Here is a 115,343-nt window from a genome sequence, read left to right as displayed (position 1 = left end):
GACTATTAGGTGTTAATGCTCCTAAAGAAATGTAAAAATTTTCAAAAATAACGTTTTCATCAAATAAAAGATTGTTCAATGCTTAATTAATACGATACAATATGACTGTAAGTTTATTAGGAGGTATATTTAATGGCATATTTAGATAATGGTAATCAAATCTTTAAGGATGCTCGTAAAAACCATTATGCAGTAGGTGCTTATAACACTAACAACTTGGAATGGACACGTGCAATTTTGCAAGCAGCTGAAGAAACTAGAACTCCGGTTTTAATTCAGGTTTCTATGGGTGCAGCTAAGTACATGGGTGGCTATAAAGTTGCTAAAGACTTAGTTGAAGACGAAATGGATGCAATGGACATTTCTGTTCCAGTTGTATTGAACTTAGACCATGGTAGCTTTGAAGCTGCTAAAGAATGTATTGCTCTTGGTTACTCATCCGTTATGTTTGATGGTCATGCTTTACCAACTGAAGAGAACTTAGCTAAAACCAAGGAAATCGTTAAGTTGGCTCATGAACGCGGTATTTCAGTTGAAGCTGAAATTGGTAAAATTGGTGAAAACCAAGGAGCCGATGGTGGTGAATTAGCATCTGTTGAAGACGCAAAAACTTTCGTAGCCGCAGGAGTTGACAAACTTGCTTGTGGTATTGGTAACATTCACGGTGTTTACCCAGAAGGCTGGAAAGGTCTAAACTTTGATCGCTTAAAGGAAATTGCTGATGCAGTTTCTGTTCCATTGGTACTACATGGTGGTTCAGGTATTCCTGAAGAGCAAGTTAAGAAGGCTATTTCCCTTGGAATTTCTAAAGTTAACATTAACACTGAATTCCAATTGGCTTTCCAAGCTGCTACTCGTAAGTACTTTGAAGCCCACAAAGATGAAGACAAAGACAACAAGGGTTATGACCCTCGTAAGCTTCTGCTTCCTGGTACTGAAGCAATTACAGCTTCAATGAAGGAAATGATCACTTGGCTTGGTACCCCATCAATTGATGACAAGATTAAGTCAGCTGGTTTTGATAAGAGTTCATTGAATTTGGAATAAATTGATAATTAAGTAAAGGAAGATCAACTGTTTAGGTTGATCTCCCTTTTTTGCTTATTTTAGCAGCTAGGATTAAATATTGACTGCAAACGAAAAATACCATCTTCATATTCATATTTTAAAACGGCACAATTCCGAATGTGATCTTTTCGCTTAAATGTATTGTATTCTTCCCATTTCCTATAGAAATTAGCTATAGCACCTCCATGGGAGACAATTAAAATCTGTTTATGGCAAGAAAATTCTGTGATCTCTGTAATTGCTTTATTAATTCTGGCAACTACTTGTTCTTGAGATTCTCCACCAAACTGAACAAAAAAATCTTTGTATGGTAAAGGCGGATTAAGGTGCTCTCCTTCACCTTCATACGTACCAAAATTCCATTCTCGTAAATCTTTATGAGTTTTAAATGGTAAATTGGTGACTAATTTTAAAGTATCTATCGCCCTTTCAGAAGTGGAGCAATGAGCTTCTTCTAAAGTAATCTGTTCATTTTCAAAATATTCCTTTTTCGTAGTTTGTGCTTGTTTAATTCCCAGAGTGGTCAATGGTGAATCACAAAAGCCCTGTATTTTGTGTTGGACATTAAACAAAGTTTGTCCGTGACGCATTAAGTAAACATATTTCATAAATTTGCCTTCTTTTATCTATTTAAACTAAATTGTAACTAAAAAAGTTTTAAAAATCTAAATGAAAAATGATTGACTTAAACATGAAGTTAAGCGTTATACTCAAGAAAAGACATAAGGAGGGAAAAATTATGATTTTTGAAGAAACATTTACACTTAATAACGGGGTAAAGATCCCTAAACTGGCATTGGGAACTTGGAAAATTCCCTATAGTGAAGTGGCTTTACCAGTCGAATCTGCTTTAAAAATGGGCTATAGGCATCTTGATACTGCTCAAGCTTATCATAACGAGAGTGGAGTAGGTCAGGGGATTAAAAATTCAGGTATTGCTCGTGACCAAATTTTTGTTAACTCAAAAGTAGAGGCCGAAATTAAAGACTATCAAAAAGCTAAAAAATCTATTGATGAAACTCTTTTGCGAATGGATCTTGATTATTTAGATATGATGATTATCCATAATCCACAGCCATGGAAAGAGGTAAACCAATCTGATGATCGGCATTTTGCAGGTAATTTAGAAACTTGGCGAGCTTTAGAAGACGCTTTGAAAGAAGGAAAATTGCGTGCTATTGGAGTTTCTAGTTTTCAACCAGAAGACTTGCAGAACTTAATTGACAATAGTGATGTTAAGCCTATGGTTAACCAAATTTTGTGTCATATTGGTGCGACACCTAAAAAGCTAATTAATTTTTGTCAGCAGCAGAATATTGTAGTTGAGTCTTTTTCACCTGTTGCGCATGGCGAAGCTTTAAATAATGCTGTAATTCAAAAGATGGCAGAAAAATATCATGTTTCAGTTGCACAACTTTGTATTCGTTACGATTGGCAACTTAATACCGTAGTTTTACCTAAGTCTGTCAATCCAGAACATATGAAACAAAATTCAGAATTGAATTTTGAAATAAGTGAAGATGATATGGCTACTTTGGAAAATATTAATAGTTTTGATTATGGCTCTGCCAGTCATTTTCCAGTTTTTGGTGGAAAAAGATAAATAAAAATCAAGAAAAAATTTTACTGTGGAATTTTGAGGTAAACACTTAATGATTTCAACTAAGTAGTATCAAAGCATTTTAAGTCAAGAACTCTCATTTATGAACAAAAACCAAAGTTTATAAAACTTGAAAAGCGAAAACTTTTGTAATTCAGCCTTTTTCAAATAGTTTGTTAAGAAAATACAACAAATCGCAGAACAAATAACCATAGATGGAACTATTTAAAAATTATATTTTTGAAATCGCTTGCAATAGGCCCTGAAATAAAATATAATAATTTCAGTGAAATTGTTAGCTTCGGCGCAAAATTCATGAAATTAAACATGGGTGCTATTTCGTTTTGAAAGCAAGACCAAATATTAGACTATTTTAATGTAGTTAATATTTGGCCTTTTTTATTTTGTCTTGAACCAGAAAGGAGGTAGAAATTGAAGATTCTTCATAAACTAAATAACAGTGCAGCTATTTGTACAAATAGTTCTTCAGACTCAATTATTGTTATTGGCAAAGGAATTACTTTTGGTAAAAAAGAAGGAGATGAAATAGATAAGTCGAGAATTGACAAAATTTACACTAATGCTGATCAAAAAATTACTAAACTAATTGAACAAATACCTGATGAATATTTTGAAATGGCCACTATTATTATTCGCTATGCAGAAAGAAAATTAGAACAGCCACTTGCAGATGATGCATACTTTGTTATTTCAGATCATATTGAAGGAATAATGTATCGCTATAAACATAGTATTAGTATGCCTTTTGGTTTTATGCAGGAAGCTGAGCTTTTTTATCGCAAAGAATTTCAAGTTGCGGAATGGATATTGGATTATTTGGATGCGGCTTTAAATGTTGAATTACCTGATGATGAAATTGGTTTTTTAACTATAGATGTTGTTAATTTGATTGGGAATAACAATGGAATGAATGAGCTCAAGCAGATAATGGAAGTTGTTAAAGAAGTCGAAGGGGAAGTAAATGCAGCTTTTCCCAATCTTGATAAAAAAAGTTTTTCATATAAAAGGTTTAGAACACATTTGCAATACTATGCTTATCGCTTTGTATCCAATCAGGAATATCACGATCAAAACATCAAATTTGATTTTGACCAAGAATTTATTACTAATACGAAACAGCTAATAAAGAATATTAATAACAAGCTGAAGGAAAAATATGGACATTCAATGGACAAATTAGAACAGAAATATTTGTTACTACATTTACAACGTCTAATTTATTCAGATAATTGAAATGAGGTAAAAAATGGCTTTAGATTACAATAAGATGTCAAAGGAAATTTTGCAGTATATTGGTGGCAAGGACAATTTAACTTCAGTCAATCATTGTGCTACAAGATTAAGGTTAGGCATAAAAAGTACTGAAAATATCGATAAAAAGAAATTAACTCAAATAGAGGGCGTTTTGGGAGTAGAAATCATTTCAAACCAAGTCCAGGTCATTGTGGGTCAAATTATTGAAGATCTTTATAATGCTTTTGGGCAGGTTGCCGGTTTCTCAGGTGCAAGAAATGTAGAAAATAAGCAAAGCGTCAAAAAGCGCAAAAATATTGGAACGCTTTTTGTGGAGTTTTTGGAGTTAGTCGCCAAAATTATGGCACCTGTCATTCCTGCTTTAATTTGTGCTGGTTTTTTCTCCCTAATTATTATAGTTGCTCAAATGTTTTTCCATTTGAAAACTACTGATTCAACTTATATTATTTTAAACAGTTTGGGCCAAACAGCTCTATACTTTTTGCCAGTCATGGTGGCATACTCATCCGCTAAGCAATTTGATACAGATCCAATTTTATCAATCATGCTAGCTTGCTTCTTACTTTATCCCGATTGGAATAATTTAGTTGCAAAAGGTTCTGCAACGGGCTTTACATCTTATTTTGGGTTGCCAGTTCATTTGCAAACATACAATGGTCAAGTAGTTCAAATTATCTTATCCATTTGGATTATGAGCTTACTTGATCGTTGGCTTAAAAAAATAATTCCTAATTCAATTCGTTATTTTTTAAAACCAGTATCTTTACTACTTTTAATGTCAATTATTACATTAACTTTGACGGGACCGTTAGGCGGTCTGTTTACGAATGGTATTAGTACATTCATAGAATTCCTTAGAAAAACAGTGCCTTGGCTAACAGTACCCGCTATATATACTTTTGCAATGACAGTTGGGGTCTTTATGCCGGGCTTCCACTTGGCATTAATTCCGATAGCAACTCAAAATTTAAGCACTCTAGGTTATGACGATATTATCAACATTTGGTTTATGGCAGGTACGCTAGTACCTGGATTCGTAGCATTATGGGTTGCATTAAAATCAAAAAATATTAAAGGAAGAAATATTTCCTGGACAGCTGCTATCTCAGCTCTATTTGGCGGTGTTTCAGAACCGACTCTTTATGGTATTCTATACAAAATGCCAGTTTTGTATGCTGTAGATTTTGTCACTGGCTTAATTTTAAGTATATACAACGGAATAGTAGGGACGAAAGCATATGCGTATGGTGCATATTATTTAACTAATCTACTTTTGTTTTACAATGCAAAGGATCCTAATAATTTAATTAAAGCAATAGGAGGAATTGTGCTTGTTGCGATAGTATCCTTTATAGGTGTTTGGTTCACCAAATGGTCATGGAATGATGATGCCAAAGTAGATCAAATGTCATTAAAATCTATTTTTAATAGGAAAAAATCAGATAATGACACCAACAGGTCAAATGTTAGTCATAAATTTAAAGAGGCTAAACAGTTGTCAAATCTAAAAAGTGATATCGTCTCTGCTCCCGTAATAGGCAAAATTATTTCTCAAAGTGAAATAAGTGACCATGCATTTTCTAGTGGAAGTTTAGGAAGCTGCTTTGGAGTTAAGCCGGAAAGTGATGACATCTACTCTCCAATTGACGGTAAGGTTAATTCAATTGCGCCAACAAGGCATGCGATTACGATCAGAGGTGATCATGGTGATGAAGTAATGCTGCATTTAACTTTGGATTCTATGAAACTTCAGCCAAATGATATTTCCGTATTAATTAAACCAGGTGATCAAATTGCGCAAGGACAAAAAATAGCTGTATTGCACCGAGAGCAATTAAAAAAGCGTAAGTTAGATGATACTGTAATTGTAGTGCTACTAAACTCAAACAAATACAAAAACATTAAGTTTGAGAAAAATAAACTTATTGCTGAAATTTAAGGAGGTAATAATATGAAAGAAAAACTTTGTTTTGTGAAATGTATTGATCATGAAGTACCATTGCAAATAGATTTACCAGATAAAGGTCAAGAATTTCCTGCCATACTTTTAATTCATGGATTTATGTCATCCAAAAATTTGGATGGCCATATGTTGCAAAAAATAAGTTTAGAATTGACCAAAAATGGTATTGCTGCAGCAAGAATGGACCTTTGCAGTATGGGTGAAAACATCTGTTCTCGTGAAAAATATGGTATGAGAATTATGATTGATGAGGTTGAGGCATGCTTTAATTACTTACAGTCTTTACCATATATTTCTGAAAAACATGTAGGTATGCTGGGTCACAGTCTTGGTGGACGTTTAGCGTTTACTTGTTCAACCCTACCTGCTAAATTAATTGTTACGTTAAATGGTGCAATCAATACCAATGTGATGATGGTTCCTTCGTATAATAAATTAGAAATGCAGCAGTTAGGTTATAGTATTATGCATACCAGTGATGGCAGAGTTGAACTAATATATCAGAAATTTGAAAGAGACATGAAAGATACACTTAATATGAATATTAGTAACTTTAAAAACCCAATATTGGTTTGTATTGCAGCTAACGATCCTACTCTTGATCCGAATATTGGACTTAATTTTGTCAAAAATTGTCATATGGAAAATGTTGATTCAGTTGTTATTGAAGGAGCAAATCACACCTTTAATGCCAAAACAGGTGATTATACAAAATTAAATGAATTGAACAATCAAATGATTCCATGGATTTGTCGAAATATAAAATAATTTTGTATTACTGATATCAAGTTAACTAATACTAGTTATTAAAAAAATTTAAAGCATGAAAAAGCCTTCTAAGCCAATTTATTAGTTTAGAAGGCTTTTTTTATTCAAAAATACTGAATTTAGTCATACAGAGTGAAGGAATAAAAGAAATTATAACATGCTTAAATATTTATAATTAATGTAAATGTCCGTTGATTCCTTTTTCAACGGACACTTTTTGATTAATTAAGCGTTTACATAAGTAGCAAAATAAAAATATCAGGAGGGATGATAAGTGCGTAAAGAAATTAGTCAAGAAATTATTGATTATCTTAAGCTTCACAACAAGTTCATTACTTCTGAAGAACTATCAAATGGCTTGAAAGTTTCAAAAAAAACAATATCCCGCCATATTAATAGTATTAATAAAAAATATTCTAAACCAATAATTATTTCCCAAAGGGGGCGAGGCTATGAACTTAATTATTCCAACTACTTGAACGTAGCAAATAATGATGTTCACAATGATTCATCCACACAACTTAGACAAGAAAACATGCTGGCAAAATTGCTTTTTGCTTCTCCGAGCGAAGTTAAAATTTATGATTTAGTAAACAGTTTGTATATCAGCGAACCAGTACTGAGGAATGATGAAAGACAAATAAGTAAAAAAATATGTAAATGGAACTTAAAACTAAAAAGCAAACAAAGGTCGGTTCAAATTATTGGTACCGAAAAAGATATCAGAAGTGCTTTGATGGAAGTAGTTCTTCATATTGACAAGTCTACAGATATTGAGACATTACGAAAAAATACTTCTCAATTAGATCAAAAAGACTTTAATTTTGCTTTAAGTCAAGTTGAAATGGCCTTGCGAGTATTAAATGGTTCTTTACCGTATCCATATAATATAAATTTTTTTGCTCATATTTATGTTTTGTTAATAAGAGCCAAAAAATATAAATCTATGGATAAATCAATTTCTTTAGATACTGGGTTACAGGCAGAAATTAAAATGAATCCTGAAATTTTTAGTATTTGCAAGAGCATTGTAGCTAATATTAAGAAATACTTGGGCTTTAACGGCAAAGAATTGGATCCAGAAGTCTATTACCTATTTAAGTACTTACTAACTTCGCGCTTTAATTCATTTGACGGAATTGTTCTTGATGATCGCGATTTGGCCGACGAAGTCACCGACTTTTTTATTTGCAAGGTATCTACTTATTTACACTGTGATTTTTCACCATCTATTAAAAATGAAATTAAGAATCATGTTTTAGCAATGATAAGCAGGCTAAAAATGAAGATAGCTTTACCCAATGCTTTATTAAAAGATATCAAACTGGAATATCCCCAGGTTTTTATTGCCACTAAGAATGTAGCAAAATTGGTCAGTCAAAAATTTAACTTACCGGTAATTTCAGATGATGAAACAGGCTTTATCTGCTTATATTTTGCTAAATATTACGAAGAAAATAATAAATCGAACACGAAAATTAAAGCTTACGTGATATGTACAACGGGAATTGGAACTTCGGGAATAATTTCTACCAAGATCAAAAATACCATTCCTGAAATTGAAATTGTAGGTCTTGCCTCAAATTATGATATTGAAACTATTATCAGAAATAAGCCTGAAATTGAGTTGTTAATTAGCACTGTTCCCATTAATCTTCACGGAAACATTCCTGTCGAATTAGTTAGCGCGTTTTTTACAAAAAAAGATGAGTTAAAAGTTAAAAACGTAGTGAGGAAAATCATTAATGAACGAAATTTTGCTTAAAACTTGTGATAGAAATTTGACAGATCAAAGAACAGCTTTCCTAATTATAGCAGATATTGTTGCTCGCAAAATGAATGTGAGAAACGAAACAGTTCTGCAAAGTCTATCGACTAGAGAAAAAATCGCTAATACTGCTTTAGTGAAGGGAGTTGCCATTCCTCACATAATCTTAGACCGCAATTTTTCTCCTTGGTTACTGATTTGTAAATCAAATACATTGATATCTGATTGGAATTGTCTTGATAACTCTAAGGTTAATAAGCTTATCTGCTTAATAGTTCCCCAAGTAGTAAAAAAGTCGAGCAGTAGTTTCAGAGAGATAATTGCCATCATGAATAAACTTGCAGATGATACTGTAATTGCGGAAATCAATGCAGCTGAAAATGCAGCAGAAATTGCTCAAATTTTAAAAAGATAGGAGGTCATAAAAATTTGACTGAAAAAGAAATCGATATTGCGAAAGTCATTAATCCAAACTTAATTGACCTTCATTTAAATGGAAAAACTAAAGAAGATGTAATTAAGGAGCTCAGTCATCTTTTGCAAAAGGATGACGATATTACTAACATTCAGGAATTCGTAGATGATGTTTTTAATCGAGAAGAAGAAGGTGAAACCGGTATAGGACAAGGAGTAGCCATCCCTCATGGTAAATCAAAAGCTGTCAAAAATACTATGATAACGATTGGTCTAAGCGACCATCCAATACCTTGGGAAACTTTAGATGACCAGCCCGTTACTGCTGTAATTTTATTTGCTGTTAGGGATCAGGATGCAGATACATTACATTTAAAGCTTTTACAAAAAGTAGCAATTTTGTTATCTGACGATAACTTTATTAAGAAACTACATGCTGCTACAAATAAAGATAGTGTTATTAATCTTTTGTGTGCAAATTAGAGGAGATGATTAATTATGAAAATTGTTTGCGTTTGTGCTTGTACTTCTGGTATTGCACATACTTATTTAGCAAAAGCTAAGTTGGAAAAAGCAGCAAAAGAACTAGGAGATGAGATTCACATTGAGACTCAGGGGACGATAGGTACAGAAAATGCCTTGACACCAGAGCAAATTGCTGAAGCTGATGTTGCTTTGCTGGCAGTTGATATAGCTACTACCGGTAATGAACGTTTTAAAAATATTCCAACCGTAAAAGTTGGTACTTCACTAGTGGTTAAAGCTCCTAAAAAGCTTTTAGAAAAAATCGAAGAAGAAATAAAAGAAAGAAAAAGTAAAAAGGAGTGATTTAAATGAATACATTTGTCACAGGTGCTAAAAAAGCTGGTTCTGCTGTCAAAAAGCACCTGCTAACGTCTATTTCTTATATGCTTCCACTTGTTGTAGCTTCAGGTCTATTGATAGCAATAGGAAACCTGATGGGCGGTAAGCAAGTTACCAGTTTGGCTCAAATGAACTTTCCTAATAGCATGACTACACTTGGTGTTTTGGGAATGGGCCTTTTGCCGTCATTTATTGCAGGTTATATCGGTTATTCAATTGCTGATAGACCAGGGATTGCTCCTGGATTCTTAGCAGGACAAATAGCTTCGTTTTTGGGAGCTGGATTTCTGGGAGGCATAATTGGTGGATTTATTGCAGGTTATATTGCTTTAGGTATTAGAAAAATTAAAGTTCCCCGGTGGGCTAATGGACTTATGCCGATGCTGATAGTTCCTACTGTTACTGCAATATTTACCGCATTGATAATGTTCTTCTTGCTGGGTCAGCCATTGACTGCAGCAACAACAGCTCTTAATCACTTTATTACCAATTTAGATCGGTCTCAAAGAGCATTGTATGGCTTTTTAATTGGCTGGATTGGCTGCTTGGATTATGGAGGAGCAATAAGTAAGATTCCAAATTTGATTTGTGATGGTTTACTGCTTGACGGAATCAAAGGACCTGAAGGAATCAAAGTTTTAGCTTCAATGGTACCTCCTTTCGGAGTTACAATGTCTTATTTTTTAGCTAAATTATTTCATAAGAATATCTATACTAAAAAAGAAGTTGAGAACATTGAAGTGGCTTTCCCAATGGGATGTTGCATGATTACAGAAGGTGTTATTCCTATTGCAATGAATGATTTGTTACGTACTTTACCATGTACCTGGATTGGTTGCGGAATTACAGGAATGATCAGTTATGCTTTCGGAAATGAAAGCCCAGTACCTTCTGGTGGAGTTTTTGTCATTCCCGCAATGTCTAAGCCAGGTATAGCAGTAATTGCTTTATTAGTTGGTTCATTAGTAACAGGCATTTTACTAGCAGTTATTAAAAAGCCGTTAAATCAGGAGCAAGTTAATGAAACTCAAGATGATGAAGAGAAAAATGTTGATTTATCAAGCATAAATCTGCAGTAAAAAATTTTCATTTGTAAGGGAAGTGATGTCTATTACTTGTTTGTGAAAATTTTAAATCTAATTAAAAGGTAGTTTTTAAAATAAGGAGAAAAAGATGACATTAGTAAATATGAATCAGTTGTTACGTGTAACTAGGAAAAATAATTTTGCAGTTGGAGCTTATAATGTTTCCAATCTTGAATTAGTAAGAACGGTAATTGAACAATGTGAAAAAGATTACGCTCCAGCAATAATAATGATTCACCCCACAGAATTAAGATATTGTAAGGATGATTTTGTTACTTATGTTTTAACGCGTATTCGTGACAGTAAAATTCCCGTAGCCCTTCACCTTGATCATGGTGATTCTGTAGATAGCGCAGCCCGAGCAATACATGATGGCTTTAGTTCAGTAATGATTGATATGTCAGCTGAAGACTGGGAAACAAATGTCGCATTAACAAGAGAAACAGTAACAATGGCTCATAGAGTTGGTGTTTCTGTTGAAGGTGAAGTAGGAACTATTGGTAAAACAGGTATACACATCGAAGGTCATAAAAAAGAAGGCATTTATACCACGCCTGAAGAAGCACAAAAATTTGTTGAAGAAACGGGTGTTGATACTTTAGCAGTTGGTATAGGCACTAGTCACGGAATTTATCCTCCTGATGTTACTCCTAAAATTAGAATTGATATATTAAAAAAAATCGTTCAAGCTGTTCCTGATACACCTTTAGTTTTACATGGCGGATCTTCGAATCCGGATGAACAAATTTCTGAGGCTGTGAGAAATGGTATCAGTAAAGTAAATTTGGCCTCTGATTATAAAAATGCATTTTTCCAAAAAGCACGTGAAATACTAGCTAAAAATGATGGCTGGGATCCAAATAATCTTTTCCCGGAAGCAATCGAAGCAGGCAAAAAAGTAATACACCATAAAAATGAAGTATTTAATTCTATCGGCAAAGCCAAATTATATGAAGGCATTGATCCTTGGAGAGCAGATAAGATTTAATTAAACCGCAATTATTAATAAAAGGACTACAGTGTTGGAATATTGTTTCCAAAATTGTAGTCCTTTTTAGACGCAATCAAATATTCATATCTTAATTAGATAACACTTGATTAAAAATAACAGTATAATATATCTAAATCATAAAATCATCGAGACTTACACAAGGAGATAATTGAAGTGTGTGAAGAATTACGGTTTTTAAAGTGCATTGATCATGAAGTGCCGATACAGATTGATATTCCAGATAATGGAGATAAATTTCCGGCTATGTTGTTGGTTCATGGCTTCATGTCCTCTAGAAACAATGATAATCATATGCTGGCAAGAATCAGTAAAAAAATAGTTGAGGCAGGAATAGTAGCAGCTAGAATAGATTTATGCAGTATGGGTGAGAACCTATATTCTAGAGAAAATTATGGTATGAAAGTAATGACAGAAGAAGTCAAGGCCAGCTTTAGCTATTTACAAAATTTACCGTATGTTGCAGAAAATAATGTTGGCTTGTTAGGTCATAGTCTTGGTGGCCGTTTAGTATTTACCTGCTCAGATTTACCAGCTAAAATTATAGTTTCTTTAAATGGTGCGATTAATACTTCAGAACCATTGGAAATGGCATATGATAAATTTGAAATGGATAATTTAGGCTACTGCATTGTTCATACTAGTAGCGGTGGTGTTGAACTCGTATACCGCAGATTCTTTGATGAATTGAAAACAACTTTGAATGATAATATTAAAAACTTTAAAAATCCGATTTTAGTTGAAGTATGCACCAGTGATCCAACTTTAGACCCCAATATTAGCTTAAACTTTATTCAAAATTGTCATATGACTAATGTAGATTTTTTTACTATAGAAAATGCAAATCACACATACAATGTTGAAACTGGCGATTTTACCAAGCTTAATGAGGTAATAAATAAAGTTGTGCCATGGATTAGTTCACATATTAAATAAAAAAACCAGCTTTTAATCAAGCTGGTTGCCTAGAAAATATTCTGAGCCTAGCTTTAATTTTGAAAAAGTTAGGCTTTTTAGTTTATCTTTTTAAATACTGTTGGTTTGTTAAGTGCGCGGTCAGTCCATAATAAAACTTGTTTTTTTTGAAGTTCAATTGGCAAAAGTTCGTGCTGGTACAGCCTTTCTTCTACAAACATTTTGCCTTCCTCATTTACAAATACCGGGTAGTCCCATTTACCGATGGTAACCAATAAATCACCATTTTTTTCTTTTAGTGTAATTAAACCATAGCCTGGGTTTTCATAATCACCTAAAAGATTATCTTCTGCTTCAACACTTTGTGGGATTTCCCCTATTTGTTCTTTAATTCTTTCCTCACGAGTTGCTGCTTTTTTATCAACTATCTTTTTAATTTTACTGGTCCAGTCTGTTTCGTGAATATCCAGAACATTATCAATAGTTTGATAAGCTAAAGCAAAAATGGCATCAGTTGAATCCATATTTGTTGTTGAGACAAAAGCTAAGTCAAGGTCAGGAACAAAGCCCATGAAAGAACAATAGCCAATATATGAACCGCTATGGTAGAAATATTTATGTCCCCGGTAATCTTCCATCATCATGCCCAGACCATAAGCGCCAAAATTTGCACCGCCATATGCACGGCTAGGAGACATAATAGATTGAGGTAGAAAATGCTCAGCCATTGCGTTATTTTTGCTTTCTTTTTGCAATTTTAATTGGTATTTGGCCCAAGTTAGCAAATCAGATATAGTTGAAAGCATGCTGCTGGCACCACCAACTTTTCCAGGCGCAATAAATGGCACTTCTTCGGTAATGTCATTATCTCTAATATACGGCTTGACTATTCTTTCACGTGGTGCCTCGTGATGATTAACATAGGTATTATTCAAATGCAAAGGCTTCAGTAAATGCTCGTGTTCATAAATACCATAATCTTGATTAATAGCTTGTTCAAAAGCATATGTAGCAACAGCAAAAACCAGGTTACTATACTGCATTTTGTAACGCAGTTCATGATTGGGCTCTAAAAAGCCAACATGTTCTGCCTTTTCTTTTAAAGTAAGATCATGCTTGTTCATATTAGTAAAACGCATTAAGTCATGAGCTGGCAATCCACTTTGGTGACTTAGAGCATCCCTCCAAGTTAAATGGTCTGCGGCATATTTATCTCTTAGTTTGAAATCAGGCCAATATTTTTTTAACGGGTCATCCAAAGTAATTTTACCTGAATCAGCTAATTGGCAAACTGCAGTGGCAAAAAAGGTTTTTGAAATTGATGCTAAAGGATACAAACTATTTTGCTCTGCATCGCCAAAGACGTGACTGTAATTTTCACCTTTATGATAAACGCCTACACCTAAACTAGGTAAATTAAACGTGTCAATAACATTTTTTGCTAAATCAGCAATTTTTTGATTATTCATGTTCACTCTCAATTTCTTTATATAAATTTTCAATAATAGAATTATACAAGAGCATCTGGTAATTTACACTAGTGAAGTCGCGTAATTAAGATAATAATTGTGCTAAATGTGATATTGGTTAGATGACCATTGTTTTATTATGGGAAAAAGCAACAGGATTTTTTACTTGAGCAAAGGTATTTTAGCTTTAGGCAGATTGACCTTTAATTCTTCAAATGAAAATGGCAGCAGCAAAGAAATTTGATAAGCGGTTAAATGTAAATATTCTTTGCTTATAAAAGTGGGATTATACAAAGGATCACCCACAATTGGACAACCTATTGCCGCTAAATGAACACGGATTTGGTGTGTTCTTCCTGTTTCTAAGTCGAGCTTAATTAAAGCAGTATTATTGCTAAAGCACTTTAGAATTTGGTAATGTGTGATTGCTTTAAGTCCGTCAGCAACAATTTTGCGCTTGCGCTTATCAAGTGGATCTCGTCCAAGGGGCAGGTTAATTATGCCAGTATCTGCTATTGGCTTATTCATGTTAACTACTGCCAAGTATTCACGGTGAAAAATTTTACTGCTTAATTCACGATTTAAAATAGGAACAACTGCCGGATTTTTAGCAACCAAAAGTAAACCACTGGTTAGCATATCCAAACGATGTACAATAAAAGGAGAGTACCCTAAGTAAGTAGCACAATCATTCAAGGCAGTGTTGGTTTCATTTAAGTTAGGATGTGTTTTTTGTCCTGCGGGTTTATTAATAATTAACAGATTTTGATCTTCGTAAATCACTTCTGGCATTTGTCCGCTTGCTGGATAAGTATTTTGACTACTCTCAATGTGTTTTAGCCACAGCTCAATTTTATCGTCTGGAAAGACCATTTGATTAAAATAATGATAAGTGCCGTTAATCAAAATCTGGTGTTCAGTTCGTAAGTAATGACGCCATTTGCGTGGGATCAGCAAAAGACGCAATAAGTCGTTTACTGAGCATGGTTTGAGATTTTGGGGAAAATTAAATGTAAAATAATAGCTCATAAATATTTGTTAAATCTTTTTGAAAATAAAAGTAATATCCTCTAATATGATACAATTTTAATTGTTTCTAAAGGAGCAGATAAAATGGAAAACAATGAACCAAAGAAAAACGAGAAACGTGGCTTATGGTACCGTTTTGATCATCGTTTTTTTATCGGTCGCTGGATCATTTTGATTTTGCTTACCGTCATTCTCTTGGTTTGTACTTATTATACCGTTAAAGTTAAAACATCCAATATATCAAATTTAAAAGCGTCATTACCTGTTACGACGGGAATTTATGATCAAAAAAACCAACGAGCAGGCTCATTATACTCACAAAAGGGAACTTATGTTGAATACAACAAAATTTCACCTAACGTGAAAAATGCTGTAATTTCGACCGAGGACAGGACTTTTTGGAAAAATCCCGGCTTTAGTATTAAGGGAATGGGGCGTGCCGCTCTAGGTATAGTGCTTAATCACGGGCAAATTGCCGGAGGCGGTTCAACTATCACCCAGCAATTAGCTAAAAATGCCTTATTAACTCAAAAACAAACATTTTCGCGTAAAGTTGAGGAACTTTTCTTTGCTATCGAACTTAATCATGTTTATTCCAAAAAAGATATACTAACTATGTATCTTAACAATTCCTATTTTGGTAATGGCGTCTGGGGCGTAGAAGATGCCAGCCAAAAATATTTTGGCAAGAATGCCAGTCAGCTGACAGTTGGTGAAGGTGCCACGTTAGCAGGTATTTTGCGTAATCCTAGCAAGTATAATCCCATTGATCATATGTCTTATGCTTTATCGCGACGCAATTTAATTTTGAATTTGATGGTTGATAATAAAAAATTATCAAAATCACAGGCTGAAAGTGAACAAAAAATTGGTTTAACTTTACGTGATACATATCATAATAAAGATGGTTATCGTTATCCTTACTTCTTTGACGCTGTCGTGGATGAAGCAATTAATCGCTATGGCTTAAAAGAAGAAGATGTCATGAATAAGGGCCTGAAAATATACACTACTCTTAATCAAAATTATCAGAGTCAGCTGCAAGAAAGGTTTAACCAGGATTACTTATTCCCTCAAAATGCTGCTGATGGAACTAAAACTCAGGGTGCTACGGTAGTGATGGATCCTACTACTGGTGCAGTCCGCGCTGTGGTAGGAGGACGGGGCAAGCATGTCTTTCGCGGCTATAATCGCGCGACACAAATGAAGAGACAACCTGGTTCTTCTATTAAACCTATTGTTTCTTATGCGCCTGCCTTGCAGCAAGGATATCATTATGATTCCCAGCTTTCTAACAAATTGCAGCGCTTCGGGAAGAATGGCTATCAGCCCCACAATGTTGACAACGGTTATTCGGATAAAATTCCTATGTATGTGGCTTTGGCGCAAAGTAAAAACGTGCCTGCTGTTTGGCTATTAGACCGCATTGGAGTAGCTAAAGGTGTCCAGTCTGCTAATAATTTCGGCTTGAAGGTAGCAAAAGAGGATCAAAATTTAGCTTTGGCTTTAGGCGGATTATCGACTGGTGTTTCACCTATTCAAATGGCTCGTGCCTATTCGGCTTTTGCTAATAAAGGTAACTTACCGAATAATTCTTACTTTATTACCAAAATTACTGATGCAAGTGGCAATGTGATTGCGGAAAATCACGATACAGGTACTCATCGAATTATCTCTGAAAATACTGCTAAAGAGATGACTACAATGCTGTTAGGCGTATTTGCAGGCGGTACAGGAACTTCAGCTCAACCTGCCGGATATCGAGTTGCTGGCAAAACCGGTTCTACCGAAGTTCCTAATTCATACGGTTTTGGCACTAAGGACCAATGGATCGTTGGTTATACTCCAGATGTTGTTGTAGCAACTTGGGTCGGCTTTGATCGCACTAATCAGCAGCATTTCATGCACGGTGTATCCGAAACTGGTATCACAAGGCTTTATAAAGCTGAAATGGAAGGTATTTTGCCGTATACAGCACAAAATCAATTTAGAGAACAAGCGCCAAGGCAAATTATTCAAAATAACGGTGCTGGTACTGATTGGACGCAAGGTTTTGGTAAAAAAATTGAAAAAGGGCTCGGATCTGCCAGTGAAAAGATTAATGAATGGTATAATGACATAAAAGGACTTTTAGGTCACTAATTAGGAGGAAAAAATATGATAAATATTTACGATTCAGCAAATCAGGTGGCGACAGATTTCCAAAAGCTTGATGAATTTAAGGCTTTAGAAAATGCTGTCAATGCCGTGAAAAATAATGAGGAAAGTGCAGCTTTATTCAAGCAAATGGATGAGATGCAAACTAAAATCATTAATTCTCAAACTGAAGGAAGAGACTTTCCTAAGGATTTAGAGGAAGATTATAAAAAGTTGAATGAAAAAGTGCAAAAGAATGATCAAATATTGCAACTTTTGCAAGCTGAGCAGGCTGTCTCTAAAACAATTGAAGATGTTCAAAAGGCAATTACCAAACCCATTAATGACCTTTATGACGGCCTTAGAAATTAAAAAATAACGATGAAATTTATCCATTTTGCTGACGCACATTTAGATAGTCCATTTTTGGGACTATCTTTTTTACCATCTAAGAGCTTTAATCAAATTCAAAAAGCTCCAATGCAATCTTTAACTAACATTGTCGACTTAGCTATTAGGGAAAATGTTGATCTAGTCTTAATTGCAGGCGACACTTTTGACAGTTTTAAGCCTAATCCCAGCGCCCAGATTTTTTTTGCGCGCGAAATTGAGCGGCTAATCACAGCTGAAATACAAGTAGTTATGGTTTTAGGTAATCATGATCATATGGCAAAAGAAGACCTATTGGTGCCTGAAAGCCCGTATTTTAAATTATTAGGTGAGGACGAAAAAGTTGAAACTGCCTCTTACACTACCAGAAGTGGTTTTGACTATGATGTGACTGGTTTTTCATATTTGGCCAATCACATTACAGATGATCTTGCTGCCCAATTTCCTCCTAAAAATAATCGTTACACTTTTGGTATTATGCATGCTCAAGAAAGGGCGGGTTTGAGTTCTCAAAATGTATATGCTCCATTTACCTTAAGTGAATTACAAAATCTTAATTATGACTATTTTGCTCTGGGTCATATCCATTTAAGGCAAATATTGTCAGAAACGCCACTAATAGTTTATCCTGGTAATATTCAGGGCCGTCACATTAACGAAACTGGTCCCAAAGGCTGTTATTTAGGCACTATTGATGAACAAACAAAGAAAACCAAAATTCATTTTGTTCAGACTAATCTTATTACTTGGGATAAAAGGCAGCTTGAATTAACTAAGCCAATAGCAAAAACCGAGCTGGAAAAGATGATAATTAATTGTTTGCCAGCGACTACCACTAGCTATTTTTGCCTACAAATAATCGGTGCAGATTTTTTAAATGAAAAAGAAGCCGAATTAATTCAAGACAGTGATTTTTGGCAAATGATTTCAGAAAAACTTGCTCATGGTTCTCAGTTGGTAGATGTGCGTTTCCTTAATGGAAGCAAATTAGCTGTTGCTGTTAATGATCAAAAATATTTTACACAGGCTGAAGAAGAGATTTTTGCCTCGGATCAATTTGCCCAAATTAGTAAAGACTGGTCCTTAAAAACTGAGGTTACCAATAATTTGGCCCAGGACCCAAGTTTTATTCAGGAAGTTAAACAACTGGCAGAAGTCAAGCTGAACAGTAAATTGAAAGGAGTCAATGATGAAATTAATTAAACTTAAAATAATTAATTTTGGTCAATTTTCAAATTTCACTTTTGATTTACTTAATCCCGACGTTAACGTCTTTTATGGTACAAATGAAGCAGGGAAAAGCACAATCGTTGCTTTTATTAAACAAATTTTGTTTGGCTTTCATCTTGCTTCACACAATTCCCCTTTTTTTGAAAACTACACTCCTTTGGCCCAAGTTAGTCCAATGGGAGGGTATTTGCTTTTTGAAAATGAAAAAGGACAGCGCTATGAACTGGAACGCCTATACGCCCACGGCAAAGGTTCTAAATTGGGCACACTAACGGTTAAATGTGATAATCAAGTAGTGCCCGAAAATGTTTTTTTTGACCAAATAAAGAATATTGACGGTGACTTTTATGCCGACAGTTTTATCTTTAACCAGGATATGTTGACAAAAGTTGACCAGATCAAGCAAAATGACTTGTTAGAACGTATATATTACTTGGGCGCAGCCGACAGTGATAAATTGATAACTGTGCGCGATGATTTTGCCAAAAATGCTGATAGTTTATTTAAAAAGAGGGGCAGAAAACTTCCGGTTAACCAACTTTTACTGCAGATTCAAGAGCAGCAAAGTAAAGTCAGTGATTCTGAAAATGAATTTTCTGTGTATAAAGAGCTGAACAGTGACTTAAAAAAACAAGAAGAGCTGCAACACCATGAAGAAGCAAAAAGACTAGATCTGCAAAGAAAATATGACAACTTGGAAAAAGTTGAAAAGCTTGTACCCAGTTACGAAAAATTGCAGGATTTACAATGTCAGACCAAAGCAATTCATTTTGACTCGGAGCAATATCAATCTGCACAAAATTTAGCAATTCAAGCAGAAACTTTGCGTAAAAAACAGCAAAAAATCACGGAAAAGCTAACTGAATATTCCCAAGTTAAAGATGAAGATATTAGTGAAACAAAGCTGCTGCAAAAGAAGCCGGAAATTTTACAGTGGCAAGCGGAATATCATAGCTGCTTACAAAAAGAGACGCAAATTAAAAGCGAACAACAGCAGCTCATTACTCTTGATCCCAACTTGAACAAAATTGCTGCATTGACTCAAGAGCAAGTAATTAAGTTGCAGGAAGATTTTCACAAATTACCGCTAAAAGAAACAGTTATTAACCAGGATAAAAGTAATAAGCCAAAACAATTTCTTTTGCTAGGTGGAACTATTTTCATTTTAGGACTAATTTTATTGTTCATTGCTCGTGCCCTTGGTTTTTTGGCTGTTGGTGTTGGGGTAGCTTTTGCAGTGCTTGGTTACTACCAGCAAAAGCAAGTGCAAAAATCAAATGAAGCACAGTCTGAAAAAAGCAGAAAAGTTAAAGAGCAACGATATTTATTTGAGCAACAATATGGCATTAATCCCAACAATTTAGATCTCAATAATTTAATTAATGAATGGAGACAGTATCAGGTTCTGTCCCAAAACTTGAAGAGAAATCAGTTGCGTAAAACGGAGTTATTTGATTTGCTTACACCGTTTGCTGTCGAGTTAAGTCAAGAACTGAAACAAGCAATAGGTACTAATTTTTCTGATGTATTGACTGCATTAGATCAACTTGCTGAAAAAATAGACACGGATCGTAAGCGCAGAGAAGAGCAAAATAGTTTAAAAAACAATTTAACTGAAAATAATGAAGAGCTCCAAGAAGTTAATGTTAAATTGAAAATGATTTTGGCAAGAGCTCAAGTTAGCAGCTTAGATGAATATCGAGAAATTCAAAAACAAAAGCTGAGACAGGATAATATTAAAAACCAAATTAGTGCTCTCAAATCCAGTTTGCAAAGCGACCTTATCCAGCTGCAAGAATATGTACAAGATAAAAGTAGTGGACACAAGAAATTACAGGATGTAGCTGCTCAAATTTCCTTACTAAATGAAAATATTAACCTTTTACAAAGTAAAACGGCTGAAACTAAAGTCAAGATGGAAAATTTGGCCAGTTCAACGGCGGTATTCGAGGAAAAACAAAAATTAGCAAACTTAAGAACCAGACTTAGAAATTTAAGCGCGGAGTATTTGGCTAATTTATTTACTGCCAAGTGGATTAGCCGCGCACTTGATCTTGCATCTAATGAACGTTTTCCGAAAATGCTGATTACTGCTAAAGAATATTTGCGACTATTAACAAATAATCGGTATAATAATATTGAAATAGGTAAAAAAATAACCGTTACTCGTTTTGATGGTAAAAAATTAGCGGTGGAATATCTTTCTCGGGGTACCTCTGAGCAACTTTATTTTGCTTTGAAATTGGCTTTTGTTGAACAAATAAAGGATCAAATTAATTTACCAATTTTGATTGATGACTCTTTTGTTAACTTTGATGACCAAAGGATCAATGAAATTGAAAAGTTGCTGCAGACAATTGCGCAAAGCAATCAGGTATTGATCTTTACTGCTCAAAAAAGCCTTGTTGATAAACTGCAATTACAGCCGCTAACTTTTAAGAAAGGAACCGAACATGTATAAACGTTTGCTGGATTATAATGATGGCGAAGAGTTAGAACTGGTCGTGTTAATTAAGAACTCGCAACTAAGACATACCAAAAAGGGTAAGCTCTATTTGGCAATGTCATTTGGTGATTCATCTGGTGAAATTCGCGGTAATTTTTGGGATGCCAATGACCAAGATGCCTCTACATTTAATTCAGGAACAATTGTTGAACTTAACGGCAAACGGGAAGAATATCAGGGGCAGCCACAAATAAAAATTTATAGTCTACGGGTTGTTGGCCCTGAAGAAGGTTATGATCTCAGGCAGTTTATTAAATCAGCCCCAGAAAAAGTTGCTGATATGAAAGAAGAAATCAATCAGTACGTTTTTGAAATTTTGAATCCAACCTGGAACCGGATAGTACGGTTTTTATTAAAAAAATGGGACAAGCGGTTCTTTGAGTTTCCAGCTGGAAAAAGTAACCACCATGCCGTACGTGGAGGTCTGGCATACCATACATTATCAATGTTGCGGGATGCTAAAGGCCTGGCAAATAATTATGCGCAAATTAATCGTTCATTATTATATGCTGGCTGTATTTTACATGATATGGGTAAAGTATTGGAATTAACTGGTCCGGCTGCCACTCAATATACTAATGAAGGTAACTTGATTGGCCACTTGGTTTTAATTGACGAGCAAATAATGTTAGCGGCGCAACAACTAAATATTGACCTTGAATCTGAAGACTTGCTCTTATTGCGTCATATGGTTTTGTCTCATCATGGTAAATTTGAGTATGGCTCACCTAAATTGCCAGCACTCCTTGAAGCAGAATTGTTACATCGCATTGATGATTTAGATGCGTCAATTTACGCTATTACTAATGCTTTACAACATACACGACCGGGCAATTTTACCGAAAATATTATGAGTCAGGGTGGCCGGAAATTTTATAGACCTAAAGATGATGAATCTTTAGCTAAATCACATAAATTAGAATAGTTCCTCAGAGCATCTGAGAAGCAAATAACTTTATTGAGGGTTACCAAAAAATATAAAATATTAGCTTTATACTTGCAAACGGAGAGCTAGAAAGCAGCTAAAAGTACGACATTACTTTTAGCTGCTTTTTCATTTGCCTTAATTTAAGCAGAATTTCTCGTTCACGCAACATTTTGATAAATGTAAAAATAATTTTGATCAAACTGCTTTTTTATAATCTTAAAAAATATGATGCCGTGCTTTTCATGGAAGATAACACTATTACTGTAGAAGGTTTTTATGAAGAATTGATTGAGCAAAAAGGTGATTTAGATAATCTATGTAGTTTAACTGCTAATTAGTTAGTAAATTGTGTCAACTTAGTTATTCAATCAGAATATTTTAAAATTAATGCAAAAAAATCCCGTTAGCCGCCATTTATAAAAATGACTGTTAACGGGATTATTATATTTTCAGCAAAGAACTGGTTCTGACTGTTATAATTTTAATTACTTCTTATTTGTTGAAGTAGAAACATAAGCAGCTAAAACATCCTTTAGATCATTATCCTTTATGTTGACTCCCGCCTTTTTAATTACCTTGGCAAGGACATCATGCATAGTTTGTTGATCTTGAGACATTGATTGATAAATTTGATCATCAATTTCTTTTTTATGTGAAGCAAAAGAACCTTTGGCAGGGTGTTTAATCATTCTAATTACGTGGTAGCCTGATTGAGATTTAACGGGGCTCTTCGTAGTTTCACCGGTCTTTAGCTTAAATGCTGCATTTTTAAAAGCAGGATCTAAACTAGTATCAGTGGAATCAAATGCTGGCAGCTTACCTTCATTACTTTTGGTTCCAGTATCTAAAGAATACTTTTTAACTAGGCTCTTGAAGCTTTTACCATTCTTTAATTCTTTAGTAATTTCTTCGGCTTTAGATTTCTTAGAAACTAATATGTGTTGCACTGTAACTTTAGGTTGATATGCTTTCCAGGCTTTTTCTTCTTGGCTCTTTGAGATCTTTTTAATATCTTTCAAGGCGGCTTCGGTCAGCAAGTTTGTTTTTAGGTTTTGCTTGAAACTTGCAGTAGTCATACCATTTTGTTGCAAAACGGCATCAAACTGACTACCATATTGTTTCTTATAATTGCTATATTGTTTATCAACTTGCTTTTTTGAAACCTTATTGCCATATTGTTGCTCTAAAACACGATTAATAATCATATTTGCCAAAGCGGTTTTACCAGCCTGAGATTTTTTCATATCATCATAATACTCTTGCTGGGTAATCTTGCCGCCTTTATAAGAAGCAACAGTTTTGCCACCATTAGAACAAGCAGCTGTTGATAATGCCATACCGGCTACGGCAATCACAGCTGCAGCTTTTTTAATATATTTTTTCATAAAATAAATTCTCCACATCCTTAATAAATTAAGTCACCGACAACTAATATAACATAAACTGGCAAAACTGGTTTTCATTTTTATTTTTTTAAAACAAAAAAGAGAGTTTCTTTACTATTTTTTAGAACTATTAGTTTCATTTGCGTTATTGGAATTAATTGTCGCAGTTTTGGCTTTCAGCTTGCCAACGATACGATTAATGCTGATCTGATAATATTCTATTTCGTTTTGTAATTCAGAAACAGCTTTCTTTGCTCGCGGTAAAGATTTTTTTAATTCTTGCTGAGCAGTTTTAAATTTACTACTTGTAGCAGAAATGTCACTAATATCTTCTTTTAATGACTTTACTTGCTTTTGCACAGGTGGAAACAGGCGGTTGCCATTTTGATCTTTGAACAGTGAAAGGATCACGCCAAAGCCTGCACCTACAGCCAATCCTAAACTAAAACGTTTCATCTTGTCACCTTAAAATTGTGCTCTAATGGCAGCAGCAACCTTTTCATAATCTTCGTCAGTGTATTTTTCCGCATTGTTACGGGTGGCAATCTTTAAGCCATCACCTTCAAATCGCGGAATAAAATGAATATGTGAATGCATAACTACTTGACTTGCACTGGCACCATTATTGCTGCTAATATTCATACCGGTGATTCTCGGATCAAATTTTTTAATTGCATTAGCAATTGTAGGAATATATTGTAAATAGTGTTGAGCATCTGCCTGGGTATAATCAAAAAAGTTTGTGATGTGTTTTTTAGGCACCATCAAAGTATGACCAGGATTAACCTGGGATAAATCTAAAAATGCTTTAACATCGTCATTTTCAAAAACAGTGTAGCTGCTGGCTTCCCCTTTAATAATTTTACAAAATAAACAATCTTTATCTAAATCTTCCATTTTAAAACCTCTACATTTCAAAATTTAGTTTCTTTTAATATCATGCTATCATATTAAATGAGTAAATTCATTAAAAGAAAGATAGGAATTATGACTTTAAAAATTGAGCATTTGACTGGGGGCTACACGGGTATACCAGTCATAAAAGATATTAACTTGGAAATAAAACCCGGGGAAGTTTTAGGAGTGATTGGCCTAAATGGTGCTGGTAAATCTACTACTATTAAACATATTTTAGGATTACTCAGACCGCAAAAAGGGAAAATCACTCTAAATGGCATTGATTTAACGGCTGAACCTACTAAATTTAAAAGACAAGTCGCATATATTCCCGAGACGCCAGTTTTATATTCAGAATTGACTTTAAAAGAGCATCTTGACCTGACTATTCTTAGTTACCAGCTAAATGAAAAACAGGCTTGGGCAAAGGCTCACGAGCTGTTACAGCTGTTTAGGCTGGATGACAAGTTAGATTGGCTGCCGATTCATTTTTCAAAGGGTATGAAGCAAAAAGTAATGATTGTTTCAGCGTTTTTAGCAAATACTGACTTGCTGGTAATCGACGAGCCGTTCACTGGACTTGATCCGTTGGCAGTGGCCAATTTGGTGCAATTGATTAAAGAAGCTGCTGGTCAAGGCAAAATGGTGTTAATGTCAACACACATTTTAGCTGACAGTGTGCAGGCAGTTTCTCGTTATGCGGTCTTAAATAATGGCAAAATTCAAACTGCTGGTACTTTGGCTGAAATTCGCATGCATTATGGCCTAAAGGAGACAGATTCATTTGACCAAATTTACCAAATTTTAAGTCAGGAGCAACAAAATGCGTGATTTGGCTAAAAGAAGGCTGCAGGAAAACTTGCGCCAGTCTTTGAAATACCTAGTATTGGTTTTTAATGATTTCTTTATCCTAGCTCTGATTTTTCTTTTTGGAGCACTCATGTTCTGGTATGCACAGGCAATGAAGACTATGCCTGAAAATCTGTGGTATTACCGTCCCCTAGTTGGTATTTTGCTGTGGTTGCCACTTTTAATAGGCAAACTGGTAACATTGCTAAAACCAGCTGATTTACAATTTTTACTGCCTGAAGATGAAAATTTAGCATCATATTTGCAGCCAATGCTAAATTACAGCTTGATTGTACCTACAATTTGCTTAGTTTTAATGGCGGGAATTATATTTCCTTTTGCCACGATCAAGGCAAAGATTGAACCGTTAGATTATGTTTTCGCGGTTTTTGCTGTTTTTCTGGCCAAAGTGATGCAACTGAAAATTATGGAATATAATTTATTCTTTAACCGTAAAATTTCTATCTCAATTTTGAATATTTTCTTACTGCTTTTATTCATTTTGGGAATGTTTAAACCAAAAAGTATGATATTTATTGCTGGTTTGCTGTTAATTATTGTAATCATTTTTATTTTAAAACCGCAACATGCAGCACTTTTTGACTGGCAATTTGCCATCGAGCAAGAAGAAAAACGTAAAAACGTTGTTTATAACGCTTTTAGTATGTTCACCGATGTTAAGGAAAGGCAAACTAATATTAAAAGACGGAAATATTTGGACTTTTTATTACCTCAAAATTTGGCAAGGGAAAATCCTAATAAGTTTTTGTATCGGCGCTCAGTTCTGCGCAATCCGGATAACATTAATCTAGTGGTTAGAATGACTGCTTTTGCAATTCTAATTTCGTGGTTAGTGCAGAATTGGCCTTGGGCATTAGGCTTGTCCTGCTTAGTAGTATTCTTAACTATTTACCAATTAGTACCGATGGTTGATGAATTTGACACCAATGTCATGTATCGTGTTTATCCTATTGCGCGTACTAAACGAGGCTTAGACTTAGTTTCTGCACTTACTGGAATAATGTTGGTACAATGGTTGATTATTAGCATTTCATGGCTGATTACACTGCCCATTAGTTTGCACTTGTTTGAAGCAATGGGGATTTTAGTTGTTTTCAGTTACGCGGTATTAAGGTTATACTTACCAGCAAAAGTAAAGAAAAGGAAGTTGTAAATAAATGAGACTACGTAACAAACCGTGGGCTGTAAAACTTGTGCAAGAGCATCCAGAAAGTGTGATAGATCGTCCAGATCCAACCCAAAAGATTGATTGGTCAAAGCGGTTTGCTGACATTTCAAAACCATTAGAAATTGAAGTTGGTCCGGGTAAAGGAAAATTTATCACCACAATGGCTGAAAAGCACCCTGAAAAAAATTTCGTTGCTCTTGAACTGCAGATGACCGCAGCTGGAATTATTTTACGGTCAAAACTAGCTCAAAATTTGCCTAATTTACAAATTTTATGCGCAGATGCTGCTAATATTGATTGCTTTTTTAAAAAACATAGTGCAAATACCATTTACCTAAATTTTAGTGACCCGTGGCCTAAAACTAGGCACGAAAAGAGAAGGTTAACCTATAAGACTTTTTTACAAAAATACCAAACCGTTTTACAAGAAAATGGTCAGATACAGTTTAAAACAGATAATGCAGGTCTTTTTGCTTATTCTCTTCAAAGTATGAATAATTATGGGATGCATTTTGATTTTGTTACAGTGGATCTGCATAATGAAAAAGAAGATATTTTAACTTCAAATATTGAAACCGAGTATGAGCACAAATTTGCCAGCCAAGGTAACCCAATTTATGCCTTGCATGCTGATTTTGGGGTAAAATAAGTAATAATAAGGATTGAGAGGTTTTTTCAAAATGGAACAAATAAAAGAATTAGATCAAAAAAAATTAGATGATATTACCAAAAATGGTCGTGTGGTTTTGGAATTTTCTGCTGGTTGGTGTCCAGATTGCCGCTTTTTGGATCCGTTTATGCCGGAGATTGAAAAAGATTTTTCTGACAGTAAATTTTATCAAATTGACCGTGACGGTTCTGTAGATGTAGCTAAAGAAATGAATATCATGGGTATTCCTTCATTTGTGGTCTACCAAGATGGTAAAGAAATTGGTAGACTAGTTAATAAGGACCGTAAAACTAAAGAAGAAGTTGAGAGCTTTTTGCGGTCACTGGACTAAGTGAAAGAGGATAATTGATTCATGATTACTAGTATTAATAAACGCAGCTATCCCAATACCTTAATTGTGATTTTAGGTCAGGATAAGGGCAAAAGTGAGTATGAAGAAAAAGGTGATGTCACACGTATTACTGATGAGGAAGGTAATGTGACCGGATATAATTTCTTCAATGTCGACCAGGTAATTGATTATGACAAACTAGCAGACGGCCAAGTCAAGTTGACTAATGACGATTTAGCAGCATTAAATAAAAAGCTGGCAGAAGTTGGTTTTAATGATCAACTTGCTTATGGTAAACCAACGCTGGTTTATGGCTATGTGAAAAGCTGTGAAAAACATCCTGACTCTGATCACTTGCATGTGACCACTGTTGATGTTGGTCATGGTGAGGAACAGCAAATCGTTTGTGGTGCACCTAACATTGCTCAAGGACAAAAAGTAGTAGTTGCCTTACCTGGCACATTGATGCCAAATGGTCAAATGATTTGGCCGGGTCAGCTGCGCCATGTGGATTCTTATGGGATGATCTGTTCAGCACGAGAACTAGGTTTGCCCCACGCACCACAAAAACGAGGAATTTTAGTAGTTCCAGACGATTTTACTGTGGGAGACGCCTTTGATCCTGAAAAATGTGATGAACTTTTGGCAAGCGGGCAGATTAAATTATAAGATTAAAGGACTTTATCAAGTTATTGGTAGAGTCCTTTTTTAGTAATACAAAGTAAGATTATGATTTTTCAAGGCTTTTCAATGATTCTGCTCTTTTTCCGTTAGAAATGGTAAAATAAGAAACAATGATAAAAAATATGGAGCTTGGGAAATGTTAGATAAAAATAAGCAAATTTGGTTTATTGGAATTAAAGGAACGGGAATGGCTTCTTTAGCCTTAGTGTTAAACGATTTAGGCTTTCATGTTGCCGGTAGTGATATCAAAAAGTATACTTTCACACAAGAACCACTTGAAAAAGCAGGAATTAAAGTAACAGAGTTTGATGCAAGTAATATCAAAGACTCGGGTCAGGTCATAATTAAGGGCAATGCTTTTAAAAATGATAACGTGGAAGTTAAAGCTTGTGAAGATAAAAATATAACTTGGCAAAGTTATCCTGATACCGTAGAAGAAATAATCAAGATGCATACTGGTATTGGTGTTTCAGGAACTCATGGCAAAACATCTACTACCGGTCTTTTAGCTCACGTTTTAGGTGAAGCAGCGCCCACGTCTTATCTGATAGGCGATGGTGAGGGTAAAGGAGTTAAAGGGTCACGCTTTTTTGTTTATGAAGCTGATGAATATCGCCGCCATTTCTTGGCTTATCATCCTGATTATCAAATCATGACCAACATTGATTTTGACCACCCGGATTATTTTAAAGACCAGGCAGATTATACTTCAGCCTTTCAAACTGCAGCTGATCAAACTCAAAAAGGTCTATTTGTGTGGGGAGGTAATGACAGACTAAGACAATTGCATTCCGCCGTTCCCAAATACACTTATGGTTTTGAAAATGATGATGATTTTCAGGTGGTTGATGCTAACCGGACTACTGCAGGCTCAAGTTTTACGGTTTTGAAGCACGGTCAGGAAATAGGTAAATTTACAATTCATCTTTTTGGTGATCATAATATTTTGAATGCTACGGCCGTAATAGCAGTTGCTTATACCGAAAACATTCCTCTTAGAGATATTCAAAAGGGTTTACTTACTTATCAGGGGGCCAAACGACGCTTTTCTGAAAAAGACTTTAAAGATATTAATATCATTGATGATTACGCCCATCATCCAACTGAAATGCGTGCGACAATTCAAGCTGCTAGGCAAAAGTTTCCTCATAAAAAACTAGTTGTCGTATTCCAACCACATACTTTTTCAAGAACGAAGAAATATGCGCAAGATTTTGCAGAAATTTTGCGCGGAGTGGATAAAGCATACATTACTCCTATTTATGCTTCCGCAAGAGAGGCTAGCGGCAACATTTCAAGTAATGACTTGGTAGCTAAAATTCCTGGTTCTGAAGTGATTGACCTTGATAATATTTCTGACTTGACCCAGAACAAAGACAGTGTCATTGTTTTCATGGGTGCAGGCGATATCCAGAAATACGAAGATGCTTTTGAAAAATTACTAAAATAAAATAAGTTATTAAGATCGAGTTTCAAGACTTGATCTTTTTGCTTTATCTAACTGATTTTACATGTCGTAAGGTTCAGGAAAATCGGTATTATGCAAGATGAATGGAAAAACTGGTAAAATGGTAGTTGAATAAAGAAACTTGGTTTAAATTTAAGGAGATCAAATGGCTGATAAAAAATTACTTTTAATTGATGGTAATTCAGTTGCCTTTCGTGCTTTCTATGCATTGTACCGCCAACTTGAAAATTTTAGAAATCCTGAAGGATTGCACACTAATGCCATTTATACATTTAAAAATATGCTTGATGTCGTGCTGAATGACGTTGAACCTGACCATGTTTTGGTTGCTTTTGATGCAGGTAAAACTACTTTTAGAAATAAGATGTATGCTGACTACAAAGGTGGCAGACAAAAGACCCCATCAGAATTATCTGAACAGCTGCCGTACATTCAGGAACTTTTGCATGATTTGGGCTTGTCTACATATGAGCTTGATAACTATGAAGCTGATGACATTATTGGTACTTTTGTAAGTATTGGAGAAAAAGAGGGCTTTAAAGTCACGGTTGTTACGGGTGACAAGGACTTGACGCAGCTGGCATCTCCTCAAACCACTGTTATGGTTACTAAATCAGGAGTTTTAAACTTGGAAGCTTATACACCTGAACACATGAAAGAAGTTAATGGTGTTACTCCAACTGAATTCATTGATATGAAAGCATTAATGGGTGATAATTCTGATAATTATCCTGGTGTTACTAAAATAGGACCCAAAAAAGCTTCGCAACTTATCCAGGAATATGGCTCAGTAGAAAATTTATATGATCATTTAGATGATATGAAGCCTTCTAAAATGAAGGAAAACCTAATTAATGATAAAGATAAGGCTCTACTGGGTAAAAAGCTGGCGACAATTGATCGTAATACCCCGTTAACCATTGGGATTGCTGATGTCAAAAGACGTGAAGTTGATTATCAAAAATTGCGCAGATTCTATGAAAAAATGAATTTCCGTAAGTTTTTGAGTCAGTTAAATCCTGAAAGTGCTGCTCAGCCAAAAGAACAACCCGCACAAAATAATAAAGCAGTTGCTTTTACAGAGCTTGAAGAAAATGACATTAATAATTTTGCAGTTAAAGCTGGCCAAACTATTACTTTTTACTTAGGAATGTTGGGTGCCAATTATCATTTAGCGCAATTTGTTGGCTTTGCCATTAAGATAGATAAGCAAATATATGTGAGTCGCAATGTTGACCTGTTAAAAAAGCCGCAACTTAAGAATATTCTAGAAAATAAGCAAATTGCCAAAAATGTCTTTGATTTAAAACGAACTACAGTTGGTTTGAACCGATTGGGTATTCACGTTCGCTCTATTGATTATGATATGCTACTTGCTTCATATTTAATTAATAACGAAAATAATTCTGACGACATGGGTGAGATATGCCGGATGTATGGTGATAATTCGGTTAAAAGCGATTATGATGTTTACGGCAAAGGTAAAAGCGTCCATATTCCAGAGGACGATCAGGTGTTGTTCAACCATTTGGCTGGCAAAATTGAAGCAATCGCAAACTTAAAAGATACTCTGTTGGCTAAACTAAAAGAACATGAGCAAGACGATCTTTTTGCCAATATTGAAATCCCTGTGGCCCGAGTTCTGTCTGTCATGGAAATAAACGGTATCAAAGTCCAAGCTGATACCTTAACGCAGCTCCAAGATGAATTTGCGGTTGACCTTAAGAAAATGGAAAAGCAAATTTATGATGAAGCCGGTGAAGAATTTAATATTAATTCACCTAAACAATTAGGGCATATTTTGTTTGAAAAAATGGGCTTAAAGCCTGTTAAAAAGACTAAAACTGGTTATTCGACTTCAGTTGATGTTTTGAATCAGTTAAAAGATGAAAACCCAATTATTGATCAAATTTTGACTTACCGACAAATTGCTAAAATCCAGTCAACTTACGTCAATGGCTTACTGGATGTTATCCAAAAAGACGGTCGGGTTCATACCAGGTATTTACAAACATTGACTGCTACTGGTCGTTTGTCCTCAGTTGATCCTAACTTACAAAATATTCCCACCAGAACCGAAGAAGGAAAGCAAATTAGAAAAGCATTTGTGCCAAGTGAACCAGATGGCTACATTTTCTCTTGTGACTATTCTCAAATTGAATTACGAGTCTTGGCACAGGTTTCCGGTGACGAACAAATGCAGGAAGCTTTCAGAACGGGTTATGACATCCACGCTCATACGGCTATGAAAATTTTCCATCTGAAATCAACTTCTGACGTTACGCCGTTAATGCGTCGCAGAGCAAAAGCGGTAAACTTCGGTATTGTCTATGGTATTTCTGATTATGGCTTATCTAAAAATCTTAATATCAGTCGAAAACAAGCTAAGGAATTTATTGATAATTACTTTGAACAATATCCGCAAATTAAGGATTATATGGATAAGGCAGTTCAAGTTGCCCGTGAAAAAGGCTATGCCGAAACAATTATGCACAGAAGGCGCTATTTACCTGATATTCATGCCAAGAATTATAATGTGCGGTCATTTGCGGAAAGAACTGCTATTAACTCACCAATTCAGGGTTCAGCTGCAGATATTATCAAGATCGCGATGATTAACATGCAGAAAAAATTGGATGAGATGCATCTTAAAACAAAGATGGTGGTTCAGGTTCATGATGAATTAATTTTTGACGTACCAAAAGATGAATTAGAAACTATTAAAAAGATTGTGCCAGAAGTTATGCAGTCTGCTGTGAGACTTGATATTCCTCTTGTAGCTGATTCTGGTTATGGTCACAATTGGTTTGATGCTAAGTAAGGAGTAATTTTAATGCCCGAAATGCCAGAAGTTGAAACTGTCAGGCGGACACTACTTCCCCTGATTAAGGGAAAAACGATTAAAGAAGTAACTGTTTGGTATCCTAAAATAATAACTGGTGATGCAAAAGAATTTAAAAAGCAGTTAGCTGGTAAAAGAATAGAAACAATTGATCGTTATGCCAAATATTTGCTTATTCGTCTTAGTGGTCATTTAACCGTGGTATCGCATTTACGCATGGAAGGTAAATATCGTTTAGTCAAAGTAAATACCAAAAAAGATAAACACGATCATGTGCAAATTGTTTTTAACGATAATTCTGCTTTGCGTTACAATGATGTGCGTAAGTTCGGGCGCATGCAGTTGATTACAACGGGCACAGAGAAAGAAAGTACCGGTATTGGCAAATTAGGCGCTGAACCAAATTCACAGGCGTTTACAGTTTCATACTTGCAAAAAGGCCTAGCTCGTAAAAAGAAAAATATCAAAAATACCTTGCTTGATCAGTCAGTTGTGGCCGGTCTTGGTAACATTTACGTAGATGAAGTTTTGTGGGAAACAAAAATTCACCCATTAAGTATGGCTAATAGTATCCCAGCAAAAAAAGTAGCAGAACTGCATGATAATATTAATTCGTTGATAGAATTGGCCATAGCAGAAAGGGGTACTACTGTTCATACATATCTTGATGCTAATGGCAAGACTGGTGGTTTTCAAAAAATGTTGCAGGTCTATGGTCATAAAGGCGAACCTTGTGAACGTTGCGGAACCCCTCTTGAAAAAATTAAAGTAAACGGCCGAGGAACTACTTTTTGCCCTAAATGTCAGGTGATTTATAAATGACAACTATTTTGGGCTTAACTGGTGGAATAGCCAGCGGCAAAAGCACAGCAGATATCTTTTTTAAAGAAAAGCACATACCCGTGATAGACTGTGACCAAATAGCTCATGATATTTTAAATGTTGGTAATAAAGGCTATGAATTAGTCAAAAAGCAATTTGGTGCACAAATAATCAATGAAGATCAATCAATCAACCGATCAGTTTTAGGCCAAATAGTTTTTAATGACGCAAAGCAGCTTGACATTCTTAATAAAATTACCCATCCGTTGATTTTTAAAGAAATACAAGCTAAAATTGCGCTAAACAAGGTTGCTAAAAAGCCTTTAATTATTGTAGATGCACCAGTTTTGTTTGAAGCAAATGGTCAAAAATATTGTGACTGCACTTTATTAATTGCCATACCTGAATCTTTGCAGTTAAAGCGGCTGATGTTAAGGGATCATTTAAGTAAAGATGCTGCTTTGAAACGTATTCGCAGTCAGATGTCCTTGTCTCAGAAAGAAAAACTAGCTGACTTTGTAATTAATAATGTTGGTACAAAGCAAGATCTGAAATATCAACTTGAGCAGTTGCTTCTTAAAATAAAAGAGGAGTATTAATATGGAATGTCCTAATTGTCATAAAAATGCATCAAAAGTAATAGATTCTCGCCCCAGTGATGAAAATCGTGCAATCAGACGGCGGCGTGAGTGTGAAAACTGTGGCTTTCGTTTTACTACGTTTGAAAGAGTCGAGACGACACCACTACTGGTAATCAAAAATGATGGCACTCGTGAACCTTTTAACCGGAAAAAAATTTTACACGGTGTTATGGCTGCGGGTCAAAAGCGCCCAATATCTAGTTCACAATTTGAAGAATTAGTTGATCATGTAGAAAACAAAGTCCGTCAGCAAGGAGTTAGTGAGATTTCTTCCAAAAAGATTGGTCAATTAGTAATGGATGAACTGGCTAAAATTGATGATGTCGCTTATATTCGTTTTGCCTCTATTTATCGTGAATTCAAAGATATGTCCAGCTTCATGAAAACCATGGAAGATATGATTGCAAAAAGGGAGAAAGGTAATTAATTATGTTTGAGACAAATGATCCCAAACAACCATTTTTCATTGCTAACAGGGTGGACATTTTTCCGAAGGATTTACGGGTTTTAATCAAATTATACCAGCCGCTCATTGGATCTCTGGCGCTGGCAGTTTATTTAAGCTTAAATGAAGACTACAATCCGCAAGCGATGCTCTCTGATGCCAAAGGTCTCTATTTTTTGCAGGAGCAAGCCGACTGCGATATCAAAAAATTATTTCCCGCGTTGCATAAACTTGAAGCTGTCGGTTTAATTGAAAGCCATTTGCTTGCTAACCAAATTATGGGTCAGGTTTTATGTTTTAAACTTAAAAGTGTTCCTTCCAGCAGTGAGTTTTTTACCACCGCACTTTTAGCAAGTTTATTAAAAGAAAAAGTGGGTGTTACAGCCTTTAATAAATTGAGCCATGAGTTTGCTAGAGAAACTAAGCAAAGTCAAAGCAGTATCAGTGGAATTAAGGAAGCACCTAACGTATCTGCATCCTTTATGGAAGTTTTTCATTTACCTGACCAAGAAGCAATTGATCCTTCTATTGATGTGAAAAAAGCTGCTAAAGAAAACAGTTCTGTTTCTAAAGCTTTTGCTACCGTCAATGAGCAAGAGCATATTGACTGGGATTTTATGAAACAGCAATTTGAAATTTATCAAATCGCGGGCAGCGAAATTGATCAGAATGAAGAAGCTATTCGAGCTGTTATGCGCATGTACGGACTTTCCGAGCAAGAATTTGTTGATGAAGCAATACCTTGCTTACATGGTGATTATCATTTAAATATGCGTCAAATTAAGCAATCTATCGCTAACAGTATTCATGGCAGTGATACGCGCCAGCATTTGCCAAAAAAAGAAGAACTAACAGACAAGCTTGTCAATACTAGTCACTTAAATGAAGATGAACAACAGCTATTGCAGAAAGCTCAATCTGATACTCCAGCCCAGTTTTTGTATCATTTAAAAACTGAGCGGAATGATTTTGTTGATGCCAGTGAATATCAAGTGCTTGATAATTTATATAACGATAAGGGAATGCCGGCAGAATTGCTTAACGTTTTGACTTATGCTTGTTTAAAAAGTGGTCCTAATATCTCTTTTCGCTTGGCAAATAAAATACTTCATGATTGGCTGCAACACGGGGTTAAAACTGCTAGTCAAGCCTTGGAATACATGGACAAGAGAAAAAGGGCACAAAAGCAAAGAGGCAATCGATATCATGCTTATACTGCCAGAAAAACGGTTGAAAAGGGCACTGATTGGAACAAGCAAAAGCCAAAGGTAAAATCGGATGTTTCCAGTGCAGAATTAAAAGAATTTTTCAAGAATTTTGAAGATCAAAACGGCATGAAGTAGGTGAAATAAAATGCAACCCATCAAAAAACTTATGGTTAAAGGACAAACAGCTAAAGCAGATGAGGAAAGTACAGCTAAAATAAAGCAAAAAGTTTTGGCTGAGCCCAAAGTGCAGCAATTTATCAGCCAGCACCAAGAGCAGCTTAATGAAAGCATAATTGATAAAAGTTTGCCTAGCCTGTTTGAATTTTATCTTAGTCAACATAAAAAAGACCCGGTAACTCAAGGATATTATCCTGATTTAATCATGAATAAAAATGCAATTAGCCTCAAGTTTGTTCCTGAGGACAGTAAGCTGATTCATGATAGAGAAATTAGTATCAAGAAACACTTGCGCTTAATTAATTTACCTGAGGGATTGCAGGATATTCGTTTGAGTCAAATAGAACTGACTCCTGAAAGAAAAGAAGTAATGACAGCTATTCAAAAGTTTTTATATCATTATGCGCGAGATATTCATCAAAAGGGGTTATATTTATCAGGTAATTTTGGTATTGGTAAAACCTATATATTGGCGGGACTGGCAAATCAGGTTGCTGCTATGAACAAATATGTTGTTTTTTTACATGTTCCTACTTTCATTGCCAGTCTGGCAAGTCATTTTAATGATAATAGTTTGCAAGATGAAGTTCAAAAAATTGCAAATTGCGATTTATTAATACTTGATGATATTGGTGCGGAAAATTTGAGTCAGTGGTCACGCGATGAAGTTTTAGCAGTAATTTTACAAGCAAGAATGGATAATGTTTTGCCAACCTTCTTTTCGTCTAACTTTGCTATGAATGACTTAGAAGATCATTTCAAAGAGACTAAAAATGCCATTGAACCAGTAAAGGCTGCCAGATTAATGGAAAGAATACATTCTCTAGCCACTGAAATTGTAATTTCTGGGCACAACCGGCGGCATTAGTGACTAAAAAGTCTAGTTTGAATTTTTTTAATGAAAATATACTTGCATTAAAAAATTATTGGGTTATAATTAACTGCAATGAATGAACATGTTGTAATACGATTCAGAGAGAGAAGCATTATTCTGGAAGCTTCCATTAGTGTTACAATCCACTCATTCGTACCTGAAATTAAAAAATGGGTTAGATCCGTTATAATCTTGAACGAGATAGTCTGGAGTCCAGACTAAATTTTGGGTGGAACCACGTTAATTAACGTCCCAGTGCTTAACTGCACTGGGATTTTTTATTTATTTGATTTTGGAGGAAAAAATGAGTTTTGCAATTACTTTGCCGGATGGTTCTAAAAAGGAATATGAAGATGCAGTATCAGTTTCTGTTTTAGCACATGACATAGGTACATCCTTAGGTAAGGCTGCTATTGGAGCAAAAGTAAACGGTCAAGTTGTTTCTTTGGATTACAAATTAAATAAAGATGCCGAAGTTGCAATTATTACAGACAGGGATGAAGCAGGCTTAAATATTTTACGGGCTACGGTAGCTTTTGTATTTGAAGCAGTTGCTAAAAAAGCTTATCCTGAGATTCATTTTGGTGAACATGCGGCGAATGAAGATGGCTTTTTGGTTGATACTGACAAGGAAAATCAGATTAAAGTTAACGAACTTCCGGAATTAGAGAAAGCAATCAAAAAAGTTATTAAGGCTGGAAATAAAATTGCATCTTCTTCCATGTCAAAAGCGGAATTATCTGAAATTTTTAAAGATGATCCGTATAAGAGTGAATTGCTAAAAACAGAAAAAGATGACCAAATTCATGTATACAAGCTGGGAGACTTCATCGACTTTGGCTTCGACGCGTTACTGCCTAATACAGGAAAGATTAAGCAGTTTAAATTATTATCTGTTGCTGGTGCTTATTGGAAGGGCCAATCTTCTAACCCAATGCTTCAAAGAATTTCCGGTACAGCCTTCTTTAAAAAAGCTGACTTAGATGCCGATATTAAGCGGCGTGAAGAAATTAAAGAACGCGATCACAGAACAATTGGTCGAGATCTTGATTTATTCTTTGTAGATCCCAAAGTTGGAGCTGGTTTACCTTACTGGATGCCAAAAGGTGCCACGATTCGCCGAGTAGTTGAACGTTACATCATTGATAAAGAGGTCGCTGACGGTTACCAACACGTTTATACCCCAGTGCTTATGAACGTTGACGCTTATAAAACATCAGGCCACTGGGCACACTATCGTGATGACATGTTCCCACCGATGGATATGGGTGACGGGGAAATGCTTGAATTGCGTCCAATGAATTGTCCGTCACACATTCAAATCTATAAGCATCATATTCGTTCATACCGTGAGTTGCCAATTCGCATTGCAGAACTGGGTATGATGCACAGATATGAAAAATCTGGTGCTTTGTCAGGTTTGCAACGCGTAAGAGAAATGACTTTAAATGATGGTCATACATTTGTAACCTTAGACCAGGTTCAAAGTGAATTCTCTAAGATTTTGACTTTAATTCTGGATGTATACAAAGACTTTGACATCACCGATTACTACTTCAGACTTTCTTATCGTGATCCGAAGAATACTAAGAAGTATTTTGCCAATGATGAAATGTGGGAGAGAAGTCAGTCAATGCTGAAAAAGGCAATGGATGATATGGGCCTTGATTATGTCGAAGCTGAAGGTGAGGCTGCATTCTACGGTCCTAAACTTGATATTCAGACTAAGACTGCTTTAGGTGCTGACGAAACCATGTCAACTATCCAACTGGACTTCATGCTCCCTGAACGCTTTAACTTAACTTATGTTGGTCAAGATGGTGAAGAGCATCGTCCAGTTATGATCCACCGTGGTATTGTTGGAACTATGGAGCGTTTCATTGCTTACTTGATTGAAATATACAAGGGTGCTTTCCCAACCTGGTTAGCTCCAGTTCAAGTTGAAGTAATCCCTGTTAACCTGGATGCTCATTCAGATTACGCTAAGAAAGTCCGTGATGAGCTCAATAAGAGAGGTTTTAGAGCTGAAGCCGACTTACGTAATGAAAAATTGGGCTACAAGATTCGTGAATCACAAACACAAAAAGTACCGTATACTCTTGTTTTAGGTGACAAAGAACTCAAGGACAACAGTGTTAACGTTCGCCGCTATGGTACTGAAGAAGAAGTAGCAAAGAGTTTTGACGAATTTATTCGTGAAATTGAACAAGATGTTAAATCATATTCACGCAATGAATAAAAGAGTAAAAGCTAACAAAAATAATTTATATAGATGGCAGAAATAATTTGAAAACTTAAACCATAATATAAAACCGCTAAAATTTGCACGTCGAGTAACAAAATGTAGTGTTGACGGGATGCACTTTTGATTAATTAATCAATTGATAAGAAATAGGTTGGATAGTTAAATTAAAACTGCTAAAAGGAGCATTAATTATGTCAATGGTAGAATTTCATGACGTGCAGAAATTTTATGGCAAATTTCACGCGTTGCATAATATCAATTTACAAATCGATAAAGGTGAAACTGTTGTTTTAATTGGACCTTCTGGTTCTGGTAAAAGTACACTTATTAGAACAATAAATCGGTTAGAATCAATTCAGGGTGGCAAACTGATAGTCAACAATCAGGATTTATCCAATCCCAAGACTGATTCAAACAGATTGCGCCAAGATGTGGGAATGGTTTTTCAGCATTTTAATCTCTATAAAAATAAAAATGTTTTGGAAAACGTCATGTTGGCGCCCAGAATTGTAAGTCATTTACCGGAAGACGAAAATAAAAAGCAAGCAATGCATCTGCTTGATATGGTTGGCATGGCAGATAAGGCCCAAAATATGCCGGCGCAAATATCCGGTGGACAAAAGCAACGTGTCGCTATTGCTCGGTCTTTAGCAATGCATCCCAAATTATTACTATTTGATGAACCAACATCAGCACTTGATCCGGAAATGATTGATGAAGTGCTACAAGTAATTAAAAAGGTAACATCAGCCAGCGATATGACTTCCTTGATTGTGACTCACGAAATGGGCTTTGCTAAAGAAGTAGCTAATCGCGTTATCTTTATGGATCAGGGTCAGATTGTAGAAGATGATGACAGTACTTCCTTTTTTAAGCAGCCTAAAACAGATCGTGCTCAACAGTTCTTAAGCAAAATAATAGCGCATTAAGATGGAGGGCATTATCATGAAAAAAATAATTTGCTCAATCTCACTATTAATAGGAATGTTCTTTTTATCTGGTTGCGGTAATAAAGTTGCCGATCAATCAGCTTTAAAAAATGTTCGTTCAGCCAATACTATTACTTGGGCTGTTGAGGGTGATAAAAAGCTATTTAGTTTAATTGATATCAGAGATGATAAAGAAAAAGGTTTTGATATTGATATGGCTAAAGCTATTACCAAAGAAATTTTAGGTCCTAAAGGACAAGCTCGCTTTACTCTTGCCACTTCACAATCAAGAATTCCCTTGTTGAAAAACGGTAATGTTGATGCGGTAATTGCCACCCTAACAATTACTCCAGAAAGAGCCCAAGTAATCAGTTTTTCTAAATCATATTTTCAGGCCGGTAAATCTTTTCTTGTTCCTAAAGGATCAGATATTAAAAAGCCCAGTGATCTTAATGGCAAAACTGTAATCGGGATCGTTGGCGATAACTCAGTTGAGGCTGTAAAGAAAATTGCCCCCAGAGCAAAAGTGGTCGCTATGCAAGATTATGGTCAAGCAGTATCAGCTTTGAAATCTCATCAAGGCGACGCTTTGACCAGTGATAATGGTATTTTATATGGTCTAGCAGCACAAAGTCCTGATAGCCTTGAAGTAACTGGAGGAACTTATACTAAAGAACCTTATGGTATTGCAGTAAATAAAAATCAAGAACCTTTTCATAGAGCAATAAATCGAGCCATTGATAAGATTCAGAAAAGTGGAGAATACAATCGCTTAATCAAAAAGTGGTTCGGTCAAGTTCCTGGTTTTAACTATAAGGAGATGTATATTAAATGATTCGGATCTTCAATGATTTTAGTAGTCAACTATTCGCAGGGTTCGGCTGGACTATTTTATCAAGCTTGTTAACATTAGTATTTAGTCTGATTTTTGGTGTTTTATTAGCTCTATTAGAAGTTATTCCGAATAAAATAGCTAATAGGATTGGCAGGATTTACGTTGAAATCTTTCGTAATATTCCATTATTGATTATCGTAATGTTCTTTTATCTAATAGTACCTATATATTTTGTTCAAATTGACGGTTTCACCGCTGGGACTATTGGGTTGTTCCTATATACCTCAGCTTTTATTGCGGAAATTATTCGTTCAGGTATTCAGTCGGTATCTCAAGGTCAAATGGAAGGTGCCAGGTCAACCGGTATGACTTATAGTCAGGCTATGCGTTATGTAATCTTACCTCAAGCACTTAAGATTGTTATTCCACCGCTTGGTAATCAATTTGTTAATTTAATTAAAGATTCTTCAATACTGGCTTTTGTCGCAGGTTTTGATTTAATGTATCAAGCCAATGCAATTGCATCTGTAACTTTTGATACATTTAACAGCTACTTTGTAATCGGCATATTATATCTGATAATTACTATGCCACTAAGTTATTACATGCGGCACTTGGAAAAGAAAATGGCGTAGGGAGGCGACTTAAAATGCAAACATGGATTGATGCTCTATCATGGTTAAACTTTGGCTTTTTGTTAAAAGGTCTGGCTGTTACACTATTTATTTCGGTTTTTGCAATTGTATTGAGTTTCATTTTAGGTTCAGTCCTAGGAATAATTCGCTATGCTAAGATTAAATTTGTTTCGGCAATTGTAGGTTTTATTATTGATTTAGTTAGAAATCTGCCTTTATTATTAATTATCTTTTTTACATATTTTGGCCTACCAAATATTGGCCTCAGGCCAGGGGCAATTTTATCAGCAATTATTGCTATGACAATCTTTGAGTCCAGCATGATTGCAGAAATTGTCCGCTCTGGTATTCAATCAGTAGCAATTGGCCAAATTGAAGGAGCCAGATCAACCGGGATGACATTTGTGCAGTCATTATGGCATGTGGTTTTACCACAGGCCTATCGGCACATGATACCTACTATTATTGGACAGTTTGTTTCTTTAATTAAGGATACTTCCCTAGCAACTATTATTGTTGTCCCGGAACTTATGCAACATGCGCAAGTCATCTATGGTCAAAATGCTAATTATATTGTGCCAATGTTTGCGACTTTAACGTTTTTATATTTTATCATCTGCTTTACATTATCTGTAGTTGGTAATAAACTTAATAAGCGTTTAGTATAATGAAACAAATATTTTAAAGTTTATCTTATTGACACGTATACTGAAGACGAGTATAATCATTTTAGTTGAGAACAAGAAGAAGCTTCCCGCTTCTCGCCTAAGTTAAGTTGACCTCTAGGCTGATCGATATTTTCTGTTGATTAAGGGCGGGTAAAGTTTACCCGTCTTTTTCTTGTCCTCAGATTAACACGGAGGTGAAGAATTATTCCAAGAAATTTGATATTGAACGATCAAATTCGCGCTCGCGAAGTTCGTTTAATTAATGAAGATGGTGAACAAGTTGGTGTTGTTACTAAAACTGAGGCTTTACGCCAAGCAAGTGTTGCAAATTTAGATTTAGTTCTAATTTCGCCTAATGCCAAGCCACCTGTTGCTCGTATCATGGACTATGGTAAGTACCGTTTCCAGCAACAAAAGAAGGTTAAAGAGTCCCGTAAAAAGTCTAAAACGGTCAGTGTTAAAGAAATCCGTTTAAGTCCAACGATTGAGGGTAACGATTTTAACACTAAGTTAAAACATGCGCGTAAATTTATCACTAAAGAAGGTGCTAAAGTACGCGTTTCGATCAGGTTCAGAGGTCGAGCAATCACTCATAAGGAACTAGGTCGTGAAGTATTGGAAAAAATGGCTGAAGCTACATCCGATATTGCTACTGTAGTTAGCAAACCTAAGATGGAAGGCCGTTCAATGTTCTTAATGCTCGCTCCGAAGAGTGACAAAAATAATTAGTTAATTTGGAGGAATTAGAAAATGCCAAAAATGAAAACCCACCGCGCTTCTGCTAAGCGTTTTAAGAGAACTGCTTCTGGTCAATTAAAGCGTCATCACGCTTTTACCGGCCACCGTTTCCACGGCAAGACTAAGAAACAACGTCGTCATTTGAGAAAGGCTGCAATGGTTTCACGCAGCGACTTGAAGCGCATCAAACAGATGCTCTCTCAAATGCGTTAATTACATCAATCAAACGATATTTAGGAGGAATTTTAGATGCCAAGAGTTAAGGGTGGAACAGTTACACGTAAACGTCGTAAAAAGATTATGAAGCTTGCCAAGGGTTACCGTGGCGCAAAGCATATGCAATTTAAGGCTGCAAGTACACAGTTATTTGTATCTTACAGATATGCATTTCGTGACAGAAGAAGACGTAAGAGCGACTTCAGAAAGTTATGGATTGCCAGAATCAATGCTGCAGCAAGACAAAATGATATTTCATATTCTAAGTTAATGCACGGCTTGAAATTAGCTGGTGTTGATATTAACCGTAAGATGTTAGCTGATATTGCTTATAACGATTCAAAGACCTTTGCAAAATTAGCAGAAACTGCTAAGAAGGCTTTAAATTAACCAAAATAGCGCTTATGGCGCTGTTTTTTTATGTCAAAATTTAGCACTTGCAGCTGATAATTTGGTATATTAAACTAGTGCAATGGATATGATGAAGGGAATTTTGCATGTTATTCAGACCACGCTATACGATTGATACAATTTATCATTTAAATACTGCTGAGCTGCATAAAATGGGCATCAAAGCTGTTTTTTCAGATTTAGATAATACTCTTTTGGCTTGGAACGAGTTTGAAACTGCAGAAAAAATGAATAGTTTCAATAAGAAGTTAGAGCATGCTAAAATTAAGCTTGTTGTGATTTCTAATAACAATGCTGAAAGAGTGGGTAAAGTATTGAATCCTTATAATATAGACTTTGTTGCTAAATCCAAAAAGCCACTGCCTTTTGCGATCACCCGCAAAAGGCAAAGTATGGGTTTAAAAAAAGAACAGGTCATGATGGTAGGAGATCAGCTAATTACTGATATTCAGGCAGGAAATCTAGCTGGGGTAGAATCGGTGTTAGTAAAACCTCTTATTGAAACAGATAAATGGAATACCCGTATTAATCGTTTTTTTGAAAAAATTATTTTTTTCCTTTTGGGCTTATCACATCCCGTTAAATTTAAGGAGACTATCAAAAATGGATGACCAAATTATATGTATTGGTTGTGGTGCTGTTCTTCAATCTGATAATGTAGAAGAAGCCGGTTATCTTCCGGCTGCACGTTTAAAGCAGGCAAGAGAAAGCAAAGATGAGGATAATGACGTTTATTGTCAACGTTGCTTTCGTTTGCGTCATTATAATGAGATTATGCCAGTCAAAGCGGACAATGATGACTTTTTAAAGTTATTGAATTCGTTAGCAGAAAAAAAAGCTTTGGTCGTTAATGTGGTAGATCTGTTTGATTTTACTAACTCTTTGCTTTCGGCTCTCAAGCGCTTTATAGGTAATAATGATTTTATTTTAGTGGGCAATAAATTTGATCTCTTTCCCCAGAATTCTCGTCAAAGCAAAATTAAAGATTGGATGAGGCAAGAGGCTAATAGGATGGGATTATACCCTAAAAAAATCTTTTTGGTCAGTGCTAAAAATAAAAAGAACTTGCCGGAATTAATAAGTTACCTAGATCATAATTCCCGAGATCAAGATGTCTACTTTGTCGGAACGACTAATGTTGGAAAGTCAACTCTTCTTAATGCTATTATTGAGCAAATGGGTGATATTCAAAATTTGATTACTACTTCACGTTTTCCAGGGACCACGCTTGATAAGATTGAAATTCCGCTAACGAATGGTCACTTTTTAGTTGATACACCAGGTATTTTGACTAAGAATCAGTTGGCCACGCACTTAAACACCCAGGAACTGGAGTTAATATCGCCTCAAAAACAGCTTAAGCCGGTTACTTTTCAGCTTAGTCCGGGAAACAGTTTATTTTTGGCTGGTCTGGGCAGAGTTGACTATTTAAAAGGAAAAAAAGCAAGTTTTACAGTTTATGCAGCACGCGGATTGTATATTCACAGAACTAAAACCGAAAACGCAGACAGCTTTTACGAAAAGCATATTGGTGAATTACTTAGCCCACCTGCAAAAAGTGATAAGCTGCCTCTTTTAAAGGGTCAGGAATATCATACTGGTAGTAAAAGCGACTTGCTTTTTGGCGGAATTGGTTTTATTACAGTTCCTGCAGATTGTTTAGTTAAAATTTATACACCTGGTAAAATCGGACTGGGTATTAGACGAGCTTTAATTTAGAGGATATAATGATTGCTATTGCAAAAAATTATCAAAAAACACCTACTGTGGCTGTAGCGGAAGAAAAATTGACACCTAAAAAGGGTCGCCAGATCGGAATTTTTGGTGGAACTTTTAATCCTATTCATATCGGCCATTTGATAGTGGCTGAACAGGTATTGACTAAATTACACTTAGATGAAATTTGGTTTATTCCTACTAATGTGCCCCCGCTAAAAAATGAACCCAGTGTTTCTGCTCAAGATAGGGCAAATATGTTGGAGTTAGGTACTCAAGACAATCCCCGTTTTCAGGTAAAACTGTTTGAATTATATCGTGGAGGAGTATCTTATACTGTAGACACATTAAGATATTTACGTGAAACTCAGCCTGAAAACCATTATTACTTGATCATGGGTAGTGACCAAGTCAATAATTTAAATGAATGGAAGGAACCAACAAAGCTGGCCCAATTAGCAACCTTAGTGGGTGTTCAAAGGGCTGGTTATCCTCAGAAAGCAAAATTGCCGATGATTTGGGTTGATTCTCCAGCTATAGATATTAGTTCGACTTTGATTAGACAAACGATTGCAATTGGAGGTTCAATCAGATATCTGGTACCTGATACAGTTAGAAATTATATTCATAAAAAGGGTTTATATCATGACTGATTTAGTATTTAAGAAAACATATTCTTCTTTATCAAGTTCTGAAATTATTGCTAAGGAAAAGAGCAATATGACTGCTGACCGCTTTGAACACTGTATAGGAGTCAGTAAAACTGCTCGTAAATTGGCCGAGCTTAACCACTATGATGTAGATAAGGCAGCTTTAGCCGGGTTTATTCATGATTATGCTAAACAAGTTGCAGTTGATGAATATCGTGAAGTGATTAAAACACAAGGCTTCGATCAGGACCTGTTAAATTGGAATCGGAGCATTTGGCACGGTATTGTTGGTACCTATTTTATCCAAAGAGATTTAAAGATTAATGATCCGGAAATACTAACTGCAGTCCGCAAACATACTACTGCTGACGTTGAAATGACAACTTTAGATAAAATTGTGTTCATGGCTGATTATATTGAACCAGGCAGATCATTTCCAGGTGTTGAAGAAGCGCGTAAAATAACTTATGCTAATATTAACCAGGGAGTTGGCTACCAGTTAGCACACACTCTTAAATTTTTAATTGACAAAAGGAATAAAATCTATCCCCGTACTTTAGACGCATATAACGTTTGGGGTATTAATGAATAAGGAGAAAAATGACTAGCAAAGAATTATTGACTTTTACGTTAAAAGCAATTGGCGACCGTCATGGAGAAGATACAGTAGCTTACGATATGCAAGGACATAGTATTTTAGCAGATTATTACGTAGTTACTAGTGCGGGCTCAAACAGACAGTTGCACGCAATAGCCAATGCAATTATTGACGAAGCTCACAAACATAATTATTATGATTACCGTGTTGAAGGTACGAGTGAATCCAACTGGCTTTTACTTGACTTGGGCGATGTTGTCGTAAATGTTTTTACTGAAGATGCTCGTGATTTTTATAATGTTGAAAAATTATGGGTCAATGGTAAAAAATTAGAATTAAAGGAAGATTAGCTAACCATGAGTGTAGTTGGGATCATTGCAGAATATAATCCCTTTCACAGTGGGCATGAATTCTTAATGAATCAGGCTCGTTATATAGCTGGAAGCAAAGACCCGATCATTGTCGTCATGTCTGGAAATTACGTTCAACGCGGCGAAATGGCAATAATGGATAAGTGGACTCGCGCCCAGACAGCACTTGCTAGTGGCGCTGACTTGGTATTTGAACTGCCATTTTCCACTTCAGTTGAGCCTGCAGATTTATTTGCACTCGGCAGCATCGACCAATTGGTAAAAGTGGGCGTTACTGATTTAATTTTTGGAGTTGAAGATGCTACTCAAAATTATGCTTATTTGGGTAGTAAAATTGCGGAAATTCCTCAAAGTCACATGGACTTTAATGATTACAGTCAGACTTATTCAACTCAATATAATCAGATGGTAGCACGTGAAGTTGGTCATGAAGTTAGTGAACCTAATGCGATTTTGGCTTTAGCTTATGCAGTAGCCAACCATAATTTAGGTACTCCTCTAGTTTTACATCCAATTAACCGCATTGGAGCAGGTCATGACGATGTTTTACAAAGTAATAAGGTAGTTCAAAGCGCAAGTGCAATTCGCAATATGATTTTGCATAATGAAGTTAGTTCTACATTAGAAGAATGGATGCCTAAAAAAGAAGTAAAATTACTTTTTAAACAAAAAAATTATCCCAATTGGAATCTGCTGTTTCCATTTTTAAAATACAGGTTAGAATCCTCTTCAATTTCAGAATTGCAGAATATATATCAGATGAGTGAAGGCCTGGAATATAAAATGAAGCAGGAGATACATACTGCACAAACGTTTACCGAATTTTTACGTAGAGTAAAATCGAAACGGTATACGTATTCACGCTTGCGTCGACTAAGTTTATATACTTTGATGAATGTGACCCAAGAGGATATGATTGACAGTTTTAATCATGAATCACTTTTGCTATTGGGATACAGTAAAGTAGGTAGGAAATATCTTAAACGGATTAGAAAAGAAACCCCTGCAGATATCATTTCTAAAGTTGATCAAAAAAATACTCAAAGTGGCTCAATGAGGCTGCAACTTCGAGTTGACCGCTTTTTTGAACAACTGCTGCAAGTGGATCAAAACTTTGGCCGTCGTCCATTGGAGGTCTAAATGTTAAAACTGAATTATTCGCAGATCAAATATAGTAAGGAACCTGTAACTCATATTGAATGCGATTTGCAGGTAGCAGATGATTTTATTAAGCGAAGTCATGGTTTAGTCTATCGAGTTGATAGAGTTTTAGTGACAGGAGATTTATTTTATAATCAACCATTTGTCACTGGCAATTTTCAGGTACAAGCAGATCTTATAGTACCATCCAGTCGCAGCTTAGATCCTGTTAAGTTTAAAGAAGATTTTCATTTTAGTGAAAATTATACAGATGTTGAGATAGCTAAAGAAGAGATTGATGAGAGTGATATTCCGATTGTCAAAGTCGAGCACGAAGTTATTGATCTGCAAAAAGCAATTGAGGATAACATTTTACTAAATATCCCAACAACAATTTTAACTACCAATGAGCAAGAACAGGGCATTTATCCTGAAGGAAAAGGTTGGAGAGTCATTTCGGAAAAAGATTTTAATAAAAAGAAAGATGATCAAATCAATCCTGCTTTTGCTAAATTAAAAGATCTTTTTAAAGAAAATAATGAAAAGATTCATAACGGAAATAATGATAATTAAATTAGTTAAAAAATCAGTATTAGCAAAATGCTGGTTTTTAATCTTGTTTTAAAAGCACTTTTAAAGTATGCTTTACTTGTTAATAACAATATAAATTAAATTAATCAAAATTAAATTTTAAAAAGGATGAATAAAAATGGCAAGAATCTTAATTGTTGAAGATGAAAAGAATTTGGCACGTTTCGTTGAACTTGAGCTAAAACACGAAAAGTATGACACAGTTGTTGAAGGCAACGGACGCAAAGCTTTGGACTTAGCGTTAAAAGAAGACTTTGATGCGATTTTGTTAGACTTGATGCTGCCTGACCTTAATGGCTTGGAAATAGCTCGCAGAGTGCGTCAGGTAAAGAGTACTCCTATCATAATGATGACCGCCCGTGATTCCGTCATTGATCGCGTTTCGGGTCTTGATCATGGCGCTGATGATTATATTGTTAAGCCATTTGCGATTGAAGAGCTTTTAGCTCGTCTGCGTGCAGTTTTACGCCGAGTAAAAATCGAAAAAGATGCTTCGGACGATTCAATAGAGAAAAAGGTTGTAAAGTTTAAAGATCTTACAATTGAGACCGCAAATAGAATTGTTCGCCGTGGTGATGGCAAAGCAGTGGACCTAACTAAGCGTGAATATAACTTATTAATGACTTTAATTAAGAATAAGAATAATGTTGTCAGCCGTGACCAATTGCTCGCTAAGATTTGGGGCCCCGGTTCAAATATTGAAACTAATGTGGTAGAAGTTTATGTGCGTTATCTGCGCAATAAAATTGACGTTCCCGGTAAGCAATCATATATCAAAACAGTTCGGGGAACTGGATACATGGTAAGAGATGAGGACGATGAAAAGGAATAAAAACCAAAAGAAAAAGGAGACCAAACACTCATCTCTGGTCGTGAGATGGGTAACTGTCGTGGCTTTGACAATTATGGTCTCTTTTGTGGTGTTTTCTGTAATAATATACTCATTTGTGGGCCAGCAATCCATGGTGCAACAAAAGCAGACTTCAAATGAAATGATATCTAAACTTAATAGTACTTTGACACGGATTCCAACTGAACTGCAGATTGCTAATGTTTCTTTTGCTCTCACACCGTCAGCTAGAGAAGTAATGAGAGGTAATCCGCCAATTAGATCTGACCAACAGGGCAATAGAGCCTTTAATGATGACCTACTATCTTCATTGACTAATCCTGATTTAAATGTAGTAGTTTATAATTTACACGGAGAAGATGTTTTTGATAATGGCGGTAAAATCCCGACTTTTAAAAAGTTTCGGGATGATTATAAAATGTCACGTGTCACTAAAAGTCGCAAACAGGAACTACTAACTTATCAAAAAGTGAGATCAGCTAAATCTGGTAAAATCACAGGCTATATTATTGTTGAAAATAAAATGTCATACTATAACGGCCTAATGAAGGATTTGTTAAAGTGGATGGTACGGATTTCATTGATAGCCGTTGTATTGTTCACATTGGTTGCCTACATAATAGTGCGCGATATTGTCAAACCTGTTAAGGAAATGTCCCATGTTGCTTTGGAAGTAAATGATGATCCTAATAGTACTGCTAGGATCAGGGATTTTCACCGTCATGATGAATTGCAGGAACTGGCGGTTTCATTCAACCAAATGCTTGATCGTATGCAACGCTATATTGATCAGCAAAAGGAGTTTGTGGGAGATGTTTCTCACGAATTACGCACACCGGTTGCTGTTATTGAAGGACATTTAAATATGCTCAAGCGTTGGGGTAAAGATGATCCCCAAATTTTAGCAGAATCTATCGACGCTTCTCTGCAGGAAGCCAAAAGAATGCAGCATCTTATCCAGGAAATGTTGGACTTAACTCGTGCCGAGCAAATTAATGTTCAATATCCTAATGCAGTTACCAAGGTCTCAGAGGTGTTAAAACGAGTGGTTGGTGATATGTCATTGGTACACAAGGATTTTACTATCAGGTTAGATATGGATGATCTGCCTCAAGATACAGAAATTCAGATTTACCAAGGGCACTTGGAACAACTCCTTGTCATATTAATTGACAACGGTGTTAAATACTCTACGGATCGTAAAGAAATGAATGTGTCAGCTGGCTTGTCACAGGATGAAGTTCACATTATAGTGCAAGACTATGGTGAAGGAATTTCCAAAAAAGAACAAAGTAAAATCTTTAACCGCTTTTATAGAGTGGATAAAGCTAGAACCAGAGAAAAAGGCGGTAATGGTTTAGGTTTATCAATTGCTCAAAAATTAGTTACTAGTTATCATGGTAAAATTAGCGTCGATTCTGTTGAGGGACAAGGTAGTCAGTTTATGATGGACTTCCAGGCTCTTTCGCAATCTCAGGCTGAAAGGCTGCGCAAGCGTGAAGAAGCTGAAAAAAGCAAAAAATAAAATAAATAAAAAAGGCCTGTATGTCAGTTAGTATGCTTGGCGAGTTACAAACATGCTATGACATCTACAGGTCTTTTTTAATACCTTTTATCAGTTAAGGCCGTTTTTGTTGCTTACCTTTGTTGCGATTACGTAAAGATTCATGCAATTCTTTGGTTTCTTCAGTTTGCACTGGAGAACTTACTTGTGAATTAATCAATTCCTTAATCTTTTCTTCAGTTACTACTTCAGTAATAGGTTCCCGCTTTAATTCTTCATCTACTTCTTTCTTAACTTTTGGCGTGATGATATATGTTACCAGCAATTGCTGAATAATAGAGAAAAAGTTGCCGGCAGCCCAATAGAGGGCAACGGAACCTGAAACGGAAAGACAGATAAAGAGTGTCATAATAGGGTTCATGAGCATCATTGACTGCATCTGCTTCTTTTGTTCTTGGGGAATTCCCACCAATGAAAGATATCCTTGTGCAAAAGCAAAAATGGTAGCCAAAATAGTGACCGAAATTGATCTGCTACTTAAGGAGATCCCGAAAAATGACGAACTAGCCAAGCTCTTGGAGTACATTACGGCATCATAAATACCAATCATAATAGGGAACTGAATAATCAGTGGCAAACAACCCATCCCACCGGTCAGAGATAAATGGTTTTTAGAGTAGAGTTCTCGTTGCCAACCGGCCAAGGTCATTTGCTGGTCCTGATTCAGATCCTTACGTTTCATAGTATCCTGAATTAATTTCATCTGCGGTTGTAAACGAGACATTTTCTCTTGTTGTGTAGTTGATTTCTTTTGTTGATTAAGCATTAGAGGCAAAAGAATCATTCTAACTACAAGGGTCATTAAGATAATGGCCCAACCGGCTCCATTTGCTCCACCTATGATATTGGAAAAGTAGAGCATGATATTTTGCATAGGCTTGCCAATAAACTTATAAATCGACCCATATATAAAGCCCGTCGGTGGCTTATTAGCTCCGCCACTCTGTGCACAAGCGGTGACAATTAGCATGACTGCCAAACAAATAGCAATTAATCCGATATATTTACGAAATTTTTTCATTCAACTCACCCAATTATTATTTTTTTGCCAATAACTAATATAATACATGAAAACCAGTTATTTTGCCCACTTTTATCAGTTTTTCTTTCTTGATAGTTGAAATTCGGGCAAATTGCGAAATATTTTTGGGTAATTCAGAGCAAAACTGATTGACTCTGTCCAGTTCAGCTTGTAAAGTAATTGTGACTGTTTCATCGCTGTTATTGCACACGTTTCCATCTAATCCCATCTTTTTAGCAAGGTTTAAAACGCTCCAGCGAAAGCCAACTCCTTGAACGATACCTGAGATAGTTAATTGCCAGGTTTCTCTTGTTTCATTGGTAGGATTGCTATCTCTTTTAATTTTATGTTTGTTAAAAAATCCCATAATAATCCTTCCTATACTGCTTCCTTGATTTTAACATTTTAGCAGCTTCAAATTAAAAAATATATTGATAAAAACGAAAGAAGATTTCCAGATGCTAGAACAAATAAGTTCGGTAAACAATAATTTAATAAAAGATTTATCTAAATTAAAACAAAAAAAGTATCGCCAGAAAAACAATTTATACTTAATTGAAGGTTTTCACCTAATTGAAGAAGCACTCAAAGCAGGAGAAAAATACCTTTATCTGCTAGGAAGTGCTGCGGCAATCACTAAAATTAAAGAAAATTTTCCTGAAGTAATAACCAGTAAGAAAACTTTTATAATAAATTCGGCTATTGCTCATCACCTTTCTAGTACCAAAAATTCGCAGGATATTTTTATGGTCTTAAAAATTACCCAACCTCATGACTATCAGGTTAATTTTGGCAAGTGGGTTCTTTTAGACCATTTGGCTGATCCTGGTAATGTAGGTACCATTATCAGGACGGCAGATGCTGCTGGCTTTGATGGTGTTGTTTTTTCTCCTGCAAGTGTTGATATCTACAATCCTAAAACTCAAAGGGCAATGCAAGGAAGTCAGTTTCATGTTAAATTAATTATGCAGGATCTAACAGAGGTTATTAAAGAAATGCAAGATAATTCGATACCTGTATATTCTAGTATGCTGGATAAAAATGCTAAGCAATTGTCTCAGTTTAATAAGGTGCCCCAATTAGGTTTGGTTATTGGCAACGAAGCTCATGGTGTTACTTCAGAAATAGCAGAAATGAGTGATGAAAAGTTATATATTCCTATTAAGGGCAAAGCTGAATCTTTAAATGCAGCCGTAGCTGCGGGTATTATAATCTATTATTTTGCTTAACTGCTAACACTTGTTTTTAGTAAGTATATTTAATATAATAAAAGACAAAGTTAAGCTTTCTTGTGGGAGGACGATATCATGACTCAAGGTATTAAGGACAAACGCTGTGCGGATTGTGGTGCTCCTAATTACGAATACTGCGAACATTTTATTAACGCATTCAAAATTATTGGCAAAAAGTGGAATGGACTAATCATTAGTTCTTTATGTGCTGGTGATTATATGCGCTTTAAAGACTTGGCTCAATGTGTATTGCCTTGCTCTGATCGTGTTTTGGTTGAAAGACTGAAGGAGCTGGAAAAGGAAAATATTGTTAATCGCTCCGTTGATAGCAAAACAAAGATTATCTCTTATAGTCTGACCAAAAAAGGGGCTGAATTAAAACCTGTTTTCGATCAGATTCATGGTTGGGCTGATAAATGGGTTTAATTTCGCATATTCGCTTGCATGTTTTTCCAAAAAGTTATATTCTATTAACTAATTACAAAGAGTAAGACTAGTAGCAGCAATCATTTAGTCAGAGAAACTTTTTTATTGAGCTGAAAGAAAAGTTTAAACGGAACTGTGAATTTCATCTTACTAGTAGAATCTAATCCATTCCGGTATTCACCGTTAGCGAAATTGAAAGTGTGGACATTTTTGTTGTCCAAACTAGGGTGGTACCGCGAAGCTTCGTCCCTTTTGGGATGAAGCTTTTTTGTTTGATTTGAAAGGAAAATTTTTATGGACTTGTTTGACAGGTTAAAAGAGCTGCGTGAAAAAGGTCTGGTAGAGATCGATAAGGCTAAGAACGAGGAAATGTTAAATGATGTTCGCGTTAAATTAACTGGTCGCAAAAGTGAATTAACTGAAATCCTCCATTCAATGAAAGATATTGATCCCAGTGATAGACGTGAAGTAGGACAACGTGTTAATAAATTACGTGATCTTTTTAACAGCAAGCTGGATGATGCTAAAACAGAGATAGTAGAGGCATTAGTAGAAGAGCAGTTAAACAAAGAAAAAATAGACGTTACGTTACCCGGAAGAGAAATGCACCTTGGCGCTAAGCACCCAATTAATATTATTTTGGATGACTTGGAAAAATACTTTATTGGTATGGGTTATGAAGTCGTGCAGGGACCAGAAATAGAAACTGACCACTACTGCTTCGAAATGATGAACTTGCCTAAAGACCATCCAGCAAGGGACATGCAGGAAACTTTCTACATTGATTCTGATAACTTATTGCGTTCACAAACTTCAGGTGATCAGGCACGAGTTCTAGAAAAACATGATTTTGCTAAAGGTCCTTTAAAAATGGTGGGGCCCGGTAAAGTGTATCGTCGCGATGATGATGATGCCACTCACTCCCATCAGTTTATGCAGATGGAAGGCTTAGTAGTTGATAAGAACATTACGATGGGGGACTTAAAGGGAACTCTAGAACTCATGGCCAAGCATGTTTTTGGTCAAGATCGCGAAACCCGCCTTCGTCCTAGTTACTTTCCTTTTACTGAACCTTCTGTAGAAATGGACGTTTCCTGCTTCAATTGCAATGGCAAAGGCTGTTCAATTTGTAAATATACAGGTTGGATTGAAGTATTAGGTGCCGGAATGGTTCACCCTAATGTGATAGAAAATGCTGGAATTGATTCCAATGTATATGGCGGTTTTGCTTTTGGTGTAGGATTGGATCGTTTCGCTATTCTTAAATATGGTATTGATGACATTCGTGATTTTTACACAAATGATGTCCGCTTCTTGGAACAGTTCAGTAGGGAGGAAAGATAATGCTAGTTTCATACAATTGGCTAAAGGATTTTATTAAGTTGGACCAGGATCCTAATGATTTGGCTGAAAAAATAACTCGGACAGGTGTTGAAGTAGCAGAAGTTAAACACCCTGAAGATGGGATGAAGAAGTTGGTAGTAGGTCATATTATTGACTGCAAACCAATTTCTGGTACGCACTTAAATTTAACTCACGTTGATGTAGGAGAAGCAGAACCATACCAAATTGTTTGCGGAGCTCCTAATGTGGCTGCCGGAGAAGACGTTGTGGTAGCTTTACCGGGAGCTAGAATTGCCGATAATGTTAAAATCAAGAAAACTAAATTGCGGGGCAATGAATCAAACGGTATGATTTGTGGCTTACAAGAAATAGGTTTTCCAGATAATTTGGTACCAGAAAAGTACACGGATGGTATCTATGTTTTTCCTCAGGATGCAGAAATAAAACCCGGAGATTCAGCTTTTGAACTACTGGGAATGGATGACTATATTTTTGACTTTGACATTACTCCTAACCGTGCGGACACATTGTCAATGGAAGGCTCGGCGTATGAAGTTGGCGCCATCACTGATGTACCGGTTAAAGTTGAAGACGTAGTTGTTAAAGAAGATGGCCCACATTGGACCAACGATTTTACTGTCGATGTTGATTCCCAGCTTGCACCTAAATTTTACTTGCGCAAAATTAGTAATGTCAAAATTGCTGATAGCCCTCTATGGCTCCAAAGACGACTTTGGAATGCTGGAATAAGACCTATTAACAATGTTGTTGATGTGACCAACTATATTATGCTTTTAACCGGTCAACCGATGCATAGTTATGATGCGCGCGCTTTTAAAACAAACAAACTAGTAGTTAGAAAAGCTAACAAAGATGAAAAACTAACTTTGTTAAATAACAAAGAAGTTGATCTTGATCCTAACGACATTGTCATCACCAATGGTGAAGATGTGGTAATGATGGCAGGTGTAATGGGAGGTCTTAATTCAGAAATTGAACCAGACACTACAGATGTATTATTAGAATCTGCTATTTTTGATCCTACTTTAATTAGGAAAGCCGCTCTGCGCCATGCCAATAGAACAGAAGCCTCTAGTCGTTATGAAAAAGGCGTTAATTGGGATGCCACTACCAGGGCGTTAGATATGGCTGCGCTTCTTTTACGCAATGATGCTTCTGGAACAATTAATGAAGGCGTCATTACAGGCAGTTCTGAAAAACGTCAAGCAACAAAAATTACTACAACAATCTCCTATATCAATAAAGTGTTGGGTACTGAGATCTCCTCTGCAGAAATTGCTGCCATTTTTGCCCGCTTGAATTTTAAAATTGAAATTAACGGTGACAATTTAGTTGTCGACGTACCCGCAAGGCGCTGGGATATTGCTATTCCTGCTGATCTGGTTGAGGAAGTAGGACGTTTATACGGCTATGATAATATTAAGTCTACCCAACCAGTCCTAGCAGAAACACATGGCGGCTATTCTAAAAAAGAAGAAACTATTAGACGTATTAAAAATGTAGTTCAAGGTCAAGGCTTAATTGAAGCTATTTCCTATTCATTAACCTCGCTTGAAAAAGCAATTGGCTTTTCCAAGGAACCTAAAAAGCCCGTTGAAGTCCAAATGCCTTTAAATTCCAATCGTTCAACTTTAAGACAAAACTTAATGACGGGTTTGGTCGATGCCGCAAGCTACAATATGGCACGTAAGCAAAATCAGTTAGCAATTTTTGAACAAGGACGTGTCTATGATTTTGAAAATAACAAATATAATGAGCATGAACATTTAGCTGCACTGTATAGCGGTAGCGTTTATTTTGAAAACTGGCAGAATGATAATGAAAAAATTGATTTCTTTTATGTTAAAGGTCAATTGACTAATCTGTTCTTAGCTCTGGGAATTAATTTGAATGATGTTGAATACCGGGCTGAAGTAATCATGTACATGCATCCTACTAGAACAGCCGGCATTTACATTAAAAACAAATATGTGGGCATGATTGGTATGCTGGATCGTCCAGTGACCCAATCTAATAAGGCAATGAAAGATAGCGAAATTTACGGCTACGAATTGAATCTTGATGACATTATTCCGTTAATTCTTAATCCGCAGACTACTGCTCAAAGCGCTCCTAAGTTTCCTGCAGTTGAACGCGATCTGTCAATTTTAGTAGATAAAGACGTAACCAATCAAGCTGTTGAGGATGTTATTAAAGCAAATGGTGGAAAATATCTCTATAACCTCCGTATTATTGATGTCTATCGCGGTTCTCACATTGCTGAAGATAAAAAGAGCTTTGCTTATCGTTTAACATTTCTCAATGAAAATGACACATTAACTGATGAAATCGTTAATAAAGCAATGAATTCTATTGATGCTAGCCTCGAAAAACAACTTAAAGTAGAAATACGTTAATTATTGACATTAAACGTTTAAGTGAATATCATAGACCAATGCAAAAAGAATTTTAACTTTAAGGAGTAGAAAGTTTTATGCCTGAAAAATCATATCCGATGACTGCTGAAGGTAAAGAAAAACTTGAAGCAGAATTAAAAAATTTAAAAGTAGTAAAGCGGCCAGAAGTAATTGAAAGAATCAAGGTTGCCCGTTCTTATGGCGATTTATCCGAAAACTCGGAATATGATGCAGCCAAAGACGAGCAAAGCCATCTTGAAGACCGCATTAGTGTTGTTGAAGACATGCTTAAGTACGCTCATGTTGTAGATGCTAATGCCAGTGATCCTGATGAAGTTGCTGTAGGTAAAACTGTTACCTATACTGAAGTTGGTGAAGATGAACCGGAGACATATACAATTGTTGGTAGTGACGAATCTGATCCAATGAATGGTAAGATTTCTAATGATTCACCGATTGCACAAGCAATTTTGGGTAAGAAAAAAGGTGAAACAGTAACTATTTCAACACCTGGTGGCAAATTTGATGTAGTAATCAATAAAGTTGAAGAAAAATAACTAGTTTGACAGAGTTATTTTAGCTAAGGCTTATAAAAACAAAAAGACCAGAACAGTTAGCCTTCCACAAGAGAAGCGGTAATCGTCCGGTCTTTTTTATTTTTAAATTTAATGACTAGTAAAGTAGCGGTAGTCCTTGCTTTTATCAAAGATAACACCACGAGCATTTTCACCGTTAGAAATTGAAAATTGGGCTTGTGGATATTTTTCATGAACTTTGTCTTCTAAGAAGTTACGCAACATTTGGTTATTGGCTAGTACAGAACCAGTCAGCGCAATTTTCATTGGCTTAGGCTCTTCATACCGGTCCATTCCGATTGTAATATCTCTTGCAAGCAATTCAGCCTGCTCCTTTATTACAGCTGAAGCGAAAGGATCACCTTTATCAGCTAATTGTGCCACGCTCACAGCCATTGAGGCAAAATCAGAATTGCTGGTTTTATAAAACTTGGCAGTAGCATCATTTAAATTATCGACTTTAAACAGTTTATTAAACATGCCAATTAATTCGTTGTCTTCTCGTTTATCCCAACTAAGTAAAGCAGATTTTAAAGCACTTAGAGAGATAGCATAGCCTGAGCCTTCATCACCTAAAATGGAACCATAGCCACCAGTGGTGATAATGCTGCCATGCTGTAAGCCATTGAAAACGGAACCAGTACCAGCAATAACCAGACCACCATCTTCTCCTTCAAGGCCATTATAAAGAGCCAGGAGAGAGTCGGTAACTGCTCTGGTTGGCAGGTTATCAACCTTGGCAGAGATTTCAGCGGCTACTTCTGGCGCGTGACCGATAACTGATAAACCAGCCATTCCACAGAGAATCCGTTGACAATCTCCATCAATTTCATCAACTAATTCGTTGATTGCTTTTGTGATGTTAGTAATGGCATTATTATAGTCTGTATTTACTTGTCCAGGACCGGCTTGAGCCTCTGCCAGTTTTTGCCCTTTTAAGTCATAAGCTATTGCTGTAGTGTGCGTTCCTCCAGCATCAACTCCAATAAGATATTTAAGTGTCATAGTTTGATCTTCTTTCTATATTTTATCCCACTTTTATTTTATTACATTTAGAAAAAATACTGAAGATTTTTCGCAAAAGTATTTGTGTGCAGTTTTGGCTTTTCTGGTCAATAAGTATTCTATCTTAAAGTTTTTCCAAAACGTTACCATCTCAATAGATTTGTACTCTAGTTTTTGTTAAAATTACACTAGTTTAGTGAGGTTGAGGCTAAGTGAATTTTTTCAAGAAAAAACTGAAAACTAAAAATAATAATGCCAAAAAACAAGCTTCTACTCCAATCAGAATGAAGATAATTTTGGGTATCATTTTTGTTCTTTTTGCGGCTTTGATTGGACAGCTGGCTTATTTACAAATAGGTTATGGCTCACGCTTTAAAGCTGAAGTACAAAAATCTAATTCGGCTATAGTTTCCAGTCAAGTTCCCCGCGGTGTTATGTATGACAATAAAGGCCGTGTACTGGTAGGAAATAAGGCTAAAAATGCCATTACGTATACCAAAAGCGTTTCAACTACAACTGAGGATATCTATACAATTTCCAACTCTCTTAGTCATTATATTTCTATCAAGGATGAGCAGCCGACTGAACAACAAGTAATTGATTATTATTTGGCAAATAAGGAAAATAGTGCAAAAGAATCTGCCAAAGTTCCTAAATCTGTCAGAGCTACTCAGGATGACAATTTAATTAATCAAAAAATCCAAGAACAGGTTAGTGCAGAACACATTAAGCTGAATGCACGTGAGAAAACAGCGGCATTAATTTATAATAAAATTTCTGGTGCTTATACTCTTTCTACAATCTATATTAAAAATAATCATTTAACAGATAAAGAAATTGCTGAGGTGGGTGAGCACCTTTCAGAGCTTCCTGGTGTGGGTATTGGAACTGACTGGCAAAGATCTTATCCTAATGGTTCGTCTATTCGCAGTATTATTGGTTCTGTATCAACAGAAAAAGCCGGCTTGCCTAGTGATAACTTACAATATTACTTAACAAATGGTTATTCGCGCAATGATCGGGTAGGCACATCGTATTTGGAAGAAAAATATGAACCCCTGCTCAAAGGAACTAAATCAACCAGCAAAGTTTGGACTAAGAATTCAGGAGATATTGAACAGTCAAAAGCGGTTTATTCCGGGCAGGCTGGGGCAAGTTTAGTTTTGACCCTTGATGCTCAATATCAAAAACAGGTTCAAAGTTCATTAGAAAAAATCTATGCTTCTGCCATTGGGTCAGGTGCCGCTCACTATTCAAATGGTGCATATGCCATTGCTATGAATCCTAAAACTGGCGCAATTTTGGCTATGGCGGGAATCAGTCGTGACCCTAAGAAAAATAAAACTACCAATAATGCACTAGGCGTTATTAATCAATCGTTTGTCATGGGTTCGGCAGTTAAAGGCGCAATGGTAAGTGGCGGATTAATAAATAAAGTAATTACTCCTACCAATAATGTAATGCCTGATACCCCTGTTTATTTACCTAGTACGCCGGTCAAAAAGTCAGTATATCCAATTGGTACTTTTAGCGCTTTAGACGCTGAAACTGCCCTAGAAGTTTCCAGTAATATTTACATGATGCATTTGGCAATGAAATGGGTTAATGCGTCTTATGTTCCTAAAATAAAGATCACTATGCCTCAAACAGCCTTTGAAACTTTGCGCCATAATTTTAATATGTTTGGTTTGGGTCAAAAGACTGGAATTGATTTACCAGGGGAAATATCGGGTATTCAAGGTAGATCTTTCAACGATCAGGGATTAGTTCTTTCAGGTTCTGTACTTGACTTATCATATGGTAACTATGATGCTTATACACTTATCCAAATGGCACAATATGTTTCAACGATAGCCAATGGGGGCTATCGCATGCAGCCTTATGTCGTGCAGTCGGTTGGTAGAACCGCAAATAATGGCAAAAAAGTTTATATTGACTATAACAAAAAACCGCAGGTACAATTACGCATACCTTGGACTCAAGATGAGCTTAACATCATCAGGCAGGGCTTCTGGCGTGTTGTTCATGGTACAAATTCTTGGGGTACCGCTCATAAACTGAAAAAAGTAAAACCATCTATTTCGGGAAAATCGGGAACAGCCCAAACATTTTATTACGATCCTGATAATCCTAATCAGAAAAATCCACCAGAACTAGTCAATGCTACTTTTGTTGGTTATGCACCGTCAAATAACCCTGAAATTGCTACAGCTGTGATTTTTCCCGGGCTGGATCCCAAATTGGAAGGGTCCTATACATTACAAATGACTAAAGCGATGGTCCAGGACTACTTTAAATTACATAAAAAATAGAATTTTGTTAATATTACTGGTAATAATAATAGAAAAATGCTAAGATAATACAGTCAGAATAAAAGCGTAGGTGGTGAAAGAAATGGCAGATAACATCATTTTGGAATGCACCGAATGTGGCGATAGAAGTTACTTATCTAAGAAAAACAAGCGTAAGCATCCGGAACGTTTAAGTTTGAAGAAGTATTGCCCAGTAGAAAGACATACTACTCTTCATCGTGAAACTAAGTAATAAACTAATATAGTAGGAGCCTATGCTCCTGCTATTTTTTATATGGAAGAATCATGACAAAAAAAGAAATAAGACAACAACAAATTGAAAATTTGAGCAAATTTGCTGAAACGGCAGAAAAAGATGCTGAAGATCAGGTTTTGCTTAAAAGTATTATGAACTCTGAGATCATTAGTAATTGTCAAAGCATTGGCATAACCTCCTCCTTGAGTTATGAAGTTGACACTTCAGGTTTGATTGCTCAGTTATGGGATCAAGGTAAGGACGTTTACTTAGCACGTGCAAATGATAATGCTGAACGTACTCAAGATTTTATCTATTATAGTTATATGACGAAATTAACCAAGTCAAAATTTGGTGTTGAAGAAGTAAATGAGCCGAATGCTCAAATCAACAATGATTTAGATTTGATTATTGTTCCTGGACTAGCCTTTGCATTGGATTCACATCAACGTTTGGGATTTGGCGGAGGTTACTATGACCGTTTTTTGTCAAAGCATCCTAATTCTAAAACGGTAGCTTTGGCCAATTCCCAGATGATTTTTAAGACAGCCTCCTGGAAAGTGGAAGCGACCGATATAGCTATTCAAACAATTATTACTCCGGAATCCATTCTAACGAATTAATTGAGGCTATAATGAATCAGCGACAAAACCTGAAAAGTTGTTACATAACCGTCAGTATATTAGCCGTCCTTTTACTAGTATTTTTAATTGAAACGGCCATTGGTGGTTCAGAAAATATTTATGTCCTCATGAAAATGGGAGCCATGAAGAATGATGCCGTTGTCATAGGCAATCAGTGGTGGCGTCTGTTTACGGCCCAATTTTTGCATATGGGAATTATGCATCTGGTTTCTAACGCGGTTATGATCTATTATCTTGGAATGTACATGGAAACCATTATTGGTCATTGGCGCTTTTTAATAATATATCTTCTTTCTGGTATAGGGGGTAACTTATTAAGCTTAGCCTGGGGCAATGATAATGCTATTAGTGCTGGCGCTTCGACGGCCTTATTTGGATTATTTGGTGCTATGACGGCAATTGCTTTGCAAAATCGCGCCAACCCTATATTGGTTTACCTTGGAAAACAATCATTTTGGCTGGCTTTAATCAATATAGTAATTGATTTGTTTGCACCTAATATTGATATACCTGGTCACATTGGCGGATTCGCTATGGGATTTTTAGTTGCAATAATCCTGGGTGAAAAAACGTTAAGGCAATACTCAGTTAAAAAACGTGTTATCGCTCTTTGTTTACTAATTATTTATTGTGTAGCAACTGTCAGGATGGGCATGGTAATCAATTTATAATGAAAACTTTGTATGATGTGCAGCAACTTCTTGAAAAATATGGTATTTTTGTTCATGTAGGCAAAAGAATCTGGGACATTGAGTTGATGGCACTTGAACTTGACAACATTAACCATTCACACTTAATTGACCAGCATGATTATTTAGTCGCTAAATTAATATTGCGACGTGAATATGAGTATGAAGAGCGCCACAATAAAGATAAGCATAAATATTAGATTGTTTATGTGCAGCAGTTTTTAAAATTTTAGTGGGAGAAATACAACTTATGTCATCTTTTTTACTTATTCTAGACGTAGTTTTAATTGTTATCATATTAGCTTTTGTGGCAGTTTGGCTATGGAATAAAATACAAACTAAACGCTTGGGTAATGGAGATTTAACCAACGAAGAATTTAATAAGGGAATGCGTAAAGCGCAAGTGGTAGATTTACGTGAAAAAGCTCCTTTTAAACGAAAACATATTGATGGAGCCAGAAACTTGCCTTACACAATGCTTAAATACCAATATACTGAATTGAGAGCAGATTTACCTGTTTATTTGTACTCCGACTCTTTATCAGTTACTTTACGTGCTGCCAGATTTTTACAAAAAAAGCATTTTTCTTCAATTAAATGGTTGAAGAATGGTTTTGATGAGTGGGATGGACGCACCAAGAAATCTAAATATTAAATAAAAAACATGTTTGTTGCACTGATCAAACGTGTTTTTTCTATGTTATTCATGAATGAGAATGTGATTATGCAAAAAGTTTTAGCTCTCGTCGGGCCGACAGCTATTGGTAAAACTGCTTTGGCAATTGAGCTTGCTCAGAAAATTAATGCTGAAATAATTTCAGGTGATTCCATGCAGGTCTACAGAGAGGTCGCAATTGGAACCGCTAAGGCAACTCCTACAGAACAAAAATTAGTACCACATTATTTGGTCGACACTCAAACAATTTTTAAACCTTATTCAGTAGTTGATTTTGTTACCCAGGCAGAAAAAGCCATTGAGCAAATAGTGCAGAAAAATAAAGTGCCTTTGTTGGTCGGTGGCACTGGCTTTTACGTTAATGCTTTGCTTAATAAATTGCAATTAGGTGAGCCGAATAAAGAAAATGCAGCTGTATCAGATAAATGGCAGGATTATTTAAATAAAAACGATAAGACGGCGCTTTGGCAAGAACTAAAAAAACGCGATCCGGTAGCTGCTCAAAAAATTCCGTTAAACAATTCACGTAGAGTTTTAAGAGCTTTAACGGTAATTGATCGTACAGGACATAAATTTTCAGAACAACAGGATAAAATTGAACCGCGATACCAGTATTTTATTATTGGATTAAATTCTGCACGTCCAGAAATTTACTCTAGGATTAATAAACGTGTTGATCAAATGATGGACGAGGGCTTACTTGACGAGGCCCGTTTTGTCTATCAAAATCGTGACCAAGAATATACTATTTTACAGGCTATTGGCTATAAAGAATTTTTTCCTTATTTTGCTGGTCAGGATAAACTGGAAAATTGTATTAAAAATTTAAAAAGAGCTTCAAGAAGATATGCTAAAAGACAGCTGACATATTTTCACCACCAGTTACCCGTTTACTGGTTTGATCCTTTAGCTGATTCAAATTGTGTGCAAGAGATTTTACAGAAAGTTGAGGAATGGTTAAATGAATAATTGGCCAAAAGAATTACAAGAAATTGTAAGTGATATTGATAAAAAGATTGAGCCGCAGCTGGCAAAAATTGAGCAAAACATTCTTTTTAATCAAAATAAAGTTTTACAGGCGTTTAAAGACAAGGCTGTAGCTGAATCGGATTTGATTGGCAGTACCGGTTATGGCTCCGATGACAGTGGACGAGATAAACTTGATCGTATTTACGCCCAAATTTTTCACACAGAAGATGCTTTAGTACGTTCACAATTTGTTTCTGGCACTCACACTTTGGCTACAGCCATGGCTGGTAATTTATTGCCAGGTGATGAATTAACGTACTTAACCGGTATGCCTTATGACACTTTGCAACAAGTTATCGGAATTGCCGGTAATGGCAGGGGCAGTTTAAAAGCATATGGAGTAAAATTCTCTCACGTTGATTTATTACCCGATGGCAGTGTTGATTTTGCTTCTGCCCGCAAATTGCTTGCAGATCATCAACCTAAAATGGTAGTCATCCAGCGTTCACGTGGTTATAATACTAGGCCTAGCTTCACTGTAAGTAAGATTAAGCCGATGATTGCTATGATTAGGGAGGTTTCACCTAAGAGCATTATTTTTGTTGATAATTGTTATGGGGAATTTTCAGAAAAACATGAACCTACAGAATATGGTGCTGATTTAATGGCAGGCTCTTTAATCAAAAATGCTGGTGGTGGTTTAGCCAAAATTGGTGGTTATGTTGTTGGTAAACATGAGTTAATTGAAAACACAGCGGTCCGTCTTACAGCTGGCGGAATAGGTAGAGAAGAAGGTGCCAGCTTAAATAACAATTTAGATTATTTTGAAGGCTTGTTTATATCTCCGAGCGTTACTGGCAATGCCATTAAGGGTGCAATTTATGCGTCTGCACTTTTAGAAAAGATGGGGTTAGAAGTTTCTCCTAAATGGAATGAAGACAGAACCGACTTAATTCAGACCGTTATTTTTCATAATAAAGATAAAATGATCAGGTTCGCTAAAGCTTTACAGGAAAACTCGCCCATTAATTCATTTGTGGATCCGATACCAAGTAATGACACCGGATATGAGGATCAAGTGATCATGGCAGATGGTTCCTTTGTTGAGGGTGCCAGCATTGAATTTTCTGGAGATGGCCCAATCAGGCCACCATATGCTTTATACATGCAGGGTGGATTGACCTATGCCCATGTGAAAATAGCGATTACTAATGCAGTTAACGAATTATTTTTCAAAACAAATAATAGATAATCATAAATGTAAAGTAAAACTTTGGTAAAGTTTTAATATTTTGTGTTAGACCACTTTACAATGTTTTAATCATTTGCTAATCTTATATCTAGTTTTAAATGAGGAATATAATTCCGATTAAGACTATACCAATTATTGTATGATTTTTTAGGTGGAGAAGCATGACAAAGAAAATTTCAGCAGATGACATCAGAAAAAGTGTAGCAGAAGAAGATGTCAGATTTATTAGACTAGCTTTTACAGATATTAACGGAACTCTTAAAGCAGTTGAAGTTCCAAATAGTCAGCTAGACAAAGTTTTGAGTAATGATGTCCGCTTTGATGGTTCTTCAATCGACGGATTTGTTCGTTTGGAAGAAAGTGATATGATATTATATCCTGATTTTTCCACTTGGTCCGTTTTACCTTGGGATGACAGCGCAGGTGGTAAAATTGGCTGTTTAACATGTTCAGTTCATACCACAGATGGTAAACCTTTTGCTGGAGATCCACGTAATAATCTCAAAAGAATCATTGGCCAGATGAAGGAAATGGGTTTTACGGCTTTTGACATCGGGTTTGAAGCGGAATTTCATTTACTTAAACTTGATCAAAACGGCAATTGGACGACAGAAGTTCCTGACCATGCCTCATATTTTGATTTAACTTCAAATGATGAAAGTGCGAGCTGCCGTCGAGATATTGTTGAAACTTTAGAGAGTATCGGCTTTGAAGTAGAAGCTGCTCACCATGAAGTTGGAGACGGTCAGCAGGAAATTGACTTTAGGTTTGATGATGCTTTAACAACGGCCGACCGTGTTCAAACTTTTAAAATGATTGTACGAGAGATTGCTAAGCGGCATGGCTTGTTTGCGACATTTATGGCTAAGCCTTTACAAGGCCAAGCAGGAAATGGCATGCACACTAATATGTCATTATTTAAGGGTAATAAAAACGCCTTTTATGATGAAAACAACGAGTATCATTTGTCAAAAACGGCTTTGTACTTCTTAAATGGTATTTTGGAACATGCTCGTGCAATTACAGCTGTCGGTAACCCCACTGTTAATTCTTATAAACGTTTAATTCCTGGTTTTGAGGCACCGGTATATATTTCTTGGGCTTCAAAGAATCGTTCACCAATGGTTCGAGTACCGGCTGCTGGTGAATTGAATACTCGTCTTGAAATGCGTTCAGCTGATCCTACTGCCAACCCATATTTGCTTTTGGCTGCTTGCTTAAGTGCTGGTATGGCAGGAATTAAGGAAGAAAAAATGCCGATGGAACCAATTACTTGCAACTTATTTACTTTAAGTGAAAAGCAACGTAATGAAATGGGGATTAAACCATTGCCTTCGACTTTGCATAATGCCCTTAAAGCATTTAAGAAAGACAAGTTAATTCAAGACGCTTTAGGAGAACATTTAACTCAAAGCTTTATTGATTCTAAAGAATTGGAATGGTCCCAATATACTCAAACGGTTTCTGACTGGGAAAGAAATCGTTATATGGGTTACTAAACTAACTTGCTCTAGTATAGAAACTATTTCTGAATCTGGGTAATAAATTAATTAAAGATCTTTATGTCAAGCTATGGTTAGCTTGGCATTTTTGTTTTGACAGTTTTTATAAGCAACCTGCTTAGCGGATGAAAAAAAGCTAATAAACTAGCATTAAACGCAAAATAATATATTCATTATAAACTGTTGGAAAAATCAAATGAATTTAAGTGATAAAATAAATGAGTTGGGTTTTAAGTATAAGAGGTAAAAATGGTAAAAAGAAAAAGAATATATACTAAAGACGTAATATTAGTTATGGCAGCTTCGTTCTTTTTTATGTTTAGTACGATGTTTGTAAATCCTTTAATCAATGGTTACGCCAAAAGTTTAGGTGCTAGTAGTGCTTTTGCGGGGATAATTGTGGGAATTATGAGTATTGCTGCGATGTTTTTGCGCCCGATTGCTGGTAATTTAACGGATAGATTTTCCAAATATCGTTTATCCTTTGTTGGGGGAGTTTTAATTGTAGTCGGAGTAATTGGCTATGTGTTGGCGCCTACAAGCAGTTGGCTACTTCTTTTTCGTTTAATTAATGGTTCGGGCTACGTTCTTTGCACCGTTTGTATGACTACCTGGCTTGCTTTTTTGGTACCGCGTGCTCATGTCGGTCAAGCAATGGGATTTTACGGCTTGATGAATGCTCTGGCTATGGCTATCGCTCCAGCGTTAGCAATTAATATTTATCAAAAAACCGGGTACAGGTTAGCGATTATTGCTTCCGGCATTTCTGCCTGTTTGATGGTCATTATGATTCAGTTTGTAGGAAATAAAGCAAAACCGCAAAATATTAATAAATCTCAAGCACAGAATTCATTACTGCACATTAAAATTATTCAAAAAAATGTATTGCCCATAGCAATGCTTACTACCTTATTTGCTTTTCCTTATTTCTCCACTCAGGCAGACCTTGTAACTTATGCTGAAGAGCAGCATCTTAATATAAATGTGGGCTCGTACTTTTTAATATATGCCGTAGTATTATTGCTTATTAGAACTACACTTAAAAATCTGTTTGATACTGTCAAATTCGGTACCTGGTTTTGGGTGAGTGTTGCAGCTACCTTGATATATCTTATTTTATTGGCCACAATGAAAAATAATTTTTTAATGGGTCTGGCGGCCGCTTTTATGGCAGTAGGATACGGTTTAATGTATTCTGTTTTGCAGTCAACTGCAATGCTTTTGGCACCAATTAGTGAGCAGGGCCTAGCAAGTAGTACATTTTACTTGGGGCTAGATATTGGTATGGCTTTTGGACCGATAATCATGGGCTTTGTGAATGATTTGTTACCGGCTAAATATTTTTATTTGGTGCAATTAATCTTAGTACCATTTATGATATTGATCTATTTACATTACCGTACTCGTCTAAACAGTGCAATTAGGCATCATTAAGTTAAATTTTGAATAAAAAGAAACTGACTAAGCTTGTTTTTTGTGCAAACTTAGCCAGTTTTAATGCATGTTAAAATATTGAAACTACTTTTTACTGAAACTTTTCACCCCATGCCCACGGGTCTTCATGCCAAGTTTTTAAAGCTTCATATTCTTTGGCATTTATATAATTCATTTCTTTTTCTTTTTGCAGCAGTTCTGGGTATGTTAATAGCGGACTATAATCAACACCGGCTTGAGCAAAATTAGCTGTGGTATCCTTTAAATAATAGGTGAATATTGAGCTTACCCCGATCACATGACCGCCCTCTTTTTCAGTGGCTTTCACTGCGTTAATAACTGATCCACCGGTGGTAATTAAATCATCAATTAGAACAATCCGATCATTTTCAGTAAAAAGACCTTCGATTTGCTTACCCTTACCGTGATCTTTGGGCTTTGGCCGTACATAAATCATTGGTAATTTTAATTTAGCAGCAACCCATGCAGCATGAGGAATGCCAGCCGTCGCAACCCCGCCAATGATACTTACATCTGGATACTTTTCTTTAATAAGAGCTGCTAAATCTGAGGCAATCCAGTCGCGTAAATCTGGATAAGAAACCGTTAATCTTAAATCTGTATAAACAGGTGATAGCATTCCACTTGCATAAGTGTATGGCTTGTTAGGGGATATTGTAATAATCTTCTTTTCAACTAATTTGTTAATGATTTGATCTTGATACATTATTCAAACTCCTTTTTAATTTCATGATATATTTGAGCAGGATTTTTTGCTTGGGTAATCGGACGACCAACTACAATTGCGCTGGAGCCAAATTCTTTGGCTTTCTGTGGAGTTGCAATCCGCTTTTGATCATCATTAGATTTATTAGTTAATCTAATTCCTGGTGTAACGTATAAAAAATCAGAGCCAATTTTCTTTCTCAGATTTTTCACTTCAAGCGGTGAACAGATCACGCCATCAGCTCCGGCTTTTTTGGCGGTTTGGGCTAAGCTGACAACTTGTTCGGGCATTGACAAAGAACAATTTTGCTCAGTAGACAGGACTTTTGCAGTAATTGAAGTTAGTTCTGTTACTGCTAGTAACTTTGGCACTTCACTACCTTGAGCTGTGCCATCCTTTAAACCGTTCTTGGCGGCAGTGATCATTTCACTGCCCCCTAAAGCATGAATGGTTGTGCAGTAGACACCCAAATGCGCTATCTGTCTTGCAGCTCGATATACCGTGTTTGGAATATCATGTAATTTAAGGTCTAAAAAAATATGGTAACCTTGTTTAACCAGTTTGGTAACTAAACCTGCGCCATAATGATAGTAAAGTTCCATGCCGATTTTTAGGTACGTTTCCTCGGGCCGACCCAGATTTGCCAGTAATTTTTGCACTTCTTTTTGGTTATCATAGTCCAAAGCCACAAATACTGCTTTTTTCATTAAAAACCTCCACGAAAAAAAGCCTATTTTGGTACGAGAGTGCATCAAAATAGACTAGCTAAAATTTGAGTCATGTTTTCAACTTGCGGTCTCTCTGTACCGTTTAAAGTTTATCATCATTGAGATTACCATTTTTATTTAAAAAATACAACCAAATTTTATTTTAAAAGGTTAAAAAATTGTGTAAAATATAGCCAAAATAATTGTACTGACAGAGAGCTTACATTTTGGGAGGATAAAATGACCAATATTAGTGTTAAATTACCCGGTCTTAACTTAAAGAACCCGGTAATGCCGGCAAGTGGCACATTCGGATTTGGTGACGTACCAGCAGCAAAAAACTTTGACTTGAATGAGTTAGGGGCGCTAGTTATTAAAACGACTACCCCGAAAGCTCGTTTAGGTAATCCGCAACCGCAGATCGCGGTTGTAGATAAGGGAGTTTTAAATTCGGTTGGATTGACCAATCCAGGAGTAGATAATGTTATTGGTAATAAATTACCGGCAATCAAAAAACAATATCCCCAACTTCCTTTGATTGCCAGTGTCGGTGGTGAAAGTAAAGAAGGCTATATTGAAGTTGCGCAAAAACTATCGCAGTCCAAAATGGTTGATGCCCTGGAAATTAATGTCTCTTGTCCTAATGTTGCTCAGGGTGGAATGACCTTTGGAGTTCATCCCGAATTAGTTGAAGAATTAACTGCTGCTATAAAACAGGTTGTTAACTTGCCTATTTTTGTCAAGTTAACACCCAATGTAACGGATATAACCGCAATTGCACAAGCTGCTGAAGCAGGCGGCGCGGATGGCTTATCACTGATCAATACGATAACCGGAATGCGCATTAACATTGAAACGCGTAAACCTCTTTTGGGAAATAATTATGGCGGTTATTCTGGTCCCGCTGTTAAACCAATTGCCTTATACCAGATTAATCAGGTAAGAAAAAATTCCCAGTTGCCCATCATTGGTATGGGTGGCATTAGCTCAGCCGAAGATGTAGTGGAATTTATGCTGGCTGGTGCTAACGCAGTCGAAGTAGGTAGTGCGCATTTTAAAGACCCTTTGGCTTGCCCGCATATTGCACACCAATTGCCGCAGCTTTTAGAGAAACTCGGAGTCAAAGATATCAATGAACTGGTAGGACAGGTTGAATTTAATTAATAAACCCGACTTGTCAATATGCAGCTTTACTATTGACAACTATTGCTTTAGCAAGTATATTTAAATAGATGTCCTTTTAAGTTAGTCCCGAGAGGCTAGTAAGGAAAGCTCAATTAAGTATTGACTTTTACGAAACGCTTAGTCTCAGGCAGATTAAGTGTTTTTTTATGGGCAAAGCACTAGTAGGAGAAAAAAGATGACAAAAGAAATTTGGGACGCATCTGCAATGAAAAGAGCGCTAACCAGAATTACTTATGAAATTATTGAGCGCAATAAAGGTACTGAGAATTTAGTTCTTATAGGAATTAAAACTCGTGGTGTTTATTTAGCTCAACGAATTCATGATCGAATTGAAAAACTTGAAGGTGTTGATGTACCGCTAGGTCAGCTTGATATTACCTTATATCGTGATGATCGTCATGATGCATCATTGAAGCTGGATCCTGTTGTTAATTCTAAAGAATTAGGTGTTGAAATTAGTAATAAGCACGTAATTTTAGTTGATGACGTGATTTTTACCGGTCGAACGATTAGAGCAGCGATGGATGCTTTGATGGACAAAGGCAGACCTAGTTCCATTGCTGTTGCTGCTTTGGTTGATCGCGGTCACCGTGAACTGCCAATTCGAGCAGACTTTGTTGGTAAAAATGTTCCAACTTCTTCACATGAAGAAATTGCAGTCCATGTAGAAGAAATTGATAATAAAGACAATGTAGAATTAAAACCATTGCCGCAATAAGAAATCAATTCAACCGTTTAATTGGCTCCAGAGAGGGTCAGAAGGGTTTGAGTTTATTTTGTTGAGTCATCGACTGAACTAGAGACCCTTTTGTAAACCTGGAGCTAAAAAGCTTCAGGTTTATTTTTGTGGAAAGAGTAAAAAATGAAAAATAGCAATTTTGTAACCTTAAAATCATTTGTCAGTGTCGAAAATTTAACTGTAGCAGAAGTAGGGGCGCTTATCGAGCGCGCAGAATATTTTAAAAATGGTGGAGCGCGCCCGCATTTAACTCAACCGGTTTATGTTACTAATATGTTTTTCGAAAATTCGAGTAGAACACATACCAGTTTTGAAATGGCGGAAAGAAAATTAGGTTTGACAGTCATTCCCTTTGATGCTGCTCATAGTTCAACCCAAAAGGGTGAAACTCTGTATGATACTTCTTTAATTATGGCAGCACTGGGAATTGACCTTGAGGTTATCAGACATTCGGAAAATGAATATTATGAGAAATTAATATATCCAAATAAAAACCAACACCTTAATATTGGTGTGATAAATGCTGGTGATGGTAGCGGTCAGCATCCTTCACAGTGTTTACTTGATATGATGACAATCCACGAACATTTTGGTCATTTTAAAGATCTCAAGGTAGCCATAGTAGGAGATATTACTAATTCAAGAGTAGCTAAAAGTAACATGGAACTTTTAACCAGGTTAGGAGCAAAGGTATATTTCTCAGGTCCTGATTATTGGTATGACAAACAATATGACAAATATGGTGAATATCTGCCGATAGATGAATTAGTCGCTCAAATGGATGTAATGATGTTGTTGCGGGTGCAGCATGAAAGACATGCAGGAGATCCTAACGAAGCCAAATTTGATGCTAAAAAATATCATGACAAATACGGAATTAATCAGAAACGCTATAACGCTATGAAAGATGATGCCATTATTATGCATCCAGGTCCAATTAACCATGATGTTGAGCTTAGTGGCAATTTGGTCGAAGCTCCAAAGTGTAGGTTCGTGCGTCAAATGGAAAATGGGGTCTTTATGAGAATGGCAATGATTGAAGCTGTTATGCGGGGACGCAATTTAGGAGGATTATCCTAATGGCAACAGTTATTAAAAATGGTTACATATACACTGGCGGAGAAATAGTCCATAGCGACCTTTTAATCAAAAATGGTATGATTGCCGCAATTGGCAAAAATTTAACAGCTGAAAAAGAGATTAATGCACAAGAAAAACTGGTTAGCCCTGGTCTAGTTGATGTTCACGTTCATTATCGGGATCCTGGCCAAACTGAAAAAGAAGACGTCCGAACTGGCTCATTGGCAGCAGCACATGGCGGTTTTACTACAGTCTGTGCAATGCCTAATGTAGACCCCGTTCCTAATACTCCTGATTTACTGGCAAAAATGATCCAGAATAATCACAAAGCTGGTTTAGTCCATATTTTGCAATACGCACCCATCACAGTTGATGAGGATAGTAAAGAAATTCCTGATTATGCTGGGTTAAAAAAGGCTGGTTGTGTTGCGCTAAGTAATGATGGTAAAGGAGTGCAGGATGCGCAAACTATGTTTTTGGCAATGCAAAAAGCTAGAAAAAATAATTTGCTGATAGCTGAGCACGCTCAGGATGATTCTCTTTTTAATCATGGCGTTATGAATGATGGGCCAACAGCGCGGCTACTTAAACAGGAGCCAATTACTGAGCTGGCAGAGACTACTCAAATTGCGCGTGATCTTTTATTGGCAGAAAAGACTGGGGTTCACTACCACGTTTGTCACGTTTCCACTAAAACAAGTGTTGAATTAATTAGAATTGCTAAAAGTCATGGTATTAATGTTACCTGTGAAGTGGCACCTCATCATCTTTTATTGGGGGAAGAAAATATTGGTAAAGATAATAGCAATTTCAAGATGAACCCACCTTTAAGAACCAGGGAAGATCAAAAAGCACTAATAGCGGGATTACTGGACGGTACGATTGACATGATTGCGACTGATCATGCACCACATACTGCAAAGGATAAACAAGGTGGCTTCAAAAATGCTGCGTTTGGTATTGTAGGCAGCGAAACAGCCTTTAGTGAGCTTTACACCAAATTTGTCAAAACTGGTACTTTCACATTACAGCAGTTATTAAATTGGTTGACATTCGCTCCAGCCAAGGCCTTTGGTCTTAAAAAGGCAGGAAGAATAGCAATAAATCAACCAGCTGATATTGCCATTTTTAATCTTGAGCAAAAAGCGGCTATCAATAGTTCTGACTTCAAATCCAAAGCAAGTAACACTCCTTTTAATCAAGATTTAGTATTCGGTCAAACGGAATTAACAATGGTTGATGGCAAAATTGTTTTTCAAAGGGAGGAAAGTAAATGAGATATTTAATTTTGGAAGATGGCAGCATTTTTGCAGGTGAAGGTTTTGGCGGAGATCGGGTAACCAAAGGTGAAGTCGTTTTTACCACTGGTATGACCGGCTATCAAGAAGCAATCACGGACCAGTCTTATGCCGATCAAATTCTGGTATTTACAAACCCATTAATTGGTAATTATGGCATTACGCTAGCTGATTATGAATCACTCGAACCGGGAATAAAAGGGGTGATTTGTCACCAAGTTGCGCGCTATCCCGACAACTGGCGCATGCAGACTACTCTGCCCGCTTTTATGGAGAGCTTAAATATTCCGGGAATTCAGGGAATTGACACCAGAAAATTGGTTAAAAAACTGCGCGCGCACGGCACAATGAAGGGTCAAATCTGCGATTCTAAGGAAAATGCTGCTGCAATTGCTGCTGATTTAAGAGCAAATAAAATTACTGAAGGAGTAGTTAAGCGCGTTTCAACTGCAAAATCATATCCTGTGCCGGGTTCAAAACGGAATATTGTTGTTGTCGACTTTGGCTTGAAAAACAGTATTTTACGTGAACTTAGTAAGCGAGACTGCAATTGTATAGTTCTGCCTTACACGACTTCAGCTGCAAAAATTTTATCTTTGCAGCCAGATGGAGTGTTATTGTCAAATGGCCCAGGCGATCCACTTGAAATGAAGGATGCAGCTAAAATGGTGCAGGAAGTTGAGCAGAAAATACCACTCATGGGTATTTGTATGGGGCATCAGGTTTTTGCTTTAGCCAATGGTGCTAAAACTTATAAAATGAAGTTCGGTCACCGCGGCTTTAATCATCCTGTACGTGAAATTGCTACTGGGAATATTGGATTTACCTCTCAAAATCATGGTTATGCTGTTAGTCGTGATTCAATTGATCCTGAAAATTTAATGGTAACTCATGTAGAAGTTAATGATGGGACCATTGAGGGTCTACGGCATAAAAAATATCCCGCTTTTTCAGTTCAATTTCACCCTGACAGTACCCCTGGTCCACACGACGAGGAAGGGATTTTTGATTACTTTATGCAAATGATTGATCAAAGAAAGGACAATGAAAGTCATGCCTAAAAGAACTGATATAAAAAAGATAATGGTAATAGGTTCAGGTCCAATTATTATTGGTCAAGCAGCAGAATTCGATTATTCTGGAACACAAGCATGTTTGGCTTTACGTGAAGAAGGCTATGAAGTGGTTCTGGTTAATTCTAATCCTGCTACTATCATGACTGATACTACGATTGCTGACAAGGTTTATATTGAGCCGTTAACTGTTGAATCAGTTTCCCGCATTATTCGTAAGGAATACCCTGATGCAATATTGCCTACTTTAGGTGGTCAAGTTGGTTTGAATATGGCTTTGTCTTTAGCTAAAAGCGGCATTCTAGACGAATTAAATATTGAACTGTTAGGAACAAAACTTGATTCAATTGAACAAGCCGAAGACAGAGAAAAATTCAAGGAACTTTGTCAAAAACTGGGTGAACCAGTTCCGCCTTCAACCAGTGTTAAAACAGTCCAAGAAGCTTTAGATTTCGGAGATAAGATTGGATATCCCATTATTGTCCGTCCCGCCTTCACTATGGGAGGAACCGGTGGTGGAATTTGTAATGATCGCGCTGAACTTGCAAAAATTGCCAAAAATGGCTTGGAACTGTCTCCGGTTACCGAATGTTTAATTGAACGGTCGATTGCAGGCTATAAAGAGATTGAATTTGAAGTAATGAGAGATCATGACGATAATGCTATGATTGTCTGCTGTATGGAAAACTTTGATCCTGTCGGTATTCATACCGGGGATTCAATTGTTTTCTCACCGTCACAGACATTATCTGACAAAGAATATCAGATGTTGCGTGATTGCTCCTTAAAGCTTATTCGGGCACTAAAGATTGAGGGCGGCTGCAATGTTCAATTAGCCTTAGATCCAAATAGTTTTAATTATGATGTCATTGAAGTTAACCCCAGAGTTTCGCGTTCATCTGCCTTGGCTTCCAAAGCTACTGGCTATCCGATTGCCAAGATGGCAGCCAAAATTGCTGTGGGTCTGACTTTAGATGAAATTAAAAACCCAGTCACTGGTACTACTTTTGCAGAGTTTGAACCAGCATTGGACTATGTTGTCTGCAAGATACCACGCTGGCCTTTTGATAAATTTGCCAAAGCTAATCGCGAACTGGGTACGCAGATGAAAGCAACTGGGGAGGTTATGGCAATAGGAAGAACGGCTGAAGAAGCCTTTCAAAAAGCCGTTCGTTCCCTGGAAATCGATCAAAAAGATTTTTATTCAGTTGAAGCCCATAAAGCCAGTGATGAAGACCTCGAAAATAAACTGGTTAGAGCGCAGGATGATCGTCTTTTCTACTTAGCTGAAGCCTTCCGGCGGGGTTATTCAATGTCGGACTTGCATGAATTAACTAAAATTAATTTTTACTTTTTAGATATTGTTAAGCATATTGTCGATTTAGAAAAAGATATTGCCGCAAATCCTGATGATCTAGAGGTCCTTAAAAATGCTAAAAAGTATGGCTTTAGTGATCATACAGTCGCTAATTTGTGGCATGAAGATGAAGACAAAGTAAGAACTTTGCGCAAGCAAAATCATTTGCTACCAGTATATAAAATGGTTGATACATGTGCAGGTGAATTTGTTTCTCAAACTCCTTATTTTTATTCTACTTATGATACCGAAAATGAGAGTCAGAGAACTTCCAAGAAGTCAGTGTTGGTAGTTGGTTCAGGTCCAATTCGCATTGGCCAGGGTGTAGAATTTGATTATGCCACAGTTCACTGCGTTAAAGCCTTGCAAAAGATGGGTTATGAAGCTATTGTCATTAATTCAAATCCCGAAACTGTTTCAACTGATTTTTCTGTTTCTGACAAATTATATTTTGAGCCTTTAACTTTAGAAGATGTGTTAAATGTTTGTGATTTAGAGCAACCAGAAGGTGTAATTATTCAGTTTGGTGGTCAAACTTCAATCAATCTGGCCGCTGGTTTGGAAAAACATGGTGTCAAGATTTTAGGAACTAGTGTAGAAGATCTTAATCGAGCTGAAGATCGAGAATTATTTGACCAAGTAGTAAAAGAATTAGGTTTGAAGCAGCCGCAAGGAATCACCACTACCACACATGCTGGCGTTATTAAAGCAGCTGAGAAGCTGGGCTACCCAGTTTTAGTCAGACCAAGTTATGTATTAGGTGGAAAGGCAATGGAAATTGTTTACAATCAACCTGAACTTGAAGACTACTTGCACAACCATGTTGACATTGCCAGCAGTCATCCAATTTTGGTAGATGATTACCTCGATGGTCGAGAGTGTGATGTTGATGCTATTTGTGATGGAGAAGAAGTACTTATTCCTGGAATAATGGAGCATATTGAACATGCTGGCGTTCACTCTGGAGATTCTATGGCCGTCTACCCGGCTCAAACATTTTCACCTGCCATTAAGCAAAAAATCGCTGACATTACCAAAAAACTGGCTTTAAAGCTTAATTGCCGTGGAATAATGAATTTGCAGTTAATTGAGCGCGGTGGAGAAATTTATATTATTGAAGTTAATCCCCGTGCCAGTCGTACGGTGCCATTTTTAAGTAAAATTACCAGTATTGAAATGGCTCAGGTTGCTACTCGGGTAATTATGGGTGAAAGTCTAAAGGAGCAAGGCTATAAAGATGGTCTGGCACCAGAAACAAAAATGATTAGTGTTAAAGCACCAGTCTTCTCGTTTAGTAAACTTTCAGATGTTGATAGCTACTTGGGGCCGGAAATGAAATCAACTGGCGAAGTCATGGGCAGCGACTTGAGTTTTCCAAAAGCACTTTATAAGGCTTTTTCAGGAGCCAACATGCAAATACCAGACAGTGGCAACATTTTGTTAACCATTGAAGACCGCGATAAGCAGGAAATATTACCTATTGCTCAAAGATTTGCTCAAATTGGTTATCGTATTTTTGCTACCAGTGGTACGGCCAGTTTCCTAAAACAAAATCATTTACCTATTACTCTGGTTGATAAGATTCATCAGCACAGTGAGGCTAATATTTTAAATGAGTTTAAAAATGGGAAAATTGATTTGGTTATAAACACTATGGGACATGATTTGGCGAAAACTTCTGACGGCTTTATTATTCGTCAAGCTGCCATCCAGCAAAATATTCCTTTAATTACTAGCTTGGACACTGCCCGTGCACTTCTAACTGCCTTAGAAAACCGCTCGTTTTCTACAATAAGCATAAAATAAAATTTAATAAGCAAAAGAGCAACTGCGTAAACAACAGTTGCTCTTTTTGTACTTAAAAAATTAAGTACAGTTAAATTTTATTTAATACTAAATTTAATAGCGGATTCAGACAGATCTATTGTATAAGTCGTATTTTCAAGGGGTCTCTTGGTCATTCCCTGATCGGTTGAATAAATAATTAAGCAAAGTTTGCTGCCAACAGGCATTGTGTAGTATGTTGGCTGCAGCTTAAATTGTAAGTCGTAAAATTCACCGACTTTAATACTACTTGGCTTTTTCATATCCGCGTAATTTTGCAAATTCATATGAGCCTTGGTAATTAATTTAGCATGAGTCAGCTTATCTGGCATAAATTCTTGCAGGGAGTCTAATTGAAAATGAAAGCCTAATTCTTGGCCTCCTGGCATTAAGATTCTGGGAGTAGCTGTCAACCGTTTACGATCGCCGATTTCGACTAAAGCTACAGAAATTTGACCTCTGTTAAGACTGGATGCTACCCGCATTCTTATTTCTGGTCGACCAACTATTGTTACTGGATGAATAAATTCATCGGTCGTGAAGCGCAAACTTGCTTGAGCCCATTTCTTGTTGCCACAAATAAACTGGTATTGCCAGTCATTTTCAGAAATTTTGGCTTTTTTAAATTCGGTTCCGCCTACATCTGTGAAGGAAACTTTCTTTTCGCTACTTGTGTCCGTTGCTAATTCATTGTCATCAGCTGGGAAATAAACTGTTTCTTTTCCGCTATCATTGCTCCAATCCTCTTCTTCATGCCACTTATCTGCTTTTAGATTATCCTGAACTAAGACAGTTGGCCATTGCTGATATGCGTTGTTTTCAAGACCTAATAGTTCATGAACCAGCCACAAATTCATCAGGTCGGTAAAATCAATTGAAACTAAATTGTTCATGTTATAGTGGGGACCTTGATGCAAGAAAAGATGATGTTCTACAGGAAGATTTTTGACTTTTTGCCAAATTTTGTAAACATTTTTCGGCTTGACATTCCAATCATTGAGACCGTGGACACTAATCCAGGAACACTTAATATTATTGGTATGATGACGATAATTGCGTTTTTCCCAGAAATCAGAATACTGGCCGGTTTTACGATCAGCTTTGTCTAATAAAATCTTTTGCATTGCGTCAAATTTAGGTTTGATCTTTAAGTAGTCTCCTGCATCCCATAAGTTGGACTGACAAGTTTCTGCCAGCATGTCTAGGTCTTCTCCTTGACATTCTTCTGGCGCTATTACTAATCCATGCTCACGGTAATAATCATACCAGGAAGAAATGGCAGCTTCAGAAATAACCGTTTTTAAGCCGGCAACACCAGTAGTTGCAATAGCTATTTGCAAGGTTCCTAAATAAGACCGTCCTGTCATCCCAATCTTTTTGTTGCACCAAGTAGCTTTAGTCTCGTGCTGGCGAGATCTATCAGTGTAGGCGATTCTGTCTCCATGTAACCATTCTATTATTTCTTTTGCGCTTTCGGTTTCTTCTGGTGCGCCGGTAATTCTGAGGCCATCACTACCGCGGGTACCAATAGCGCCAGCAAAGACGCTGGCGAAGCCGCGAGCTAACATATATTCGTTTAAGCCATAGGAAGATTTACCAACGGCTTGTTCGACCGGCTTATATGACACAGTATCATCAGTGTTTGGTTTTTGAGCTTTAACAATAGCAGCAGCTTGATATTGCGGATTTTCCCATTCAGTCGCATCACTTAAATTCTCGTCAACGTTATGGTTACGCTTTTCATTATCAATGATACCGCCAAAATAGGGACTAGCTGTATATAATGCTGGTACCGGCATATTTTCACTTTCAACTGGTCGAAAAATGGTTGTTTGCAGGAGATCGCTCTTGCCGTCGCCATCAGTGTCAAGGTCACTTTCAACGTAAACTACTTCTCTGATTATTTTGCTGGTATCAAAAACTGGCATACTTTTGCCATTAAAATAGAGAAACTTATTTTTGGTAAATTGGCTTTTGCGGTTATAAAAATAGCCTTCACCCGCCATCACATCAATTAAAAGCTGTCCGTTTTTAGCACGAGTATTTAATAAACGATAAAAGGCGCGGATGAGTGCTTGCTGATCATTAATATCTGCAATATAGGGCAACGCCTGCTTTTTCATGAATTTTAGAGGATCTGCCAGTTGATAATCGTACCCAACGTGGTACCCTAAAAGTTGCAAGGCGACGTTATAGAATTGGTGAGACAATATTTTTACTGGATTGCCGTCTAAAAATTGCTTGAGTGTTTGTGTTTCTGATACAGCAAACTCGGCTAATTTTGCCTTTCGTGCACTTGCATCATTGGGGTCGACTACTGCCACTGCATTTGCTGTGAGTTCAGCTAGCAGATCAGCAAAAGAAAGCTTTTCATAATCGGCTGGTAAAAATTTAATTTGTTGCAATTCTTTAACTTCTGTTTGGTAATCAGTTTTGACATAAGCGTATTGATTGTATTTCATAAAATTCTCCTTTTTGTATTATTTTACCTGTTCTTAAGATCAATAGAAAGCCAGTTATTAAATAAAAGAAAGAAGGTTTTAAAAAATCTTCTTTCTTTAGATATGCTATAGCCAAACTTCTTGGTAGGTTTTTTCATTAAAACCGCAGGTCAGTTTTTCACCTTCAACCACCAATGGTCGTTTAATCAATTTACCATTTTTGGACATCATATCTGCTGCTGCGGCAATTGACATATCAGCTACCTGATCTTTGAGATGCAGTTTGCGGTAGTCTTGTCCGTGAGTGTTGAAAAAGTACTTTAACCCGCGATCCTGATGTTGGGTAAGCCAATTGATTAAGTCAGCTTTCTCGGGTGGTTGCTCTACCAAATCCTGAAAGTCAAATTTAACATTGTGCTCTGTTAACCATTTTTGAGCTGCTCTTGAAGTTGAGCAGCGCTTATAACCGTAAAATTTTATCATTTTCATGCTCTCCTTTGCTTAAATTATAGCAATGATAGCAAGCAAAAATACAATAATAAAAACATTTTTATAATTTAGGATGTATTATGTTAAACTCAGTGTATAGTTTTGAAATAAAATTTGGGAGTTGCAATTTTGCAAGAAATATTTGTTTATATTTATAATATTGCCTTTTTAGTTCTTTATTTATGGGTAATAAATGTTTCAGAATATGCTTATAAAACCACTAATAATAGTATTTTTTACTATGTGGGCCTGCTTTATGTAACGTTAATAATTGACAGCACGATAGCATTTTCATCAGATTTGCTGAAAGTCACTAATAGTAATTACCAGATTGATACCAGAGCGTTTTATTTAATTAGAATTTTGGCATTTATAATAGGTGGAATTTGTTATGTTAAACTGATGTCCAGCATGATAAATAAGAAACCCAAAATTTTATACTATCTCCCTATTTTTGCCGTCTCCTTGTTAAATGTCGCTTTTGTGTTAAATTCTTATAATGAACAAAATGTGGGAGTACTCCAAAGGAGTACCCAGGATGCTAGTATTTTATTTCTTTGCATAATTTATTTTTGTAACACTTTTAAATCAGATGCTAAAGGAAAAAATAGTAAGAAAAAATATTACGATCGTGCTGTAATATTAACTACTATTTTTATGACGTTGTCATGCTTAGAAGGAATCTTATTTTTGCTTTTGAATGATTTAAATCAAAATAGTTTTGTCATTTTAACCAGTTATATGAGAGTTATCGGTTTTAATGAAGATCTTTTTTCAATTATCCTGTCTTTATTAATTATTTGGTTTGCTAAAAAGGAAGAAGAAGAGGCAAATAAAAATAACTTAGAAATTTTAGTGCAGCAAAAAATGAATCAATATCAATCTATGCTTCACGAAAAGGAAAATGCCAGCGAAGAAAGTCAAGTTGTTGAATTCTGTAATTATTACAATATGACAAAAAGAGAATCAGAAATATTAAGACTAGTTTTAAAGGGAAAGAAGAATCAGGAAATAGCTGATGAATTGTATATTTCTGTAGGAACTGTGAAAACACATATTTACAGCATTTATAAAAAATTAGCTGTTGATCGCCGCAGTCAGCTAATGCATGTTTTTATGGAATATAAAGAAAAATAAGCTAAAACTAATTGGCTAAATCTCAAGTTCAAGCATAGAGACTGGAAAATCATGTTACTGGTGAGTGATTTTTCAGTCTTTTTCAGTTTTGCCAATATTTTATAGCACCGTTTTTTAGAGTTTTGGCATCTACTACTAAAGTTTAGTTTTTAAAATTGCTTAGTTGCAGCACATTTTATGCTTAAAATACAACGAAAGTTGATTGCATCATTACTCTTTTTTGCTTAATTTGATCTATGAATTTAATCCATAAATGGATCAAAAAGAAAAGGAGAAAAAGTTATGGAGAAACAAAAATTGCCTGCTTATCGCTGGGTGATTCTAACGATTGTTAGTTTGTTGTGTTTTATTGCTAATTATATTCAGTTTCAGGTTTCAGCGTTGGCCACGGTTATTATGCCTCAATTACATATTACGACTGCTGAGTTTTCGGCTCTTTTAATGGCCCCAATGCTCGTAGCCGTTGTGCTCAGTATTCCGGCTGGTTCTTTAGGAGATAAATTTGGCTCTAAAAAGGTAATATCTGTGGGTTGCATTTTATCCATCATAGGTGCATTTGGCCGGTTTATTGCATCTAATTTTGCCATGATGATGATAATGCTCTTATTATGCGGTATTTTTATTTCACTTTTAAATGCCAACTTAATTAAAGTTTTGGGTACCTGGTTTAAGCAAGATACGGATGCTGCCATGGGTGTATTCTACGCAGCTTCATGCTTGGGAATAACTTTGGCTCAAATCACTAGTTCATGGTTTCCGTCTGTTAATGCTGCTTACATGTTTTCATCTGTTTCATTATTAGTCTTAACTATTTGCTGGATAGTTTTTGTTCGTGATACTCCTAAAGGCGAATCATTGCCGCCAGCAGAACCGACAATGAAATATTTAAAAGTTGCTATTAAAAGTAAAAATACCTGGATTGTCTCAATTTGTGCTGGCTTAGGAATCGCCTCAACAACTGCTTATGCTGGCTTTTTACCGCAGGCGCTTAATTTAGGTCAACATATTAATAATGCGACAGCCGGAATTATGTCTTCTGTAGTTACTGTCGGTAGTTTCTTTGGCTCTTTAATTGGTCCAGCTTGGTGCAACAAGCTTGGTCGTTATAAGATGTTTTTGACCGTAACGACATTAATTGGTGCGATCGTAATGTACTTTACCTGGTATACACCAGCTGGGTTCTTTTTATGGGCCATGTTAGTAATTAATGGCTTCTTTACTGCAATTAGTGGACCAATAGTTCAAGCTATGCCAATACAATTTCCAGAAATAGGAGAGAAATATTCTGGTAGTGCTGGCGGAATAGTTGGTACAGTTTCAATGCTGATATCATATTTTATTCCAATTATTGTGTCCAAGATTGCTGGAAACGACTACGCTAAAAATCTGGGGATTGAGTCATTAATTTTTGGATTATCGATACTATGTATATTGGCGTTGCCTGAAGTTGGTAGTAAAGCAAAAAATAAATAGAAAGGCAAGAAAAAATGGAAAAAGCAGATTTCGTTTTAAAAGGATCAGCTATTTTTACTGGTGCTGGTGATAAGCCAATATCTGGTTGCGTTTTAATCAAGGGAAATCGCATCTTGAAGATCGTGCCGTTAGATAGAATGACTGGTTATATTGATGAAAAAACCACCGTGATTAATTGTGGTGATCATTTGATTATGCCCGGCTTTAACGATTCTCATATGCACATTTCGCTAGGTTCTGTTCAAAATGATCCGGACTTTTGCATTCAAATGATGAATTGTAAGAGTGAGGAAGAATGTGTACAAATGGTTAAATCATTTGCTGATTCGCATCCTGATAATCCATGGATATATGGTACAGGTTGGTATGCAGAAGTTTGGGATAATCCTCATACTCCCTCAAAAGAATCACTAGATGCTTTAAATTTAGACCGTCCAGTATGTTTAAATTCATTTGACCTTCACTCCGTCTGGTGCAATTCTATAGCTCTAGAGAAGATTGGTATTAAAAAAGATACGCCTAATCCTCAAGGTGGAATTTATGGTCATGACAAGAAAGGTGAACTAAATGGTATTCTATACGAACCACCAGCAACAAAAGCCATGATGGACGAAGTTTTAAATGTGCCGACACTGAAACAATCTTTGTTGAAATGTCTGAAGCATTTTCGTGAATTAGGTATTACCTCAGTCGCTGATGTCTATCCTTCAGGACTAACAAATGACAATATCCCGGAAATATTTGATGAATTAGAGCAATCTGGAGAATTAACTACCAGAATTACATCATTTCCATCCTTGACAGATATTGCTGGTGCGAAAGAACTGAAGAGAAAGTACCATACTAATAAGCATAGAGTCGCAGGATTAAAACAAGTTCTTGACGGTGTAGTTGAAGCTCATACTGCCTTTTTGAGTAAAGAATATGATAATGATCCTGGAAAATTTGGTGATACGTCTTTAACTCAGGATGAGCTCAACAAATATGTTCTAGCAGCCCAAAAGGAAGGCTTTCCTGTCAAAATACATACTATTGGTGATCAGGCAAGTACAATGGCCCTTAATGCATATGAATATGCAAAAAGTAAAATTGGCAAGTTAACTTTGCACAATTCATTAGAACATATTGATATGATTAGACAAGATGATATCGCCAGATTAAAGAGTCTAAACGTGATGTGTGCAGTTCAACCACAACATTGTATAGGAGACTATATGAGTGGAGGATATTTGCCATGTATTGGTAAAGAGAGATTGTCTCACACGTGGCCATACCGTGAAATACTTGATGCGGGAAGCCATTTGGCTTTTGGTTCAGACTTTCCAGCTGTATACTCTGTAAATCCAATTTGGACAATTTATGCGGCTGTAACGCGTTGTGAACCAAATGAAGGTAAGCCAGATGGAGGTTATTTCCCAGAACATGCAATTACTTTAACTGAAGCTTTGCAGGCTCATACCAAGTGGTCGGCCTATGCTGAATCTTTTGAAAATGAACTGGGAACTTTGGAACCCGGCAAATTGGCTGATGTCATCGTATTAGATAGAAATTTATTTGACATTGATCCGCAAGAAATTCGCTTTGCTAAAGTTAACCTAACATTTTCTGATGGCAAGCTGGTTTATAAGCGCGATAAGTAAATTAAAACTAAAAAACTGATAGTTACCGATCATGATTGATAACTATCAGTTTTTGTTTGTTTTGAAATTAATTGAAATCTAGTTCAAAGTCTTTACTTGTAAAAAGATGTACTTTGCTATTAAAGAGGTAGTTCATCAATATGCCCAATGCAATTGGCAAAAAGAAGAAAAGAATCGCGATTAAAAGAATATTGAACAAATTTGCGGACCGATTAGCCATTGCCGCTATGGGACCGATTAAACCAGAAAAACCAAAGCCCGCACTCATTGGTGTTCCCTGAATTTGAAAGACTGCTCCTAAACCACCCATGATACCGGCATTAATTAAAAGTGGAATAAGTAATTTAGGATTAGTCATTAAATTAGCCATTTGCATTTTAGGAGAACCCAAGAAGTGAGCAATTGATGTCCCGAAATTATTGGATTTCCATCCAAAAACTGCTAATGCAAAGGAAACGGCAGTAATACCGAGATTAGCAGAGCCAGAAGCAATACCGGAAATGCTGATTGCTGTGGCGATACCGACTGAAGAAATCGGAGAAACAATAAGTAGACCGAATACTATTCCCATCAGCATGCCCATAATAATTGGCTGCAAGTCTGTGAGTTTTTGGACTCCTAAACCGATTAAACTGGTGAGTTGACCAACAGGTATGCGCGTCAGACAGCCGATTCCACCTGCTATTAGTAAAACTAAAAGGGGAACCAGTAAAATCGTGTATGCCTTTAATTTTTTACCAAAAAACAATACTAGTCCGTAAGCAATCATAATCGTAATCGCGGTATTAATAACATCACCACTGCCTGTTACAGTGACTTTACCATTATTCATCATGAAATTACCAGCGCCTGCTGTTGCCGCTAAAGCGATGGATGAAGTTTGAATAGGTGTCAATTTACCAGTCATGCCGACGCATACTGCACTAATTGCTGGTAACAACGCTGAAGCAAAGGTAGTTAAGGCTAAGATAAAACTTAGTTGTGGCATACTGGGTAAAAGAGCTTTTACCAGCTGGTTAATTAGGGCTCCCGGAATTAAGGCTACAACTATACCAGTTGATAAGCCGTTTAGGGTATCTAGCGTAATCTTTTTCAAAGTATTCATTTTACTCTCCTAAATAAAAACTCACACAGATGACGACAACTGTGTGAGTCTTCAGAGAAGAAAGTACTTAAGTCTTTGAACACACAATTGTCATGAAGATTGAACTGTGTGTCTAAGACAATGACAAACTAGGCACTCAGATCAAATAGCTGAAGTACCAGAAATAATATTTAACTTGCGGTTGATTAATTTTTTTAATTGCCGTCATAATCTTTACCTCTCATAAATATTTAAGCAATATCATAACTTAATAATAAATAAAAAGCAAGTCCTAATTTAATTTAATTTTAAAAAGTTGATACAGCAATTACTTAAGCAATTTAAAATTATCCTGCTTAAGTAATACAAGTAAGTTTATATTAAAATACTAAATCAACTTGATATTATATTTTTAATATTACTAGAGCTAGAAAACTAAAAAATTAAAAATAAATGCTTTGAATAACTCTTTAGTAACGACTAGAATATTCTCAAGTAAAATATAAATTTATTCTATTGTAAAAGAAAGAAGTGTTTATTATCACACTGTTTATTAACTGTATCAGTTTTTTGGGTGACTGGTTGCTATTCGCTTTTCCTCTATATCAGGGATTAATGGAGCTTTATGACTATGAATGGTTTTTAAAAGAATTTAATCAGTCAAGCAAAGCACAGCCTAAAATTTCTCCTCTTTACTGGATTATACCGATTGTCAAAATATACCTAGAAAAGAGACGAGCAGTCAAAATTCTAGGCAGTATTATCAAAAATGAATCGGATTTACGGACAGCTATGAGTTTTATTGACAAAGCAACTGCATGGTATTTTGTTTCTCTTGGTGGCTGGTTAAAGATGGTATCTTCTTTATATGAATTTATCGGAGAACTTCATGAAGACAGTATATTGCTGCTAGTTGGCGGAACCATAGTCTTGACATTTTTAGGAATCTTTTCAGGTTACTACCGCTTGAATCCTAAACGGCAAAGGGTTCTGATATCAAAAATCAAGAAGAATTAATGGCAAGCTGGTTAAATTATAGAAGAGATTCTGTTTTTGATTAAAATGACTTATTATTTAAAAGAGTCTGGGAAAAACTAGTTCTCAGACCACGAAAAAAGAACGATGATTTCATCGTTCTTTTTTATACTTTTAGCTTCTGCCTTGATATTATTAAATCGCCACAAAATAAAAATAAAAAGAAGATGTAAAAACGCACAACTGGGTAACACATAATTTGGGGAATACAGATCACAGCGATCCTTACGACTATTTGTCAAGTTTTGCTAGCTACGGCAGCTTGGACAGATGTCTCCTCTTAGGTCTCTACAATAAAAATATCTAACAGCTTGAATGGTATTTTTTGCTTCTTTTGAAACTTATTACCACATTTGCAACTCTATATTTTCCAATAGTTGACATGTATCAATATGTTATTGATGAAATAAAAAAGAGCAAAAAATTTGAAAAAGAAAAAATGAAATTTGATCATTGTAATTATTTTTAATTTTTTAAATAAAAAACTCCCAAATGGGAGCTATAAAGTAAAAGAAGTTTGAAAGTAACTTCTAAATTAATATTAACTTTTTTTAGAAAAAATTGCAAAACATTATTTGCGATGCACTCTAAAGAATGTATTACATAATATGTAAGGAGGTGAGAGACATGAAGAAAAAAAGAGAAAATAAAAAGCTACTATCGAGCTTCACTTCAAAATAAATCTCGGGATAATAGCTTTTGAAATCATCTATAAAAGATGAAAAAAAAAGATGAAAAACAGGGAAAAGGCTTCTCTTCTTTGTTTTTTATAAAAACATTATATTATAGAAAAGTATCTGTTACAATGAATAAAATTTATAACTTTGAAACTAAAAAAAGGAAATTTGACAAATAAAACAAAGATTGACTTAAGACTCAAAACATTCTGTAAAACAATATTAGTTACAGTTATGGTAATTGTTTTAATTTTAGGAGTGATCAAATGGCTAAACTAACTGAGGCTCAAAAGCGAGCAAATAAAAAGTGGAATGATGCGCATAAAAAAAGAATGAATTATATTAGGAGAAGATCAGATTCTAAAAATTTCATTCTTAAATATGCAGATGAAGAAGATTTAGACAAAACATTAGAATACATCAAGATAAGAAGAGAAGAGTTAAAACAGAATAATTGATCACTTTTTTACATTTGGAGATCTTAAAAATGCCATAATGTATATTTATAAAAGAAATAGAAAAATAGCTCTAGCTTAATTGCTAGGGCTATTTCTATGTTAGCCAACTTTAAACTTAATAATAATCAATAAAAATAAAATTGTTGATATAACGGGATTTATAATTATTAAAAATCAATAAAAACCATTTAGAATGATCCGGGTGAGATTCGAACCCACGACCCACGGTTTAGAAGACCGTTGCTCTATCCAGCTGAGCTACCAGACCGTCAGTTTTGCGTATTCCTGCGCAAGAACAGTAACTATTATAGAGAAAAATTTTTGTAATTGCAACCAGAAATTGCGATTTTGTTTAAATAATTTTAAAGCAAGATTGATGTTGGCAAAGAAGAGATTATAAGATTAATATGTTAATTGTAGTTTGTAATCGGTATAATTAAAATAATTATTTTAAATGATTGGAAAAATTATGAAACATAAATTACTAAAATTTATCTGTCTCTTAGGCATGCTTCTAGTTAGCTTAAGCCCTGTACAAAAAGTAAAAGCCGATGTTGATTATGATATTGCTAAAAATATCACAAGTGCCAAAGTTAATCCTGATGGTTCTTTGTCGATGAAAAGGGCAATTACCTACCAATTCAATAGTCGAGCACATGGCGTTTATTACCGGCAAGCTTTAAATTCAAATCAAAAAATTGAAGACGTAAAAGTACAGGTAAAAAATGAAAATCAAAAGAGACAAACAGTTAATAACTATGTTCTTAAAAAAATGAAACGTGGATATCGCTTTAAAGTGTTTTATCCTATAAAAAATCACAGCCATTTTACTGTGACGTATTTTTATCGCATAACCAACGCCATTACTAATTATCGCGACATTGCTGAACTTAATTTTAAGATTATTGGTAATGGTTGGGACACTGACTTAGACTATGTCAAGGCCAGCGTTATTTTCCCTGGACCAGTTAGAGGACTGAAAGCCTGGGCCCACGGACCACTTGATGGCTACCTTAAAGTTAATCCGAAAAAAGGAAAAATTGTTATGATAGCTGAGAATCTTGCTGGCGACACCGGTATCGAAGTTCATACTATTTTCCCTGTGAGTATCACAGCCAAAAATAAAAATGTTAAAAACAAGAATCACCGCCAAGCAGTTATCAAGCAAGAGAAAGAATTAGCTCAAGCAACTATTAGAAATAGGCAGAAAAAAGAAAGAAGAAGTATTTGGCTAATAGCATTAGGTTTGATTGTCGGACTACTGGGAATTATTAAAGGCTTCAGGACAAAAGCAGCTGGTTTGAAGCCGCGCAAGAGTCGCGAATTAGCTCATAATTATGAAATACCTGATGTAGATCCAGTATTAGCGCAAATTTTGGATACTGCTAAAAAGCCCGATAATAAGGCCTTTACGGCATATTTAATTAGCTTAGCGGCTAAGAAAAAGATCAAGATAGAAGATTTTAAGGTTCATCGTAAAACTTATTACCAGATAACATTGCTAGACAAAGGTATTCTTGATAATGATATTTTAATCAAAACTCTATTCAATAGCGTTGGTGATGGTAACCAATTCACGACGCAAGAGTTGAAAAAGTACCATGGTAAAAAGCTTGGAAACTCTTTTGATACCTGGGCAACTAATTATTTTGACAGTAAAGAAAAACAAATATATTTACCTGATACGTTGACCAATAGTCGGGCTAAAGTTATCGGTATTATTATTTTGACGATGGCAGTGAGCTTTGCGTCTGCGGTAATTGCATTAACAAGTTCTTTAAAATATCTTTTGATAATAGTTATAGGTGAAGCTTTAATTCTGCTATTGAGTCTTCTTGCTTTAGTTTATAGTAATAAAAAGATTGGCATATACTCTGAAAAAGGCAAAAATGAAACTGAAAAAATACGCGGTTTCAAGAAAATGCTAAGAGATATCGGCAAGTTTAAAATGAAAGATGTCGGTGATCTCATACTATGGGAAGATATTATGCCTTATGCCGTTTCTTTCGGTTTAGCAGACAAAGTCATGAAAGAAATGAAAATCGAATTCAGTGAGGAAGAGATTCAAAACAGTAATTACTTCTATTATGGTTTTATATCAAACACGGGAAAAGACAGTTTTTCTTCCAACTTTGATTCTTGTTTTAGTGACGGTATATCTTCTGGCTCTAGCAGTTTCTCCAGTGGTTCATCCGGCGGTTTTGGTGGAGGCTCTGGTGGAGGGGCTTTCTAGTTTAATTATTTGACTTAAAACCTGGCCTGAAGTTTGGCTTTTGTCTTTGCTATAATTAAGTAAATTTCTAAAAAGATAGGTAAAATGATGTTCGATTATCGCAATAATTTAAAAAGAATTCTTAATCAGACGGCGGGAGATGATAAGAGCTTAAAGAATGGGATAGCAGCAATTAAATTAATTTTGGGCATGACTGATGAGCAGACTGCAACAGTAACAGCTAAAAATAATATCGAAGTTGATCTAGAGCAACTTAATTTGCTCTTAACCAGCTTAGCCCGGTTAATTAAAAATCCTGGAGATATTGCCAGTAAGAACACAGCACTTTCGGCAATTCAAAAACTAACGCTTGCTCCAAATATTAATAAAAAATATCGCCAAAATTTAGTCAACCTAAAGCAAGCAATTAATCTGCTGCAAACGCCTAAGGATATGATTGATAAAAAAGTTTTTGAAGAAGCACTTGAAATTCCCCAAAAGAGTAAGAGAGATTATCGAAAGGGCAAACGCTATACAGTAATTCGTTTACTGTCAGGCTGTGATTTAGTTAACGACAGCAACAGAAGAGTGTACACCATGAAAGAGTCTCAAATTCATTCTTTAAACTTAAAAAGTGGTGATATAGTAGAGGCCGTTCCAGAAGATAAAGATTCACATTATGAAGCAACAATTTTACGCGTTGTTGGTTTCCGTGAACTGCCGTCTATGGAAGTTGATTCAATCTCAACATTTAAATATGCGGTAGTGCAAGGACGTGCAGGCCATTTATCTATTACCCGCAATGCACAAGGAAAAAAATTGCGTGTTAATGGGAAGGCGGTTCTTTTTCCCGTTGATTCGAGTAAGTATTGGGATGAAAGTATTAGATTAGTTGACGGTTCAATTGTTGATTTGGCATGGTATGACGGCGATGTTCGTTTGAAAAAAAGCCCGGAAGAGGCAATTCAAATTCGCTGGATTTATGAGCTTGAGCAACCGCAGAAGCCTAGTCCGGCTAAAAAGAAAAAAAGTACTACTGCAGAAAAAGATGATAACTTAACTAAACTGGCATTGGATTTACATTATCAACGAGTAGGCATTGCTATTGGCAATAACCAGAATGAGGCGATGTTGGAAGGGATAGTCAAAAGGTATAATGGTATACCTATCCCCATTGATGCTTTCCAAGGTAAGAAAAAAATCATGGAAAATCAGATCAAGGATTTGGATATTGTAATCCTGGTAACGGCATTTGCTGCCCATGACAGTACTTGGAATATCAGTGAATTTGCCAGTAAGTATCACATCAAATTTGCAGTTAGTTCAAGTAAAGGCTACCAAGCGTTTGAGCGAGCTTTATACCGTGCTGAAAAGGGTTTACCGGCATATGAAGGAAATCAGACAATCAATTATCAGGTTGCTGACTGATAGTCATAATGATTTTCTTTATAATTTCTTAATAATTTAAGAAATTAAGGTCAGCTTTGTGTTTTTGCTCATGCAATTTTACTGCAGGTTAAATAGGAAAGCCCATATTTCTTGCATGATTTGGCTCTTTTCCTGTACAATATTAAATAACAATTTTATGGAAGGAAGATGAGATGAAAACAAAAACGCAAAAGCATACCTGGCAATATTGGCTTTTTTTCTTAGCTGGTTTGGAAATAATTACAATATCAATAAATTTCTTTTATGCTCCTATTAATGTTGCTGCAGGTGGTTCTACAGGTATTTCAATATTGATTGATGCTGTTTGGGGAATTAACCGCTCTCTTTCGGTATTTGTGGTCAATGCTCTGATGCTTATTTTAGCTGCCGTTTTTTTAGGTAAAGAAACTTTAAAAAAGGTGGCTTTAGGCAGCCTTTTAGTACCTGTGTTAATGGCAATTACACCTAGTTTTAAACTGACTTCTAATAATATGCTTGCAGTTATCTATGGCGGGGTCTTAATGGGTGTTGGTGTTTCAATGCTATATCGCATTAACGCTTCATCTGGAGGAACTACCATTCCGCCTCTGATTATAAAAAAGTATTTTTATATTGATCCCGCATTATCATTAATGGTTATTGATATGTCTGTCATTTTTTTGAATATCTTTGTTGATGGTACTGAAGCTTTTCTGCTGGCCGCTTTTTCTCAGGTAATTACTACAATGACTATGCGTTATACAGAAACTGGGTTTGATAAAAAATATCAGGTGCGCATTATGAGTAACAATAAGTTAGAAAAAATTCGTCAAATGTTGCAGCAGGATTATGATGGGCTGACCGTTTACAATGTCGTAGGTGGTTATAGTGATCAGGATAAGCAACAGCTAGTGATTGTTGTTGATACTAACGAATATGGTCAGCTAGTTGCTAAAGCTCGTAAAATTGATAGTGAAGCATTTATCGTCACCGAAAACATTGCTAAAGTGCATGGTGGTAAATGGCAAATTTAAACCTTATTTAGCAGATAAAGAAGACATTTTTTATTGCTAATTGAACCTGATAGTAGTATGATGTAGTAGTTGTATTTGTGGGTTCCTCCACATCTGCAACCGCACATTTTGAGGTCATAAGTCTTGGTTAGAGCACCTCAATTGGCGAGTCTAAGTAATTTTTGGAGGGTAGTAAATGTACGCAATTATTAAAACCGGTGGAAAGCAATATAAAGTTGCTGAAGGCGATAGTGTTTTTGTTGAAAAGCTTGATGCTGCAGAAGGTAAAGAAGTTACTTTTGATGAAGTAGTTCTTACTTCAGACGGCAAGGACGTTAAAGTTGGTACACCGTTAGTTAAAGGTGCTAAAGTTGTTGCTAAGGTTGAAAAGCAAGGTAAGGAAAAAAAGGTTGTAACCTTTAAGTACAAGCCTAAAAAGCACTCACATTCAAAATATGGTCACCGTCAACCTTATACTAAGGTTACAGTTGAGAAAATTGAATTAAACTAGAGGTGAAATAATAATGAATATTTTAAATCTTAAATTATTTGCCCACCACAAGGGTGGAGGTTCTACTGCCAACGGACGTAATTCAGCAGGTCGTCGTTTAGGTGCTAAGGCTGCTGATGGTCAAACTATTCACGCTGGCTCAATCATTTATCGTCAACGTGGCACAAAGATTCACCCTGGTAAAAATGTTGGCCAAGGTGGAGATGACACTCTGTTTGCTTTGGTAAATGGTGTAGTTAAATTTGAGCGGAAAGACAAGTACAGAAAACAAGTTTCTGTTATTCCGGTTGAAGAAGAAGCTAAGTAATTTAGTTCTTAAACCAAAAGACGAAAAGCATATGCTTCTCGTCTTTTTTCTGTTTTATTTAAAAAAGTAATGATGTGATGGTATTGTATATCCCTTTGGGGTTAAAATTGAGGTAAAAGTTTGATATACAGGAGAATACAAGCATGACTGAACAAAATGATTTATTAACACTAATCAACAGGCGCATACAGAAAGTAACCGAACTAATTAAAGAGCGTGATGCCGATGGCTTGCTGATTTTTAATCAAGCTAATTACCGTTATCTTACTAATTTTACCGGTGAAGAAGCACAATTAATTTTAACTGCCAAAGGGGAGCGGATATTACTGTCGGACTCACGCTTTAATGACCAGATTAAGGCTGAAGCTCCAGGCGAAATTGACGTGGTAATGAAAACGAAAGATCAAGACGTTGAAATTACTAATCAATTGCAAAAAGCTAACTTGCAAAAAGTTTTAATCGAAGGGGAGTTCGTTTCAGCGGTTGAATTTACGAAATTGCAAAAACTAAACCCGCAAGTTGATTTTGAGATTTGTCAAGAATTAGTCGAACAAGTTCGCAATATCAAAGACTCCCTTGAATTAGAAACATTACGTACAGCCATTAACATTTCGATGGATAGTTTCAATGAAATTTTGCCTTTAATTAAACCGGGAGCTGTTGAAAGGAAAATAGGAGCTAAATTAGATTACTATTTCAAAGTCAATGGCGGTGATGGTCCTAGTTTTGATACCATTATTGCTTCAGGTGTACGTTCTGCCTGGGCTCACGGGGTTGCCAGTGACAAAATGATTGAAAATGGTGACATGGTTGTAATCGATTTTGGTGCATTTTATCACGGCTATGCGGCTGACATTACCAGGACTGTTGCGGTTGGCAAAGTTGACCAGGAAATGCATAAAATTTACAAAATCGTCCACGAAGCGCAAAGACGGGGCATTGAAGCTGCAGTTGCCGGCAACCACGGTTCTGATGTTGATCGAGCAGCCAGAAGCTATATTACTGAACAAGGATATGGCCAATATTTTGGCCACGGAATAGGTCATGGTATAGGACTTGAGATACATGAACTTTGTCAGCCGGCTCTGCCTTTTGGTAAACAAGAACTAATTAATAATATGGTTCATACAGTTGAACCAGGAATTTATTTGCCAAATAAGGGTGGTGTCAGGATCGAAGACGACATCTTAATCAACGATAACTGTCCTGAAACACTATCAACTTTACCTAAAGACGACTTAATTTCTTTGTAAAAGATAAATAATAATTATAGTAAAATCGCTTACTAATTGGTAAGATAATATTATGGAGATGAGGTACTCAATATGACAATGATTTCAGTTAATGAGTTTAAGAATGGTTTAACTATTAAGTATAATAATGACTTATGGCGAATTGTTGAATTTCAGCATGTTAAGCCAGGTAAAGGTAGCGCCTTTGTTCGTTCAAAGCTAAAGAGTTTGAACACTGGTGCAGTGCAGGAATACACTTTCCGCTCAACCGCTAAAGTTGAAACTGCAGAAATAGAGACCAAGGCTATGCAGTACTTGTATAATGATGGTTCAAGTTACGTCTTTATGGATACAACAACCTACGACCAGCTGGCAATTCCTAATGAACAAGTAACAGACGAAGCTAAATTCTTAAAGGAAAATATGAACGTCAGTGTAATTATGCATGATGGTAAAACATTAGGAATTCAATTACCGAACACTGTTGAATTGACGGTTACCAAAACAGAGCCTAATATTAAGGGAGATACCTCATCAGGTGGTGGTAAGCCCGCAACAATGGAAACGGGTCTTGTTGTTAACGTACCTTTCTTCATCAATGAAGGAGACGTTTTAGTAATTAATACGGTCGATGGTACATACGTATCTCGCGCAAATAAATAATTTTTCGAGGTAAAAAAATGGCAGATAGTTCAAAAATTGTCTTAGATGATAAAAATAACGGTGAAGAAATTGAAATTGATCCTAGTGTTCTTGAAGTTATTATGGGGATTGCTGCCGAAAAAGTGGATGGAGTTGCCGAAATGCACGGTAACGTCAAATCTGGAATTAATCGCGTATTAGGTAGAGAAAACCATGGCAAAGGCGTCTCTGTTAACATTGATGACGAACACAATTTAACTGCGGATGTCTACGTTAGCATTGAGGCAGGAAAAAATGTGCCTCAAATAGCAACGAACTTGCAGAAGTCTTTGAAACAACAGGTTTTACAGATGACAGATTTAACTCTTAGCGAAATTAACGTGCATGTTACCGGTCTAGAATTCCCAGATGAGGAAGAAGAGGATGGTAGTGGTACTTCACAACTGTTTTCTGACATAGATGAAAAGGGTAAAAATGAATCAACACGAAAGTCGTAGAGTCGCAATGCAGGCCGTTTATTTAGCAAACCAAGATCTTAAATATACGGCTAGTGAAGTTGAAGCCAAAACCGTTGCAATGCTTGATTTGAAAGAACTTCCTGCTTATTCTAAAGAAATAATTGAAGGAGTAATTGAAAAGCGGGATGAGTTAAAAGGTGAATTAGCCGGATTTTTAAAGAAAAACTGGCGGATTAACCGTATTAACCAAATTTCGCTGGCCATCTTGGAAGTTGCTCTGTATGAAATAAAATACAGTAAAGAAATTGAGCCAAAAGCTGCAGTTAATGAGGCTTTGAACTTGTGTGATGAGTTTGCTGATCCCAAAGATAAACCATTTATTAATGGTATGTTAGCAAACTTTATCTAAAAATATCTTATAGTCGGCTTTAGGCCGACTATTTTTTTAGAAAAGGAAATGACAAAAATGGGGCAGCTTTTAGATGGCAAGCGCTTGGCTGATATTCGTGCTCGAAAATTGCAAAAGCAAGTTTGCGAATTAAAATCGCTGGGGGTGCAACCTCTATTTTGCGTAATTAATATTGGTGACGATCCCAGTAGTAAAATTTACCTCAAAACTAAAAAAAGAAGAGCAAATCAAATAGGCATAGAGCAAAAACTGTTTCAATTACCAAGTACGATAACGCAGCAAGAACTATTAAAATTAATTAAACGCTTGAATAATGAAAAAGCCGTCAATGGCATCATGATTCAATTACCTGTACCAAAGCAGATTAATTTAAATGAAGTTTTAGCAGCTATTAATCCTGAAAAAGATGTTGATTGCCTGACGCCTGCAAACATAGGACGTTTATGGCAGGGGGATCATTTTGTTGAACCTGCAACAGCTCATGGCATTTTGGCTTTACTAGACTATTATCACATTACTTTGAAAGGTAAAAATGCGGTAATTATAGGTAGAAGTAGTATTGTAGGCAAACCGTTAGCTGCATTAATGCTTGAAAGGGATGCAACAGTTTCAATTTTACATTTAAAAACAAAGAATTTGGCAGAATATACCAAAAGAGCTGATATTCTGGTGACAGCAACTGGACAAGCCAATTTAGTCACTGCTGAAATGGTCAAAAAAGATGCAGTTATCATAGATGTGGGTATCAGTCGTGTTAAAGGAAAAACTGTCGGTGATGTCGATTTTGCTCAGGTTGCACCGCTAACCAGCTTTATTACCCCGGTGCCAGGGGGAGTTGGGCCTCTTACAGTTGAATCTCTTATGGAACAGGTTGTCCAGTTAACAAGGAGAAATTATGGAAAGTGATAAATATCTCACAGTTTCAGACCTAAATTACTATATAACGCAAAAGTTTAAAAACGATCCTTACTTACATAAAGTATTTCTTCAGGGTGAATTGTCTAATTTCCGTTATCGCCGTAACTCTCACCAGTATTTTTCACTAAAAGATGAAAAATCTAAAATTAATGTAGTAATGTTTCGTTCATATTTTGCTAAAGTAAAGTTTAAGCCTGAAGAAGGAATGAAAGTCTATGTAACTGGTTACGTTAGTGTTTATGGTCCACAAGGTTCTTACCAGTTTTACGCAGAATCGATGGAACCGGCGGGATTAGGAGCCTTATATGAACAACTGAAACAGTTGCAAAGAAAACTAGCAAATGAAGGATTATTCGACCAAAAATATAAAAAGCCCTTACCTCGTTTTCCTGATTATATTGCCGTTGTAACCAGTGCTTCTGGCGCCGTGATCCATGATATTTTAGTGACGGTTAACAGGAGGTTTCCACATGCAGAAGTTGATTTGTTCCCCGCTCAAGTCCAAGGAGATTCTGCTGCAGATTCATTAATATCTGCTATGAAGCAAATAGCTCAGTTTAAAGACAAATATGATGTCATGATAATTGGTCGTGGCGGTGGTTCACTTGAAGATTTATGGCCTTTTAATGAAGAAGGGGTAGTACGACAAGTGTTTGCCATGAAAATGCCGGTTATTTCTTCAGTAGGTCATGAAACGGACACCACATTATGTGATTTAGTTGCGGATGTGCGCGCTGCCACTCCCACGGCAGCTGCTGAATACGCTACTCCTAATTTGGCAGATGAATTAATTAATATTCGTCAAATGCAGAATAGTCTTGTTTCTAGTATGCAAAATACAATCAGAATTCGGCGTGATACTTTAAATCGTATTAATAATTCTGTTATCATGCGAGAACCTACACGACTGTATGATGAACAGGCACAAACATTAGACCTTTTGCGAGATAATTTACATAATAATATGGTGCGTCAATTAGAACGCAGAAGACAAAGTTACCAGTTGGAAAAGCAAAGACTGCTTGCAGTCAGTCCTGGTAAAAAAATTGCAGCGTTATTGCAACAAACAGATTTTTATTATCAGAGATTAGTTGCTAATACCAAGCAATGTTTACAAGTAAAACGCAATGCCCTAAGTCAGACAGCGCAGCAGCTTAATGATTACAGTCCTCTCAAAACTTTGGACAGAGGCTATGCTTTTGTGACTGATAAACAAAATAAAACTGTTAGTTCTATTGCTCAAGTTAAAATAAAAGATGAAGTCAGACTGCATTTCAAAGACGGACAAGCGACAGCAATAATTGGTTCAACTAGGAGAGAAAAAAATGGCCACTAAGAAAAATAATTTTGAAGCAGAATTAAAAGAATTGCAGACAATTGTTAATAATTTGGAAAACGGTGATATCCCACTAGAAGATGCTCTTGAGCAGTTTCAAACAGGTGTCAAATTAAGCCGCAATTTGAATAAAAAATTAACTGAAGCTGAAGAAACAGTAGCAAAATTAATTGAGAGTGATGGTACTGAACGCAAGCTTGACCCCAATGATGCTGCTGCACCTGAAAAATAAAGAAGAGTAAAAATGACATTTAATGAATTCAAAGCAACATGGACTCCAGTAATAGATAACTTTTTAAGAGAACATCTTGAAAGTGAAGTTACAGATAAAAAAATAAGTCAAATCATGTCATATTCAGTTATGGCTGGTGGTAAAAGGCTGCGTCCCTTACTATTTTTAGCAACTTTGGCTGCACTGAAAGCCAAAATTAGTGACAACGAAATAAGAATCGCGTGTGGAATTGAATTAATTCACACATATTCATTAATTCATGATGACTTACCCGCGATGGATAATGATGATTTTCGTAGAGGAAAATTAACAAGTCATAAAAAATGGGGTGAAGCTGAAGCAATTCTTGCTGGGGATGCACTATTACCGATGGGAATTCAGTGGATCGCTCAAGGAAGCAACTCGGCAAATTTAGTGAATATTATTACTAAAGCAGTGGGTCCCAATGGTATGGTTGGCGGTCAGTATTTAGATATCGACTCTACAAATAATGAAAGTGTCGCTCATAATTCTGAATTTATAAATAAGATGGAATGGTTAAAAACGGGCTGTTTACTCAGAGCATGTGTTGAAATGGGAGCAGATTATGGACATGCAAATATATCCCAAAGAAAACAACTTCTGCAATTTGCCCATGCTTTTGGTCGTTCATATCAAATTTATGATGATCTAGTTGATGTGGTCGAAACTAGTGAGGAAGCAGGTAAGAAAACGCATAAAGATTCCGAAAATGGTAAGAATAATACACTAACTTTACTTGGAATTGCTCAAAGCCGTGAAGAGTTATCTGCTCTAATTAATGAAGCTCAGCAATCTTTAAAAAATATTGACTCACATGTTTTAGTGGGATTTCTTGATTTATATAAAAAGGTATTGTAATGGTAAAAAAGAGAGCGGATATTTTATTAGTTCAGCAAGGATTATTTCATTCGCGAACTCAGGCTCAGCGAGCTATCATGGCCGGATTAGTTTCTGATCATAATCACCAGAGAATTGATAAGAGCGGTACCAATTTTCCGGTTGATGAAATATTTTATATCAAAAAAAATGATAAGAAGTATGTCTCTCGCGGAGGTTTTAAGCTTGCCAAAGCCTTAAAATCTTTTCAGATTGATTTAACAGATAAAATCTGCCTTGATATTGGTGCTTCTACTGGCGGTTTTACAGATGTGGCTTTACAGAATAAGGCTAAACTCGTTTACGCACTGGATGTTGGCTATAATCAACTTGCATGGCAGCTGCGAGATGATCCTCGTGTAATTGTGATGGAAAAACAAAATTTTCGTTATAGTCAGCTAAGTGATTTCACTCACGGACAGCCCGAATTTGCGATGACAGATGTTTCTTTTATTTCGCTTGATTTAATTATGCCGCCGATGTTTCAGATCTTAAAAGATGGCTGTGATGCAGTTTGTTTAATAAAACCGCAGTTTGAAGCAGGTCCACAGCATGTCGGCAAACATGGAATAGTCCACGACCACGCTGTTCATTGCGCTGTCATTAAGCATACAATTGAAAAAGCCAGAGCAATTGGATTTAATGTTCTTAATATTGACTATTCACCTATAAAAGGTGGCAAAGGTAATATTGAATTTTTAATACATTTACAAAAAGAAGAAAAAGATGGCGGAAAATTGTTATGGTCTGGGACCCCGGAAGAAGTGGTTGCTCAGGCTGTTGCCGATCTTTAGGAGAAAGAAATGTTAGTTGAACTGGATATTAAAAATTTTGCCATTATAAAAGCATTGAAGGTTCGCTTTCAAGAAAATATGACTGTCTTAATTGGTGAAACTGGTGCTGGGAAATCTATTATTATCGATGCAGTTTCTTTATTAATGGGCAGTCGTGGTCAAAAAGAAATGATTCGCAGTGGTGAGAAAAAGGCTGTTGTTACAGGCTTATTTGAAGTTGACCATGTGACTAAAAAAATTACTGAAATTTGTGAAAAATATGGTATTCCCAATACAGACAACCAATTGATTATCAGCAGGGAATTAGCTGTTAAAGGACGCAATATTGTTCGAATAAACGGTCAATTAACCACAATTAATGTTTTACGAGAGCTGGGTAATTATCTGGTTGATATTCATGGCCAAAATGACCAGCAGATTTTAATGGATCAGGATAGACAAATCGATTTAGTGGATAATTACGCGTCAAATGATTTTAAACAAGAACTCTCACTTTACCAATCAAATTTTAAAAAGTGGCAAAAATTAACAGCGCAAATTAGTCATTTGCATAAAAATGCACAGGAAATGGCACAAAAACAAGATATTTTGTCCTTTCAAAATGACGAACTGTCTAAGGCTGACTTGAAAGATCCTCATGAAGATGATCAACTTGAAGAAGAATATAATGAATTAAATAATTATCAAAAAATCGTTGATACTGCTAATTATTTAATGCAATTATATGATGACGAGGATCACGGTATTGAAACTTTAATAGGTAACGCTCAAAGTGCCGCAAATGAACTCACAGAGTATGGTGCAAAATTTAAAGATATTGCCAAGACAATTGATGATGGGGTTTTTGCTTTAAGTGATGCACGCAGTGAATTATCAAATGTTCTTGACGAAATGGACTTTGATGAGGAAAGATTTCAATATGTTTCCAGCAGGTTAGATTTGCTTAATTCACTCAAGAAAAAATATGGTCCTTCGTTAGAAGATGTTTTTGCTTTTTATGACAAAATCCAGTCTGAATTGGGTCAATATGAAGCTGGCGGACTTGATGAGGAAAAACTGCAAAAGCAGCTCAAAAATCTTGAACAAGAGCTTCAGGCTGAAGCAAAAAGTCTGCATGACATGAGAAAAAAAGTGGCTGCGAGTTTGGAAAGCAAAATCAAGCAGGAATTAGCAGATTTATATATGGCTAAGGCCCGCTTTAGTATAGATTTTGCAACGACCAAAACTTTTACTAAGAATGGTACAGATAATATTGTCTTCTTGATTGCACCAAACCCGGGTGAAGAATTAATGCCTTTAGTTAAGATCGTATCTGGGGGTGAACAATCCCGTTTGATTTTGGCTTTGAAGGCAATTTTTAGTAAAGTTGAACCAGTGGGAACAATGATTTTTGATGAAATTGATACTGGCGTCTCCGGCCGCGTTTCCGCGGCAATTGGTCAAAAATTGCATTCAATTGGTGAAAATAAGCAAGTTATTGCCATTACCCATTCACCGCAAGTTGCTGCTGCAGGTGATCAAAAATATTTAGTTGCCAAAAAAGTCAAAGATGGAGCCACCTATACACAAATTGGGCCTTTAACTCAGGAAGAAACAATAACTGCAATCGCAGAAATGATGGCTGGTAGTGACGTGACGCAAGCAGCTAAACAAAATGCTAAGGATTTGATGAGGAGCTTTAAAAGAAAAAAGAAATAATAATAGTGAGAGGGAAAAGAATGGAAGTTGTTGAAAAAGTTACTTTAAATAACGAGGAGACTAAACAGGCTGCTGGTTTAAATAAAAGAATAAATAAAGCTGATCATACCTACTCTAATATTTATTTAAGCAACAAGTACAACTATTTTGGTGATATGCCAACATTTGTCTTAGCTTATGAAGGACAAAAGTTAATCGGTTTAACAATGCTTTATGCTGATGATGGTCCTGCTGAAGAAGTCGAAGTTAACTTAGTAGTTGATCCTGAATTTCGCAGACACCACGTTGCTAGCAAAATGTGGAAGCATGCCAAACGAATTATGCTGCAATTTGGTTACCATAAGTGGGAATTTCCAACAGAAAAAGCTTTTTTGGCAAAGAATCCGGAATTTTTAACCAATTGCAAGTTGACTGCAGTGAAAGAAGATTCTGATTATTATATGCGGACTGAACAACCTTTGCCACTTGATAAAGCAGATAGATTAAACCAAATTTTAGAAGTCAAAATTTTAGCCGAAAACTATGTAGATCAAGTTGCTAAGGCTCACAGCAATGCTTTTGGAGAAGCAATTGCCACATCTATTAAATATGTTAAAAATGCATTGGCAGATAAGGATACTACAAGCTTTATTTTATTAAAAGGTAATGAAGTTGCCGGCTATTGTGCTGTTGATCATGGCGATAACGAAGATTACTTTTTTGGCTTGTTTATTGATAAGCCATTTCGCGGACAAGGTTTTGGGACATTTTTTATCAAAAAGATGATTGCAATTTTGCAAAAGGAAGGCAGCAGAGTTTTTGCTTTAAATGCTGATGTTGAAAATAAAGCGGCAATTCACATTTATGAAAAAGCTGGTTTTATAATACTAAGTGAAACACTGTATTTAAAAAGCCAAGAATCACATTGATTCCTGGCAATAAAGTATTTTAGTAAAATTGTTTATTCAAGATCAATTCTGAAAATATTATCAAGATCAATAATCTTAATAATTTTTTTATTTACTGAACGTAAAACAAAGCGACCTGCAGAAATACGGTTGATAATTTGTCCGATTTCACTTGTTCCATCCTGATAACTGATTAGTACATATGAGCGGCCAAGTAGAGCTCTATTAAGCTCAGCTAAAATTTCATAATTATATTGGCTGTAAATACTTAATTTTTCATCGTCATAATCAAAAAAATAGTGACAAAGTTTTTTTAGTGAATTTTTCATCAAATCATCCCTTGTATTTAACCGAACATTTGTTTGACAACTTATATTATAAGAACATCTGTTCTAAAAAACAAGTATTAAATTTAAATTTTTTTGTTGGTTAAAAATACCGTGACTTGAAAATATTATCATTTTAGTGCAAACTAGATACAATAGCTTTTCATAAGGGAGTTTGGCATGACAGAAAAAGGTTTGTTACTTGTCCTTTCGGGCCCTTCGGGAGTAGGTAAGGGTACCGTTAAAAGTGCAATTGTGAAGAATAAGGTTTTTCCATTTGAATATTCCGTGTCCATGACCACCAGACAGCCACGACCAGGAGAGATCAATGGTAAAGATTATTTTTTTGTTACTGAGGAACGATTTAAGCAGGCAATCAGTCAAAATGAACTTTTGGAGTATAATCAATATGTGAACCATTTTTATGGCACTCCTAAGGCACCAGTTGCAAAAATGCTTGATGAAGGTAAAGATGTTCTGCTGGAAATTGACGTTAATGGTGCCCAAAAAGTTAGACAACAAATGCCTGATGGGGTGTTTATTTTCCTCACGCCACCTGATTTGCATACATTACATACCAGGTTGGAAAATCGTGGTACTGAATCAGAAGATGTGATTATGGGTCGGATAAAGCAGGCCCGTCAAGAAATTCTGGTGATGCAGGATTATGATTATGCTGTTGTCAATGATACAGTTGCCAATGCAGTTGATCATATCAAGGCGATTGTTGAAGCTGAACATGTTAGTGTAAAACGTGTCATTGATACTTATCGCAAAATGGTTAAGGAGGACTAAAATGAGAGTTACATATCCATCTATTGATAAATTGTTGGCACAGGTTGATTCAAGATATTCTTTATCAGTGCTTGCGGCCAAAAGAGCACATGAATTGGAAGACGGCGACCCTGAAGCTTTAAAAAGCTACAAATCACAAAAGCCAGTTGGTAAAGCTTTAGAAGAAATAGAAGCTGGTAAAGTTACCGTTGATCCCAGTCATCGCGAGGTTAATCAGTAATTAATAAAATTTATGACCTCCATCCTAAAAGAGATGGAGGTCATTTTTTGAAGGTGATAAAATGATCGCACAAGTCATCGTTGATGTTGCGGCTAAACAAACGGATCGAGTCTTTGAATATCATGTGCCAAAGGAACTTGGTAAAGTTGAAATAGGCTCAAGAGTCTTTGTACCATTCGGTCCACGCAAATTACAAGGTTTTGTGGTAGGACTAAATACAACAAGTCAATATCAAGGTAAATTAAAAGATTTACTTTTAGTGGTTGATGAAATGCCGCCGCTAACTTTGGAATTAGTAAAACTGTCAAAGGATTTAGCTGATAATATTTATTCTTATCGCATATCAATTTTAAAAACGATGCTTCCAAGAATTATGCGTGCCAACTACCGTAAAATTTTGGTTCCTAATTCTGCAAAAGCGCAAAAAATGGGTCTTTTCCAGGGCGACCCATTGGATTTAAATAAAATAACCGACAACAAGCAAATTGCCACAATACGTCAATTATTGCGTTCAAATGATGCCAAAGTGGAATACCTTGTTGAAAATAAAGCCCGGGTTAAAACTGAAAACGAATATTCTCTATGCAAAACTAAGAACGAATATGGCAGTATCTACGAGTCATTAAGGGGAAATGCTGTCAAACAAAAACAGCTCATTATGTATTTAATTGAAAATTTTAATAATTTTCCTTTAATGCAAAGTCAAATAGAAAATAATACCCATCTCAATACAGTTTCACTAACCAATGCTGTCAAAAAGGGCTGGCTTAATAAGAAGCAGATTGAAAAATATCGTGATCCATTGTCAGACTATAGCCGCAAAAAAAATTTGTCTAAAAAAATCAAGCTAAACAATGATCAAAAAGAAGCTCTTGACCGTATAGTACCAGCAGTTAAGTTAAAAGAGTCACGAATCTTCTTGTTGGAAGGTGTGACTGGCAGCGGTAAAACTGAAGTCTATTTAAACGCTATCAGCGCTACGCTAAAAGAGGGCAGAAATGCTTTAATGATGGTTCCGGAAATATCTTTAACTCCACAAATGGTTGCCCAAGTTAAGAGCAGATTTGGCCAACAAGTTGCCGTTTTACATAGTGGCTTGTCTGAAGGCGAAGTGTATGATGAGTGGCGCCGCATTCTACGTAATGAAGTTCGTGTAGTTGTTGGTGCCAGAAGTGCAGTTTTTGCGCCCTTAGAAAATATTGGCTTGATAGTGATTGATGAAGAGCATGAATCATCGTATAAGCAAGAGGACAATCCGCGCTATCACGCTCGAAATGTTGCAATTTGGCGCAGTAAGTACCACTCTTGTCCCCTGATATTAGGCAGCGCAACCCCGTCTCTTGGAAGTAGAGCACGCGCGCAAAAGGGTGTTTATCAATTATTGAGGTTACCACATCGTGCTAATAAACAAAGTTTACCCCAAGTTGACATTGTGGATTTAAAAAAGGCAAACTATACTGGTGGGCAGTTCGATCTTTCTACTGAGTTGGTGAAAGCAATAAAGCAAAGAATAGCTAAAAATGAGCAGGTAATTTTAATGTTAAATCGGCGGGGCTTTGCTAACTTCATGCTTTGTCGTGAATGTGGCTATGTCATGAAGTGTCCTAATTGCGATCTGTCATTGACTATGCATAAAGATACAAATAAAATGCAGTGCCATTATTGTGGTTATGCGACGGCAATTCCTGAAAAATGTCCAAATTGTCAAAGTAAAAAAATACGGTTTTTGGGAACTGGTACTCAAAAAGTAATGACAGAACTAAATCAATTATTACCAGGTACTCGTGTCTTACGGATGGATGTAGATACCACAAGAAGAAAGGGTGCATTTAAAAAGATTTTAGATGCATTTGGCAATCATGAAGCTGATATATTGCTGGGCACGCAAATGATTGCTAAGGGACTGGATTTTCCTAATGTAACACTGGTAGGGGTTGTTAATGCTGACACGGGTCTTTGGCTGCCAGATTATAATGCCTCTGAGCGCACTTTTGAATTACTGACTCAAGTGGCAGGCCGAGCTGGTCGAGCTCAAAAAAAGGGCGAGGTAATTATTCAAACATTTAATCCGGGTCATTATGCGGTTAAACTAGCTGAGACTCAGGATTATGAACGTTTTTATCAATACGAAATGCGTGTTAGACATGCTGGTAATTACCCGCCATATTTTTATACTGTTTTGGTCTCAATAGCTGCTAAAAAAGAACAAAATGCTGCCAGAGAGGCTTTTAAGATAAAAAAATGGTTACAACCCAAATTACACCAGTCAACAATAGTTTTGGGCCCTACACCTAGTGCAATTTCTCGTCTAAAAAACAAATATTATTATCAAATACTGGTAAAATATAAAAAAGAAGATAATCTTAACCAGTTGTTACATCAAATCCAAGATTCGGCCCAAAAAATGAAAAAGTATGGCTTAACTGTCTATATTGACAATGAGCCTGAACGCATAATGTAAAGGGGAATGTTTAATGACATCAATAATTTTTTTAGGAACTCCTAAATTTGCCGTGCCCATTTTAAAGGCTCTTGCAAATGAAAAATATGAAATCAAGGCAGTAGTTACTCAACCTGACAAAAAAGTTGGTCGCAAGCAGGAAGTTACTGAGTCTCCAGTTAAGGTTTTAGCACAAAAATTAAATTTACCAGTTTTTCAACCTGCTCATTTAGCAAAATCAGAAGAAGTAGCTGCATTAATAGCTATGCACGCAGATTTGATTATTACAGCTGCTTACGGTCAGTTTTTACCTAGTAAATTTTTGCAATCAGCTAAAATAGCTGCAGTTAATGTTCACGGTTCAATGTTGCCAAAGTATCGTGGTGGGGCACCTATACAATATGCTCTGATCAATGGAGATAAGCAAACTGGAGTAACAATTATGGAAATGGTTAAGCAAATGGATGCCGGTGCCATTTATGCTCAAAAAGCAATTGACATTCAAAAAGATGATACAGCAGGAACTGTTTTTGAGAAATTGTCTTTTTTGGGACGTGACTTGTTGCTTCAGACTTTGCCTCAAATTATTGCAGATCCTCAGAAGAAAACGGCTCAAGATGAAACCAAAGTAGTATTTTCCCCAAACATCAGCAAAGAGCAGGAACAAATAAAAATAAGCATGACTGCGACGGAAGCCAACAACTTAATTCGCGGTCTTAATCCCGATCCCGGAGCTTATTTGCTGGTTGATAATAAAAGATTTAAAGTATGGCGAGCCGAAGTGACTCCAGAAACTACCTCTCTATCAGCTGGAACAGTGGTTGATAATAAAAAACGTTTTGCTATTAGCTTTGCCAATCATACAGTTTTAAATTTACTTGAGGTTCAGCCGGCAGGAAAGAAAAAAATGACTGTAAAAAGCTTTTTAAACGGACAAGGAAAAAGCTTTGCTATAGGTGATAAAATTGTCGGCTCCTAAAAGCGCCCGGTCAGTGGCCCTGTCTACTTTAATTCGTGTATTGTGTTCAGGGTCCTACTCAAATATTAGTTTTAATAATAGTTTGCGTGAAGCTAAGCTTACTCAAGCTGATCAGAATTTAGCAACCAGAATTGTCTACGGCACTATACAGGAAAAAATCTATTTGGAATATCAACTTCATGATTTACTGAAGACAGAACTTAAGGAAGATTACCTCTGGCCATTATTATTGATGTCTTCCTATCAAATCCTGTTTATGAACAGCATTCCCAATAGGGCAGTCTTAAATGAGGCTAATAAATTAGCAAAAGAATACGGTAAGAGGCATTCTGCTGGATTTAAAATTGTCAACGGTATCTTACGTTCTTTGTTAAGAAGAGGCTCGATTTTGCCAAATGAAAAAGACAAGACGCTTTATCTTAGTGTTAAGGAAAGCACACCTAAATGGTTAGTTCAGTACTTGATTAGTCATTGGGGTGAAGATAGAACCGCTGCCATATTAGCTAGCATTAATAAACCATCTAAAAATACAGTGAGAGTTTCAAAATTGGCTGATTATAATTCGGTCAAAGAAGAGCTATCAAATTTAGGATTTCTTCCTGCTGATTCTGAAATTGCTTCAGATGAACTGGTCTTAGCACATGGAGGAATCTTTAAAACTGCTTTATTTAAACAAGGCAGATTGACAATTCAAGATGAAGCTGCTAGTTTGGCGGTAAGTGCTTTTTCTTTTAACGGTAATGAAGAAGTTCTTGATGCCTGTAGTGCACCAGGAGGTAAAACTGTTCAGATCGCTGAAAAGTTGAAGAAGGGTCATGTTACCGCACTTGATATACATGAAAATAAGCTGCGCTTGGTTAAAGAGAATGCCAGCAGAATGCATGTGGAATCAAAAATAATTGTCAAGCCACTTGATGCCAGAAAAGCAGATCAAGAATTTAAAAAAGAGCAATTCAATAAAATTTTAGTGGATGCACCTTGTTCTGGTTTAGGTCTTATTAGGCGGAAACCGGAAATCAGGTATACTAAAACATTAAATGACTTAACTAAATTGCAACAAATTCAATTAAATATTTTAGATCATGTAAGTTCCTTAATCAGTCAAGGTGGAGAATTAGTGTATTCGACATGCACTATTTCCCAGGAAGAGGACGAAGACGTAGTTAAAGCTTTTTTAAAAAGGCATGATGAATATAAATTACAGCCTTTTACAGCGGGTAAGCTAAAAGCCCCAAAGGGGATACTTAAAATCTTACCGGATAGTTATGGTAGCGATGGCTTTTTTATTGCTAAGTTTAAATTGCGAGGTTAGGATTTTGATTAAAACAGCATTTGCTTCTAGTATTGGACGAATACGCAAGAGCAACCAGGATTCTGTACAGGTTTTTAAAAATAAAAAAAATGCTTTGTTGGCTATTGTTTGTGACGGCATGGGCGGACATCAAGGTGGAGATGTGGCTTCGACTATGGCTGTAAGTCATTTGGGTCACAATTTTGGTGTCACCGACTTTTACGATTCAAACAGTGCACGTAAATGGCTGAACGTTCAACTAAGTAATGAGAATGAAACAATTTTAAGAACTGCTGACCGTTTTCCAGATTTAAATGGCATGGGGACAACAATAGTATTGGCTGTGGTTTTTAACGATGAAGCTTTAATCGCCCATTTAGGAGATTCAAGAGCCTATGGCTATTCAGATGGCCAATTCGTTCAGCTTGTAGAAGATCATTCTCTGGTCAATGAATTGGTTAAACTGGGGCAAATTACTAAGCAGCAAGCTAGAAATCATCCTCAAAAAAATATCATTACTCAATCACTTGGAGTTTCCAGCACAATTGATCCGGAATATAAGCAGATTGCTTTAAATGATAATGATATTATTTTGCTTTGCACTGATGGGTTGACTAATTCATTAAGTGATCCCCAAATTCAACAGATACTTGCAACCAAGGATTTGTCTTTAAAAAGTCGTTGCCAAAAGCTGATTGACGAAGCTAATCGCTTGGGTGGTGAGGACAATATCACTGCTTGTTTAATTCTAAATGAGGGTGGTGACAAGCAATGATCAATAAGGGCTATTTGTTAGGAGACCGGTATCGTATAATTGATACTTTAGGTGAAGGCGGCATGGCAAATGTTTACCTGGCTGAAGATATCATACTGCAGCGAAAAGTCGCCGTTAAAATTTTGCGGCTCGATTTACAAAAAGAACCTCAGACCTTGGCCCGTTTTCAAAGAGAAGCACTTGCTACCAGTGAATTAAGTCATCCTAACATAGTGATGGTTCTGGATGTTGGCACTGACCATGGTTTGCCGTACATGGTTATGGAATATGTGGATGGTCCTGATTTAAAAGAGTATATTAGAGCAAATTCACCTTTGAATTTAGGTAATATTATTAAAATCATGGACCAAATACTGAGTGCAATGTCTTTGGCTCATAAGCATAATGTTATTCACCGGGATCTAAAACCGCAAAATATTTTAATGGACAAGCATGGCAATATCAAAATTGCCGATTTTGGTATTGCCGTGGCCTTAAACCAAAATTCTGTCACCCAAACCAATTCTGCAATTGGATCTGTCCATTATATGTCTCCGGAGCAAACTAGAGGTGGACTGGTTACCAAACAATCCGATATTTATTCTTTAGGAATAATTTTATATGAATTGATTACAGGAAATGTGCCTTTTAATGGCGATTCCGCGGTTTCAATTGCTTTAAAACATGCTCAAGAGCCAATTCCTTCAATCAGAAAACAAGATCCTAATATTCCGCAACCACTGGAGAATGTAGTTTTAAGAGCAACAGCTAAAGATCCGCGTGACCGGTATAATTCTGCTAAGGAAATGAAAGATGACCTTGATACCAGTTTGGAACCAGGGCGGGCTAATGAATCAGTTTTTAAACCCACTCATGGCAACAATGATGATGAAACCATTATTTTGCCGAATTTCAAACCTAATCGAGTAGTCGAAAAGACTGATGCGGAAAATAGAACTCAAGAAAAGACTGCTGACTATCAAAAGAATCGTTCCAGCTTTACGCAAGCTTTGCGTAAATATAAATGGTGGTGGCTTTTTGTAGGCATGGCCGCAGTCTTAATAATTGGCTTAATGTTTTTTGTGCTCGATAATAACAAAAATAGTGATATACGAATTCCCGATGTGACAAATCTGAGTGAGAAAAAAGCAAGAAATAAACTTGAAAATGTTGGCTTAAAGGTTGGCAAAATAAAGCATAGAAATTCCGATAGCATTGATCGCGGCAAAGTAATTGAAACTTCACCTGTTGCTGGCTCAGAAATAAAACGAGGTCGCTATATAGACCTGTATATTTCTGATGGAGCAGGTATGGTTCAAGTACCTGATGTCACTGGTGATGAATATGGCATTGCTGTTCAAAAACTTGAAAAATTAGGTTTTGAAGTAATTCGTGAAAATCAATTTTCATCCAGTGTTCCACCTGATCATGTCATTTCTCAGAGTGTTGCTGCCGATGTTGAAGTAAAGCCGGAACAAACAACAATTACGTTAGTAATATCTAAAGGAAAAAATCCGCGCTCAAAGCATCATATGATTAGATTACCTGATTTAAAAGATTATTCTTTAAAGCAGGCACAAGAATTTGCGCATAAACACGGCTTGACACTGCAAGTTAGCTCTGCCTATTCCAGCAAAGTGAAGAAGGGAATGATTATTTCCATGAGTCCAGCAGCAGGTACACAGGTTCCTCGTGGAAGTACAATTTCTGTTAATGTTTCAGAAGGAGCAAAAAAGGAGCGCAATTCAACAGCAATTAAAAACTTTACGGTTAGCTACGAAGATAATGATGAAGATGATTCTGATAATAAGCGCGGTAATCATGTTCAAATATATATTGCAGATGATAATCATTCAATTGATAACATTTACCGGGATTTATATATCAAAAAAGATATGAATTTTTCAATTCCATTCGAACTAAAGGATGGCCCGGGTCAACTAAAAGTAGTACGTGATGGTCAAATAATTTTGAATGAGAAGGTCAAAAATGATTAAAAAGGATCAAGGAATTGTTATTGGTTCAATTGCAGGCTTTTATGATGTTCAGACTGCTAATGATATTGTAAGAACTCGTGCCAGGGGGGTTTTTCGTAAAAATAAATTGAAACCAACTGTTGGTGATCACGTTAACATTCAAATTGATGACCAAGGCACAAATTATTTAGTGGATGTTTTACCTCGTAAAAATCTGATTGGTCGACCTGCTTTAGCTAACGTAAATCATGTTTTATTAGTAATGTCAGCAGTTCAACCCGATTTTTCTCTGCAGTTATTGGACCGCTTTTTAACTTTCTTTTCATGGCAAGGTGTGGCTGTAAGTATTTACCTATCAAAGAGCGACTTACCAAGTAGGTCAAAGCTAAACAAGATTCACGAGGACTTGCTTTACTATAACGCTATAGGATATCAAATTTATTATAGCAAAGAAGAGGTCGCCAATAACCTGATTCACGAGATTGCTAATAAAAACATCTGGACTCTTGCTGGACAATCAGGAGCAGGTAAATCCACTCTAATTAATTCACTTCAAAGTGACGTTAAGCAAGAAACAGGCGCCATTTCTAATTCCTTAAATCGAGGCAAGCATACTACCAGAACAGTTAACCTTTTTCCTTTAGGAAAAGGTTATCTTGCAGATACTCCAGGCTTTTCAGCAATTGACCTTACGCCAATTAAAGTAAAAGAGTTATGTGATTATTTTATTGAATTTAAAAAAGCCAGTAGCAATTGTAAGTTTAGGGGTTGTCAGCATTTAAACGAACCCGGTTGTGAGGTAAAAAGATTAGTTGAAGCGAAAGAAATTAAAAAAAGCCGCTATGATGATTATTTGTTAATACGCAAAGAAATAGAAAATGGTAGGCTGCCCGAGTATTTAAAATAAGGAGAAAAATAGTGATTGCACCGTCAATTTTAAATATTAATAATCTAAATTTGGAAAAAGATATTCAAACGGCGATTGATTGCGGCATCAGCCGCTTTCATATCGATATTATGGATGGACATTTTGTGCCAAATTTGTCGTTTGGTCCGCAGCTCGTATCTGATTTTAAAAAGACTTTTCCTACAAGTGAAGTTGAAGTTCACTTAATGAGTAATAACCCTGATGTTTTGGTACCTGCTTTTGTCAAAGCGGGTGCACAAATAGTGTTACTTCACTATGAGGCAATGAATGAGGATAAACTCAATTACTGGCTGGATTATTTAAAAGAAAACAATGTTAAAGCGGGTTTAGTTCTTAATCCAGATACTGCAGTTTCTGTTTTACAGCAATTTCTTAAGAAAGTTGATCAAATTTTACTAATGACCGTTTATCCCGGTTTTGGTGGTCAAAAATTTATTCATGAATCTTCTTCAAGGATTAAACAGGCCGTTAGTTTAAGCGCTGGAACAGTACCAATTGAAGTTGATGGGGGAATTAACAAACAAACTGCTAAAATTGCTAAGGCTGCAGGAGCAAAGATCTTCGTTGCTGGCTCTTATTTATTTTGTCAGAATAGTATTAAGAAGCAAATTACGGAGTTAGAAGGCATACTGCAATGAAATCCTATGCACTGCTAGGCGCGCCTAAACAGTTATGGCCTGACGATCTCAAAGAGCAATTTCTAAAAGCTAATAGAACCGGTGATTTAGTAATAGGTGTTGATCGCGGAGCTCTTCTTTTACAAGAAATGGGCATTAAGGTAGATCTAGCCGAGGGTGATTTTGATTCACTAAAGAGAAATGAATTGGCAGAAATCGAAAAAAATGTCGCTGATATTAGATATTCGAATCCAGAAAAAGATTGGACTGATGCTGAGCTGGCTATTCGCTGCGCCTTTTTAGATTACCGTGCTTCTCATTTAACTCTTTTTGGTGCCACGGGTGGACGCTTAGATCACTTTTTGTCTAATTTATTTATGGTTCTTAAGCCTGAGTTTAACCATTTTGCAGAAAAAATAACGCTCATTGATCAGCAAAATTCAATTAGATTTTATAATGCTGGGAAACACTTAGTTAAAAGACAGCTAGGTTATAAATATTTTGGAGTAGTAACTTTAACCGGGGTCTTAAGTTTAAATATAAATGGAGCTAAATATAATTTGGCCAATTTTAGGAGTGCAAATCCCGTCTCGTTTAGCTCGAATGAATTTTTACCAGAAAAAGATACATTTGAACTTTCATGTGCAAAAGGAGTAGTAGCGGTTATTCAGTCCAAAGATATTAATCGTTTTCAAAATATTTAAGCAACAAAAAAAGCAGAAGATTTCTTCTGCTTTTTTATTTCCCAAAATCTGTTTAAAAGTTTATGTTTAAATAGAGATATTCTTATTGCTCTTTCAATTAATTTTCAAGTCAAAAAAAGACAAGTTATAGTCTGTAGTTTTACTTGA

114 protein-coding genes, 1 tRNA gene and 3 other annotated features (1 of these 118 running past the window's edge) are annotated in these 115,343 nt (G+C 36.1%); of the genes, 99 read left to right on the top strand and 16 right to left on the bottom strand.

Features of this window, described 5'->3' with window-relative positions; genetic code table 11:
* Both argS and fba read left to right on the top strand, forming a co-directional pair.
* Positions 1–35, top strand: the 3' end of a protein-coding gene (gene argS / locus F5ESL0260_RS06190) for an arginine--tRNA ligase (protein WP_122026258.1). The gene continues 1,651 nt to the left of window position 1, outside the view; only the last 35 of its 1,686 coding nucleotides appear in the window; the start codon falls outside the window, past its left edge; the stop codon is at positions 33–35.
* Between the two features lie 97 nt (positions 36–132).
* The gene (gene fba, locus F5ESL0260_RS06185) at positions 133–1,047 is read left to right on the top strand and encodes a class II fructose-1,6-bisphosphate aldolase (RefSeq protein WP_034980057.1); all 915 of its coding nucleotides are present in this window, start codon (positions 133–135) and stop codon (positions 1,045–1,047) included.
* 59 nt (positions 1,048–1,106) lie between these two features.
* Here the strand turns inward: fba and F5ESL0260_RS06180 are convergent, their stop codons facing one another.
* A complete protein-coding gene (locus tag F5ESL0260_RS06180; RefSeq protein ID WP_122026257.1) occupies positions 1,107–1,676 on the bottom strand; it encodes a histidine phosphatase family protein in 570 nt (189 codons plus the stop codon).
* Between the two features lie 128 nt (positions 1,677–1,804).
* On the opposite strand from F5ESL0260_RS06180, the gene F5ESL0260_RS06175 reads away from it, so the two are divergent.
* From F5ESL0260_RS06175 to F5ESL0260_RS06125, 11 genes are all read left to right on the top strand, one after another.
* A complete protein-coding gene (locus tag F5ESL0260_RS06175) occupies positions 1,805–2,671 on the top strand; it encodes an aldo/keto reductase (RefSeq protein ID WP_122026278.1) in 867 nt (288 codons plus the stop codon).
* Between the two features lie 429 nt (positions 2,672–3,100).
* Positions 3,101–3,922 carry a PRD domain-containing protein gene (locus F5ESL0260_RS06170; protein WP_110446309.1) on the top strand — a complete coding sequence of 274 codons (822 nt, stop codon included), beginning with the start codon at positions 3,101–3,103 and terminating at the stop codon, positions 3,920–3,922.
* A 13-nt stretch (positions 3,923–3,935) separates the two neighbouring features.
* Complete coding sequence (locus tag F5ESL0260_RS06165; RefSeq protein WP_122026256.1) at positions 3,936–5,882, top strand: PTS glucose transporter subunit IIA; 1,947 nt, start codon at positions 3,936–3,938, stop codon at positions 5,880–5,882.
* A gap of 12 nt (positions 5,883–5,894) precedes the next feature.
* Entirely contained in the window at positions 5,895–6,674 is a 780-nt protein-coding gene (locus F5ESL0260_RS06160) for a S9 family peptidase (protein WP_122026255.1), read from the top strand.
* 274 nt (positions 6,675–6,948) lie between these two features.
* Positions 6,949–8,439: a PRD domain-containing protein gene (locus F5ESL0260_RS06155; RefSeq protein WP_122026254.1), complete on the top strand. Its 1,491-nt coding sequence runs from the start codon at positions 6,949–6,951 to the stop codon at positions 8,437–8,439.
* On the top strand, positions 8,420–8,857 hold the full coding sequence (locus F5ESL0260_RS06150; protein WP_122026253.1) for a PTS sugar transporter subunit IIA: 438 nt from the start codon (positions 8,420–8,422) through the stop codon (positions 8,855–8,857). Before F5ESL0260_RS06155 ends, F5ESL0260_RS06150 begins: the two co-directional genes overlap by 20 nt.
* Before the next feature lie 14 nt (positions 8,858–8,871).
* Positions 8,872–9,339, top strand: coding sequence for a PTS sugar transporter subunit IIA (locus F5ESL0260_RS06145; protein WP_110446304.1), 468 nt, complete (start codon positions 8,872–8,874; stop codon positions 9,337–9,339).
* Between the two features lie 15 nt (positions 9,340–9,354).
* Positions 9,355–9,684 (top strand): PTS fructose transporter subunit IIB, encoded by a 330-nt coding sequence (locus F5ESL0260_RS06140; RefSeq protein WP_046325149.1) that lies wholly within the window; start codon positions 9,355–9,357, stop codon positions 9,682–9,684.
* A gap of 5 nt (positions 9,685–9,689) precedes the next feature.
* On the top strand, positions 9,690–10,799 hold the full coding sequence (locus F5ESL0260_RS06135; protein ID WP_122026252.1) for a PTS fructose transporter subunit IIC: 1,110 nt from the start codon (positions 9,690–9,692) through the stop codon (positions 10,797–10,799).
* Between the two features lie 94 nt (positions 10,800–10,893).
* Positions 10,894–11,793 (top strand): ketose-bisphosphate aldolase, encoded by a 900-nt coding sequence (locus F5ESL0260_RS06130; RefSeq protein WP_046325147.1) that lies wholly within the window; start codon positions 10,894–10,896, stop codon positions 11,791–11,793.
* A gap of 177 nt (positions 11,794–11,970) precedes the next feature.
* Positions 11,971–12,750, top strand: coding sequence for a S9 family peptidase (locus tag F5ESL0260_RS06125; RefSeq protein WP_122026251.1), 780 nt, complete (start codon positions 11,971–11,973; stop codon positions 12,748–12,750).
* 77 nt (positions 12,751–12,827) lie between these two features.
* Here the strand turns inward: F5ESL0260_RS06125 and F5ESL0260_RS06120 are convergent, their stop codons facing one another.
* Both F5ESL0260_RS06120 and F5ESL0260_RS06115 read right to left on the bottom strand, forming a co-directional pair.
* Positions 12,828–14,198 (bottom strand): serine hydrolase, encoded by a 1,371-nt coding sequence (locus F5ESL0260_RS06120; RefSeq protein ID WP_122026250.1) that lies wholly within the window; start codon positions 14,196–14,198, stop codon positions 12,828–12,830.
* 162 nt (positions 14,199–14,360) lie between these two features.
* Positions 14,361–15,227: an RluA family pseudouridine synthase gene (locus F5ESL0260_RS06115; protein WP_122026249.1), complete on the bottom strand. Its 867-nt coding sequence runs from the start codon at positions 15,225–15,227 to the stop codon at positions 14,361–14,363.
* A gap of 84 nt (positions 15,228–15,311) precedes the next feature.
* Here F5ESL0260_RS06115 and F5ESL0260_RS06110 point away from each other — a divergent pair, with 84 nt between their 5' ends.
* From F5ESL0260_RS06110 to F5ESL0260_RS06090, 5 genes are read left to right on the top strand one after another with little or no spacing between them, the layout of a single operon-like run.
* Positions 15,312–17,369, top strand: a complete 2,058-nt coding sequence (locus F5ESL0260_RS06110; protein ID WP_046325143.1) for a PBP1A family penicillin-binding protein — start codon at positions 15,312–15,314, stop codon at positions 17,367–17,369.
* A gap of 15 nt (positions 17,370–17,384) precedes the next feature.
* Positions 17,385–17,735 carry a YlbF family regulator gene (locus tag F5ESL0260_RS06105; RefSeq protein WP_046325142.1) on the top strand — a complete coding sequence of 117 codons (351 nt, stop codon included), beginning with the start codon at positions 17,385–17,387 and terminating at the stop codon, positions 17,733–17,735.
* A 9-nt stretch (positions 17,736–17,744) separates the two neighbouring features.
* On the top strand, positions 17,745–18,956 hold the full coding sequence (locus F5ESL0260_RS06100; RefSeq protein ID WP_122026248.1) for a DNA repair exonuclease: 1,212 nt from the start codon (positions 17,745–17,747) through the stop codon (positions 18,954–18,956).
* Positions 18,943–21,444 carry an AAA family ATPase gene (locus tag F5ESL0260_RS06095; protein ID WP_122026247.1) on the top strand — a complete coding sequence of 834 codons (2,502 nt, stop codon included), beginning with the start codon at positions 18,943–18,945 and terminating at the stop codon, positions 21,442–21,444. Before F5ESL0260_RS06100 ends, F5ESL0260_RS06095 begins: the two co-directional genes overlap by 14 nt.
* On the top strand, positions 21,437–22,414 hold the full coding sequence (locus F5ESL0260_RS06090) for a 3'-5' exoribonuclease YhaM family protein (RefSeq protein ID WP_122026246.1): 978 nt from the start codon (positions 21,437–21,439) through the stop codon (positions 22,412–22,414). Before F5ESL0260_RS06095 ends, F5ESL0260_RS06090 begins: the two co-directional genes overlap by 8 nt.
* A 488-nt stretch (positions 22,415–22,902) precedes the next feature.
* Here the strand turns inward: F5ESL0260_RS06090 and F5ESL0260_RS06085 are convergent, their stop codons facing one another.
* The 3 genes from F5ESL0260_RS06085 to F5ESL0260_RS06075 all read right to left on the bottom strand — a co-directional run bounded on the left by F5ESL0260_RS06085 (position 22,903) and on the right by F5ESL0260_RS06075 (position 24,699).
* Entirely contained in the window at positions 22,903–23,802 is a 900-nt protein-coding gene (locus F5ESL0260_RS06085; protein WP_122026245.1) for a peptidylprolyl isomerase PrsA, read from the bottom strand.
* Between the two features lie 114 nt (positions 23,803–23,916).
* Complete coding sequence (locus tag F5ESL0260_RS06080) at positions 23,917–24,258, bottom strand: hypothetical protein (protein ID WP_122026244.1); 342 nt, start codon at positions 24,256–24,258, stop codon at positions 23,917–23,919.
* A gap of 9 nt (positions 24,259–24,267) precedes the next feature.
* The gene (locus F5ESL0260_RS06075; protein WP_122026243.1) at positions 24,268–24,699 is read right to left on the bottom strand and encodes an HIT family protein; all 432 of its coding nucleotides are present in this window, start codon (positions 24,697–24,699) and stop codon (positions 24,268–24,270) included.
* A gap of 90 nt (positions 24,700–24,789) precedes the next feature.
* Between F5ESL0260_RS06075 and F5ESL0260_RS06070 the strand changes: the two genes are divergently transcribed.
* The 29 genes from F5ESL0260_RS06070 (at position 24,790) to F5ESL0260_RS05930 (ending at position 51,017) form a co-directional block, all read left to right on the top strand.
* The gene (locus F5ESL0260_RS06070; RefSeq protein ID WP_122026242.1) at positions 24,790–25,530 is read left to right on the top strand and encodes an ABC transporter ATP-binding protein; all 741 of its coding nucleotides are present in this window, start codon (positions 24,790–24,792) and stop codon (positions 25,528–25,530) included.
* Positions 25,523–26,722 (top strand): ABC transporter permease, encoded by a 1,200-nt coding sequence (locus F5ESL0260_RS06065; RefSeq protein ID WP_110446290.1) that lies wholly within the window; start codon positions 25,523–25,525, stop codon positions 26,720–26,722. The genes F5ESL0260_RS06070 and F5ESL0260_RS06065 overlap by 8 nt, the downstream gene beginning before the upstream one ends.
* A 4-nt stretch (positions 26,723–26,726) precedes the next feature.
* Positions 26,727–27,386 (top strand): tRNA (guanosine(46)-N7)-methyltransferase TrmB, encoded by a 660-nt coding sequence (gene trmB / locus F5ESL0260_RS06060; RefSeq protein WP_046325133.1) that lies wholly within the window; start codon positions 26,727–26,729, stop codon positions 27,384–27,386.
* 31 nt (positions 27,387–27,417) lie between these two features.
* A complete protein-coding gene (locus F5ESL0260_RS06055) occupies positions 27,418–27,738 on the top strand; it encodes a thioredoxin family protein (protein ID WP_046325132.1) in 321 nt (106 codons plus the stop codon).
* A 21-nt stretch (positions 27,739–27,759) separates the two neighbouring features.
* On the top strand, positions 27,760–28,407 hold the full coding sequence (gene ytpR / locus F5ESL0260_RS06050; protein ID WP_110446289.1) for a YtpR family tRNA-binding protein: 648 nt from the start codon (positions 27,760–27,762) through the stop codon (positions 28,405–28,407).
* Positions 28,408–28,558: 151 nt separating this feature from the next.
* Positions 28,559–29,872 carry a UDP-N-acetylmuramate--L-alanine ligase gene (gene murC, locus F5ESL0260_RS06045; protein WP_110446288.1) on the top strand — a complete coding sequence of 438 codons (1,314 nt, stop codon included), beginning with the start codon at positions 28,559–28,561 and terminating at the stop codon, positions 29,870–29,872.
* A gap of 163 nt (positions 29,873–30,035) precedes the next feature.
* A complete protein-coding gene (gene polA / locus F5ESL0260_RS06040; protein WP_122026241.1) occupies positions 30,036–32,711 on the top strand; it encodes a DNA polymerase I in 2,676 nt (891 codons plus the stop codon).
* A 12-nt stretch (positions 32,712–32,723) separates the two neighbouring features.
* Entirely contained in the window at positions 32,724–33,554 is an 831-nt protein-coding gene (gene mutM, locus F5ESL0260_RS06035; protein ID WP_046325126.1) for a DNA-formamidopyrimidine glycosylase, read from the top strand.
* Complete coding sequence (gene coaE, locus F5ESL0260_RS06030; protein WP_122026240.1) at positions 33,551–34,153, top strand: dephospho-CoA kinase; 603 nt, start codon at positions 33,551–33,553, stop codon at positions 34,151–34,153. Before mutM ends, coaE begins: the two co-directional genes overlap by 4 nt.
* 1 nt (position 34,154) lies before the next feature.
* Complete coding sequence (nrdR, locus tag F5ESL0260_RS06025; protein WP_046325124.1) at positions 34,155–34,622, top strand: transcriptional regulator NrdR; 468 nt, start codon at positions 34,155–34,157, stop codon at positions 34,620–34,622.
* A 2-nt stretch (positions 34,623–34,624) separates the two neighbouring features.
* Positions 34,625–35,983: a DnaD domain protein gene (locus tag F5ESL0260_RS06020; RefSeq protein ID WP_122026239.1), complete on the top strand. Its 1,359-nt coding sequence runs from the start codon at positions 34,625–34,627 to the stop codon at positions 35,981–35,983.
* A 10-nt stretch (positions 35,984–35,993) separates the two neighbouring features.
* On the top strand, positions 35,994–36,893 hold the full coding sequence (gene dnaI / locus F5ESL0260_RS06015; protein ID WP_122026238.1) for a primosomal protein DnaI: 900 nt from the start codon (positions 35,994–35,996) through the stop codon (positions 36,891–36,893).
* Between the two features lie 310 nt (positions 36,894–37,203).
* On the top strand, positions 37,204–39,138 hold the full coding sequence (gene thrS, locus F5ESL0260_RS06010; RefSeq protein WP_122026237.1) for a threonine--tRNA ligase: 1,935 nt from the start codon (positions 37,204–37,206) through the stop codon (positions 39,136–39,138).
* A gap of 197 nt (positions 39,139–39,335) precedes the next feature.
* The gene (locus tag F5ESL0260_RS06005; protein ID WP_046325120.1) at positions 39,336–40,073 is read left to right on the top strand and encodes an amino acid ABC transporter ATP-binding protein; all 738 of its coding nucleotides are present in this window, start codon (positions 39,336–39,338) and stop codon (positions 40,071–40,073) included.
* A 16-nt stretch (positions 40,074–40,089) separates the two neighbouring features.
* Positions 40,090–40,908: a transporter substrate-binding domain-containing protein gene (locus F5ESL0260_RS06000; RefSeq protein ID WP_110446280.1), complete on the top strand. Its 819-nt coding sequence runs from the start codon at positions 40,090–40,092 to the stop codon at positions 40,906–40,908.
* Positions 40,905–41,543 (top strand): amino acid ABC transporter permease, encoded by a 639-nt coding sequence (locus F5ESL0260_RS05995; protein WP_122026236.1) that lies wholly within the window; start codon positions 40,905–40,907, stop codon positions 41,541–41,543. The genes F5ESL0260_RS06000 and F5ESL0260_RS05995 overlap by 4 nt, the downstream gene beginning before the upstream one ends.
* A gap of 14 nt (positions 41,544–41,557) precedes the next feature.
* A complete protein-coding gene (locus tag F5ESL0260_RS05990; RefSeq protein ID WP_110446278.1) occupies positions 41,558–42,211 on the top strand; it encodes an amino acid ABC transporter permease in 654 nt (217 codons plus the stop codon).
* Between the two features lie 67 nt (positions 42,212–42,278).
* Positions 42,279–42,390, top strand: a sequence feature (ribosomal protein L20 leader region).
* Positions 42,391–42,427: 37 nt separating this feature from the next.
* Positions 42,428–42,940 (top strand): translation initiation factor IF-3, encoded by a 513-nt coding sequence (gene infC / locus F5ESL0260_RS05985; RefSeq protein ID WP_046325116.1) that lies wholly within the window; start codon positions 42,428–42,430, stop codon positions 42,938–42,940.
* Positions 42,941–42,961: 21 nt separating this feature from the next.
* Positions 42,962–43,162, top strand: coding sequence for a 50S ribosomal protein L35 (gene rpmI / locus F5ESL0260_RS05980; protein ID WP_034980158.1), 201 nt, complete (start codon positions 42,962–42,964; stop codon positions 43,160–43,162).
* 36 nt (positions 43,163–43,198) lie between these two features.
* Positions 43,199–43,555: a 50S ribosomal protein L20 gene (gene rplT, locus F5ESL0260_RS05975; RefSeq protein WP_034980161.1), complete on the top strand. Its 357-nt coding sequence runs from the start codon at positions 43,199–43,201 to the stop codon at positions 43,553–43,555.
* A gap of 107 nt (positions 43,556–43,662) precedes the next feature.
* Positions 43,663–44,187 carry a YqeG family HAD IIIA-type phosphatase gene (locus F5ESL0260_RS05970; protein ID WP_122026235.1) on the top strand — a complete coding sequence of 175 codons (525 nt, stop codon included), beginning with the start codon at positions 43,663–43,665 and terminating at the stop codon, positions 44,185–44,187.
* Positions 44,180–45,295: a ribosome biogenesis GTPase YqeH gene (yqeH, locus tag F5ESL0260_RS05965; protein ID WP_046325114.1), complete on the top strand. Its 1,116-nt coding sequence runs from the start codon at positions 44,180–44,182 to the stop codon at positions 45,293–45,295. Before F5ESL0260_RS05970 ends, yqeH begins: the two co-directional genes overlap by 8 nt.
* An 8-nt stretch (positions 45,296–45,303) precedes the next feature.
* Positions 45,304–45,945, top strand: coding sequence for a nicotinate-nucleotide adenylyltransferase (locus F5ESL0260_RS05960; RefSeq protein ID WP_122026234.1), 642 nt, complete (start codon positions 45,304–45,306; stop codon positions 45,943–45,945).
* Positions 45,938–46,534, top strand: a complete 597-nt coding sequence (gene yqeK, locus F5ESL0260_RS05955) for a bis(5'-nucleosyl)-tetraphosphatase (symmetrical) YqeK (protein WP_046325112.1) — start codon at positions 45,938–45,940, stop codon at positions 46,532–46,534. The genes F5ESL0260_RS05960 and yqeK overlap by 8 nt, the downstream gene beginning before the upstream one ends.
* An 8-nt stretch (positions 46,535–46,542) precedes the next feature.
* Entirely contained in the window at positions 46,543–46,890 is a 348-nt protein-coding gene (gene rsfS, locus F5ESL0260_RS05950) for a ribosome silencing factor (protein WP_122026233.1), read from the top strand.
* Between the two features lie 6 nt (positions 46,891–46,896).
* Positions 46,897–48,051, top strand: a complete 1,155-nt coding sequence (locus tag F5ESL0260_RS05945; protein ID WP_110446273.1) for a nucleotidyltransferase — start codon at positions 46,897–46,899, stop codon at positions 48,049–48,051.
* Complete coding sequence (locus F5ESL0260_RS05940; RefSeq protein ID WP_122026232.1) at positions 48,052–48,624, top strand: DUF177 domain-containing protein; 573 nt, start codon at positions 48,052–48,054, stop codon at positions 48,622–48,624.
* Between the two features lie 136 nt (positions 48,625–48,760).
* Positions 48,761–49,474 (top strand): response regulator transcription factor, encoded by a 714-nt coding sequence (locus F5ESL0260_RS05935; RefSeq protein WP_046325108.1) that lies wholly within the window; start codon positions 48,761–48,763, stop codon positions 49,472–49,474.
* Entirely contained in the window at positions 49,461–51,017 is a 1,557-nt protein-coding gene (locus tag F5ESL0260_RS05930; protein ID WP_199700509.1) for a HAMP domain-containing histidine kinase, read from the top strand. The genes F5ESL0260_RS05935 and F5ESL0260_RS05930 overlap by 14 nt, the downstream gene beginning before the upstream one ends.
* Positions 51,018–51,111: 94 nt before the next feature.
* Here the strand turns inward: F5ESL0260_RS05930 and yidC are convergent, their stop codons facing one another.
* Complete coding sequence (gene yidC / locus F5ESL0260_RS05925; protein ID WP_122026230.1) at positions 51,112–52,077, bottom strand: membrane protein insertase YidC; 966 nt, start codon at positions 52,075–52,077, stop codon at positions 51,112–51,114.
* A gap of 34 nt (positions 52,078–52,111) precedes the next feature.
* Positions 52,112–52,444 (bottom strand): acylphosphatase, encoded by a 333-nt coding sequence (locus tag F5ESL0260_RS05920; RefSeq protein ID WP_122026229.1) that lies wholly within the window; start codon positions 52,442–52,444, stop codon positions 52,112–52,114.
* A gap of 91 nt (positions 52,445–52,535) precedes the next feature.
* Between F5ESL0260_RS05920 and F5ESL0260_RS05915 the strand changes: the two genes are divergently transcribed.
* The 5 genes from F5ESL0260_RS05915 (at position 52,536) to greA (ending at position 58,053) form a co-directional block, all read left to right on the top strand.
* The gene (locus F5ESL0260_RS05915) at positions 52,536–53,306 is read left to right on the top strand and encodes an RNA methyltransferase (RefSeq protein ID WP_122026228.1); all 771 of its coding nucleotides are present in this window, start codon (positions 52,536–52,538) and stop codon (positions 53,304–53,306) included.
* A gap of 78 nt (positions 53,307–53,384) precedes the next feature.
* On the top strand, positions 53,385–53,735 hold the full coding sequence (locus F5ESL0260_RS05910) for a helix-turn-helix domain-containing protein (protein WP_046325103.1): 351 nt from the start codon (positions 53,385–53,387) through the stop codon (positions 53,733–53,735).
* 48 nt (positions 53,736–53,783) lie between these two features.
* Positions 53,784–53,989: a binding site (T-box leader), on the top strand.
* A gap of 40 nt (positions 53,990–54,029) precedes the next feature.
* Positions 54,030–55,079, top strand: coding sequence for a phenylalanine--tRNA ligase subunit alpha (pheS, locus tag F5ESL0260_RS05905; RefSeq protein WP_046325102.1), 1,050 nt, complete (start codon positions 54,030–54,032; stop codon positions 55,077–55,079).
* Positions 55,079–57,496 carry a phenylalanine--tRNA ligase subunit beta gene (pheT, locus tag F5ESL0260_RS05900; protein WP_122026227.1) on the top strand — a complete coding sequence of 806 codons (2,418 nt, stop codon included), beginning with the start codon at positions 55,079–55,081 and terminating at the stop codon, positions 57,494–57,496. Before pheS ends, pheT begins: the two co-directional genes overlap by 1 nt.
* Positions 57,497–57,573: 77 nt before the next feature.
* The gene (greA, locus tag F5ESL0260_RS05895; protein WP_046325100.1) at positions 57,574–58,053 is read left to right on the top strand and encodes a transcription elongation factor GreA; all 480 of its coding nucleotides are present in this window, start codon (positions 57,574–57,576) and stop codon (positions 58,051–58,053) included.
* A gap of 108 nt (positions 58,054–58,161) precedes the next feature.
* Here the strand turns inward: greA and F5ESL0260_RS05890 are convergent, their stop codons facing one another.
* Positions 58,162–59,076, bottom strand: a complete 915-nt coding sequence (locus F5ESL0260_RS05890; RefSeq protein ID WP_046325099.1) for an N-acetylglucosamine kinase — start codon at positions 59,074–59,076, stop codon at positions 58,162–58,164.
* Positions 59,077–59,360: 284 nt separating this feature from the next.
* Here F5ESL0260_RS05890 and F5ESL0260_RS05885 point away from each other — a divergent pair, with 284 nt between their 5' ends.
* From F5ESL0260_RS05885 to F5ESL0260_RS05840, 10 genes are all read left to right on the top strand, one after another.
* A complete protein-coding gene (locus F5ESL0260_RS05885; RefSeq protein WP_370448589.1) occupies positions 59,361–61,388 on the top strand; it encodes a peptidoglycan D,D-transpeptidase FtsI family protein in 2,028 nt (675 codons plus the stop codon).
* Between the two features lie 82 nt (positions 61,389–61,470).
* Complete coding sequence (rpmG, locus tag F5ESL0260_RS05880) at positions 61,471–61,620, top strand: 50S ribosomal protein L33 (protein ID WP_081945351.1); 150 nt, start codon at positions 61,471–61,473, stop codon at positions 61,618–61,620.
* Positions 61,621–61,673: 53 nt separating this feature from the next.
* Positions 61,674–62,246, top strand: a complete 573-nt coding sequence (locus tag F5ESL0260_RS05875; protein WP_122026226.1) for a 5-formyltetrahydrofolate cyclo-ligase — start codon at positions 61,674–61,676, stop codon at positions 62,244–62,246.
* A gap of 11 nt (positions 62,247–62,257) precedes the next feature.
* A complete protein-coding gene (locus F5ESL0260_RS05870; RefSeq protein WP_110446263.1) occupies positions 62,258–62,938 on the top strand; it encodes a rhomboid family intramembrane serine protease in 681 nt (226 codons plus the stop codon).
* Positions 62,938–63,156 carry a YqgQ family protein gene (locus F5ESL0260_RS05865; protein WP_046325095.1) on the top strand — a complete coding sequence of 73 codons (219 nt, stop codon included), beginning with the start codon at positions 62,938–62,940 and terminating at the stop codon, positions 63,154–63,156. The genes F5ESL0260_RS05870 and F5ESL0260_RS05865 overlap by 1 nt, the downstream gene beginning before the upstream one ends.
* A 50-nt stretch (positions 63,157–63,206) precedes the next feature.
* Positions 63,207–63,611 (top strand): rhodanese-like domain-containing protein, encoded by a 405-nt coding sequence (locus F5ESL0260_RS05860; protein ID WP_046325094.1) that lies wholly within the window; start codon positions 63,207–63,209, stop codon positions 63,609–63,611.
* A 69-nt stretch (positions 63,612–63,680) separates the two neighbouring features.
* On the top strand, positions 63,681–64,601 hold the full coding sequence (gene miaA, locus F5ESL0260_RS05855; protein WP_122026225.1) for a tRNA (adenosine(37)-N6)-dimethylallyltransferase MiaA: 921 nt from the start codon (positions 63,681–63,683) through the stop codon (positions 64,599–64,601).
* Positions 64,594–65,853: a methionine gamma-lyase family protein gene (locus tag F5ESL0260_RS05850; protein ID WP_122026224.1), complete on the top strand. Its 1,260-nt coding sequence runs from the start codon at positions 64,594–64,596 to the stop codon at positions 65,851–65,853. The genes miaA and F5ESL0260_RS05850 overlap by 8 nt, the downstream gene beginning before the upstream one ends.
* A 161-nt stretch (positions 65,854–66,014) precedes the next feature.
* On the top strand, positions 66,015–67,352 hold the full coding sequence (gene glnA / locus F5ESL0260_RS05845; protein ID WP_122026223.1) for a type I glutamate--ammonia ligase: 1,338 nt from the start codon (positions 66,015–66,017) through the stop codon (positions 67,350–67,352).
* A 252-nt stretch (positions 67,353–67,604) separates the two neighbouring features.
* Positions 67,605–68,789 (top strand): MFS transporter, encoded by a 1,185-nt coding sequence (locus tag F5ESL0260_RS05840; RefSeq protein WP_122026222.1) that lies wholly within the window; start codon positions 67,605–67,607, stop codon positions 68,787–68,789.
* Between the two features lie 91 nt (positions 68,790–68,880).
* Here the strand turns inward: F5ESL0260_RS05840 and pyrE are convergent, their stop codons facing one another.
* Both pyrE and pyrF read right to left on the bottom strand, forming a co-directional pair.
* Positions 68,881–69,516 (bottom strand): orotate phosphoribosyltransferase, encoded by a 636-nt coding sequence (pyrE, locus tag F5ESL0260_RS05835; RefSeq protein WP_110446258.1) that lies wholly within the window; start codon positions 69,514–69,516, stop codon positions 68,881–68,883.
* On the bottom strand, positions 69,516–70,223 hold the full coding sequence (pyrF, locus tag F5ESL0260_RS05830; protein WP_122026221.1) for an orotidine-5'-phosphate decarboxylase: 708 nt from the start codon (positions 70,221–70,223) through the stop codon (positions 69,516–69,518). Before pyrF ends, pyrE begins: the two co-directional genes overlap by 1 nt.
* Positions 70,224–70,463: 240 nt before the next feature.
* Here pyrF and F5ESL0260_RS05825 point away from each other — a divergent pair, with 240 nt between their 5' ends.
* The 6 genes from F5ESL0260_RS05825 (at position 70,464) to carB (ending at position 78,761) form a co-directional block, all read left to right on the top strand.
* Positions 70,464–71,387: a dihydroorotate dehydrogenase gene (locus F5ESL0260_RS05825; RefSeq protein ID WP_122026220.1), complete on the top strand. Its 924-nt coding sequence runs from the start codon at positions 70,464–70,466 to the stop codon at positions 71,385–71,387.
* A 196-nt stretch (positions 71,388–71,583) separates the two neighbouring features.
* Positions 71,584–72,126, top strand: coding sequence for a bifunctional pyr operon transcriptional regulator/uracil phosphoribosyltransferase PyrR (gene pyrR, locus F5ESL0260_RS05820; RefSeq protein ID WP_046325086.1), 543 nt, complete (start codon positions 71,584–71,586; stop codon positions 72,124–72,126).
* 144 nt (positions 72,127–72,270) lie between these two features.
* Complete coding sequence (locus F5ESL0260_RS05815; protein WP_046325085.1) at positions 72,271–73,227, top strand: aspartate carbamoyltransferase catalytic subunit; 957 nt, start codon at positions 72,271–72,273, stop codon at positions 73,225–73,227.
* Positions 73,227–74,504, top strand: coding sequence for a dihydroorotase (locus tag F5ESL0260_RS05810; protein ID WP_122026219.1), 1,278 nt, complete (start codon positions 73,227–73,229; stop codon positions 74,502–74,504). Before F5ESL0260_RS05815 ends, F5ESL0260_RS05810 begins: the two co-directional genes overlap by 1 nt.
* Complete coding sequence (locus F5ESL0260_RS05805; protein WP_122026218.1) at positions 74,501–75,586, top strand: carbamoyl phosphate synthase small subunit; 1,086 nt, start codon at positions 74,501–74,503, stop codon at positions 75,584–75,586. The genes F5ESL0260_RS05810 and F5ESL0260_RS05805 overlap by 4 nt, the downstream gene beginning before the upstream one ends.
* On the top strand, positions 75,579–78,761 hold the full coding sequence (gene carB / locus F5ESL0260_RS05800) for a carbamoyl-phosphate synthase large subunit (protein ID WP_122026277.1): 3,183 nt from the start codon (positions 75,579–75,581) through the stop codon (positions 78,759–78,761). Before F5ESL0260_RS05805 ends, carB begins: the two co-directional genes overlap by 8 nt.
* Positions 78,762–78,838: 77 nt before the next feature.
* Here carB and F5ESL0260_RS05795 read toward each other — a convergent pair whose 3' ends face one another.
* Positions 78,839–81,241: a Xaa-Pro dipeptidyl-peptidase gene (locus F5ESL0260_RS05795; protein WP_122026217.1), complete on the bottom strand. Its 2,403-nt coding sequence runs from the start codon at positions 81,239–81,241 to the stop codon at positions 78,839–78,841.
* A 105-nt stretch (positions 81,242–81,346) separates the two neighbouring features.
* On the bottom strand, positions 81,347–81,703 hold the full coding sequence (locus tag F5ESL0260_RS05790; RefSeq protein WP_110446250.1) for an arsenate reductase family protein: 357 nt from the start codon (positions 81,701–81,703) through the stop codon (positions 81,347–81,349).
* Between the two features lie 135 nt (positions 81,704–81,838).
* Between F5ESL0260_RS05790 and F5ESL0260_RS05785 the strand changes: the two genes are divergently transcribed.
* From F5ESL0260_RS05785 to F5ESL0260_RS05775, 3 genes are all read left to right on the top strand, one after another.
* Positions 81,839–82,846: a LuxR C-terminal-related transcriptional regulator gene (locus F5ESL0260_RS05785; protein ID WP_122026216.1), complete on the top strand. Its 1,008-nt coding sequence runs from the start codon at positions 81,839–81,841 to the stop codon at positions 82,844–82,846.
* A gap of 282 nt (positions 82,847–83,128) precedes the next feature.
* Positions 83,129–84,319 carry a nitrate/nitrite transporter gene (locus F5ESL0260_RS05780; protein WP_122026215.1) on the top strand — a complete coding sequence of 397 codons (1,191 nt, stop codon included), beginning with the start codon at positions 83,129–83,131 and terminating at the stop codon, positions 84,317–84,319.
* A 14-nt stretch (positions 84,320–84,333) separates the two neighbouring features.
* Positions 84,334–85,959, top strand: coding sequence for an amidohydrolase (locus F5ESL0260_RS05775; protein WP_122026214.1), 1,626 nt, complete (start codon positions 84,334–84,336; stop codon positions 85,957–85,959).
* A 67-nt stretch (positions 85,960–86,026) separates the two neighbouring features.
* Here F5ESL0260_RS05775 and F5ESL0260_RS05770 read toward each other — a convergent pair whose 3' ends face one another.
* Positions 86,027–87,064, bottom strand: a complete 1,038-nt coding sequence (locus tag F5ESL0260_RS05770) for a PTS transporter subunit IIC (RefSeq protein WP_110446246.1) — start codon at positions 87,062–87,064, stop codon at positions 86,027–86,029.
* Between the two features lie 510 nt (positions 87,065–87,574).
* Here F5ESL0260_RS05770 and F5ESL0260_RS05765 point away from each other — a divergent pair.
* Positions 87,575–88,060: a hypothetical protein gene (locus tag F5ESL0260_RS05765; protein ID WP_052724654.1), complete on the top strand. Its 486-nt coding sequence runs from the start codon at positions 87,575–87,577 to the stop codon at positions 88,058–88,060.
* A gap of 961 nt (positions 88,061–89,021) precedes the next feature.
* Positions 89,022–89,213, top strand: a complete 192-nt coding sequence (locus tag F5ESL0260_RS05760; protein WP_109586450.1) for a hypothetical protein — start codon at positions 89,022–89,024, stop codon at positions 89,211–89,213.
* Between the two features lie 194 nt (positions 89,214–89,407).
* Here F5ESL0260_RS05760 and F5ESL0260_RS05755 read toward each other — a convergent pair.
* Positions 89,408–89,481 (bottom strand) — tRNA-Arg (locus F5ESL0260_RS05755).
* Between the two features lie 201 nt (positions 89,482–89,682).
* Between F5ESL0260_RS05755 and F5ESL0260_RS05750 the strand changes: the two genes are divergently transcribed.
* The 16 genes from F5ESL0260_RS05750 to F5ESL0260_RS05675 all read left to right on the top strand — a co-directional run bounded on the left by F5ESL0260_RS05750 (position 89,683) and on the right by F5ESL0260_RS05675 (position 104,187).
* On the top strand, positions 89,683–91,446 hold the full coding sequence (locus F5ESL0260_RS05750; protein WP_122026212.1) for a DUF2207 domain-containing protein: 1,764 nt from the start codon (positions 89,683–89,685) through the stop codon (positions 91,444–91,446).
* Positions 91,447–91,533: 87 nt separating this feature from the next.
* Positions 91,534–92,853: a DUF2325 domain-containing protein gene (locus tag F5ESL0260_RS05745; protein WP_122026276.1), complete on the top strand. Its 1,320-nt coding sequence runs from the start codon at positions 91,534–91,536 to the stop codon at positions 92,851–92,853.
* Positions 92,854–93,026: 173 nt separating this feature from the next.
* Positions 93,027–93,866 (top strand): YitT family protein, encoded by an 840-nt coding sequence (locus F5ESL0260_RS05740; protein ID WP_046325076.1) that lies wholly within the window; start codon positions 93,027–93,029, stop codon positions 93,864–93,866.
* Between the two features lie 87 nt (positions 93,867–93,953).
* Positions 93,954–94,028: a sequence feature (ribosomal protein L21 leader region), on the top strand.
* Positions 94,029–94,041: 13 nt separating this feature from the next.
* On the top strand, positions 94,042–94,356 hold the full coding sequence (rplU, locus tag F5ESL0260_RS05735) for a 50S ribosomal protein L21 (protein ID WP_046332289.1): 315 nt from the start codon (positions 94,042–94,044) through the stop codon (positions 94,354–94,356).
* Positions 94,357–94,369: 13 nt separating this feature from the next.
* Complete coding sequence (rpmA, locus tag F5ESL0260_RS05730) at positions 94,370–94,663, top strand: 50S ribosomal protein L27 (protein WP_038523172.1); 294 nt, start codon at positions 94,370–94,372, stop codon at positions 94,661–94,663.
* 143 nt (positions 94,664–94,806) lie between these two features.
* Entirely contained in the window at positions 94,807–95,916 is a 1,110-nt protein-coding gene (locus F5ESL0260_RS05725; protein ID WP_110446242.1) for a Xaa-Pro peptidase family protein, read from the top strand.
* 72 nt (positions 95,917–95,988) lie between these two features.
* Positions 95,989–96,558, top strand: coding sequence for an elongation factor P (efp, locus tag F5ESL0260_RS05720; protein WP_046325073.1), 570 nt, complete (start codon positions 95,989–95,991; stop codon positions 96,556–96,558).
* Positions 96,559–96,575: 17 nt separating this feature from the next.
* A complete protein-coding gene (locus F5ESL0260_RS05715) occupies positions 96,576–97,034 on the top strand; it encodes an Asp23/Gls24 family envelope stress response protein (RefSeq protein ID WP_046325072.1) in 459 nt (152 codons plus the stop codon).
* On the top strand, positions 97,012–97,404 hold the full coding sequence (gene nusB / locus F5ESL0260_RS05710; RefSeq protein WP_110446241.1) for a transcription antitermination factor NusB: 393 nt from the start codon (positions 97,012–97,014) through the stop codon (positions 97,402–97,404). The genes F5ESL0260_RS05715 and nusB overlap by 23 nt, the downstream gene beginning before the upstream one ends.
* Before the next feature lie 57 nt (positions 97,405–97,461).
* Positions 97,462–98,310, top strand: a complete 849-nt coding sequence (locus F5ESL0260_RS05705; protein ID WP_122026211.1) for a tetrahydrofolate dehydrogenase/cyclohydrolase catalytic domain-containing protein — start codon at positions 97,462–97,464, stop codon at positions 98,308–98,310.
* A complete protein-coding gene (xseA, locus tag F5ESL0260_RS05700; protein ID WP_122026210.1) occupies positions 98,300–99,658 on the top strand; it encodes an exodeoxyribonuclease VII large subunit in 1,359 nt (452 codons plus the stop codon). The genes F5ESL0260_RS05705 and xseA overlap by 11 nt, the downstream gene beginning before the upstream one ends.
* On the top strand, positions 99,648–99,890 hold the full coding sequence (locus F5ESL0260_RS05695; protein WP_046325068.1) for an exodeoxyribonuclease VII small subunit: 243 nt from the start codon (positions 99,648–99,650) through the stop codon (positions 99,888–99,890). The genes xseA and F5ESL0260_RS05695 overlap by 11 nt, the downstream gene beginning before the upstream one ends.
* Before the next feature lie 12 nt (positions 99,891–99,902).
* On the top strand, positions 99,903–100,769 hold the full coding sequence (locus F5ESL0260_RS05690; RefSeq protein ID WP_122026209.1) for a polyprenyl synthetase family protein: 867 nt from the start codon (positions 99,903–99,905) through the stop codon (positions 100,767–100,769).
* Entirely contained in the window at positions 100,769–101,581 is an 813-nt protein-coding gene (locus F5ESL0260_RS05685) for a TlyA family RNA methyltransferase (protein ID WP_122026208.1), read from the top strand. Before F5ESL0260_RS05690 ends, F5ESL0260_RS05685 begins: the two co-directional genes overlap by 1 nt.
* Positions 101,582–101,590: 9 nt before the next feature.
* Positions 101,591–103,279 carry a DNA repair protein RecN gene (gene recN, locus F5ESL0260_RS05680; RefSeq protein WP_122026207.1) on the top strand — a complete coding sequence of 563 codons (1,689 nt, stop codon included), beginning with the start codon at positions 101,591–101,593 and terminating at the stop codon, positions 103,277–103,279.
* Between the two features lie 20 nt (positions 103,280–103,299).
* Positions 103,300–104,187, top strand: a complete 888-nt coding sequence (locus F5ESL0260_RS05675; RefSeq protein WP_122026206.1) for a GNAT family N-acetyltransferase — start codon at positions 103,300–103,302, stop codon at positions 104,185–104,187.
* Between the two features lie 32 nt (positions 104,188–104,219).
* On the opposite strand, the gene F5ESL0260_RS05670 is transcribed toward F5ESL0260_RS05675, so the two are convergent.
* On the bottom strand, positions 104,220–104,495 hold the full coding sequence (locus F5ESL0260_RS05670) for a hypothetical protein (RefSeq protein WP_122026205.1): 276 nt from the start codon (positions 104,493–104,495) through the stop codon (positions 104,220–104,222).
* A gap of 177 nt (positions 104,496–104,672) precedes the next feature.
* Here F5ESL0260_RS05670 and gmk point away from each other — a divergent pair, with 177 nt between their 5' ends.
* The 10 genes from gmk to F5ESL0260_RS05620 all read left to right on the top strand — a co-directional run bounded on the left by gmk (position 104,673) and on the right by F5ESL0260_RS05620 (position 115,196).
* Positions 104,673–105,287: a guanylate kinase gene (gene gmk, locus F5ESL0260_RS05665; protein ID WP_122026204.1), complete on the top strand. Its 615-nt coding sequence runs from the start codon at positions 104,673–104,675 to the stop codon at positions 105,285–105,287.
* Position 105,288: 1 nt separating this feature from the next.
* On the top strand, positions 105,289–105,507 hold the full coding sequence (gene rpoZ, locus F5ESL0260_RS05660; RefSeq protein ID WP_110446232.1) for a DNA-directed RNA polymerase subunit omega: 219 nt from the start codon (positions 105,289–105,291) through the stop codon (positions 105,505–105,507).
* 61 nt (positions 105,508–105,568) lie between these two features.
* Positions 105,569–107,968: a primosomal protein N' gene (gene priA, locus F5ESL0260_RS05655; RefSeq protein ID WP_122026203.1), complete on the top strand. Its 2,400-nt coding sequence runs from the start codon at positions 105,569–105,571 to the stop codon at positions 107,966–107,968.
* Between the two features lie 13 nt (positions 107,969–107,981).
* Entirely contained in the window at positions 107,982–108,926 is a 945-nt protein-coding gene (gene fmt, locus F5ESL0260_RS05650; protein WP_122026202.1) for a methionyl-tRNA formyltransferase, read from the top strand.
* Positions 108,913–110,238, top strand: a complete 1,326-nt coding sequence (gene rsmB, locus F5ESL0260_RS05645; protein ID WP_122026201.1) for a 16S rRNA (cytosine(967)-C(5))-methyltransferase RsmB — start codon at positions 108,913–108,915, stop codon at positions 110,236–110,238. Before fmt ends, rsmB begins: the two co-directional genes overlap by 14 nt.
* 4 nt (positions 110,239–110,242) lie before the next feature.
* A complete protein-coding gene (locus tag F5ESL0260_RS05640; protein WP_110446716.1) occupies positions 110,243–110,992 on the top strand; it encodes a Stp1/IreP family PP2C-type Ser/Thr phosphatase in 750 nt (249 codons plus the stop codon).
* Positions 110,989–112,968, top strand: coding sequence for a Stk1 family PASTA domain-containing Ser/Thr kinase (gene pknB, locus F5ESL0260_RS05635; protein WP_122026200.1), 1,980 nt, complete (start codon positions 110,989–110,991; stop codon positions 112,966–112,968). The genes F5ESL0260_RS05640 and pknB overlap by 4 nt, the downstream gene beginning before the upstream one ends.
* Positions 112,964–113,854: a ribosome small subunit-dependent GTPase A gene (rsgA, locus tag F5ESL0260_RS05630; protein ID WP_370448588.1), complete on the top strand. Its 891-nt coding sequence runs from the start codon at positions 112,964–112,966 to the stop codon at positions 113,852–113,854. Before pknB ends, rsgA begins: the two co-directional genes overlap by 5 nt.
* Before the next feature lie 8 nt (positions 113,855–113,862).
* Positions 113,863–114,513 (top strand): ribulose-phosphate 3-epimerase, encoded by a 651-nt coding sequence (gene rpe / locus F5ESL0260_RS05625; RefSeq protein ID WP_122026198.1) that lies wholly within the window; start codon positions 113,863–113,865, stop codon positions 114,511–114,513.
* On the top strand, positions 114,510–115,196 hold the full coding sequence (locus tag F5ESL0260_RS05620; RefSeq protein ID WP_122026197.1) for a thiamine diphosphokinase: 687 nt from the start codon (positions 114,510–114,512) through the stop codon (positions 115,194–115,196). Before rpe ends, F5ESL0260_RS05620 begins: the two co-directional genes overlap by 4 nt.
* Positions 115,197–115,343: the final 147 nt, after the last annotated feature.

Origin of the sequence: Lactobacillus sp. ESL0260 (assembly GCF_003692935.1) — a bacterium.
Taxonomy (GTDB): domain Bacteria; phylum Bacillota; class Bacilli; order Lactobacillales; family Lactobacillaceae; genus Lactobacillus; species Lactobacillus melliventris.
The sequence above is the reverse complement of the archived record's forward strand: the minus strand, read 5'-3'. Positions and strand labels throughout refer to the sequence as shown.

Excerpts from the sequence above, each read along its gene's own strand:
- fba (WP_034980057.1), top strand. The coding sequence starts at position 133 with ATGGCATATTTAGATAATGGTAATCAAATCTTTAAGGATGCTCGTAAA.
- F5ESL0260_RS06180 (WP_122026257.1), bottom strand. The coding sequence starts at position 1,676 with ATGAAATATGTTTACTTAATGCGTCACGGACAAACTTTGTTTAATGTC.
- F5ESL0260_RS06165 (WP_122026256.1), top strand. The coding sequence starts at position 3,936 with ATGGCTTTAGATTACAATAAGATGTCAAAGGAAATTTTGCAGTATATT.
- F5ESL0260_RS06160 (WP_122026255.1), top strand. The coding sequence starts at position 5,895 with ATGAAAGAAAAACTTTGTTTTGTGAAATGTATTGATCATGAAGTACCA.
- F5ESL0260_RS06150 (WP_122026253.1), top strand. The coding sequence starts at position 8,420 with ATGAACGAAATTTTGCTTAAAACTTGTGATAGAAATTTGACAGATCAA.
- F5ESL0260_RS06140 (WP_046325149.1), top strand. The coding sequence starts at position 9,355 with ATGAAAATTGTTTGCGTTTGTGCTTGTACTTCTGGTATTGCACATACT.
- F5ESL0260_RS06135 (WP_122026252.1), top strand. The coding sequence starts at position 9,690 with ATGAATACATTTGTCACAGGTGCTAAAAAAGCTGGTTCTGCTGTCAAA.
- F5ESL0260_RS06130 (WP_046325147.1), top strand. The coding sequence starts at position 10,894 with ATGACATTAGTAAATATGAATCAGTTGTTACGTGTAACTAGGAAAAAT.
- F5ESL0260_RS06120 (WP_122026250.1), bottom strand. The coding sequence starts at position 14,198 with ATGAATAATCAAAAAATTGCTGATTTAGCAAAAAATGTTATTGACACG.
- F5ESL0260_RS06115 (WP_122026249.1), bottom strand. The coding sequence starts at position 15,227 with ATGAGCTATTATTTTACATTTAATTTTCCCCAAAATCTCAAACCATGC.
- F5ESL0260_RS06110 (WP_046325143.1), top strand. The coding sequence starts at position 15,312 with ATGGAAAACAATGAACCAAAGAAAAACGAGAAACGTGGCTTATGGTAC.
- F5ESL0260_RS06105 (WP_046325142.1), top strand. The coding sequence starts at position 17,385 with ATGATAAATATTTACGATTCAGCAAATCAGGTGGCGACAGATTTCCAA.
- F5ESL0260_RS06100 (WP_122026248.1), top strand. The coding sequence starts at position 17,745 with ATGAAATTTATCCATTTTGCTGACGCACATTTAGATAGTCCATTTTTG.
- F5ESL0260_RS06095 (WP_122026247.1), top strand. The coding sequence starts at position 18,943 with ATGAAATTAATTAAACTTAAAATAATTAATTTTGGTCAATTTTCAAAT.
- F5ESL0260_RS06090 (WP_122026246.1), top strand. The coding sequence starts at position 21,437 with ATGTATAAACGTTTGCTGGATTATAATGATGGCGAAGAGTTAGAACTG.
- F5ESL0260_RS06085 (WP_122026245.1), bottom strand. The coding sequence starts at position 23,802 with ATGAAAAAATATATTAAAAAAGCTGCAGCTGTGATTGCCGTAGCCGGT.
- F5ESL0260_RS06080 (WP_122026244.1), bottom strand. The coding sequence starts at position 24,258 with ATGAAACGTTTTAGTTTAGGATTGGCTGTAGGTGCAGGCTTTGGCGTG.
- F5ESL0260_RS06075 (WP_122026243.1), bottom strand. The coding sequence starts at position 24,699 with ATGGAAGATTTAGATAAAGATTGTTTATTTTGTAAAATTATTAAAGGG.
- F5ESL0260_RS06070 (WP_122026242.1), top strand. The coding sequence starts at position 24,790 with ATGACTTTAAAAATTGAGCATTTGACTGGGGGCTACACGGGTATACCA.
- F5ESL0260_RS06065 (WP_110446290.1), top strand. The coding sequence starts at position 25,523 with ATGCGTGATTTGGCTAAAAGAAGGCTGCAGGAAAACTTGCGCCAGTCT.
- trmB (WP_046325133.1), top strand. The coding sequence starts at position 26,727 with ATGAGACTACGTAACAAACCGTGGGCTGTAAAACTTGTGCAAGAGCAT.
- F5ESL0260_RS06055 (WP_046325132.1), top strand. The coding sequence starts at position 27,418 with ATGGAACAAATAAAAGAATTAGATCAAAAAAAATTAGATGATATTACC.
- ytpR (WP_110446289.1), top strand. The coding sequence starts at position 27,760 with ATGATTACTAGTATTAATAAACGCAGCTATCCCAATACCTTAATTGTG.
- murC (WP_110446288.1), top strand. The coding sequence starts at position 28,559 with ATGTTAGATAAAAATAAGCAAATTTGGTTTATTGGAATTAAAGGAACG.
- polA (WP_122026241.1), top strand. The coding sequence starts at position 30,036 with ATGGCTGATAAAAAATTACTTTTAATTGATGGTAATTCAGTTGCCTTT.
- mutM (WP_046325126.1), top strand. The coding sequence starts at position 32,724 with ATGCCCGAAATGCCAGAAGTTGAAACTGTCAGGCGGACACTACTTCCC.
- coaE (WP_122026240.1), top strand. The coding sequence starts at position 33,551 with ATGACAACTATTTTGGGCTTAACTGGTGGAATAGCCAGCGGCAAAAGC.
- nrdR (WP_046325124.1), top strand. The coding sequence starts at position 34,155 with ATGGAATGTCCTAATTGTCATAAAAATGCATCAAAAGTAATAGATTCT.
- F5ESL0260_RS06020 (WP_122026239.1), top strand. The coding sequence starts at position 34,625 with ATGTTTGAGACAAATGATCCCAAACAACCATTTTTCATTGCTAACAGG.
- dnaI (WP_122026238.1), top strand. The coding sequence starts at position 35,994 with ATGCAACCCATCAAAAAACTTATGGTTAAAGGACAAACAGCTAAAGCA.
- thrS (WP_122026237.1), top strand. The coding sequence starts at position 37,204 with ATGAGTTTTGCAATTACTTTGCCGGATGGTTCTAAAAAGGAATATGAA.
- F5ESL0260_RS06005 (WP_046325120.1), top strand. The coding sequence starts at position 39,336 with ATGTCAATGGTAGAATTTCATGACGTGCAGAAATTTTATGGCAAATTT.
- F5ESL0260_RS06000 (WP_110446280.1), top strand. The coding sequence starts at position 40,090 with ATGAAAAAAATAATTTGCTCAATCTCACTATTAATAGGAATGTTCTTT.
- F5ESL0260_RS05995 (WP_122026236.1), top strand. The coding sequence starts at position 40,905 with ATGATTCGGATCTTCAATGATTTTAGTAGTCAACTATTCGCAGGGTTC.
- F5ESL0260_RS05990 (WP_110446278.1), top strand. The coding sequence starts at position 41,558 with ATGCAAACATGGATTGATGCTCTATCATGGTTAAACTTTGGCTTTTTG.
- rpmI (WP_034980158.1), top strand. The coding sequence starts at position 42,962 with ATGCCAAAAATGAAAACCCACCGCGCTTCTGCTAAGCGTTTTAAGAGA.
- rplT (WP_034980161.1), top strand. The coding sequence starts at position 43,199 with ATGCCAAGAGTTAAGGGTGGAACAGTTACACGTAAACGTCGTAAAAAG.
- F5ESL0260_RS05970 (WP_122026235.1), top strand. The coding sequence starts at position 43,663 with ATGTTATTCAGACCACGCTATACGATTGATACAATTTATCATTTAAAT.
- yqeH (WP_046325114.1), top strand. The coding sequence starts at position 44,180 with ATGGATGACCAAATTATATGTATTGGTTGTGGTGCTGTTCTTCAATCT.
- F5ESL0260_RS05960 (WP_122026234.1), top strand. The coding sequence starts at position 45,304 with ATGATTGCTATTGCAAAAAATTATCAAAAAACACCTACTGTGGCTGTA.
- yqeK (WP_046325112.1), top strand. The coding sequence starts at position 45,938 with ATGACTGATTTAGTATTTAAGAAAACATATTCTTCTTTATCAAGTTCT.
- rsfS (WP_122026233.1), top strand. The coding sequence starts at position 46,543 with ATGACTAGCAAAGAATTATTGACTTTTACGTTAAAAGCAATTGGCGAC.
- F5ESL0260_RS05945 (WP_110446273.1), top strand. The coding sequence starts at position 46,897 with ATGAGTGTAGTTGGGATCATTGCAGAATATAATCCCTTTCACAGTGGG.
- F5ESL0260_RS05940 (WP_122026232.1), top strand. The coding sequence starts at position 48,052 with ATGTTAAAACTGAATTATTCGCAGATCAAATATAGTAAGGAACCTGTA.
- F5ESL0260_RS05935 (WP_046325108.1), top strand. The coding sequence starts at position 48,761 with ATGGCAAGAATCTTAATTGTTGAAGATGAAAAGAATTTGGCACGTTTC.
- F5ESL0260_RS05930 (WP_199700509.1), top strand. The coding sequence starts at position 49,461 with ATGAAAAGGAATAAAAACCAAAAGAAAAAGGAGACCAAACACTCATCT.
- yidC (WP_122026230.1), bottom strand. The coding sequence starts at position 52,077 with ATGAAAAAATTTCGTAAATATATCGGATTAATTGCTATTTGTTTGGCA.
- F5ESL0260_RS05920 (WP_122026229.1), bottom strand. The coding sequence starts at position 52,444 with ATGGGATTTTTTAACAAACATAAAATTAAAAGAGATAGCAATCCTACC.
- F5ESL0260_RS05915 (WP_122026228.1), top strand. The coding sequence starts at position 52,536 with ATGCTAGAACAAATAAGTTCGGTAAACAATAATTTAATAAAAGATTTA.
- F5ESL0260_RS05910 (WP_046325103.1), top strand. The coding sequence starts at position 53,385 with ATGACTCAAGGTATTAAGGACAAACGCTGTGCGGATTGTGGTGCTCCT.
- pheS (WP_046325102.1), top strand. The coding sequence starts at position 54,030 with ATGGACTTGTTTGACAGGTTAAAAGAGCTGCGTGAAAAAGGTCTGGTA.
- pheT (WP_122026227.1), top strand. The coding sequence starts at position 55,079 with ATGCTAGTTTCATACAATTGGCTAAAGGATTTTATTAAGTTGGACCAG.
- greA (WP_046325100.1), top strand. The coding sequence starts at position 57,574 with ATGCCTGAAAAATCATATCCGATGACTGCTGAAGGTAAAGAAAAACTT.
- F5ESL0260_RS05890 (WP_046325099.1), bottom strand. The coding sequence starts at position 59,076 with ATGACACTTAAATATCTTATTGGAGTTGATGCTGGAGGAACGCACACT.
- F5ESL0260_RS05885 (WP_370448589.1), top strand. The coding sequence starts at position 59,361 with ATGAAGATAATTTTGGGTATCATTTTTGTTCTTTTTGCGGCTTTGATT.
- rpmG (WP_081945351.1), top strand. The coding sequence starts at position 61,471 with ATGGCAGATAACATCATTTTGGAATGCACCGAATGTGGCGATAGAAGT.
- F5ESL0260_RS05875 (WP_122026226.1), top strand. The coding sequence starts at position 61,674 with ATGACAAAAAAAGAAATAAGACAACAACAAATTGAAAATTTGAGCAAA.
- F5ESL0260_RS05870 (WP_110446263.1), top strand. The coding sequence starts at position 62,258 with ATGAATCAGCGACAAAACCTGAAAAGTTGTTACATAACCGTCAGTATA.
- F5ESL0260_RS05865 (WP_046325095.1), top strand. The coding sequence starts at position 62,938 with ATGAAAACTTTGTATGATGTGCAGCAACTTCTTGAAAAATATGGTATT.
- F5ESL0260_RS05860 (WP_046325094.1), top strand. The coding sequence starts at position 63,207 with ATGTCATCTTTTTTACTTATTCTAGACGTAGTTTTAATTGTTATCATA.
- miaA (WP_122026225.1), top strand. The coding sequence starts at position 63,681 with ATGCAAAAAGTTTTAGCTCTCGTCGGGCCGACAGCTATTGGTAAAACT.
- F5ESL0260_RS05850 (WP_122026224.1), top strand. The coding sequence starts at position 64,594 with ATGAATAATTGGCCAAAAGAATTACAAGAAATTGTAAGTGATATTGAT.
- glnA (WP_122026223.1), top strand. The coding sequence starts at position 66,015 with ATGACAAAGAAAATTTCAGCAGATGACATCAGAAAAAGTGTAGCAGAA.
- F5ESL0260_RS05840 (WP_122026222.1), top strand. The coding sequence starts at position 67,605 with ATGGTAAAAAGAAAAAGAATATATACTAAAGACGTAATATTAGTTATG.
- pyrE (WP_110446258.1), bottom strand. The coding sequence starts at position 69,516 with ATGTATCAAGATCAAATCATTAACAAATTAGTTGAAAAGAAGATTATT.
- pyrF (WP_122026221.1), bottom strand. The coding sequence starts at position 70,223 with ATGAAAAAAGCAGTATTTGTGGCTTTGGACTATGATAACCAAAAAGAA.
- F5ESL0260_RS05825 (WP_122026220.1), top strand. The coding sequence starts at position 70,464 with ATGACCAATATTAGTGTTAAATTACCCGGTCTTAACTTAAAGAACCCG.
- pyrR (WP_046325086.1), top strand. The coding sequence starts at position 71,584 with ATGACAAAAGAAATTTGGGACGCATCTGCAATGAAAAGAGCGCTAACC.
- F5ESL0260_RS05815 (WP_046325085.1), top strand. The coding sequence starts at position 72,271 with ATGAAAAATAGCAATTTTGTAACCTTAAAATCATTTGTCAGTGTCGAA.
- F5ESL0260_RS05810 (WP_122026219.1), top strand. The coding sequence starts at position 73,227 with ATGGCAACAGTTATTAAAAATGGTTACATATACACTGGCGGAGAAATA.
- F5ESL0260_RS05805 (WP_122026218.1), top strand. The coding sequence starts at position 74,501 with ATGAGATATTTAATTTTGGAAGATGGCAGCATTTTTGCAGGTGAAGGT.
- carB (WP_122026277.1), top strand. The coding sequence starts at position 75,579 with ATGCCTAAAAGAACTGATATAAAAAAGATAATGGTAATAGGTTCAGGT.
- F5ESL0260_RS05795 (WP_122026217.1), bottom strand. The coding sequence starts at position 81,241 with ATGAAATACAATCAATACGCTTATGTCAAAACTGATTACCAAACAGAA.
- F5ESL0260_RS05790 (WP_110446250.1), bottom strand. The coding sequence starts at position 81,703 with ATGATAAAATTTTACGGTTATAAGCGCTGCTCAACTTCAAGAGCAGCT.
- F5ESL0260_RS05780 (WP_122026215.1), top strand. The coding sequence starts at position 83,129 with ATGGAGAAACAAAAATTGCCTGCTTATCGCTGGGTGATTCTAACGATT.
- F5ESL0260_RS05775 (WP_122026214.1), top strand. The coding sequence starts at position 84,334 with ATGGAAAAAGCAGATTTCGTTTTAAAAGGATCAGCTATTTTTACTGGT.
- F5ESL0260_RS05770 (WP_110446246.1), bottom strand. The coding sequence starts at position 87,064 with ATGAATACTTTGAAAAAGATTACGCTAGATACCCTAAACGGCTTATCA.
- F5ESL0260_RS05760 (WP_109586450.1), top strand. The coding sequence starts at position 89,022 with ATGGCTAAACTAACTGAGGCTCAAAAGCGAGCAAATAAAAAGTGGAAT.
- F5ESL0260_RS05750 (WP_122026212.1), top strand. The coding sequence starts at position 89,683 with ATGAAACATAAATTACTAAAATTTATCTGTCTCTTAGGCATGCTTCTA.
- F5ESL0260_RS05745 (WP_122026276.1), top strand. The coding sequence starts at position 91,534 with ATGTTCGATTATCGCAATAATTTAAAAAGAATTCTTAATCAGACGGCG.
- F5ESL0260_RS05740 (WP_046325076.1), top strand. The coding sequence starts at position 93,027 with ATGAAAACAAAAACGCAAAAGCATACCTGGCAATATTGGCTTTTTTTC.
- rplU (WP_046332289.1), top strand. The coding sequence starts at position 94,042 with ATGTACGCAATTATTAAAACCGGTGGAAAGCAATATAAAGTTGCTGAA.
- rpmA (WP_038523172.1), top strand. The coding sequence starts at position 94,370 with ATGAATATTTTAAATCTTAAATTATTTGCCCACCACAAGGGTGGAGGT.
- F5ESL0260_RS05725 (WP_110446242.1), top strand. The coding sequence starts at position 94,807 with ATGACTGAACAAAATGATTTATTAACACTAATCAACAGGCGCATACAG.
- efp (WP_046325073.1), top strand. The coding sequence starts at position 95,989 with ATGACAATGATTTCAGTTAATGAGTTTAAGAATGGTTTAACTATTAAG.
- F5ESL0260_RS05715 (WP_046325072.1), top strand. The coding sequence starts at position 96,576 with ATGGCAGATAGTTCAAAAATTGTCTTAGATGATAAAAATAACGGTGAA.
- nusB (WP_110446241.1), top strand. The coding sequence starts at position 97,012 with ATGAATCAACACGAAAGTCGTAGAGTCGCAATGCAGGCCGTTTATTTA.
- F5ESL0260_RS05705 (WP_122026211.1), top strand. The coding sequence starts at position 97,462 with ATGGGGCAGCTTTTAGATGGCAAGCGCTTGGCTGATATTCGTGCTCGA.
- xseA (WP_122026210.1), top strand. The coding sequence starts at position 98,300 with ATGGAAAGTGATAAATATCTCACAGTTTCAGACCTAAATTACTATATA.
- F5ESL0260_RS05695 (WP_046325068.1), top strand. The coding sequence starts at position 99,648 with ATGGCCACTAAGAAAAATAATTTTGAAGCAGAATTAAAAGAATTGCAG.
- F5ESL0260_RS05690 (WP_122026209.1), top strand. The coding sequence starts at position 99,903 with ATGACATTTAATGAATTCAAAGCAACATGGACTCCAGTAATAGATAAC.
- F5ESL0260_RS05685 (WP_122026208.1), top strand. The coding sequence starts at position 100,769 with ATGGTAAAAAAGAGAGCGGATATTTTATTAGTTCAGCAAGGATTATTT.
- recN (WP_122026207.1), top strand. The coding sequence starts at position 101,591 with ATGTTAGTTGAACTGGATATTAAAAATTTTGCCATTATAAAAGCATTG.
- F5ESL0260_RS05675 (WP_122026206.1), top strand. The coding sequence starts at position 103,300 with ATGGAAGTTGTTGAAAAAGTTACTTTAAATAACGAGGAGACTAAACAG.
- F5ESL0260_RS05670 (WP_122026205.1), bottom strand. The coding sequence starts at position 104,495 with ATGAAAAATTCACTAAAAAAACTTTGTCACTATTTTTTTGATTATGAC.
- gmk (WP_122026204.1), top strand. The coding sequence starts at position 104,673 with ATGACAGAAAAAGGTTTGTTACTTGTCCTTTCGGGCCCTTCGGGAGTA.
- rpoZ (WP_110446232.1), top strand. The coding sequence starts at position 105,289 with ATGAGAGTTACATATCCATCTATTGATAAATTGTTGGCACAGGTTGAT.
- priA (WP_122026203.1), top strand. The coding sequence starts at position 105,569 with ATGATCGCACAAGTCATCGTTGATGTTGCGGCTAAACAAACGGATCGA.
- fmt (WP_122026202.1), top strand. The coding sequence starts at position 107,982 with ATGACATCAATAATTTTTTTAGGAACTCCTAAATTTGCCGTGCCCATT.
- pknB (WP_122026200.1), top strand. The coding sequence starts at position 110,989 with ATGATCAATAAGGGCTATTTGTTAGGAGACCGGTATCGTATAATTGAT.
- F5ESL0260_RS05620 (WP_122026197.1), top strand. The coding sequence starts at position 114,510 with ATGAAATCCTATGCACTGCTAGGCGCGCCTAAACAGTTATGGCCTGAC.